We start from the raw sequence: 115,343 nt of genomic DNA on the forward strand, positions 1-115,343 counted from the left end.
GCCGCCCGCCGGCGTGCCGGCCAGGCGACGACCGGGGCGCGGCGTGCCGGCCCGCGGCACGCCGGCCGCGTGCCGGCGGCGCCGCGTGCGACACCTCAGCCGCCCGGGCCGGCGGGACGGGCCGGGGCACCCCCCGCCGAGGCGGTCAGCGCCGGCTGCTCGAAGGTGGCCGGGACTTCCAGCACCTGGGCGTTGGACCACGGCCACACCACGACGAAGGCGCGGCCCAGCACCTGGTCGACGGGCACGAACCCGCCGCCGGGATCGCCCTGGTGGGCTCGCGAATCCGACGACGCCGATCGGTGGTCGCCCATGACCCACAGTTTGCCGGCGGGCACGACGACGTCGAAGCGCTCGACGCTGGGCACGTCGCCGGGATAGAGGTACGACGACTCGTCCAGCGCGACGCCGTTGACGGTGATGCGGCCCTGGGCGTCGCAACACACCACGTGGTCGCCACCGACGCCGATGACGCGCTTGATGAAGTCGCGCTCGTCCGGCGGGGCGAAGCCGACCGCGCGGCCGATCTCCCGGAACAGCGCGGAGATCGGGTTCGACGGCTCCGGCACGATCACCTCGGGGGTGAAGGAGTCGGCGCCGTCGAACACCACCACGTCACCGCGCTGCACCGGCCGCAGGTGGTAGATGAACTTGTTGACGAACACCCGGTCGCCGACCTGCAGGGTGTTCTCCATCGACCCGGACGGGATGTAGAACGCCTGCACGACAAAGGTCTTGACCAGGAACGCCAGCCCGAAGGCGAGGACCAGCAGCAGCGGGAGTTCCAGCCAGAACGGTAACCGCCGGCGGGAATCGGTGGCATCGGTGTCGCTGTCGGCCACGGTGGCGGCGATCCCCCTGCGGTCGTGGGACGTCACCGGCGTGGGACGGTCGTCCGGCGTGGTCGTGGGTCCATCGTGCTGTCAGCCATGGCCAGCGCAGCCTAGCCCGCCACGGTCGTGTTGCCGGCGAGACGCACGAGCATCCTGGGGAACGAGCGACCGTCGTACGGCGTTCCGCCGTACGCCTCGAGCCGCCGGCAGAGCCGTCGACGCCCGAACCGTCGAGGGCCGAACCGTCGACGGCCGAGCCGCTGCCGCGCTGCGGCTACCGCTTCTCCTTGATCTTCGCGGCCTTGCCCCGCAGGTCGCGCAGGTAGTACAGCTTCGCGCGCCGCACGTCGCCGCGGGTGACCAGCTCGATCTTCTCGATGATCGGGGTGTGCAGCGGGAAGGTCCGCTCGACGCCGACGTTGAACGAGACCTTGCGGACGGTGAACGTCTCGCGGACGCCGCCGCCCTGGCGGCGGATCACGACGCCCTGGAACACCTGGATACGGGACCGGCTGCCCTCGACGACCTTCACGTGGACCTTGACGGTGTCACCGGGCCGGAAGGACGGCAGGTCGGCGCGCAGCGAGGCGGCGTCGACGGAGTCGAGCGTGTGCATGAGAACTCCCGACGGACGCCACTGGTCGGCCGTGATCGATGGTGCACGAATCCCGGTGGTCGGCCAGCGGCCGCCCGGCGGCGCCGCGACAACCCGTCGACCCCCCGGTGGCAGGGCCGCCCGGCACGAGCGCCGCGACAGTGTGCCACAGCGGCCGCTGTCGGCGAAAACCTGCTAGGGCCCGTCCGGCTCGGACGCCTCGCCCTGCCGGGCCGCGGTCCGGGCCTGTGCCTGCGCCTGCCGCCACGCCGCGATCCGGCCGTGGTGCCCGGAGACCAGCACGTCAGGCACCGTGAGCCCCCGCCACGACGGCGGCTTGGTGTACACCGGGCCCTCCAGCAGCCCGGCCATCGGTCCGGGGGCGAAGGAGTCGTCGACGGCGCTGGCCGCGTTGCCGAGCACCCCGGGCAGCAGCCGTACGGCGGCTTCGACCACCGCGAGCGCGGCGACCTCGCCGCCGGCCAGCACGTAGTCGCCCAACGAGACCAGGTCGACCCGCAGCCTGTCGGCGTAGTGGTCGACGACCCGCTGGTCGATGCCTTCGTAGCGGCCGCACGCGACGATCAGCCACGGCAGCTCGGCGTACTGCGTGGCGCGAGGCTGGTCGAACCGCCGACCGGTCGGGGTGGGGACGACCAGGACCGGCGTGACTTTCGGCGGGCCGCTTCGCAGCACGTGATCGAGGGCCTCACCCCACGGTTCGGGCCGCATCACCATCCCGGGCCCGCCGCCGTACGGGGTGTCGTCGACGGTGCGGTGCCGGTCGTGGGCGAAGTCGCGCAGGTCGTGTACGGCGACCTCGACGAGGCCGGCCGCCCGGGCCTTGCCGACCAGCGACAACTCCAACGGCCGCAGGTACTCCGGGAAGATCGTGACGATGTCGACGCGCACGTCAGCTCTCGCCGGTCTCGAGCAGCCCGGGCGGGGCGTCGACGGTCACCGTGGCCGCGGCCAGATCCACCACGGGGACCAGCGCCGTCACGAACGGGATGAGCACCTCGCCGCCGCTGTCGCGGTCGACGGCGAGCAGGTCCTGGCCCGGCAGGTGCACCACGGCGGCGACGGTGCCCAGCGGGTCGCCGCTGGCCGTCACCGCGCGGAGCCCGACGAGCTGGTGGTCGTAGTACTCCTCCGGATCGGCCGGACGTTCGGTCGCCTCGACCTCGACTTCGAGCAGCGTGTCCCGCAACGCCTCCGCCGCGCCTCGCGAGCTCACGCCGTCCAGCGTCAGCAGCAGCCGTCCGCTGTGCCACCGCGCCCCGCCCACCGTCAGCGGGCCACGCTCGGGCGGATCGGCGTACAGCACAGCTCCCGCGGTGAACCGCCGATCCGGCTCATCGGTCCGCACCTCGACCGTGACCTCGCCGCCGACCCCATGGGGCCGGCCGATCCGGCCGACGACACGCCGCACGAGTGCCGGCTCAGCGCTCGCTGGAGTCGTAGAAGTCGACCCGCAGGCCCCGGCCGCCCGGCAGCGCGCCGATCACGGAACGCAGCGCGCCCGCGGTCCGGCCGGCCTTGCCGATGACGCGGCCCATGTCCTGCGGGTGCACCCGGACCTCCAGGGATCGGCCACGCCGCTGGTTGCGGTCGCGGACCCGGACGTCGTCGGGATGGTCGACGATCCCCTTGACCAGGTGTTCGAGCGCTTCCTCGATCACCTCAGGCCTCGGACGTGGCGGTCTGCGCTGCTGCGTCGGCGCCCTGACCCGCGTCCGCCGCGGCAGTCGCGTCGCCGGTGGCCTGCGTCGCGGCCGGGGCGGACTCAACCGCGGGCTCAACCGGCGCGGACTCGGCCGCCGACGTGTCGTCCTTCGCCGCGGCCTCCTTGGCCGGTGCGGTGCGCTTCGTAGTGGGAGCGGGGGCCTCCGACGCCGCTGCCGCGGCCGCGGCAGCGAACACCTCGCGCCGGTCGGTGCGGGGCGCCGCGACGCGCAGCGTGCCCTCCGCGCCGGGCAGGCCCTTGAAGCGCTGCCAGTCGCCGGTCACCTTGAGCAGGGCGAGCACCGGCTCGGTCGGCTGAGCGCCGACCGACAGCCAGTACTGCACCCGGGCGGAGTCGATCGAGATGAGGCTCGGCTCTTCCTTCGGGTGGTAGAGGCCGATCTCCTCGATCGCCCGGCCGTCCCGCTTGGTGCGGGAGTCCGCCACGACGACGCGGTACTGCGGGTTGCGCACCTTGCCGAGGCGCTTGAGCTTGATCTTGACAGACACGGGTGGGACGTCTCCTGACGAGTGGGGGTGGGCCTGGCGCGAACGCGTGGGGGTGCGGTGCGCGGCGACCCGAGAGGACTCGGCGAGGACGGGTAGAGGGCCGTCGTACGCCGGATCGACCGACGCATTGTGCCAGACGAGCCGGGTCGATCGACACGCCGAGCCCGGCGGGCCGCGGCGGCGCGGCCGACTGTCAGCCCGCCCCCCCGCCCTTGCCGAGCAGGTCTCGCAACGCCGGCGGCAGCGATACCTGCTCGCCCGCGCCGCCGCCGTTGGCCGGATCGAAGGCCGCCGGATCGAAGCTCGCCGGATCGAAGCCCGCCGGGTCGAACGCGGCTGCTCCCGAGCCCAGCGACGCGGGGGCGGTCCGCTCCTGCTCGGCCCGCCGGGCCGGGTTGCCGCTGCGGCCCTTCTTGGGTTTGACCGGCCGAGTCGCTCGCCCCTTGCTCTTCTTCCCGCCCATCCCGGGGAGCCCCGGCATCCCGGGCATTCCCGGCATGCCTCCCCCGGCGCGCATCTGCCGCATCATCTTCTGCGCCTCGCCGAACCGCTCGACGAGCCGGTTCAGGTCGCTCACCTCGGTCCCCGAGCCCCGCGCGATCCGTTGCCGCCGAGACGCATTCAGCAGTTTGGGGTCGGCGCGTTCGGCCGGCGTCATGGACTGGATGATCGCCGCGACGCGGTCCATCTCGCGCTCGTCCAGCGAGTCCAGCTGCTGCCGCATCTCGCCCATCCCCGGCAGCATCCCGAGCAGTTTGGTCAGCGATCCCATCTTCTTGACCGCCTGCATCTGGCCGAGGAAGTCCTCGAGGGTGAAGTCGTCACCCCGGGCCACCTTGGCCGCCATCTGCTCGGCCTGCTCGGCGTCGAACGCGCGTTCCGCCTGCTCGATCAGCGACAGCACGTCGCCCATGTCGAGGATGCGGGACGCCATCCGGTCGGGGTGGAAGACCTCGAACTCGTCGAGCTTCTCCCCGGTCGAGGCGTACATCACCGGCCGGCCCGTCACGCTGACGATCGACAGTGCGGCACCGCCGCGGGCGTCGCCGTCGAGCTTGGTCAGCACCACCCCGTCGAAGCCGACCTGCTCGCCGAAGGCCTGCGCGGTGACCACGGCGTCCTGGCCGACCATCGCGTCGACGACGAGCAGCACCTCGTCGGGCACGACGGCGTCGCGCACCCGCCGCAGCTGGTCCATGAGGTCGGCGTCGATGGCCAACCGGCCGGCGGTGTCGACCAGTACGACGTCGTACTGCTTGGCCCGCGCCTGCGCGACGCCGTCGCCGGCAACCCGCACCGGATCGCCCACGCCGTTGCCCGGTTCGGGGGCGAACACCGGCACCCCGGCCCGCTCGCCGACCACCCGCAGCTGGTCGACGGCGTTCGGCCGCTGCAGGTCGGCGGCCACCAGCAGCGGGGTATGGCCCTGCTGCCGCAGGTGCGCGGCCAGCTTGCCGGCCAGTGTGGTCTTGCCGGCACCTTGCAGGCCGGCCAGCAGGACGACCGTCGGGGGTGTCTTCGCCAGCCGCAGCCGCCGGGTCTGGCCGCCGAGAACGGCGACGAGTTCCTCGTGGACGATCTTGACGACCTGCTGCGCGGGGTTCAGCGCCGCCGACACCTCGCTGGACAGCGCGCGCTCGCGGATGGTCGCGCAGAAGGTGCGCACGACCGGCAGGGCGACGTCGGCCTCCAGCAGCGCGACCCGGATCTCGCGGACGGTGGCGTCGACGTCGGCCTCGGACAGCCGCCCTCGACCGCGCAGACCCTTGAAGGTCGCGGCGAGACGGTCGGACAGGGTGGCGAACACGGTGCAGCGGCCCCTCGGTCAGGCTCGGGTGGTCCGGTCAGCCTAGACGGGCAGTGCGTCGAGCACGGTCAGCCGGACAGCGGCGGCGTGCTCGTCGGTCAGCGGTTCGCCGTCGGGGCCGACCAGGTAGAAGACGTCCACGACGTCCGCGCCCAGCGTCGCCACGCGGGCCGCGACGATGTCGACCCCGGCGGTGCCGATCGCCCGGCCGACCCGGTGCAGCAGCGCCGGTACGTCGTGCGCCCGGACCTCGATCACCGTGGCCCGCTCGGAGGCGCCCGGTACCACGTCGACGCGCGGCGGCGGCGGCGCGGGGCGGCTGATCGTGGCGTACGCCTCCGCCCGGCGCTGCAGCCGTTCATCGAGGTCGAGGCCCCCGTCCAGCGCCCGCCGGACGTCTTCGCCGAGCAGCGCGGCATCCGGCGGGGCGCCGTACCTGGGCTGCACCCACCAGACCTGCACCGCACGCGATCCGACCGACTCGGTGTGCGCCGCGCGGACGTCCAGCTGGTGCACCGCCAGCACTCCGGCGACGGTGCCCAGCAGGCCGCGTCGGTCCGGCGCGGCGACGGTCACCGTCGTCGCCCGGTCGCCGGGCTCGACCAGCACCTGGACACCGGGCGCCTCGGCCAGCGCCAGCCGGGCCGGCGTCATCGGCGATCCGGCCTCGGCCGGCCGGCCGGCGAGCACCGCGTGGGTCCGGCGTACCAGATCGTCCACGAGCGCCTGCTTCCACTCGCTCCACGCCGCCGGTCCGGTCGCCGCGGCGTCGGACTCGCTCAGCGCGTGCAGCAGGTCGAGCACCTGTGCGGAGCCAACTGCGTCGGCCACCGCGGCGACGGTCGCCGGATCGTCCAGGTCGCGACGGGTCGCGGTGTCCGGCAGCAGCAGGTGGTGGGCGGTCAGCGCGACCAGCACCGCGGAGTCGTCGTCGTCGTACCCGAGGTGGGGTCCGAGCTTGCCGACCAGGTCGATACCGACCTCGGTGTGATCGCCCGGCCGCCCTTTCCCGATGTCGTGCAACAGACTTCCGACGACGAGCAGGTCCGGCCGCGAGACCCGGCGGGTCCGCGTCCCGGCCTCCACGGCGGTCTCCACGAGGTGGCGGTCGACGGTGAAGCGATGGACCGGGTTGTGCTGCGGGGCGGACCGCACGACGTCCCACTCCGGCAGCAACGCGGTGATGATGCCGGCCTGGTCGAGGGCCTCCCAGACGTTGATCGCCGGCCGCCCGGCACCGAGCAGGGACACCAGCGCATCGCGGGCCTCGGCCGGCCACGGCACGGGCATGGCAGCGCCCTGCGCGGCGAGCCGGTCCACGGTATGCGGCGCCAACCGCAGGCCTGCCTGCGCGGCGGCCGCCGCGGCCCGCAGCGCCAGCACCGGGTCACGATCCGGCCGGGCATCCGCGGACAGCACCACCTCGCCGTCGTGCACTACGACGCCCTCGGCCAGCGGCACCCGGTCCGCCTGGCGCCCGCGGCCCCGCCGCCACGGCACCCGTGACGCCGGACGGGCCAACCGGCCCACCCGGTGCCAGGTCAGGTCGCTGGCGTAGACGATCGCCCGCCCGGCCTGCGACACCGCCCGCAGCAGCGTGTCGGCGTCGGCGAAGCCGAGCGCAGCAGCGACGCCAGCCTGTTCCTGCAGCAGGAGCCGGTCCAGCGCGCGGCCGGACGAGCGATGCAACTCGTCGCGGACGTCCAGCAACAGCTGATGGGCCGCCGGGATCGCGGCCCGGGGGGGATCGGTGACCCAGGACGCGGCGACCGCGCGCAGGATGCCGACGTCGCGCAGGCCGCCGAAGGACTCCTTGAGGTCCGGCTCGAGCAGGTGGGCCAGCTCGCCGTGACGGTCGATCCGCTCGTCGACCCCGCGCCGCAACGTCGCGAGCCGGCTGAACGCCATGCTGCGCCAGTCCGCCAGCACCGTCGCCTTGACCTGATCGGCCAGCGCCTGGTCGCCGGCCACCAGCCGGGCGTCGAGGATGCCCTGCAGCACCCGGGTGTCCTGGGCGGCCAGCCGACGGGCTTCGGCCGGGGTACGAACGCTGTGGTCCAGCGCGATCCTGCCGTCCCAGATCGGATACCAGATCCGGTCCGCCAGAGCCGCTATCGAGTCCTCGCCCCGGTGCAGCAGCAGCAGGTCGAGGTCGCTACCCGGTGCCAGTTCGCCCCGGCCGTAGCCACCGACGGCGACCAGGGCCAGGCGGGCCGGGTCGGCGCCGGCCAGGTCGAACAGTCGCGAGACCCAGGCGTCGGTCGCGTCGGTGAGGTCGCGACGACGCCCCGGGCCGGATGGCCCGGGGCGTCCGAGGATCTCGAGTCGGGCGGCGGTGTAGGCCGCCGTCGCCGTCACGGCGTCGGCGGCCTGCACCGTGGGCGACGACCTGTCGTCGGCCCGCATCGAGTTCCTCCTGTCGGAAACCGTGCTCCTAGAGGGCGTCCGCGCCGCGTTCGCCGGTACGGACCCGGACGACGGTCTCGATGGGAGCGACCCACACCTTCCCGTCGCCGATCCGGCCGGTCTGCGCCGCCTTCACGATGACGTCGAGGACTGCCTCGGCGTCATCGTCGTCGACCAGGACCTCGATCCGCACCTTCGGGACCAGGTCGACGGTGTACTCCGCCCCCCGGTACACCTCGGTGTGCCCCCGCTGCCGGCCGTAGCCGCTGGCCTCGGACACGGTGAGCCCGTGGATTCCGTACGCCTCGAGGGCTGCCTTGACGTCTTCGAGCTTGAACGGCTTGATAACCGCGGTCACCAGCTTCATGCCCTACACCTCCACGCTCTCTCGGTGACCGATGGTCCCACCGGTGACACCGGTGAAGTCGTACGCGCCCTCCGCGTGCTCCACCAGGTCGATGCCGTTGACCTCGTCCTCCTCGGACACCCGGAAGCCGAGCGTCTTGTGCAGGATGAAGCCGATGATCAAGGTGGCGATGAACGAGTACGCCAGGACCGAGATGACACCGATGAACTGGTGGTAGAGCAGCTCCCAGCCACCGCCCTCGCCGCCGCCGTAGAAGACGCCGTCAAAGCCCAAGGAGTTGACCTGCGTCGTGGCGAAAAAGCCGATGAACAGGCTGCCGATGATGCCGCCGACCAAGTGAACGCCAACGACATCGAGGGAGTCGTCGTATCCGATCTTGTACTTCAGGCTCACGGCGAGCGCGCAGATCGCGCCGGCCAGAACACCGAGGACCACCGCCGCCCACGGGGCGACGAAGGCGCAGGCCGGCGTGATCGCGACCAAGCCGGCGACGGCGCCGGACGCGGCGCCCAGGCTCGTCGGATGCCCATCGCGGATCTTTTCCACGAGCAACCAGCCCATGACTGCCGCTGCCGTACAGACCTGCGTGTTGAGCAGGGCAACGGCAGCTGTGTCCGTGGCACCGAGCGCTGAGCCGGCGTTGAAGCCGAACCAGCCGAACCACAGCAAGCCAGAACCCAGCAGTACGAGCGTCAGGTTGTGCGGCTTCATCGGGGTACGCGGCCAGCCCACACGACGACCGAGAACGATCGCCAACGCGAGGCCGGCAGCACCGGCGTTGATGTGGACCGCTGTGCCGCCGGCGAAGTCGAGGACGCCGAGATCGGCCAACCAACCCTTGCCGGTGGGGTCCCCGTCGTCGACCACCGTGCCGAAGTCGAACACCCAGTGAGCCACTGGGAAGTAGACGATCGACACCCACAGGGCCACGAAGATGCCCCAGGTCAGGAACTTCGCACGGTCGGCGATCGCTCCGGAGATCAACGCCGGAGTGATGATCGCGAACATGAGCTGGAAAGCGGCGAACGCCAGCTCCGGGATGGGGTACTGGCCGCCGTTGTTCACGAACTGGCCGGACGCGGCTCCCAGATGTGACAGCTCGAAGGCGCCGTAGAACTTGCTACCCGAGTCCCCGAAGGCGAGCGAGTACCCGTAGATCACCCACAGCACGCTGACGATGCCGATCGTGACGAACGACATCATCATCATGTTGAGGACGCTCTTCGAGCGGGTCATGCCGCCGTAGAAGAACGCGAGTCCAGGCGTCATTAGCAGCACCAGCGCGGCGCTTGCCAGAACCCAGGCTGTGTCGCCCGAGTTGAGTTCCATCCGACCCTCCTCCACCGGGAGTGCACACACTTGCGGGGGTCGTCGTTGACCCTCTGTTGGGCACAGAGGGTGGAGCGGACGTGTTGCCGGCGAGTCCGCCTCGTGTTACGGGAGTGTGACGATCGGGTCGGCTGCGTTACGTCCGGATGAACGCCGCTGCTGCGTGACGGTGAGATCCGGCGGACGCCGTACCTCAGTCGGCGATCACTGGCCGACGATCGTCAGTCGACGATCGCCTCGACGAAGGCAACCGGGTCGAACGGCGCGAGGTCGTCGGGACCCTCGCCGAGTCCGACGAGCTTGACCGGGACGCCGAGCTCCCGCTGGACCGCGACCACGATCCCGCCCTTGGCGGTGCCGTCCAGCTTGGTCAGCACCACGCCGGTGACGTCGACCACCTCGGCGAACACCCGGGCCTGCACCAGGCCGTTCTGGCCCGTGGTGGCGTCGAGCACCAGCAGGACCTCGTCGACCGGGCCGTGCCGTTCCACGACCCGCTTCACCTTGCCGAGCTCGTCCATCAGGCCGACCTTGGTGTGCAACCGGCCCGCGGTGTCGACCAGGACCGCGTCGGCTTCCTGCTCGGTGCCGGTCCGGACCGCGTCGAACGCCACCGCGGCCGGGTCGCCGCCCTCGGGTCCCCGGATCACGGTCGCGCCGACCCGGTCTCCCCAGGTCTGCAACTGATCGGCGGCCGCGGCGCGGAAGGTGTCAGCCGCGGCCAGGACCACCTGCCGGCCGTCGGCGACCAGCACCCGCGCCAACTTGCCAGTCGTGGTGGTCTTGCCGGTGCCGTTGACCCCGACGACGAGCACGACCGCGGGCCGGCCGTCATGCCGGGCCGACAGCAGCGACCGGTCGGTGTCCGGTCCGACCAGCGCGAGCAGCTCGTCGCGCAGCAACCGCTGCAGCGTCGCGGCATCCCGTACGCCGTCGACCCGCACCCGGGTCCGCAGCGCGGCGACCAGCTCGGCGGTCGGCGCGACGCCGAGGTCGGCGGCCAGCAGCGTCTCTTCGACCTCGTCCCAGGTCGCGTCATCCAGCACGTCGCGCGACAGCAGCGCGAGCAGGCCCTTGCCGACCGCGGAGTTGGATCGGGCGAGCCGGGCCCGGAGCCGGGCGAGCCGGCCGGCAGTCGGGGCCGGGACCTCGAGTCCTGGCTCGGCCACCAGCGCGGGGTCGGCGGCGGCACCGGCCGGCGCGGGCTCGAGCAGGTCGACCTGATCGATGCCCCGGCGGGGCGTGTCCCGCGGGACGGACGCGTCGTCCCCGACGCCCGGCGTGTAGTCGATGCCGGGCCGGGGCGGTGGCGACGCCCGGCGCCGCCGGCCCGGGACGACGTACGCGAGGCCCACGACCACGGCCACCACGACGACGGCGAGAGCAACGACCAGGAACAAAGCGAGGGAGTCCACGGGGGGTCATCCTCCCCCACGGCTGCCGGCCCGGCGCACAGCGAAACCGATCAGGCCGACGTCGACGAGGCGCAGGCCGGCTGGGCGGAACCGATCAGGCGGAGCTGCGGGCAGCTCGCCGCTCGACCAGGACGTCGGTCGCCAGCGTGAGCAGGCCGACGACGATCCAGACGACGAAGGACAGCTGGCCGTTCAGCAGGGCCGCCCACGGCAACGGCAGGGCGAGTCCCAGCAGCAAGGCTGCCAGCGGCACCCGCCAGCCGGGACGGCCTCGGGCGTACTGCGCCGACCACGAGCCGATCGCGGCGCCGACCGCGGTGCCGATCCAGTAGCCGACCACCGCGCCCCCCAGATCGGTCAGGCTGCCGTCGGCCGAGGAAGTGACCGCCACGCCGAGCAGGATGCCGGCGAGGCTCGCGACCATGCTCAGCACAGCGGTCAGGACCACCAGCAGGACCCGTCCGGCAGGTAGCCCCATCGGGGGGCGCAGCTGCGCTCCCGGCGGCAGACTCACACCGCCTCCCGTTCCCGCAGCCGCTGACTGATCACCTGGGTGACTCCGTCTCCTCGCATGGACACGCCGTACAGCGCGTCGGCGATCTCCATGGTGCGCTTCTGGTGCGTGACGACGAGCAGCTGACTGGTGGACCGCAGCTCGTCGATGACCTCGATCAGCCGGCCGAGGTTCACGTCGTCCAGCGCGGCCTCGACCTCGTCCAGCACGTAGAACGGGCTGGGCCGGGCCTTGAACAACGCGACCAGGAACGCGACGGCGGTCAAGGACCGCTCACCGCCGGACAGCAGCGACAGCCGCTTGACCTTCTTGCCCGGAGGGCGGGCCTCGACCTCGACGCCGGTGGTCAGCAGGTCGTCCGGCTCCGTGAGCACCAGCCGGCCCTCGCCACCGGGGAACAGCCGCGCGAACACCCCTTCGAATGCCGCGGCGGTGTCCCGGAACGCCTCGGCGAACACCTGCTGCACCCGCTGGTCGACGTCACGGACGATCCCGAGCAGGTCGGCGCGGGACCGCTTCAGATCGTCCAGCTGCTCGGTGAGGAAGGCCAGCCGCTCCTCCAGCGAGGCGTACTCCTCCAGTGCCAGCGGGTTGACCTTGCCCAGCGACGTCAGGGCCCGCTCGGCCGCCCGCAGCCGCTTCTCCTGCTCGGCGCGGACGTACGGCGTCCCCGTGGGCTCGGCCGCGTCCGCCGGCGGTTCGTCGCCGGGCGCCACGGCCGGCGGCGGGACCAGCTGGTCGGGGCCGTACTCGGCGACCAGCACATCCGCGGCCACCCCGAGCTCCTCGATCGCCCTGGTCTGCAGGGCCTCGATCCGCAGCCGCTGCTCGGCGCGGGCGACCTCGTCGCGGTGCACCGAGTCGGTGAGGGCCTCCAGCTCGGTGGTCAGCTCCCGCACCCGGGCCCGCAGCCCGTGCAGTTCCTGCTCCAGCGCGGTCCGTTCGGCCGCGGTGCGGTCCCGCTCGACGGTCGCCAGCGCCAGCGAGGCGTCCAGATGGGCGATGCCGACGCGTACCCCGCGCAGCACCGCCGCGGCGACCGTCGCCTCCCGCTGGCGGCGCAGTCGCCGCTGTTCGGCCGCTCGGCGAGCGGCCCGTTCCTGCGCGGCGGCGTGCTCGAGCTGTTCGGCCCGCCCGGTCAGCGCGCGTACCCGCTCCTCACCCGTGCGCACCGCCAGCCGCGCTTCGACCTCCCGCTGCCGCGCGGCGCTGGCGGCGACCGCCAGCCGGTCCCGCTCGTCCGGCGACGGCTCGGTGACCGGCCCCGCCGTACTGGCGGCGTCGAGCCGGGCGGCGAGCTCGGCGACCGTGCGCTCGTCAGCCAGCCGCGCCGACGCCGCGGCCTCCCGGGCGGTGGTGAGCCGTTCGGCCTCCGCCGCGGCCGCTCGCGCCGCCGAGCCCAGCTGACCCAGCTGGTCGGCGACCGCGGCCATCCGGGCGTCGGACTCGTGCAGCCGGGCCAGCGACGCCTCCACCCGGGCGGTCGCCGCCGTACGCCGATCTGTCGCGGCAGCCAGCTCGAACCGGGTCCGCTCCACCTCGTGGCCGACGGCGACCAGCTGCTGGGCGGCCTCGTCCACGGCGGCCTGCACCTCCAGCAGACTCGGCGCGCTGGCCGAACCCCCGGTGACCACGGCGCCGGCCACGACGTCGCCGGCGCGGGTGACCACGACCAGGTCCGGCTCGCGACGGTGCAGCGTCAGCGCAGCCGGGATGTCGTCGACGACCACGACGGCGGCCAGCCGGGCGGCGAGCGCGGGGCGTACGGCGTCGGCCACGGTGACCAGGTCGGCCAGCGGCCGACCGCCCGGCGCCAGGTCGGCCGACGACGCGGGTCTGCCCTGTCCGGTCGAGGCGGGCGCGTCGGCCAGCAGCAACGCGACCCTGCCGCCGTCGTCCTCGCGCAGCATATCCAGCGCCGCGGACGCACTGGCGTCGTCGGCGACCGCGACGGCGTCCGCCAGCGGACCGAGCGCGGCTGCCAGTGCGGTCTCGTAGCCCGGTTCCACGGTGATCAGGCCGGCGACGGCGCCCAGGATGCCCGCCAGCCGGGAGCCGGCCGCCAGGACCGCGGCACCGCCGTCACCGCGGACCAGCCCGAGCTCGAGCGCCTCCACGCGGGCGGCCGCCGCGGCACGCTCCCGTTCGGCGACGGCTTCCTGACCACGCAGCCGCTCGACGTCGGCGTCCGCGGCCGCCAGCGCGGCCAGCGCGTCCTCGTGCTCGTGGTCCAGTCCGAGCTCGCCCTCGTCCAGTCCGGCGACACGCGTCTCCAGCGCCTGGAAGTCCCCGGCGGCGGCGTCGGCGCGCGCCCGGGCGTCGTCGGCCCCCGCGGTGAGCCGGTCGACCTCGGCGGCTCGCGCCTCGGCCCGTGACCTGGCCGCGGCGACCTGCCCGGCCAACCGGGCGAGGCCCTCCCGGCGGTCCGCCGCGGCCCGCACCGCGGTGACCAGGTCGCGTTCCGCCGTCGCCAGGGCCTCCTCGGCGGCGGTCCGGGCGGTCGACGCCGCGGCCAGCGCGTCGCGGTCGCCCTCGACCTGCCGGCCGAGCTCGAACTCCTCGGCCCGCAGCGACCGGGCCTGCGCCTCCAGCTCCTCCGGCGGCGGCCCGGGTCGCTCCTCGACGCGGTCGGTCCCGACGTGCCGCACCCGCTCGGTGGCCACGGACTGCGTGCCGCGGAACCGTTCGGCCAGGCTGGACAACCGGAACCAGGTGTCCTGCGCCGCACTGACCTGTGGCACCAGCGCAGCCAATGCCGCCTCGGCTGCGGCTTCGCGGGACGACGCGCTCGCCAGCTCCCCCTCGACCCGGCCGCGCCGCTCGCGCAGCGCGGTCTCGTCGGCGATCTCCTGGGCCAGCGAGCCCTGCAGGCTCACCACGTCGTCGGCCAGCAGCCGCAGTCGCGCGTCGCGCAGGTCCGCCTGGATCGCCGAGGCGCGTCGCGCCACCTCCGCCTGCCGCCCCAGTGGCTTGAGCTGCCGGCGCAGCTCGCCGGTCAGGTCCTGCAGCCGGGTGAGGTTGGCGTCCATCGCCTCCAGCTTGCGCAGCGCGCGTTCCTTGCGCTTGCGGTGCTTGAGGACCCCGGCGGCTTCCTCGATGAACCCCCGCCGGTCCTCCGGCGACGCGTGCAGCACGGTGTCGAGCTGGCCCTGCCCGACGATGACGTGCATCTCCCGGCCGATGCCGGAGTCCGACAGCAGCTCCTGGACGTCCAGCAGCCGCGCGGGCGCGCCGTTGATCTGGTAGTCCGAGCCGCCGTTGCGGAACATCGTGCGGGTGATGGTCACCTCGGCGTACTCGATGGGCAACGCGCCGTCGGTGTTGTCGATGGTGAGCGAGACCTCGGCGCGGCCCAGCGGCGCCCGGCCGGCGGTGCCCGCGAAGATGACGTCTTCCATCTTGCCGCCACGCAAGCTCTTGGCGCCCTGCTCACCCATCACCCAGGCGAGCGCATCGACCACATTGGACTTGCCCGACCCGTTGGGCCCCACGACACAGGTCACACCCGGCTCGAACGACAGCGTGGTGGCAGCTGCGAACGACTTGAACCCCTTGAGGGTCAAGGACTTCAGGTGCAACGCCGGGTCCTCCTCGCCGGGTCCTGTCCGCCGGGCCGGTACCGCCGGCCACCGCATCGGCAGGCAACGGGACCGGCCTGTCTGGCCGGCGACGCGCGAGGCCGGGCGGTCAATCTACCGTCCGGCTACAGCGGAAAGGGGACGCCGCGGCGTCCCCTTTCACACGAGCGTCTGCGGCGGTTCGCCGGGACACCGATCACCTCAGGCGAGTGCGGGCTCCGGGGCCGGCAGCGTCAGCAGGTCGGTGTCCAGCGAGTCCAGGCCGATAGCCGGCAGCTCGGTGGCTGCGCGCAGCCGGCTCAACTCCGCTTCCAGTTCGCCTACGCGGGCCCGAAGCCGGGAGACCTCCGACAGGAGCCGGGCATCCGGACCGCCCAGGTGGCCGTACAGGGCCTTGGCCATGCGATGTTCCTCCGGGCAGGATCTGCCTGATGTGGTGGCGACCGCAGCGCGGATGTCGCCGCCGTACGTGATGGAAAAGTGGGTTCGCCTGTTACCGAGGCGTCACAGTCAGGGTGGCAGCGCCGCGCCGTCCAGTCAAGGCGGCCACAGGCCGCCAGCGGCGCCTGGTCGTCCCCGGGCGCGTCACCCGGCCGTGTCCGGCCGCAGCCCCCGGGCCACGGCCTCGATCTCGTCCACGGCTGCAGCGGGCAGCAGACCGATCGGGTCGGCGCTGCTGATCGCGTCGATGTGCGCGGCGATGTCGTCGGCGCTGGCGATGTCGCTGCCGGGACTGCTCCAGCCCGCGGCCACCCCGAAGACCACGCGCGCGTAACGCCCTCCGACAGCGGAGAAATGCTGCCCGGTCACCGCGCACTGCGGGCTGCTGAGGTAGGTCACCAGGCCGGCGGACCGCTCCGGTTCGAGCCGCTGGGCGATGCCGTCGAACGCCGCACGGACCCGCGGGTCGGCGTAGAACCCCGGAATCGGGTTCGTCTCGCTGATCTTCGTGGCTGCGGCCGGAAGGACCGTGTTCACCCGAATCCCGTACGGCGCCCCCTCCAGCGCCAGCGTCTGCGTGACACCGAACATGGCGGCCTTGGCCGCCGAGTAGTTCACGATGCCCGGAATGCCGAACGCGGAGTTCGACCCGATGTTGACGATCCGCCCGTACCCGGCCTCCTGCATCGCCTGGTACGCCGGCTGACTGACGTAGAGCGTGCCGAGCAGGTGGACGTCGATGACCTGGCGGATCCGCGCCAGGTCCAGTTCGCCGAACATCCCGGGACGGGTGATCCCGGCGTTGTTCACCAGGACCGCGAGCTGACCGAGGTCGCGGGCCGCCGCCACGATCCGCCGGGCACCGTCGGGGTCGGCGATGTCGTGCTCGGCGGCCACCGCCGAGCCGCCGGCCCGCTGGATCTCGGCCACCACCTCATCGGCGCCTGCCCCGGGCAGGTCGTTGACCACGACGGCGGCGCCATGGCGGGCCAGGTCCAGGGCGAACGCCCGGCCGAGGCCGCGGCCGGCCCCGGTGACCACCGCCACCTGCCCGGACAGCGAGCTGCCGCTCACCGCGTCGCCCGCTGCGTCGTGACCCGGCACGCGGCCGGCCGCGTCCGCCCCTCGACGTCGCTCATCCGGCGACCGGTGCGGCCGTGGCGGCGGGCACCTCGACCTGCGAGACGAAGCGCTGCACCTGGTCGACATACAGCTGCGCGTCGTGGCGCAGCAACGGCGAGAAGAAGATCTCGGTGACGCCGGCCTCGGCGTACGCCGCCAGCCGCTCACCGAGCTGGTCGGCGCTGCCGACCAGGTGTGCGGCCGGCGCCGTGGCCAGCACCTGCTCGTCGTTCGGGGTGCCGGTCAGGTGGAAGAAGCAGCGCAGACCCAGTCGCACCTGGCCCGGGTCGCGGCCGATCTGCTCGCAGGCACGGTCCAGCCGGGCGCGGGCGTCGGCGGCGCCGGCGACGTCCAGGCTGACCGCCTGCCAGACGTCGGCGACCCGAGCGGCCCGGCGTACGGCGGCGGGCGAATTCCCTCCGACGTGCAGCGGCGGTCCCGGTCGCTGCACGGGCTTGGGCTCGAAGATCACGTCGGAGATCGAGTAGTGCGTGCCGGAGAACTGCGGGCGCCGATCACGGAACAACGTGTCGATGACCTGCAGGTACTCGTCCAGGACCGCGCCCCGGTTGGCGAAGTCCGCACCCAGGGCGGCGAACTCCTCAGCGCACCACCCGGCCCCGACCCCCAGTTCGGCGCGGCCGCCGGACAACACGTCCAGCGTCGAGAGCACCTTGGCCACGATGACCGGATTGCGTTGCGGGAGTACCAGCACACCCACGCCGAGCCGAACCCGCGGCGCGATGGCCGCAAGCCACGCCAGCGTGGTCAGTGAGTCAAGGCAGCCGCGGTCCCCGTCGTTGTCGAAGGCGCCGTTGCTGGCGTAGGGGTAGGTCTCCTTGTCCAGCGTCGCGGGGAACAGCACGTGGTCGGAAACCCACACGCTGCGCAGGCCCGCGTCGTCGGCGAATCGGGCCAACCGCTCCAGCGTGGGCGGCTGGCCGGCCGGTCCGACGAAAGTCAACGCGAGGCTGCGATGCACGACATCTCCTCTGTGAGAACCGATCGGCGCGGCAGCAACCCCGGCGGCGCAGGAACTCGACGGAACGAATTCGGCCTGCTGCATGCAAACCCCGGCATGCTAGCCCCGGGCTACGGCCGCGCCTGGCGTGGGACCCGTTGGCAGGCCGGACATCGGTACGACGAGCGGTTGGTGAACGCCTCGCGGACTATCGGGCGGCCACACCGGGCGCAGGGCCGACCCGCCCGGCCGTAGGCCTGCAGCGACCGGTCGAAGTAGCCCAACTTCCCACGTTAGATACATTGAAAAACTGGGAACCTCAGAAGAGGGTATTTTCGCTGGTCAGGACACATTTAACGCGAGGACACAGCGCCTTCGACGCCCATTCGCTACATACAAGAATACGGCATCCTAATTTCACCCTGACAGTAACGCTGTCGAAGTGAGCATCGCGACTGCGCGGCCCTGCAAACCGGAGGGCCCGCCATCGAAGATGGGCGGCTTGCGCGGGCATCTGCATCCGAGGGTCCATTGGTGTCGCCACCGTGGCGGTATGTGGGTGTTCGTGGCCAGCCGTTGTCAATTGTTCACTAATCACTGTATGATCAGTGCATGCTGACCATTGCTTCTCGCCTCGACGTCATGAACCGGCTCGGCCGGGCCATGGCGGATCCGACGCGCTCCCGGATCCTGATGACCCTGCTCGACGGACCGAGCTACCCGGCCGTGCTCTCGCGAACGCTGGAGCTGACCCGCTCGAACGTCTCGAACCACCTGACCTGCCTGCGCGACTGCGGCATTGTCGTCGCTGAGCCGGAAGGCAGGCAGACGCGCTACGAAATCGCCGACCCGCATCTCGCGGCGGCACTGACCGCGCTGGTCGACGTGACCCTCGCGGTCGACGTGCACGCGCCCTGCCTCGACGCCGAGTGCACGGTGCCGGGCTGCTGCAGGACTGGAGCGGGCGAGTGAGCGCGGCGTGCGGCTGCGAGCACGAGCCGGAGACCGCGACGGGTGAGGAGTCAGAGGGGGCGGAGCGTCCCTGGTGGCGGGACCGAGGGATCATGGTCCCGGTCTTCTCCGGTGTCGCGTTCCTCACTGGCCTGGTCCTGGAGTGGTCCGGGCTGGAGCGCCCGGCGCTGGTGGCGTTCTGGATCGGCCTGCTGCTGGGCGCATCGACGTTCACACCGGGCGCGATCCGCAAGCTCTTCAAGGGCAAGCTGAGCATCAGCCTGCTGATGACGATCAGCGCGATCGGCGCGGTGATCCTCGGCTACGTGGAGGAGGCCGCGGCGCTGGCGTTCCTGTACTCGATCGCCGAGGCTCTGGAGGACAAGGCGATGGACCGCGCCCGCGGCGGGCTCCGGGCACTGCTCAAGCTCGTCCCCGAGACCGCCACCATCCGCCGCGACGGCTCGTCGGTCGAAGTCGCCGCGAAGGACCTCCAGGCGGGTCAGCTGATGCTGGTGCGGCCGGGCGAGCGGATCGCGACCGACGGCATCGTCCGCACCGGTCGCTCCAGCCTGGACACCTCCGCGATCACCGGGGAGTCGATCCCGGTCGAGGTCGAGCCCGGCGACGCCGTCTCCGCGGGTGCCATCAACACCGCCGGAGCGCTGGAGGTCGAGACGACCGCGGCGGGCACCGACAACTCGCTGACCACGATCGTCGAGCTCGTGGAGCAGGCGCAGGCCGAGAAGGGCGACCGCGCCCGCCTCGCCGACCGCATCGCCCGGCCGCTGGTGCCCGGTGTGCTGATCCTCGCCGTCCTGGTCGCGGTGATCGGGTCGCTGTTCGGCGACCCGGAGCTGTGGATCACCCGCGCCCTCGTGGTGCTGGTCGCGGCATCGCCGTGCGCGCTGGCGATCTCGGTGCCGCTGACCGTGGTCGCCGCGATCGGGTCGGCGAGCAAGTTCGGCGTGATCATCAAGTCCGGGGCCGTGTTCGAACGGTTCGGCGTGATCCGCCACGTCGCCGTCGACAAGACCGGAACCCTCACCCGCAACGAGCCCGCCGTCACAGCCGTGCTCACCGCCGACGGCATCTCGCAGGCGCAGGCGCTGGCGTGGGCGGCCGCGCTGGAGCAGCACAGCACCCACCCCCTCGCGGCCGCGATCACCGCTGCGGCCCCCGGGGCCCCCGCTGCCGAGGGCGTGTCCGAGCAGGCGGGTCACGGTATCGAGGGCAAGCTCGACGGGGCGCGGATCACGGTCGGCAGCCCGCGCTGGCTCGACGCCGGGACGCTCGGCGACCGGGTCGCGGGCCTGGAGGAGCAGGGCATGACGGTCGTCATCGTGCACCGCGACGGGGTCACGGTCGCCGCGATCGGCGTCCGCGACGAGCTGCGCCCCGAAGTCCCCGAAGTGGTCCGCACCCTCGCGGCACAGGGCGTCGGGATAACGATGCTCACCGGTGACAACGCCCGCACCGCACGTGCCCTGGCCGCGCAGGCCGGGATCGAGGACGTGCGCGCCGAGCTGCGCCCCGAGGACAAGGCCGCCGCCATCGCCGAGCTCGGCCAGCACGGGTCGGTGGCGATGATCGGCGACGGCATCAACGACGCCCCTGCGCTGGCCGCCGCAGACATCGGCATCGCGATGGGCGCGACCGGATCCGACGCCGCGATCGAGTCCGCAGACGTCGCCTTCACCGGCCACGACCTGCGCCTGCTCCCGCGCGCATTCGACCACGCCCGTCGCGGACGCCACATCATCAACCAGAACATCATCCTGTCGCTGCTCATCATCACCGCCCTCCTCCCGCTCGCCCTCTTCGGCATCCTGGGACTCGCAGCCGTGGTGCTCGTGCACGAGATCGCCGAGGTCGTCGTGATCCTCAACGGCCTGCGGGCCGCCCGGACTCAGAAGAGCGCCGCATGACCGTGCAGGACGCCGTCGTCGAGGGGACGAGCACGAAGAAGCACAGTCCATCGACGGGGCGCAGGCGTGCGCTGGGCCTCGCGCTCGTCGTGGCCGTGCTCGCCCTGGCCGTGGACCAGGGGTCAAAGGCCCTCGCCGTGGCGCAGTTGACTTCGGGTGAGCGGGTCCCGCTGGTCGGTGACCTGTTCGGGCTATCGCTGGTTTACAACCCCGGGGCCGCGTTCTCGCTCGGCTCCGGGGCCACATGGATCTTCACCCTCGTCGGCCTGCTCGCCGCGATCGCGGTGGTCACGTTCGCCGTGCGGCTGCGCGGGGCGAGGTGGGGCGTCGCGCTGGGCCTGGTCCTCGGCGGCACGGTCGGCAACCTCGTCGACCGGCTCGTGAACCCGCCCTCGTTCGGGCAAGGGCATGTCACCGACTTCCTCGCCTACGGGAACCTGTTCGTCGGGAACGTCGCCGATGTCTTCGTCGTCGCCGGCGTCGGGCTGGTCTGCGTGAACCTTGTCCTGCCGATTCCTCTGACGACAGGCGATAGTGAAGGAATGGAGCCCGCTTCATGAAGGTAGAACTGCTGCACATTGTCGACTGCCCGAACACGGCCATCGCCGAAGAACACGCGCGCTCCGCGCTGGACTCGCTGGGACTCACGGACGTGCCCGTCGAGCTGGTGACGATCCGCACAGAGGCCGAAGCGGCCAGAACCCGGTTCGGAGGCTCGCCCACGATCCTCGTCGACGGCGTCGACCTGTTCCCGATGACCCCGGTTCGCTCGCTGGCGTGCCGGGTCTACGCGACGGGAAGTGGGTTCGCCGGAGCCCCGACCGTCCAGCAGTTGCGCACAGCGATCAACGAGATCACGTAGGGCGTCAGCGGTGCGACAATCAAGCACGTTCGTTGAAGAACGTACGGCCCATCGCCTGCATGCAGAAGGGGTAGCAGCTAAGCTTCGACTAGCGCTTCCGCTGGCAGACCAGGCAGGAAAAGCTCGACCGGTTCATGAACTTCTCCCGCACGATCGGCGTCCCGCAACGGGAGCAGGGATGCCCGGCAAGACCGTAGGCGTTCAGGCTGCGGGCAAAATATCCGCTGCTGCCCGCCACGTCGACATAGAGGGAATCGAACGAGGTTCCGCCCTGGGCCAGTGCAGCCGCCATGACTTCCCGCGCTGCATCGATCAGCGCTGAGATCTTCAGCTTGCTCAACGACGATGCAGGTGTCTCCCCGTGCAATTTGGCAGCCCACAAGGCCTCGTCGGCGTAGATGTTCCCGATGCCGGACACCACCGTCTGATCCAGCAGCACGCGCTTGATCCCGGTGCGTTTGGACTTGACCCGCGCAACTGCTGCCGGCTGGTCGAACAGCGGATCAAACGGATCCCGCGCGATGTGGGCGATCGGCGAGGGCAGCAATGCCCCGCCCTCGTCGTGCATCAGATGCCCGAACGTGCGCTGGTCATCGAACCTCAGATCGTGGCCGCCGTCGGCAAAGGTGAACCGCGCCCGCTCATGCACAGCGACTGGAACATCAGGCGAAGTGATGAGCATCTGCCCGCTCATCCCCAGATGCGCGAGCAGCGCGTCCTCGCCGTCCAGGATCAGCCACAGGTACTTGCCGCGTCGCGCAGTCCCAGTGATCGTCGCACCGACCATCCGCGCTGCCAGATCCTCTGGATCACCGACATGACGACGAGCGGCACGCGGATGCCGGACAACAGCCGAGGCGATCCTCCGGCCACGAATGTGATCTTCGAGTCCGCGGCGCACGACCTCGACCTCCGGCAGTTCAGGCACAGGCAACACCTCGCAGTGTCCGGGACCCGGATCTGTGGCGGCGCGCCATTGAACAGTTGAGACCTTCGAACCGCGTGCCGAGTGCACTTTGTGCCAGGTCAGACGGGGGTATAACTCGCTGACGACTCGCCTCGACCCGCTCTACGTCAATGTTTAAGTACCCACTGCGGCCGTTAACGTCGACGTACAACGCGTCGAAGGACGTGCCGCCCGCATCCAGCGCGGCCGCCATCACCTCCCGGGTCGCGGCCAGCAGCGAACGCAACCGGGCCGGCGTCACCCGCTCGGTCGGCGTCGCCCAATGCAGCCGGGCCCGCCACAAGGCCTCGTCGGCGTAGATGTTGCCGATACCGGAGACCAGCGTCTGGTCGAGCAACGCCCGTTTCAGGCCAGTCCGGCGGCGGCGTACCGCCGCGACGAACGCCGCGTCGTCGAACCTCGGATCGAGCGGGTCGCGGGCGATGTGACGCACCGAGCGCGGGATCGCGCCGCCCGCGTCGTCGGGCACCAGCGGCTCGAGGGCGACACCGCCGAACGTCCGCTGGTCGACGAATCGCAGTTCGCGACCGCCGTCGGTGAACCGGACCCGCAGCCGCAGGTGCACTTCGTCGAGGCTGTCGGGGCGCACGACGACCAGCTGGCCGCTCATCCCCAGATGGGCCACCAGCGCCAGGTCCCGGCCGTCCAGCACCGCCCACAGATACTTGCCCCGGCGACTCACCGCGACGACGGTCCGGCCCACCAGGCCGCCGACGAGGTCGTCCGGGCCGGCCACGTGCCGTCTGACGGCCCGGGGATGCAGGACCGCTGCGGCGGCGATGGTCCGGCCCTCGACGTACGCCGTGAGACCACGCCGGACCACTTCGACCTCGGGGAGTTCGGGCACGCCTCAGGCCCGGTCGGCGGTCACCGCAGCTGCTCGCGGGCGGGCGTCCGCGGTCTTGAGCTCCTGGTACGCCGTGGCAGCCGCCTGTTGCTCGGCCTCCTTCTTCGACCCGCCGCGGCCGTCGCCGTACAGCTGGCCACCGACGCGGACCCGGGCGGTGAACGACTTCTCGTGATCCGGCCCGCTCTCGTCCACGACGTACTCGGGGACGCCCAGGCCGGCGGCCGCGGTCAACTCCTGCAGGGAGGTCTTCCAGTCCAGCCCGGCACCCAGCCGCGACGCCCGCTCGATCGTGGCGTCGAACAGGCGATGCACCACCTCGTCGGCGACCACCAGGCCGCGATCGAGGTACACCGCACCGATGACCGCCTCGACGGTGTCGGCCAGGATCGACGCCTTGCTGCGGCCCCCCGTGCTCTGCTCGCCCCGGCCGAGCCGGATGAACTCCCCCAGCGACAAGTCGCGCCCGACCGCGGCCAGCGCCCGCGAGTTGACGATGGCGGCCCGCAGTTTGGCCAGCTGCCCCTCGGGCAGGTCGGGATGGAGCCGGTAGAGCGTGTCGGTGACGACCAGGCCGAGGACCGAGTCGCCGAGGAACTCCAACCGCTCGTTGGTCGGCAGCCCCCCGTTCTCATACGCGTACGACCGGTGGGTGAGTGCTCGCTCCAGCAGCGCGGCGTCGACCACGACGCCGAGGCGCTGGTGCAGCACGGCCAGGCGATCGGCAGCCGACGGCCCACCGGCTCCGCTGGTACGGGGGCTCACCGGCGTACCTCCGCTCCCGCGGCGAGCTGCCCGATGGTGACCGCGGTGCGCAGCACGACGGGATCGACGTGGACCGGCACGCCATCGCGTTCGCGCGCCACCGCTTCGACGACGTCGGCGATGCTGACGCGGGCCAGGTCGTCCACCCCCAGATCGGCCAGCGGCGAGTCCGCCCGCAGCCCCACCTCGTCCAGGTCGAGCACCAGCGCCACCGCGCGGGTCGTCACCGCCAGCGCCCGGTCGGCGTTCCAGCCGGTCACGGCGCAGCCGCCTCGACCGCGTCGTCCGGGTCGGCAGCATCGTCCGGGTCGGCAGCGTCGTCCGGGTCGGCAACGTCGTCACGGTGGGCGTGGCCAGTCCCGGCGGTCGACCCGAGCCCGGTGAGCGGGACGGACGCTGCGGCCTCGCCACGCGCCAGCACCAGGTCGGCGAGCACGGCCCGGGTACGGCCGACCAGGTCGTCCCGGGCGGCCTGGGCGGCCAGTCCGATGCAGGCTGCCAGCGCCTCGGGCCGGGCAGCGCCGTGCGCGACCACGCAGACGCCGGCGACGCCCAGGACGGTCCCGCCGGCGTAGTCGCCGGAGGCGGCCGCCCGCAGCACGGCTCGCGCGGGTTCGGGATCGCCGTACGCCTCGGCCATCCGCTCGGCCGTCCAGGCGGCGGCGCCTTCGATCCCCTTGAGCAGGACGTTGCCGGTGAAGCCGTCGGTAACCACGACGTCGACGGCGCCGGCGGCGACGTCGTGGCCTTCGACGGGGCCGGCGTACGCGATGGGCAGGGCGCCCAGCATCTCGTGCGCCTCCCGGCGGACCCGGTCGCCCTTGCCGGGTTCACCACCGATGGTCAGCAGCCCGACCCGGGGGGCGGCGACCCCGCGGGCGCGGGCGAACGCGGCGCCGGCCAGCGCGTGCTGCGCCAGGACGTCGGCGGACGCGGCGGTGCCGGCACCGGCGTCGAGCAGGACCACGGGCCGCGCCGCGGCGGGGAGCAGCACCGCCAGCGCGGGCTTGGTGATGCCCGCCAGCCGACCCCAGGAGAAGACCGCGGCGGTCACTGCGGCGCCACTGTGGCCGGCGGAGACGAACGCGTCGGCGTGGCCGGAGCGAACCAGGTCCGCAGCGACACGGACGGTGACGTCGCGGCGTGCCCGCACAGCGCGTACCGGGTCGTCGGACATCCCGACGACGCCGTGCGCCGCAGCGAAAGCGAGCCTCGGCTGCCGATCAGCGAGGCCGCGCGCAGCGAACAGATCGCGGGCGAGGTCCGGCGGCCCCACGACGACGAGGTCGACGTCGGACCGTCCGGTCAGGACGAGCCGGGCGGCGTCGGCCACGACCCCGGGAGCGCCGTCCCCGCCGAGCAGATCGAGGGCGACTCGAACCACGGGGTCAGACGTCGAGCACCTGGCGACGGTCGTACGTGCCGCAGGTCGGGCAGGCGGTGTGGGCGAGCTTCGGCGCGCGGCAGCGGTCGCAGGTGGCCAGCGCAGGGGTGCCTGCCTTCCACTGCGACCGGCGGTGCCGGGTGTTGGAGCGCGACGTCTTGCGCTTCGGGACGGCCACGTCAGTCCTCTTCCTCGTCGTTGTGCTCGCTGTCGTTGTGCTCGCTGTCGGTGAGCTCGTCGTGCAGCTCGTCGCCGGGCCGGACCCCGGCGTCCCGTTCCAGCGCTGCCGCCAGAGCCGCCCACCGGGGGTCCACGTCGTCGTGCTGATGGCCGGGATCGTCGGCGAGCCGTGCGCCACAACGCACACACAGCCCGGGACAGTCTTCCCGGCACACCGGCGCGAGCGGCAGTGCGAGCACTACCGCGTCGCGCAGGATCGGCTCGAGGTCGATGAAGTCCGTCTCGATGAGACTGACGTCGTCGTCCTCGTCGCCGGCGGTCTCCCCAGCAGCGGCGGCCACCCCGTCGGGGTAGACGAACAACTGCAGCAGGTCGACCTCCTCGTCCCAGCTGACCGGGTCGAGGCATCGGGAGCATTCGCCGACGACTCGCACCCGGGCGGAGCCGGACACGAGGACCCCGTCGACCACCGATTCCAGCCGCAACCGCAGCTGGACGTCGGAGCCCACCGGGACCGCCGCCACCGCGATGCCGAGATCCGCCGGCGCCGGCACCGTGGCGTCCCACAGCCGCATGGTCCCAGCGCGGCGGCCGAGCTCGCGGAGGTCGAGCACGAGCGGCGCGCGGGGGTCTACGGTCACGGGCACTTTCGGTGGTGGCCGGCGCCGGCGCGGCGACGGCCCGGTGGCGTCGAAAGAACGCGGCCTCGCGAGGCCGGCGCACAGGATACCCCGCAGCGCCGGCCTGATCGAACCGGTCTCAGCCGGGCAGCGGCGTGGCGTCGTCGTGGGTGGCCAGCTCGTCGTACGCCGCCCGCCCGCGGATCCGGTCCCGGCCGCGCTCCACGGCCGCCAGCGTCTTGTTGAGGGCGACCTCGAAGTTCGCCAGCTTCGCGTCCACGTAGTCGTCGACCTCGCGGCGCATCCGGGCGCACTCGGCGTCGACGTCGGCCCGCAGGTCCTCGGCTTCGCTGACCGCGGTCCGGTAGACCTCGTGCTCACTGACCAGGCGGGCCTGCTCCTGCTGGGCGGCCGCGAGCAGTCGGTCGGCCTCCTCGCGACCCTCCTCCACGATCGCCTCGCGATCGGACAGCAGCAGGTCGGCGTGGCGCAACGAGTCCGGCAGCAGCCCGCGGATGTCCTCGACCAGGCGCAGCGCCTCGGCCCGGTTGACCACACACGACGCGGAGAACGGCATCGCCTTGGCCTCCTCCACGAGGGCGGCCAACTCATCGAGCTTGTCGTGCACGTCCACGGGGACCTCTCGTCGTTGCAGTCGTCGGTGCGCGGCGCTGCCGCGCCCGCTCAGCCCTCGCCGAGCTTGCGGCGCAGCCCCTCCAGGGCGACGTCGGGCACGAGCCCGGACACGTCGCCGCCGTAGGTGGCGACCTCCTTGACCAGACTCGATGACAGGTAGCTGTAGAGCGGGTTGGTGGACACGAACAGCGTCTCCACGCCGGTCAGCCGGTGGTTCATCTGGGCCATCTGCAGCTCGTAGTCGAAGTCGCTGACGGCCCGCAGGCCCTTGACGATGGCCGAGATGCCGCGGGCCCGGCAGTAGTCCACCAGCAGTCCGTGGAAGGCGTCGACCTTCACGTTGGGCAGGTCCACCACGCACTGCTGCAGCATCTCGATGCGCTCGTCGACGGTGAACATCGACGACTTCTTCTTGTTGATCAGAACGGCGACGGTGACCTCGTCGAACAGCGCGGCGGCGCGCGCGAAGACGTCGACGTGGCCGTGGGTGACCGGATCGTAGGAACCGGGACACACCGCGGTCACCATGGGCAGATCCTCTCGCCGGAGCGCGCTCCGCGCGCGTCGTGCTCAGGTCCGGCGACCGTACCAAAGCACGGTCTCCCCCAGCCGCCGGCTGCGGCGCGGCTGCAGGCCGTCGGGCCAGGCCAGCGCGGGGCTGCGCGCGTCGCGCTCGACCACGACCAGCGCGGCATCGGCCAGCCAGCCGCCCTCGACGAGACCGGCCAGCACCGCGGTCACCCGGTCGCCGGCCAGGTCGTACGGCGGGTCCAGCACCGCCACGTCGTACGGCGGCGTCGCCGGTGCGCCGGGACCAGCCGCGACGAAGGCGGCCACGTCGGCGCGGATGACCGCGACGGCGGCATCCGGTACCAGCGCAGCGTTACGTCGGCAGGCCACGACCGCCGGCTGGGCTGAATCGACCAGCAGCACGTGCGCCGCGCCGCGGCTGGCCGCCTCGACACCGACCGCACCGCTGCCGGCATACAGGTCCAGCACGTGGCGGCCGTCGAACTCGCCCAGTTCACTGTCCAGCGTGGAGAACAGGCTCTCCCGGACCCGGTCCGACGTCGGCCGGGTCCCGCGCGCCGGTACGACGAGCCGGCGGCCGCCGGCGCTGCCGGCGATCACCCGCACCGGGGCGCTCCGGCGGTCGTCCAGTCGCCAGGCGACGCCCCGGCCGTCATCCGGTCGCCAGGCCACGCCCCGGCCGTCATCCGGCGGCCGGACAGCGTTCCGGCGGTCATCCCTTGGCCAGGAAGTCGGCCTGCCGGTCGTCGACGAGCGCGTCGACCGCCCGGCGCAGATCGGGGTGGTCGAGCAGATCCGGATCGGCCTCGACGACGGCGGTCGCCGCGTCGCGAGCCGCCACGATCACGTCCTCGTCGGCGAGCACCGACAGCAGCCGCAGACTGCTGCGGCGACCCGACTGCGCCCCGCCCAGCACGTCCCCCTCGCGGCGGCTGGCCAGGTCGAGCCGCGCCAGCGCGAACCCGTCGGTCGTCGCGGCCACCTGGTCCAACCGCGAGCGGGCCGGTGAGCCCGCCGGCGCGGACGTCACCAGCAGCGCCAGGCCCGGCGCGCTGCCGCGGCCCACCCGGCCGCGCAACTGGTGCAGCGCCGAGACGCCGAACCGATCGGCGTCCATCACCACCATGACCGTGGCCGCCGGTACGTCGACCCCGACCTCGATCACCGTGGTCGACACCAGGACGTCGATGGCGTCGGACTGCTCGGCCGGGGCCGCGAACCGGGACATCACCGTGTCCTTCTCCTCCGGCCGCAGCCGGCCGTGCAGGACGCCCACCCGCAGTCCGGCCAGCGGCCCGTCCGTCAGCAGCGTGGCCACCTCGAGGACCGCCGCACCCGCAGTCCGCTCGCCGTCGGCAGCACCGTCGGCCGGCGGGGGCTCGGTGGTGTCCTCGGCGTCGGCGGCGACACCGATCCGGGGGCAGACGACGTACGCCTTGTGCCCGGCGGCCACCTCCTCCCGCACCCGCTGCCAGGCGCGGGCCAGGAACGCCGGTTTGTCCCGGGCCGGGACGACGTGACTGGTGAGGCCGCGGCGGCCCGGCGGCAGCTCCGTCAGCGTGGACACGTCCAGGTCGCCGAAGACGGTGATCGCCACCGTGCGCGGGATCGGCGTCGCGGTCATCACCAGCACGTGCGGCCTCGAGCCGTCCCGGGCCTTCTCTGCCAGGGCCGCGCGCTGTTCGACCCCGAAGCGGTGCTGTTCGTCGACCACGACGAGCGCGAGATCGGCGAACTGGACGCGTTCGGCCAGCAGCGCGTGGGTCCCCACGACGATCCCCGCCTCGCCCGAAGCGGCGTCCAGCAGGGCCTCGCGCCGCTCGCGCGAGTTCGCCGATCCGGTGAGCAGCGCGACGCGGGTCGTGCGCTGGCCCTCGGCGAGCAGGGCCGAATCGAGCCGACCGGACTGGGCCAGCGGGCCGAGCATCGCCTGCAGTGAGCGATGGTGCTGCTGCGCGAGCACCTCGGTGGGGGCGAGCAGCGCGGCCTGACCCCCCGCGTCGACCACGGCGAGCATCGCCCGCAACGCGACGACCGTCTTGCCGGAGCCGACCTCCCCCTGCAGCAGCCGGTGCATCGGATGGGCCTGCGCGAGGTCGGCGGCGACCTGCGCTCCGACGTCCCGCTGACCGGCGGTCAGGCTGAACGGCAGGGACCGGTCGAACGCCGCCAGCAGCCCGGCGTCACCGGCCACCCGCGACACCGCCGGCAGCGACCGCGCGATGTGGCGGCGGCGGGCCAGCGCGACCTGCAGAGCGAACGCCTCGTCCCAGCGCAGTCGGTCCCGGGCGGTCTGCCAGTCGGCCTCCGTCTGCGGCTGATGGACCAGCCGCAGCGCGGTCGCGAGGTCCGGCAGGCCGTGATCGCGCCGGACCTCCTCCGGGACGGCATCGGTCACTGCCGTCAGCCCGCTCAGGGCGACGTCGACCGCTCGCGCGATCTGCCACGACGGCACCGCACGCGTCGCCGGGTACACCGCGATGATCGGCCGCGCCCAGCTCCCGTCGACCTCGGCACCCTCGGGGACCAGTTCGTACTGCGGATGCACCAGCTGCAGAGCTCCGTTGAAACTGCCGACCTCGCCGGAGAACAGCCCCACCTTCCCGGGCTGCAGCAGGAACTCCTGCGGCACCCGCTTCTTCGGATCCTTGGGGCCGAAGAACGTCAACTGCAGCCGGCCGGTGCCATCGGTGATCTCGACCAGCAACCGCTTGCCGGGCCGGTCCTTGAACGGGATGACCCGGGCGGTGGCGATCCGTGCCATGACCGTGACGTGGTCGGAGACTTCCAGATCGCTGAGGTCGGTCAGCTCGCCCTTCTCGGCGTACCGCCGCGGGTAGTGGCGCAGCAGATCCTCCACGACGGTCATCCCGAACGCCGTGGACAACGCCGTCGCGGTACGCCCGCCGACGACGCCGCGCAGCGGGGTGGCAAGGTCGGTCACGACGCCGCGGACCGCCCTACCGGACTCACTCGACCCCCACGATGAGCGGCCACAACGCCTGGCCGCCGTCGTACGCCAGCGGCTCGATGCCCGGATGTGCCCGCCGCAGCCACGCGCCGAGCCGGTCGGCCAGATCGGCCGGGGCATCCCGGCCGAGCACGAGGGTCGCCAGCTCCCCGCCCGAACCCAGCAGCCGGTCCAGCACCTGGCGGGCCACGGGTTCCACGCCGTGGCCGACGACGGCGATGTCGCCGTCGACGACACCGAGCACGTCGCCTTCCTCGCACAGCCCAGCGGACGTGACTGCCGCGCGGACCGCGACGGTCACCGCGCCGTAGCGGGTGGCGCCCGCGGCGTGGGTCATCGCCACCACGTCGTCGTCGAAGTCCCCGGTGCCCTGGTGGACCGCGAGCGCGGCCAGCGACTGCACCACCGAACGGGTCGGTACGACGGCGCACCGGATGCCGCTGCGCCGGGCCTCCCGGGCTGCCGCTTCCGCGGCGGCCTGGATGTCGGCCTGACCGGGCAGCAGGACGACCTGGGCTGCCTCGGTGGACCGGATCGCGTGCAGCAGTTCGGCGGTCGACGGCGCCCGCCCCGGACGCGCGAGCACCACGGCGGCGCCCGCGGCCGCGGCCAACTCGGCGACTCCCGGCCCGTGGGCGACCAGGACCACGACGCGGCGGTCACGCAACGCCGGGCGGGGCGGCGTACCGGGGGCGGCCGCCGGCTGCCCGGCCGCGGCCCAGCCGACCGGCTGGACAGCCGGTGCGGCGGCGGCTGGCTCCGCACCGGTCGCCCGGACGGCCGGTTCCAGCGTGGACACGACCCGGCTGGTCGCCGCGTGCCGGCCGTCGCGGTCCAGTGCCGTGATCGCCACGCGATGCGGCCGGCCGGCCCGGATCCCGGCCTCGACCGCCGCCCCGGCGTCGTCGACGTGCACGTGGACGTTCCACAGCCCGTCGCCGCCGACCACCACCAGGCAGTCGCCCAGGTGGTCCAGCTCACGGCGCAGCGCTTGGACCGCATCGTCGGCGGCATCCAGCAGGTACATCACCTCGTACGCCGGGCCGGCGGCCTCGTCGCGGCCCGTGTCCTCGTCGCTGTCCGTCGAAGGGTCGCCGCCCGTGGAGTGGTCACTGCCCGTCGACTGGTCGCTGCCGGCCGGGTCGTCAGCGCCTGTCCAGGGGCTGCTGCTCGTCGAGCGCACCACCCGGTGTACGCCGGTGACCACCTCGACGAGCGCGTCGAGCAGGACCACCACGCCGCGACCGCCGGCATCCACCACCCCGGCCCGACGCAGCACCGGCAGCTGGGACGGCGTCTGCGCCAGGGCATCCCGGGCGGCATCAGCGGCCGCGTTCACCACCGCGGCGAGGTCGTCGGTCGTCGTGGCTCGGGCGGCCTCGGCCGCCGCGCGCGCCACGCTCAGCATGGTCCCTTCGATCGGGTGGGCGACCGCGTCGTACGCCAGCTGTGCCGCGCTGGCCAGCACGAGGCGCAGCAGTTCGGCCGGCGGCTCGGCGCCGACGCGTTCGGCCGTAGTGGCCACGACGAAGCCGCGCAACAGCTGGCTGAGAATCACCCCGGAGTTGCCGCGGGCACCCAGCAGCGCCCCCCTGGTCAGTTCGCGCGCGGTCTCGACGAGCTCGTCCCGGGGGTCGGCCTCCGGCGTACGGCGGCGGACCGCGTCGACCGCGGCGGCCATGGTCAGGTAGAGGTTCGTCCCGGTGTCGCCATCGGGCACCGGGTAGACGTTCAGCGCGTCGATCTCGGCGCGGGCGTCGGCCAGCGCCGACAGGCCCGTGCCGGCCCAGTCCCGCAGCAGTCCGGCATCGATGGCCGTGCGCATCGACTCACCTCCCGTCGCCTTCGATGTGTCCGGTTCGATTCCGATGTCCTCGGTTCGATGTCTCGGCGGCAGTCTGACCTGTCCGGTGATCGGCGACCAGCAGTGCGTGACCGTCCAGCACGCTGATTGCGCCATTCCGACGTGCACGACACCGACGTGGACTGGCGGATCGCAACCGGCGGCGTGATTGCCCGGGTCGATTTGGGCACCGGCGGGCGCTCGGCTACCCTGTCGAGGCCGTACGCCGCGCCACTGCGCCAGCCGAGCCGCGCGTACGGCCGAACTGTGTTCGGCCCTCCGATCAACCCGATCCATCCGACCGCTCTGGAGTGTCACCGTGGCTGCCACCTGCGACGTCTGCGGCAAGGGGCCTGGCTTCGGCCACAGCATCTCCCACTCCCACCGGCGGACCAAGCGTCGCTTCAACCCCAACGTCCAGACGGTTCGCGCGCTCATCGGGCGCACCCCGAAGAAGGTCACCGTCTGCACGTCGTGCCTCAAGGCCGGCAAGGTCGCTCGAGCCTGACGGCACTGCCTGGGCGGACGCGACATACGCCCCAGGACCACCGACGCCGCAGGGCGAGGCGCGCCTCACGACGACGTACCCGCATGGACGACGTGCGCCTTGGACGACGTCCGTCTCAGGACGAGGCGCGCTCGATAGCAGCGCGGAGATCGGCGTACAGCGCCGTGAACTGCGGCTGCTGCGCGCGTCGGTACTGCAACAGATATCGCCGCCCGTCCTTGGTTGTGACAGCGAGATTCCCCTGAATCAGGCGGCCGGCCTCCTTGAGCGCGACCGTCCGCATCTCCCGCACCGGGACAGTGGCGTCCTGACCGTGGTCCTTGCCGCCGAACGCCACCGCCGCAGCCTTGGTCCTGGCGTGCACGCGCAGCGCGTCGCCGTCGTAGTCGACCTCGATCAGATAGCCGGCGATCACCATGCGGCGTCCTCCCCTGCCGTACGGCCGGGGCCGGCCAGCTGCCAGCCGTGGTCGACCGGCCCGATCCCGGCGCCCAGCGCGAACCCGGCGCCGATGGCGCCGGTGACGTACTGCTTGGCCTGACGCGCTGCTGCCGGGACGTCCAGCCCCCGGGCCAGACAGGCCGCCAGCGCGCTGGCCAGCGTGCAGCCGGTGCCGTGGGTATGGATCGTCGGCACCCGCTCGCCGGCCAGCTCCAGTTCGGTGGTCCCGTCGGTGAGCAGGTCCACCGGCGGTCCCGGCAGATGCCCGCCGGTGACCAGGACCCACCGCGGGCCCAGGTCCAGCAGCGCCCGCGCCGCCGCCCGCTGCTGCCGGCGATCGGTGACCGGAAGTCCGGTCAGCATCTGCACCTCGGCGAGATTGGGCGTGACGACGGTGGCCAGCGGCAGCAGCGCCTCGCGGACAGTGCCGACGGCGGACGCCACCAGCAGCGGGTCGCCGTGCTTGCTGACCGCGACCGGATCCACCACGACCGGGACGTCCCCGGGCAGCGTCGCCAGCAGGCCGGCCACTGTCTCGACCAGAACCGTCGACGACAGCATCCCCGTCTTCACCACGTCGACGCCGATGTCGTCGACGACGCTGCGGAACTGCGCCACGACCGCCTCGGCGGGCAGTTCCCAGGCTCCCTGCACGCCGACGGAGTTCTGCGCGGTCACCGCCGTGACCACGCTCATGCCGTGGACCCCGAGGGCCAGCATGGTCTTCAGGTCGGCCTGGATCCCGGCACCCCCACCGGAGTCCGAACCCGCGATGCTCAACCCCCGCGGCCGTCGGCTCACCCGGGCACCTTACGGGCCGGGCCGGAAGTGGTCGTGCCCGGCCGAACCGGGGTGCGGCCGGCCGTCGACGAGCACCTGCGGGCCACCGCTGCCCGCCGCGGTGACCTGACCGACAGCGACGAAGCCCGGCGGCAGCACGGCCGCTGCCGGGAAGCACCCGAGCAGGGCGTGATCGTCGCCGCCGGTGAGCACCCACTCGAGCGGGTCGACGTTGAATGCGGCTGCCAGATCACGCAGCGGTTCGCCGACCTCCAGCGCGTCGGTCCGCAGCTCCAGCTGGACTCCCGATGCCTGCGCGACGTGACCGGCGTCGGCGAGCAGGCCGTCGCTGACGTCGATGAGGGCCGTCGCGCCGGCCGCGGCGGCGGCGATGCCCGCGGCGTACGGCGGCGCCGGGCGGCGATGGGCGTCGACGAGGCGGCGTGGCGACCTGAAGCCGCGCGACAACACCGACAGGCCCGCCGCGGCCCAGCCGAGCCGGCCGGCCACCGCGACGACGTCACCCGGCCCGGCGCCGGCCCGGGTCACCGGCCGGCGGCCGGCCAGGTCGCCCAGCGCGGTGACCGCCACGATCACCGCGTCCGCGCGAACGACGTCACCGCCGACGATCACCGCCCCGACCCCCTCGGCCTCGTCGCGCAGGCCGTCGGTCAGCTCCAGCGCCCAGCTGGCCTCCAGGTCGGCGGGGGCGCCGAAGCCGACCAGCAGCGCGGTGGGCCGCGCCCCCATCGCCGCGACGTCGGCGAGGTTCTGCGCGGCCGCCTTGCGGCCCACGTCGTACGCGGTGGACCAGTCACGGCGGAAGTGCCGGCCCTCGACGAGCAGGTCGGTGGTCACCACCACCCGGGAGTCCGGGACGGCGACGACGGCGGCGTCGTCACCGGGCCCGAGCACCACGCCCTCGCCGGTGCCGAGGCGGGCGACCACCTGGGCGAGCAGGCCGAACTCGCCGAGCGCTCCCACGGTCTGTCCCACGTGACCTCCGATGTCCTTGTCCGGCACGCAGCGCTACCCTCCGGCTACCCCGACCACCTTTTCCAGGAGGCCGACCATGGTCCAGGCGTACATCCTCATCCAGACCGAGGTCGGCAAGGCAGCAGCGGCGGCGAGCGCGATCGCCGACATCGCCGGAGTGCTGCAGGCCGAAGGCGTCACCGGCCCGTACGACGTCGTGGTCCGCGCACAGGCCGCCGACGTCGACGACCTCGCCAAACTGGTGATCTCCCGGATCCAGGCCGTCGACGGCATCACCCGGACCCTGACCTGTCCGGTGATCCACCTCTGACCGGCCGGCGACCGCGCCAGCCCGGCGGCCGCCGGGTGGCGAGCCCTCGCGTGGTGCTGGTCGCGATCGGGGCCGTCGTCGTGGTCGCCAGTGGCGTCCTGGCCATCGTCCTGCTCGGCCGTGTCCCGCGCGGGGTCCCGGTCACCTCCCCGTCGCCGGACCCGGCGGTCGCCGCACAGTGCCGGGAGCTGGTCGCCGCGCTACCGGGTCGGCTCGGCGGCGCCCGGCGACGCGACACCGACCCGGCCACCGGGCTCACCGCGGCGTGGGGTGAGGCTCCGGTCGTGCTGGCCTGCGGTGTCGGACGACCCGCGGCGTTGCAGCCGACGTCGATCCTGACCGAGGTGGACGGTGTCGCCTGGCTGGCCGAGCCGCTCACGGCCGGGGTCGTGTTCACCACGGTGGGCCGGGCGGCGTACGTCGAACTGACCGTGCCGGCCACCGCCGGTCCCGCCGGCGACCTGCTCGTCGAGCTGGCGCCGACGATCCGCGCGACCGTACCGCCGGCGTGACGACGGCGCCGCCGCCCGGCGTGACGTGACCACCGCGCCGCTGCGCGGCGTGACTGCGGCGCCGCTGCGCGGCTGCCGTCCGCCCTCAGCGCAGTCCGGTACCGCGGCGTAGCGCGTCCTGCAGCAGGCGGTCGACCAGCTGGGGGTACGACAGCCCGGTGGCCTCCCACATCCGCGGGAACAGCGAGATCGCCGTGAACCCGGGCATCGTGTTGACCTCGTTGAGCACGACCTCGCCGTCCGGGCAGACGAAGAAGTCCACCCGGGCCAGGCCCTCGCAGGCCAGCGCCTCGAACGCGGCGACCGCGAGGTGCTGCACGGTCTGGGCGGTGGCTGCCGGCAGTGCCGCCGGCACGTCCAGTTCCGCGGAGTCGTCCAGGTACTTCGCGTCGAAGTCGTAGAACTCGTAGCCGGGCCGGACCCGGATCTCGGCGCACACGCTGGCCCGCGGCACTCCGTCCCGGTCGGCCAGCACGCCGCATTCGATCTCCCGAGCGCCGCTCACCGCGGCCTCCACGACGACCCGCGGGTCGTGCCGCTGGGCACGGCCGACCGCGGCAACCAGGTCGGCCGCGTCGGTCACCTTGCTGATTCCGACGCTGGAACCGGCGCGAGCCGGCTTCACGAACACCGGCAGGCCCAACCCGGCCAGCCGGTCCAGGCACGCCGTCCTGTCGTCCTGCCAGGCACCGCCGGTGACCAGTTCGTGCCGCACCAGCGGCAGCCCAGCGGCGGCCAGGAGCGTCTTCGCGTGGCCCTTGTCCATCGCCGCGGCGGAGGCGAAGACCCCCGAGCCGACATACGGCACGCCCGCCAGCTCCAGCAGCCCCTGCACGGTGCCGTCCTCGCCCCAGGGGCCGTGCAGCACCGGGAAGACCACGTCGACAGCCGGCAGATCCTGCCAGCCGCCGGACTGCTGCACCTGCCACCGGGGCCGGGTCGGGTCCGGGGCGAGCACCACCGAAGCACCGGTGGCGTCGACCTGCGGCAGCTTGCCGTCGACCACCTGCAGTCGCTGCGGGTCGGCCGACTCCAGCACCCACCGCCCGTCGGGGGTGATGCCGATCGCGACCACGTCGTACCGGACCGGGTCCAGCGCCCGCAGCACGCTGCCGGCGCTGATGCACGAGATCGCGTGCTCGCTGCTGCGGCCGCCGAAGATCACGGCCACCCGGAGCCGACGAGGTTGCACGCGCCGACCGTAACGGCTCGGCACTAGCGTGCGGGCCATGTCCGAACTCGACGGACTCGCGCCGTCCACCCTCGCCGTCGTCGCCGGCCGGCCGGCCCGGGTCGCCGGCGGCCCGGTGAACCCCGGCATCGAGCTGTCGTCGACCTTCCACGCCGGCGGGACGGCCAGCTACGGCCGCGACGGCAACGCCACGTGGGACGCGCTCGAGGCCGCGGTCGGGACGCTGGAGGGCGGCCAGGCGCTGGTCTTCGGCAGCGGCATGGGCGCGGTCAACGCGGTCCTGGACCTCGTCGCGGTCGGCGGAGTCGTCGTCGCGCCCACGCAGCTGTATTCCGGCACGTCGGCCCGGTTGGCCGAATGGGAGGCCGCCGGCCGGGTCCGGGTACGCCGAGTGGCCCCGCCGGACACTGCCGGCTGGCAGCGCGCGGTCGCCGGGGCGGACCTGGTCTGGCTGGAGTCACCGACCAACCCGCTGCTGCAGATCGTCGACCTGCCGGCCGTCAGCGCCGCCGCCCGCGCCGCAGGCGCGATCACCGTGTGCGACTCCACCTTCGCCACCCCGATCGCCCAGCGGCCGCTCACCCTCGGCGTCGACGTGGTGCTGCACTCGGTGACGAAGTTCCTGTCCGGCCACTCCGACGTCCTGCTCGGCGCGGTCGTCACCGCGGACGGCACCCTCGCGGATCGACTGCGGCAGCGGCGATCCCTGCTGGGCGCGGTGGCCGGGCCGGTCGAGGCGTGGCTGGCGCTGCGCGGGCTGCGCACGCTGGCGCTGCGGATGGAACGGGCACAGCAGACCGCCGGCCTGCTGGCCCGACGGCTGCTGGAGCATCCCGCGGTCGGTCAGGTCCGCTACCCGGGGCTGCCGACCGATCCCGGTCACGCGGTGGCGGCTCGCCAGATGACCGGTTTCGGCGCGATGGTGGCCTTCGACGTCCTCGGGGATGCCGTTGCCGCGCAAGCGGTCTGCTCGCGGACGAGGATCTGGTCGGACGCCACGAGTCTCGGCGGGGTCGAGTCGACGCTGGAACGACGGGCCCGCTGGGCCACCGAGTCCAGCGACGTACCGCCATCGCTGATCCGGCTATCGGTGGGTTGTGAGGATCCGGAGGATCTGTGGCGCGACCTGACCGAGGCGCTCGCGGTGGTCCCGGCGCCTCACAGTTCGTCGACGTAGCGATCGGTGCCGGGCACCGTCGACAGGAACGGGCTGGCGAACCCGACGCGGGTCGCCCCGGCGATCGACGGTACGTCGGCGAGCCGGGGTTCGACCTCGTCGAGCCACACCTGGTCCGGCTCGCCGTCGCAGAAGAAGATCACGAGGGCGAACGGGTCATCGGCCGGATCAGCCGGTGCCGACAGGACCGACTTGAACAGCCGCAACGGCGTCAGGACCACGCTGAGCGGCAGCCGGGCCGATCGCAGCGACTCCGCCCACTGTTCGATCCCGGTCAGCTCGCCGCCGGGCTGGCGTTCGATGGCCACCGCGATCATCCCGCCGAACTCGCGATCGAGTGCGGAGATCGCGCGCGGGCCGCCGGGCGCGCGCTGCTCACTGACGAACGTGAACGACCCGGTGTAGATGTGGTCCTTCGGGAACTCCCATCGCTCGTCGTCGCGCAGCACCTGTTCCTGCCGGGCCAGCCACTGGTACCACTCCTCCTGCATCCCGGCGAGGATCCAGAACGCGATGAGATACGAGCCGCGAGCCGGATCCCCGAACAGCGTGGCAGCCGGCCGCAACTGCTTGTACCGGGCCGGCGCGACCCACCGGCGATGGGCAACTGAGCCCGGCCCGGCCAGACTGGCCGCGTAGGTGTGATCGTCCTCGTACCAGCGGTTGTACTCCCGTTCCAGCCCGGCCGGCGGTTCGGCGTACATGATGATCGCGCTGCCGATCTGCGCCACCGTGCCGATCTGGAACTCCAAGCCGTCGGCGGTGACCGCATGGCGCCGTAAGACGTCGCCGGGTTCGGCTGGGCGACGTACGACATCGCCGGGTTCAGCTGGGCCGGTGGCCGAGTCATTCTCGGCGGGGCGGGCGGCCGAGTCGCTCATGCCGCCGCCGCGGCGGGCAACCGGAGGAGGCCGGCGATGGTGCCGCCGAAGATGGCGGCCTTCTGCTCGGCGGGCAGTTCAGCACGAGCACACTGCGATTCGATCGCCTCCTGACTGCGTGGCCAGGTGCCCTCGTTGTGCGGGTAGTCGTTGCCCCAGATCAATGGCTCCCAGCCGGTCAGCGACCGGTTCCGCAACGCGACCCAGTCGTCCATGAACGTGACGTGGATCTGCCGGCGGACGTACTGGCTGGGAGTCAGCGGGAACGGCCACTGCAGGCCGATCTCGTCGGGCTGGAACTGCGGATACATGCTGCCGTCGGGCCGGAAGAACGACCGGATGATCTCGTTGACCCCGGGCGTGGTGTGCCACGCGTCGTCCATGGTGTCCATGAGGTTCAGCAGCCACCGTGCGCCGACTTCCACGAACACGAAATGCAGGGAGGGAAAGCGCTCCAGGACGCCGCCGCCGACCAGCGCGGGAATCGTCGTGGCGGCCTGGCCGCCGAACCCGCCGAAACCGCCGATCAGCGTCTTCACCGCGCACATCGCGGCGAGGTGGTCCGGATGACCGGCCGGCCACTGATAAGCGTTGGAGGCCTGGGTGAAACTGACGCCCTGCAGTGCGGTCGACGGGTTCAGCGAACCGCGCCGCTGACCGGAGCCCACGTGCATGACGATGGGCAGGCCCAGGCGCTCCGCCGCCGCCCACACCGGGTCGTACCGATGCGAGAAGTACGGCGCCTCCGGCGGCGCCGACATCGGCAACTCCACGCCGGTGAATCCGAGCGTCGCGGCGCGCTCGATCTCCCGTACCGCCTCGTCGATGTCGTGCAGGGCGATGATCGCCTGGGGGTACAGCCGGCCGGTCCCGGCGTAGACCTCCGCGACGTGGTCGTTGTAGATACGGGCGCAGCGGTTCGCGAACTCCGGTTCGTCGAGGTCGTTGATCAACAACCCCACGTTGGGATGCAGTACCGACGCGTCGACACCGTCGGCGTCCATGTCGTCGATGAAGCCGGGGACGTCGTCGGGACCGATCAACGTGAACTCGTCGTCGGTCCCCCACTTCGGCCGCAGGTAGTCCGGCGTGCGCGCGACCAGAATGCCGTTGGAGGTCCACAGTTTCATGCCGTTGGGGAACCGGTGGAAGGTGGGCGCCCGGAACTGGTCGTGGGCCGGCAACCGCCGGGTGAACAGGTCGTCAGGCTCCTGGATGTGGGCGTCCGCAGTGATGATCATCTGACTCCTCCGGCTCGGATCAAACCAAAACCGTCACCGCCGTACTCCGCGACCGGTCCTCGTCCGTTCTCGCTTTGCGCGCCTTGTCGTCGCCATACCGGCCGGTAGCCGACCCGGTGACGACCGGAAGGCGCGCAACAGCGGGCCGTCGGCACAGTAGGTCGAGCGATCCGGGAAAGTCAACGGATTGGACGACCTCCTGGCGGAACCTTTGGATTCGGCCCGAAACTCTGGATTGGCGGAACCTTGGACTTGGCCGAGCCTTGGGGCTGGCGAAGCCTTGGGCTGGCGGAACCTTGGGGCTGGCGGAACCTGGGGTTGCCCGAACCCGTGGTCAGCCGGCCGGCCGGACGCTCACCGCGATGTTGCCCATGCGGGGCATGCCGACGTAGGGATCGGCGAGGTCGGCGCCGTCGAGGATCCGGCCCGGCGGGCTGCCGATCTGCCGGAACTCGTCGTCGCGGTCCGGCGAGTCGCCGTAGCCGAAGGTCATCGCGACGAGGCCTTCAAGCAGGTCCGGGTCCGGTTCGGCGAGGGTCAGGATCGCCGCGCGCGGCGTGGCGATCTCGACCACGTCGCCGCGAGCGATGCCCAGTCGCTCGAGGTCGGCCGGGTGCAGATAGGCCGGGTTGTTGGGGCGGCCGCGGTTGGTGGCCTGGTCGTTCACCGTCGTGTTGTTCATGTGCTGCGTACGGATGCTGATCAGCCGGAACGGATACTGCTGCGCATCGGCCTGCCCGGGTGCCCGTTCGTCGGCCAACTCCGCTGCGAGGTCGGCGAGGATGTCGGCGTTGGCCAGGTCGAACCGGCCCTGCCAGCCCGGCTCGGCCGGCCCGACCACCTGCCGGGGCTCGGGGAAGACGGCCCCCGACGGGTGCTGCTTGACCTCGTCGAGCGAAACCCGGCCACCCTCGACGAGCGCGGCCATGAGTTCCTCCGCGTCCGGCAGCCTCGCCATGTCGACCACGACACCGCCGTCGTCCAGCCGCGGCACCAACGACATCGGCTTGATGTTCAGCTGCAGTCCCATCCGCCCCGCGACGCCCCACAGGAACTCCCACTCCGGGATGACCTCGGAGTCCTCCGGCGGCGCCGCGATCGCTGCGGTGTACTGGCCGTGCGCCTGCGCCGGCCCGTAGTACGTCGGCAACGCGATCACGAAGTCGGTCAGTGCCGTGAACCCGGGTACCTCGTAGAACATCGTCGGCGCGATCACGTAGTCGGCGGCGCGGGCACTGGCCGACAGCCAGGGATCGAACTGGACGAACAGGTCGAGGGAACGCAGCGCCGCCAGCGCCTTGAGCTGGTCCGGCCACGCGATGACGGGATTGCCGCCCACACTCAGCAGAGCCCGGACTCCGCCGGGGCCGTCGTAAAGCATCTCGTCCGCCAGCGCGCCGGTGGGCATCCCGGCGACCGTCTGGGTCAAGCCGCCGGCCCGCATCGTCTCGCCGATGCCGTAGGCGGGCGTGGGCTCGTACGCCTGGGCCCGCCACGGCCCCGAGGCCAGCAGGGTCGTGGTGCGCGCGACGACCTCGCCCTCACGCAACCAATGCCCGCACAACGTCTCCAGCACCAGGGCCAGATACTCGATGAGGGTGCTGCTCTTGGCGAATCCCGGACCGACGCCGCACGCGATGTAGCCCCGGCGGGCCGCGGCGAACCGGCGTGCGAGCTCCACCAGGTCGGTCGGGTCGACCCCGGCGCGCTCGGCGACGAACTGGGGGGTGAAGTCGGCGACCGCGGCGCGCAACGCCTCGACGCCGCGGGCGTTGGCGGACACGAACGCGTCGTCGTGCCAGCCTTCGCCGAGGATGACGTTGATCAGGCAGGCCAGGATCGCCGGGTCGTGACCGGGCCGCGGCCGCACGTGCAGGTCCGCCCGGCGGGCGACGTCGGAACGCCGCGGGTCCAGCACGAGCAGTTGCATTCCTGCCTTCTGCCGGTCCCGCAGCCAGTGACCGGGATGTCCTCCGGCGGCGCCGTAGTACGTCTTGAACGGGTTGGCACCGACCAGCAACGCGACGTCCGGGTCGTGGTAGCCCTGCAGCGGAGCGCCCCACCGGCCGTGCATCGCCAGCGCCAATGCCTTGCCCGGCTTGTCCAAGGTGCTCGGCGAGAACTTCATGGGACTGCCGATCGCGGACATGATCGCCCCCATGAAGGGGTCCGCCAGCGGCGCCCCGGCGGCCCCGGAACCGACGTAGGACGCGATCGCGCGCGGGCCGTGGCGATCGAGGATCTGCGACAACCGTTCGGCGACCTCGTCCATGGCGTCGGCCACCGGGATCCGGCGGTAGGTCCCGTCCGGCTGCCGCTTCAGACTGTGCCGGAGCCGATCGGGATGGTTGTGCAGCGCCGGCTGCTGCTGGCCCTTGATGCAGGAGTAGCCGTCGAAGATCGGGTTGGCCGGATTGCCCTTCACCCGGACGAGCCGGCCGGCGTCGACCTCGACCAGCGTGGGACAGGAGTTGATGCACGCGCGGCAGAATGAGTGCCGCAGCTGCGGGCCGGCAGCGTCTCGGCTATCGACAGTCACAACTCAGGGACGGTACGGACGGGCTGGCACCCGGTCAAGCAACGGCGTCAGGTCCTGCCGACGGGCTTCGCGAGTCGCCTCCGGCCAGCGCGGCGTACCCGAGTTCGGCCTTGGGGCTACGAGCCATCAGCGCCTGCAACATGTCCGTGGGCTGCAGACCGTGATGCAGCACCTGGACGACCTGTTCGGTGATCGGCATGTCGACGCCGTGCCGCTGCGCGAGATCGAGAATCGCCCGAGAACTCTTGTAGCCCTCGCAGGTCTGCACGCTCACCGCGAGCGTCTGCTCGACGGTCAGCCCGCGGCCGAGGTTTTCCCCGAACGTCCGGTTCCGCGACAACGGCGAACTGCAAGTGGCGACCAGGTCGCCGATTCCCGCCAGTCCGAGGAAGGTCATGGGGTTCGCGCCCAGCGCGACACCGAGGCGGGTCATCTCCGCCAGCCCGCGGGTGATCAGGGCTGCCTGGCTGTTCTCGCCGAGTCGGTATCCGGCGGCCATGCCCGTGGCGATGGCAATCACGTTCTTGACCGCGCCGCCGATCTCGACACCGACGACGTCCGTGGTGAAGTAAGGCCGGAAGTACGCGGTGGCACAGGCGGCCTGCAGCGCCCGGGCGCTCGCCTCGTCCGCACACGCGACGGTGGTGGCCGCCGGCTGCCGCCGCACGATCTCCGCGGCGAGGTTCGGGCCGGAGACCACCGCAACCCGACTCATCGGCGCTCGCATCACCTGGGCGACCAGTTCGCTCATCCGCAGCGCCGTGCCGGCCTCGATGCCCTTCACCAGCGTGACCAGCACGGCATCGGCCGGTACGGCGGCCCGCCAGCGCTCGAGGTTCTCCCGCAACGTCTGCGACGGCAGTGCCAGCACGACGATCCGCGCGCCGGCCAGCGCAGCGTCGGCGTCCGTGGTGGCCACGATGCCGGACGGCAACTCGAGGTCGGGATGGTAGGCGCGGTTACGGCGATGGGTTGTCACGTCCGCGACGATCGCTTCGTCTCGCGCCCACAGCCGGACGTCCCCGCCGGCGTCGGCGAGCACCATGGCGAACGCCGTACCCCAGGAGCCCGCCCCCATGACAGCAACGGCGGTCACGGTGCGGTGTCACCCTGCTGCCGGCGTAGGGCGGCACGATCGAGGCGGACCGGTGGAGCGGACTCTCCCCGGATCTCCTCGAGCAGAGCGGTGATCGCGGCCACGATCCGCCCGGTCGCGATGCGCAGCGTCTCGGCGTCCATCGGCCGGTCCCGCAGGTCGTCGAGGTCCACCGGCCGGCCGGCCCGGACCTGCATCCGCTTCACCGGCAGCAGCCGGAACTGCTTGCGGTACGGCCACATGATCTGCTGGGCGCCCCAGTGCGCCAGCGGGACCACCGGAGCACCGGACACCAGCGCGATCCTCGCGACCCCGGTGCGTCCGGCCATCGGCCACAAACGCGGATCGCGGGTGATCGTGCCCTCCGGGTAGACCACGACACACTCCCCCCGGCCGGCGGCCGCCACCGCGGCACGGACGGAGGCGACGGCCTCCCTGCTCTCCCGGTACACCGGAATCTGGCCGGCGCCGCGGATCACTCGGCCCACCAACGGAATACGGAACAGCGACTCCTTGGCCAGGAAGCGGGGGGGGCGGCCGTTCAGATAGAGATACTGCGACACGACCAAGGGGTCGAACCACGACAGGTGATTGGAGGCCACCACGATTCCCTGGCCACCCTGGTCGAGATTCTCCTGGCCGGACCAGCTGTGCCGGGTGAAGATGGCCAGGAACGGCCGTAGCACGACGATCGCCAACAGATAGAAGGCGCCGAGCTTCTTGTCGTGCCTGACCCTGCGCACTCGTCCTCCCCAACCGTCGACATGTCCGACACCGTCGACGCAGCCGGCGCGACCGGTCGTCCACGCCCCCGCATCCTGGCCGCGCCCAGCGGCTCTGTCGAGGCGCACCGCCGACTCGTCGACCGCCGCCGCGTCACCGCGACCGGCCACCCTGCTTAGATGACGCCGTGCACCCCCCGCCCACCTGGACGGTCCTGGTGCCGGTGAAGGGCCTCGACGCCGCGAAGTCACGACTCGGTCCGGCGCAGCCGGACCAGCGATCCGCGCTGGCACTGGCCTTCGCCGCCGATGTCGTCCTGGCCGCACGGCGCTGCCCGGCGGTCGGCCAGGTCCTCGTGGTCACCGACGACGACCGGGCGGCCGCCCAGCTGGCGCCGTTGGGCGCATCGATCAGCCGTCCGGCGGCCGCGAGTCTCAACGCTGCCCTGCGCGCCGCCGCCGCGGATCTGCCCGCCGGCAGCGACGTCGCCGCGCTGGTCGCCGACCTTCCGGCGCTGCGCGAGGACGAACTCGGTCGCGCCCTCGCCGCGGCGACCCCGGGTCGGTCGTTCGTGTCCGACGCCGCCGGTACGGGAACGACCCTGCTCATGGCCCGCCACGGCCACCGGCTGGATCCCCACTTCGGCAACCGATCTCGTGCTGCCCACACCGGCAGCGGCGCGGTCGAGCTTCCGTTGGATTCCGTTGCGGGCCTGCGTCGCGACGTGGACACCGAGATCGATCTGGCCGACGCCCGCCGGCTCGGCGTGGGCCGCCACACCGCTGCCCTGCTCGACGTCTGACGCATCGTCGACCCCACCCCGCCGGCGCCGCGCAGGGAGCGCCGCCGGGACAGCCTGTGGCCCAACGACCCGGCACCCGACGGCCAGGTAACCGCAGCGAAGTGATGTGGCGCCGGACAGGCGACCTGGCCCCAACAGCCTGCCGGCCCGCCCCAGGAACGGGGCGGGCCGGCAGGTTGAGATCTGTGGTCAGCGAGCGGTGCGCTTGGCCGGCGCCTTCTTCGCGACCGTCCGGCGAACCGGAGCGGCCTTCTTGGCCGCGGTCTTCTTCACGGCCGTCCGGGTCACCGGTGCCGTCTTCTTCGCCACGGTCCGCTTCGCGGCAGTCCGCGTCGTCGGCACGGCCTTCGTCGCCTTCTTCACTGGCGCAGCCTTCTTCGCGGCTGCCTTCTTCACCGGGGCGGCCTTGACCGCCGTGGTCTTCTTCGCCGCCGCCTTCTTCACCGGCGCAGCCTTCTTGGCCGCCGTGGTCTTGGTCGCGGCAGTCTTGCGGGCGCCGGACACCAGGACCTTGAACTCGGTGCCGGGACGGAACTTGGGCAGCCGCGTCGCCCTGATCTTCACGGTCTCGCCGGTCCGCGGGTTACGGCCGGTCCGTGCTGCGCGATCGGCGCGCTCGAAGACGCCGAAGCCGCTGATCGCGACCTTGTCGCCCTTCGCCACGGTGCGCTTGACTTCCTCGAGCAGCGCTTCGATGAAGTCGGCGGTGTCCTTCTTGCTCTGTCCCAGGCGCGCAGAGAGCGCCTCGATGAGAGTCGCCTTGTTGTGGCTCACTGCCTACCCCTCCGGAGGGTCTCACGACGGACCTGTGTCCGATTCGGGGAGAACGCTAGACCCCAGGGGCGCGCGTCACAACGCACCGACAAGCAGGCGCGTTGCGTGCCAACAGGTTACACCGGGTTGAGCACTACCGGGCCAGCTCGCCGGACAGCGGACCGCAATCACCACCAGAAGCCGTAACCGATTGCAGTGCAACGACTCTTGTCGCCGAACTCTGGCTGTGACCACCACGGCGGCCGGCCGCCGGCAGCCGCGTACCCCGCCGCGCAGGCCACGCGGAACCCCCGAAAAAGTCTCGCCGCGTGGGCGTGTCGCGGCGCGCGCGAGCGCCCACGTCGCCGACGGGGGCGCCCCGGCCCGACAGTCAGCCGGTCAGCCGGTCACCGGAAGGAACGCCGGCCGAGCCGCCTCGAAACGCGTGATCTCGTCCGCGTGTTGCAACGTGATACCGATGTCGTCCAGCCCGGACAGGAAACGCCACCGGACGTAGTCGTCGACCTCGATCGCAGCCACGAGGTCGCCGACGCTGACCTGACGCTCGACCAGGTCGACGGTGACCGCCGTCGCCGGCTCCGACTCCGCGATGGCCTGCAGGCGTTCGATGACCTCGGGTGCGACGACGGCCGTCAGCAGTCCTCCCTTGCCGGAGTTGCCGCGGAAGATGTCGGCGAACCGGGCAGACAGCACGACCTTGAACCCGTAGTCCTGCAGCGCCCATACGGCGTGCTCACGCGATGAGCCGGTCCCGAAGTCCGGTCCGGCCACGAGGATCGACGCTCCGGCGTACTCGGGCCGGTTGAGGACGAAGTCCGGGTCCTTGCGCCAGGCGGAGAAGAGTCCGTCTTCGAAGCCGTGCCGGGAGATTCGCTTCAGGTACTCGGCGGGGATGATCTGGTCGGTGTCGACGTTGCTGCGACGCAGCGGGACGACCCGTCCGGTGTGCACCGTGAACTTCTCCATGACGTACTCCTTCTGACAGCGACGGGCGGGATGACTGGCGCGACCGGCTCAGGGCGAGACAGACTCAGGCCGAGACCGGTTCGAGATCGGCCGGCGCCGCCAGCCGGCCCTGGACGGCGGTCGCCGCGGCCACTGCCGGCGACACCAGATGGGTTCGGCCGCCGGGCCCCTGCCGTCCTTCGAAGTTGCGGTTCGACGTCGACGCCGAACGCTCGCCGGCAGTCAGCTTGTCCGCGTTCATGGCCAGGCACATCGAGCAGCCCGCTTCCCGCCATTGCGCTCCAGCGGCACGCACGACGGCATCCAGGCCCTCGGCCTCGGCCTGCACCTTGACCTGGCCGGAACCGGGGACGACGAGCATGCGCACGCCCTCGGCAACGTGCCGGCCCCGCAACACCTCGGCGACCGCTCGCAGGTCCTCGATCCGGCCATTCGTGCAGGAACCCACGAACACGGTGTCGACAGTGATGTCGCGCAGCGCCGTTCCCGGTTGCAGACCCATGTACTGCAGGGCACGTTCGAGCGAGGCGCGCTGATCCGGGTCGGCGACGTCCTGCGGCGACGGCACCCGGCCGGCCAGCGGAGAACCCTGCCCGGGGTTGGTACCCCAGGTGACGAACGGCGTCAGTGCGGCCGCATCGATGTGGACCACGCGGTCGAACACCGCGTCGTCGTCGGTGGCCAGCGACCGCCAGTACTGCACGGCCTGGTCCCACAGCGCGCCCTTCGGAGCGTGCTCGCGACCTTGCAGATACGCGAAGGTCGTGTCGTCGGGAGCGATGAGGCCCGCCCGAGCACCGGCTTCGATCGACATGTTGCAGATCGTCATCCGCGCTTCCATCGACAGGGCACGGATCGCCTCGCCGCGATACTCCAGCACGTAGCCCTGACCGCCGCCGGTTCCGATCTCGGCGATGATCGCCAGGATCAGATCCTTCGCGCCGACCCCGGCCGGCAACTCACCGTCCACCTCGATCGCCATGGTCCGGAACGGCTTCAGCGGCAGCGTCTGGGTCGCCAGCACATGCTCGACCTCGCTCGTGCCGATTCCGAACGCCAGTGCTCCGAAGGCGCCGTGCGTCGAGGTATGCGAGTCGCCGCACACCACCGTCATGCCCGGCTGGGTCAGCCCCAGCTGCGGGCCGACGACGTGGACGATGCCCTGGTCGCGATGGCCCATCGGGGCGTGCCGGATACCGAACTCGGCACAGTTGCGGGCCAGCGCGGCCAGTTGGGCCCGCGAGACCGGGTCCGCGATCGGCAGGTGCGTGTCGATCGTCGGGACGTTGTGGTCCTCCGTCGCGATCGTCAGATCGGGTCGGCGAACCCGGCGGCCGGAGTCCCGCAGACCGTCGAATGCCTGCGGGCTGGTCACCTCGTGAACCAGATGCAGGTCGATATAGAGGAGATCGGGCTCGCCGTCGGCGCGCCGTACGACGTGTGACTCCCATACCTTCTGCGCCAGTGTCATGCCCACGGCGACCTCCTCGACCCAGCACGGCGGCCGGCCGGCGTACCGCCGAGCGGCCCTGGTTCCAGCGTCCCTTGACTTCTCAGGATGTGAGACGCAGTATCACTGCATGGACAAGTCTAGCGGTGTCGGCGTGCTGGACAAAGCGGCTGCCGTACTGGCTGCACTCGAAGGTGGTCCGCTGACCCTGGGCGGGCTGGTCGCCGCGACCGGCCTGGCGCGGCCGACGGCCCATCGACTGGCCACGGCGCTGGAACACCACCGCATCGTCGCCCGAGACCTGAACGGGCGCTTCTGCCTGGGGCCCAGGCTCGGCGAGCTCGCCGCGGCCGCCGGCGAGGACCGTCTGGTCGCCGCCGCGGGGCCGGTGCTCATGACCTTGCGCGACGCCACCACCGAGAGCACCCAGCTCTACCGTCGCCTCGGCGACCAGCGCATCTGTGTGGCTGCGGCAGAACGCCTCAGCGGCCTTCGGGACTCCGTGCCGGTGGGCGCGACGCTGACCATGCATGCCGGTTCGGCGGCCCAGGTCCTGCTGGCCTGGGAGGACCCCGAGCGGATGCATCTGGGACTGCAGGGAGCGGTGTTCAGCGCCACGACGCTGGCCGGAGTACGCCGGCGCGGCTGGGCGCAGAGCGTCGCCGAGCGCGAAGCGGGCGTCGCCTCGGTATCTGCCCCGGTCCGGTCACCGGCCGGCAAGGTCGTCGCCGCGGTCTCGGTCTCCGGGCCGCTGGAACGGCTGGGCCGGGTTCCCGGCCGGCTGCACGCCGCCGCCGTCCTGGCCGCGGCGGGCCGGCTCACCGAGGCGCTGCGGCGGGCCGCAGCCACCGCGTAGCGATCAGGACCCCGCGACCGGAGTTCTGCTCAGCGGGGATACACCTCGATCTCGGTTGCCTTGAGCGACAGCCACACCGGGCTGCCGGGAGCCACCCGCAGTTCGGCCATCGCCGCAGGCGTGAGATCGACCAGCACGTCCGGTGGTCCCACGGTCGACAGCCGCACCCGGTCGGTGAGCAGGTCCGCGCCGGTCACGGTGGCCGCCCAGGTGTTGCGGACGCTGACGCCGGACGGGCGACTGGTCGCCACCGTCACCGCGGAGGGTCGGAACGCGACATGAACCGGCCCGGATTCGGCCTGGTCGGCCACGACCAGCTGGCCGCCGCCCTCCACGGTGACCACCGCGTCGGCCAGCCGACCGGCGATCAGGTTGAGCCCGACCAGCTTGGCGACGTACGGCGACGCCGGACGCCGGGCCACGTCGGCCGGCGGCGCGTCCTGCACCACCCGGCCGGCCTCCAGTACCAGCAACCGGTCGGCCAGCACGAGCGCATCGACCGGGTCGTGCGTGACGAGCAGGACCGGGATGTCGGCGGCCGCCAGGTGCGACCGCAGCGTCGCCTGGACTTCCGCCCGGGTTCGCGCGTCCAACGCCGCCAGCGGTTCGTCGAGCAGGAGCAACTCGGGGCTGGTGGCCAGTGCCCGCGCCAGCGCTACCCGCTGCGACTGCCCGCCCGACAACGAGGCCGGGCGGCGCTGTCGCAGGTCCGCGTCGGTCAGCCCGACCCGGTCCAACCAGCCCGCCGCGATCGCCCGTGACGTCGCGCGATCGGCCCCGCCGGCCCGTGGCCCGAACGCCACGTTGTCCAGGACGCTCAGCTGCGGAAACAACCGGTGGTCGGCGAAGACGAACCCGAGCCGTCGCTGCGACGGCGGGACGTGGATACCGGCCGCCGGATCGTCCAGGCGCCGGCCCGCCAGGCTGATCACGCCGCGATCCAGCGCGCCGAGGCCGGCCACGGCGGCCAGCAACGTGCTCTTGCCGGCGCCGTTGGGGCCGAGCACGGCGACGACCTCGCCGCGGTCGACCGTGGCCTGGACCTCGACACTGAAGGAACCCACCGAGGTGACGCCGTCGACGACCAGTCCGCCGCTCATGTCGTACTGTTCCCGCGCAGCCACTGGCCGCGCAGCGTCAGCAGGACGGCGACGGAGACGGCGAGCAACACGAGGCTGAGGGCGATAGCGGCCTCCGGGTCGGACTCCAAGGCCAGATACACCGCCAACGGCATGGTCTGCGTCCGCCCGGGAAAGTTCCCGGCGAACGTGATGGTGGCGCCGAACTCCCCCAGGGCCCGCGCGAAACACAGCGCAGCGCCGGCGACGATGGACGGCGCCACCAGCGGCAAGGTGATGCGCCGCAACACCACCGACCGACTGGCGCCCAAGGTCCGGGCAGCGTCTTCCAGGCCGCGATCCGCCGACCGCAGGCCGCCTTCGACGGTGACGACCAGGAACGGCAGCGCGACGAAGGTCTCCGCGAGCACGACGGCCGCCGGGGTGAACGGCAGCGTCACGCCGAACCACTGGTCCAGCCAGCGGCCGGCGAAGCCGTTGCGCCCCAAGGCGAACAGCAGTGCCACTCCCCCGACGACCGGCGGCATGACCAGCGGCAGCAGGACCAGGGCCCGCAGCGGGGTGACCCACCGGGACTGCCACCGGGCCAGGACCAGCGCCGCTGGGATGCCCAGCAGCAGCGACAGCACCGTGGCGATCGCGGCGGTGGACAACGACAGCCACAGCGCCTGCCGTACGGCGTCTTCGGCGAGAATGGCTCCCAGCCGCGACCAGGGCGCTCGCACCAGCAGGCCCACCAGGGGCAGCGCGAGGAATCCGAACCCGACGGCCGCTGCCACGACCACCGGCGAGGGCAACGACCGCAGACCGCGACCGTCACGACGGCCACGGGCGGCCACGACGTCTCGCCTCACCGGACCGCCGAGACCTTAGGGATCACCGGTAGGGAACTCATGGCGCGGCGAAACCCGCGCGGGCCAGGACGGCGTGACCGGCCGGCGAGGTCACCAGATCGACGAACGCCGTCGCCGTCGCACGCTGCCGCGTCGAGTTCACCACGGCCACCGGATACGCCGTGGACGCGTTCAGCCCCGCTGGAATCACGATGCCCTTCACGCTGTTTGCCGCTGCGACGACGTCGGTGACGTACACGACTCCGGCGTCGACCTCGCCGAGCGACACCTTGGTGAGGACGGCTTTCACATCGACCTCCGCGGTGACCGGAGTGACGGTGATGCCGGCATTGCTGAACACCTTGGCTGCCGTCGCGCCACAGGGCACCTGGCTCTGGCAGACCGCGACTTTCACCGTCGGCTTGGCCAGGTCGGGGAGGCCGGCAATTCCCGCTGGGTTTTCCGGCGGTACGGCGATCTGCATGGTATTGACCGCGAACGTCGCCGGCGTACCGACGACCGAGGCCGCCTGCGTCATGGTGGCCGGGCTGGCAGCGGCGAACACGTCCGCCGGCGCGCCCGCGGTGAGCTGCGCCGCCAGCGCCGAACTCGCCCCGAAGCTGAACGTCACCTTGGCCCCGGGGTGGGCGGCTTCGAAGTCCTTGCCCAGCTGGGTGAACGACTCCTGCAGGGAGGCTGCGGCGTACACCACGATCGACCCGTTCGCCGAGGCCGACCCGGACGGCGACGCCGCGGTGCCCGAGCCATCACCACAGGCTGCCAGTCCCGCGGCGGCGGCTACGCCGGCGACCAGAGCGAGCAGCTGACGGCGACGGTTCATGAGCGACTGCCGCCCGGAATCTCGACCGAGACGTTCGTGGACTTGATCGCCGCAACGGCGAGAACCCCCGGCTCGAGACCGAGTTCGTCGGCGGCCTCACGGCTCAGCAGCGACACGAAGCGGTGAGGGCCGGACTGGATCTCCACCTGGGCCATGACGGTGTCGCGCACCACTCGGGTCACCAGGCCGGTGAAGCGGTTGCGCACCGAATGACCCACGATCGACGCGGCCGGCAACGTCTCGGCCTCGGCGGCCACGTCCTGGGCCAGGCGGGCCAGTTCGGTCCCGGCAATGGTCACGCGGCCGGCATCGTCGGTCGCGGTCGCCACGCGCCCCTGCTCAGCCCACCGCCGCAGGGTGTCGTCACTGATGCCGAGCAAGGCGGCAGCCTGCCGGACGCGGAACTGGGACATGGCCCGCAGCCTAGCCGCACCTGCGGTGTCATTTGCCTACTGGATCCGCAGTTGCGGAGCTGGTGCGGGTCGTCGCGGCCGACCCGCGACGCAGCCGAGCGCGCGGTCCTACGGGCCGACGGCGGCGGCGGGCGCAGGCACATACGTCCCTGCACCGGCGGCGGTGGCCACCGGGACCCGCCGGGCACGCCGTCGCTCATGCCCGCTGACCCGGTAGAGCAACTCCTCGGTGGCGTCCACCGTGTTGCGCAGGTCGTACCAGCGTCGCGCCGTCGCCCGGCACCGGCGACCCAGCGACGGGTCGTGTTCGCGCCAGTCACGCAACCGGTGCAGTGCCGCGGCGATGCCCGCCGCATCCCCCGGCTCCACCAACAGGTCGTCGAAGCCCCGCGACAGGATCTCCGGTACGCCGCCGATCCGTGACGAGATCACCGGCAGACCGGCCGACATGCCCTCGATCACCACGCGTCCGAACGACTCCTCCAGCAGCGTGGGAAACACCACGACGTCGGCGGCGTGCAACGACGTCACCACGTCGCGTCGCAACGGCAGCCACGTCACGTTCGGTGGCGCCGCCGCCTGCAGTGGCCCGACGTACCGCCCACCGTCCGCCGGGTCGGCGAGGCCCTGCACGACCAGGTGTGCCTCGTGGCGCTCGAAAGCGGCCTGCTGCCAGGCATCGAGCAGGACGTGCGTCCCCTTGCCCTCGATGATCCGGCCGTAGCAGAGCACGACCAAGCCCTCCGACGGCAGTCCCAGCGCAGCACGAGCCAGTTGTCGCTGCAGGCCGGTGGCTGCCGTGAAATGGCCCGGATCGATCCCGTTGGGGATCACCTGGATCCGGTGTGCCGGTACGCCGTCGCGGACGTAGCGCTGCCGCAGGAACTCCGAGACCGCACCGAAGCCGCCGACGCGGTGTCCCAGCGCGCGGGTGAGCCGTGGTGAGAACGGCGAGACATGGTGCAGCGCGCAGACCATCGGCGCCCGGGTCGCCGCCGACACGACATGGGCCCAGGGCAGTTCCTCGACGCGATTGACGAAGACGACGTCGGGCCGCGCTGCCCGGCCGGCACGGATGCCCTGCACCAGGTTTCGCGCGGCGAGCACCGGAGACCGGCGCGGGACGTCGAAGCCGGACACCCGCCGCACCGACCGCGTGAACGAGCGGTACTCCCCGAAATCGTCCGCCTCGGCCCAGTCGGAGACCAGGTCGGTGACCTCCCAGTCGTACAGCAGGTCGATGGCGTGACCGCGAGCAGCGAGCTCACGCAGGATCTCGAACAGTTGTACTTCGATCCCGCCGAGGGGCGCCAACGCTCTGGTATTCGCCAGGATCCGCATCCGCCACCTCGTCGTCGCTCCCCACCGGGGGCAGCCGTCCTCCCCATTGGCCCGGCCACTCTGCGACGCCGTCGACGTCCGCGCCCGTCACCGTCACCCGAACGGCGGCGTGCACCCCGGTTCGCCGTGCCAGCGGTGAGGCGGGCTCACGCGGCGCTGGAGGCGGTCCTCGGCGTCGTGGCGGGTACGCCGGTGGGGCGCCGGTCGAGGTGCTGGACGACGTAGGCGGCGTCGCGTGCCACGCCCCACAACGACGCCGACGCCAGCGCGAACTGAAACTCGAGGCCGACGAAGTACAGCCCGGGCACGGCGACGCAGCTGCCGCGCTCGTGCCGTGGTACGCCGTGCTCGTCCAGTGCGGCGGCGATGTCGATCCAGGGGAAGTCGTGCCGGAAGCCGGTGCACCAGATCACGTTGGTCACGTCGAGCACCCGTCCGTCGTCGAGCTGCGGCAGGCCGTCCCGCGCGGCGACGACGCGCCCGACTCGGTCGACCCCGGCCCGGGCGAGCCACTTCGGCTTGACGCGGACCAGCGGAGTCGCCTTGCCGCGCAACGTCACTGCTGCGCGACGCCCGACCGGCGTGCGCAGCGACAGCACGTCGCGCTGCACGAACCGCACGATCCGGACCACGAACGTCCGCGCGAACCACCCGTCGATGTCCGGCGGGATATGCGGGACCGTCGGGCCTGCCAGCCAGGTCGGATGCGAGGCGACGACCTCGAGACTGATGTCGGCACCGGAGTTCCCGCCACCGACGACCAGCACACCGCCGGCCTGCAGCTGCGACGGGTTGCGGTAGTCCGCCGAATGCACCTGCACGAGGTGCGGATCGAGCTGGTCGGCGAAGCCGGGCAGCGCCGGCGTGGCATAGGAACCGGTGGCCACGACGACGTTCGCAGCGGTGAGGTCACCGGTTGTCGTGGAGACGACGAACCGGTCGCCGGATCGGCGCAGCCGGGTCACGCGAACGCCGTTGCGAACCGGCAGGTCGTGGTGGGCGGCATACGTTTCCAGGTAGTCGGCCATCTCGTCCTTCGTCGGCGCCAGGCCCCCGTGCGAGGCGAAGCGCAGGCCCGGCAGCCCGCAGTCGCGACCCGGGGTGAACAACCGCAGCGAATCCCAACGGTTGCGCCAGGCGTCCCCGACACGCGGCTGCGCGTCGAGGATGACGAAGTCGCGGCCGCGCTTCTTCAGTTCGTAGCCGGCGACGAGTCCGGCCTGGCCGCCGCCGATGACGATCGTGTCGACGTACGTGGAATCGATACTCATCTGCCCTACCTCCCAGGGACTTTCAGGTCGCTCCGAACGCTAGGAGCGGGGCCCTGGTAGGACATCCGAAGAAGTACCCATTTCGTTCACACATCTCGTGCCGAGTGGTTCAGACGAGGTCGTGCTGAAAGGCGTATGCCGTGGCCGCGGAGCGAGAGCCGACGCCGAGCTTGGCGAAGATGTTGCTCACATGCCGGTGGACGGTCTTCTCGCTCAAGAACAGGTCGTCGGCGATCGCGCGGTTGCTCATGCCGGCCGCGACCAGTCGCAGCACCTGCGCCTCGCGCCGCGACAGGCCACCCGGCGCCGCCGCTGCCCTACGCATGGACAGCCGCTGCACCCGGGCAAGGTCAGGTGCAGCGCCGAGTTCGGTGAAGACCCAGCCGGCGGCGTCCAGTTCCATCTCGGCGGTGTCGTCGTCACCGAGCGCGCGGCAGGCCTCGCCGATCAGGACCCGCACCCGCGCACCGTGGTACGGCGCCTCGAGTTCCTGCCAGCTCGTCCACGCCGACCGCAGGCAGCCCAGCGCCTGCTGCACCGCTCCCTCGGCCAGCATCACCGCGCCCTCGGCGGACCGGGACTCGGCCTGCAGCAACGGGACATCGAGCTGCGCGGCGATGCCGGACAGTTCGTCGGCAGCCTCACGCGCGGCGGGGACCTGCGCGGCCGCCAGGGCCACCTCCACGCATGGCCCGAGCAAGTGGGCGCGCCCGACGAGATCCGTCGTCTCGTCGAGCGCGCGGCGCAGCGCTGCGGTCGCCGACTCCAGATGCCCCTGCGCCAGTCGCAACAGGGCGAGCCCCGGCTGCGTGTCGCGCCCGTGCATGCTGGCGCGCTGGTACCCGGCTTCTGCCTCGGCGTACTGGCCTCGTAACCGGTGCACCTCGGCGAGCCGGTAGGCGGCGTTGCCGGCAGCGGGCCCGTCGCCAAGCCATTGCCGGGCCCGCTCGGCCTCCCGGTGCGCTTCGGGCCACGCGCCGTGCAGCGTGAGGATCTCCGCGCGATGCACCAGACAGGTGCCGCGGTACGGGACCAGGTCGGGATGCTCGTCGCACCAGCGCGTCAGCGCAGCGGTCCACTGCTGGGCGCGCCGCACCTCGAAGACCTGCTGGCAGGACTCGATCGCGGCGCAGTAGGCAAGCCCGGACACCAGCGGCGACACCGCATCAGTGCTGACGGCAACCATCACCTCGTCCAGCAACTGCAGACCTTCCTGCGCTCGCCCGAGCTGGATCAGGCACTGGCCCCGCCCAAGCCGGCACAACGTCATGCCGTCGGGATCGCGCAGCCGGTCCGCCTGCCGTTGCGTCTGCTCGAACTGCACGATGGCGGCGGCGTAGTCGCCGCCGAGCATCGCGGCAGCAGCCCACTGCCCGGCGACGAACCACCGGGCAGGACCGTCCAGCTCGTGCTCGTCGCAGAGGGCTTGCGCGCGAGCCAGCCAGCCGCCCCCCAGCGCGGACTCGCCGCGGGTGAGCAGCCCGAACGAGCACCAGCCGGCGGCCCGTGCCGCGCTCTCGACGTCGCCGGACGCCAGGTGGTCGGTGTAGGCGCGGCCCCAGGCCGCAGTGGACGCGTCGGCCTCGCCGATGCAGTGCGCCGCGACGGCCAACTCCTCGAGCTGCTGTGCTGCCAACGGCTCAGCTGCATCCACGGCGAGCAACTGGGTATACGTCTCGGCCCAGATCCGGTGGGTGCGGACGTCGCTGGAGTGCTCCGGTGTCGTCACAAGGCAGCCATTCTGCCGTCGGCTGCGGCTCGGCGTCACCGGTTGGACCGGAAAGGCGACGACCCCGGGTGACGTCGTTGCCTTTCGACGCGGCGCCCGCGTGCCGAGCCGCCCCGCCGTTTCGTCACCGGCGGTGACGGCCAGCCGAGCGAATCGGTCGAATGTCCTGGGGTTCGGCGGGACCGGGTTGGACGGCGCCCGGCTGCGCCGCTGTGGGCTGTACGGCGTTCAGCTGTACCGCGTTGGGCTGTACCGCGTTGGGCTGTACGACGTTGGGCTGCACGGCATTGGGCCGGTCGGTACCGGCAGTATCTGCTGCGGCGTTGTCCTGCAACGCGGCAGCCACCGCACCGGCGATCGCCTGCTCGACCCGGGTGGCACGGCGACGACGAGCGGTCAGGTACGCCGCGATCACGGCAATCACACCGAGCAGGACGAGGAGCTGACCGAACGGGAATGCCCACAGGCCGCTGCTACCGACTGCTTCGGCGACCGGTACCGCAAGGGTTCCGGCGCTCGAGTATGGCTCGAGCACGACCTCCGTGGTGATGCGAACGGTCGGCCAGCTGCCGGGGACGTATTCCGTCCGGGTCAGCGACGCTCCGGGCAGCAACTCCGGCAGGTCGGCCGGCGACACCGTGGCGGCGGCGAGGCCGAACGGTCCAGCGCTGGTGATCCGTTGCCGCGCTTCCAGTCGCACGTTGCCGGTATTGGTCGCCGTATAGGTGACCGCGACGGTGCCACCTGCCGCGGGATTCAGGGTTCCGTCGTAGCTGGTCTGGACGTCGGTGACGCTCAGCGCGGGCTGCAATTGCCCGGCGACCCGGATGTACACCCGCGAACCGATCCGGCGGTCGACCGCGACGGGGCCGCCACCGCTGCTGGTCACCAGGGAGGTGACGATGCCGCCGGTGTGGTCGCCGGGAGTGGCGTTGGCGGGCACGGTCAAGGTGAACGGCACGGTCACCGACTGCCCGGCCGGGACCGTGACGGACGGTGACGCCATCGTGATCCAGGTCCCGACGTCGTTCGACTTCTGGTCGGCAGCCAGCAGATCCAGGCCGCCGCTGGCGGTGGTGAACGCGTCACTGGCATAGACGCGCAGGTCCAGTGCCCGGTCGCTGCGATTGATGATCTCGATGCCGTCGCGCAACGTGCCGCCGGGTTGCGCGTCGTACGAGAAGTTCGGCCGGCCGGTGCCGACCTGGTTGTCCGCCGGCTCGGTGCCCCAGGTGACCGTCGTGCCGGGCGCGGTGGCCCCGGGAACCGGTGCGGGCGGATCGGCAGCGGCCGCCGCACCGCAGCCGAGGAACGCCACTGCCACAACGGCAATGGCGATCGCGGCACGCCGGATCCGACTACGCACGGTGGCTGGCACGCCGCGGCGTGGCGTCGCTGTCCGGTGTCACGTCGTCGTCCTTCGTCCGGTGAATCGGCGGAGGAGGGTCGTGGCCCGGGTCCCGTCAACCCGGACCACGACCCCGTCACTCAGCTGAGCGCGGTGAGCGTCAGCGTGGCGGTGTACGTGCCGGCAGCCGTGGTGACCGGCACTCGCAGGTCGAGCGCGGCACCGAGCGTGCCGGTGCCCTTCTCGTGGCCGACGACGGCGGACCCGAGGACCGAGGAGTCCTTGAGGCCGTTGCCGCTGTCGATCCCCGGTGTCACTGCCGCTCCGGCGGTGGCGCCCGCGCCCGGCGCGGTCACCGACGGGGTCCAGCCGAGGTACTTGCCGGACAGCCCGCCGGTGAAGTCGCCGACCTGGCCGGACACCGACCACGCCGGCGAACCCGCCCGGGTGTCGGTGACCTTGACCGGCTTCAGGTCGCCGGTGGACTGCAGGTAGGCACCCTGGTTGCTTGCCTCCGACAGCGTGACGGCGTGGTCGGTCGCGTCGATCGTCCAGACGAACTCGCCTGCGGGCTCCTGCACCGGAACGGTCGCGGTGATGGTCTGCTCATGCTCACCCGGCCCGGGCGGCGGCGTCGTGGCGAACGTGATCGGCGTGAAGGTCTCGTACCCGGTGCTGTTGGCACCCGAACCGCCGTAGGTGTAGATGCCGTAGTTGCCGGTGGCCGGAACGCTGGCGGTGTACGCCTCCTTGACGTTCAGGGTCGCGGTGAAGCTGCCGTCCGGGTTGAGCTCGATAGCGCCGGCGGCGGCACCGCCGATGGTCGCCATGCTGGCGGCCGGGACCGCCCACTTGGTCCCACCAGCACTGGCCGGTGACGCCGATCGTGCACTGCCCGGCGCGCCGGCGGTCGGCTGCCACACGTCGGCGAACTTGCCGAACACGACATACACACCGCCCGGTACGCCGTTCAACGGCGGCCGAGTGCCGTTCACCGTCGGGAAGAATCCCGTGCCCGTCACCGTCACGGTGTCGCCAGCGGGGTCGAACGTGTTCTTGGACAGGGTGACCGAGCCGTTCGGCGTCGCCGGGGGAACCACGACGGGCTCGAGGGCCACCGACGCCGAGATGTCGTCCAACGCCGCACCCTCGGCGAGGAAGTTCTGCAGCGCGGACGCGCCGGCGGCCGTCAACGTGACACCGGTACCGGACACCGTCGCCGAGTTCGTCCCGAGACTCACCGACGCCGTCGCGATACTGCCCAGCGCGACCTGGCTGAGCGACGTCGTGCCCGGCGGCTGACCGACGTTGTTCTCCGGGATGACCACGGTGACGTCGGCGAGCACCTGGCCGGTCGTGCCGTTAACGACCACGGTCGGGTTGGCGATCGTGATATCGAAGGCGTGCGACGGGAAGTGGTAGGCCACCGCGCCGGATCCGTTGATAGTGGCCGCCGTTGCGCTGCCGACGGAACCGCTGTTGGCGGCGAACACGTACGGCAGTGTCTCGTTGTTGCCGGCGACCGACGGCGTGCCGGCGGAGTCGAAGGTGGCCGGCGCCGTCACCGTGATCCGTTGCCCGGCAGGCAACGCACCGATCGGCGGCAGGGCGGCGGTCTGGTTGCCGACGTAGGTCCGGAACGCGGCCCGGAATCCCCAGTTCACCGTGCCGCTGTCGACATCGGCAGCGCTCGCCGAAGTCGCCCCGACGACTCCAGCTGTCGCGACCAGCGCGAGCACCGCGGTGGTCGCGACGAGGGCGCGCTTGCGACGCGGGCCCCTCGTCTTCGTTGACGTGGACATGCAGGTCCTCTCGTTGCGTACGCGCCTGACGGGGAGACGCTCCAGGGGGGTAGACCTCGTAGAAGCGAGGCAAGGCTTACCTAAGCAGACGGGGAGCGGGCCGCCAAGGGCCCGACCGGCCCGGCCCCGGGCGACCGTTGTGATCTGGGCCACGGACTAGGCCGAGCGGGCCGGACGGTGACCCAGGGTGGGCGTCACGTCACGGACAACGCCACGCCGTGCTGGCAGCGGACTACCGGCACGTGCGGTAGAACGCCCCGGGCGTCAGCGCGAACGAACGACCGTGAGCACCTTCGACGCCGTGCTCTTGCTCACCGTCCCGTTTCCCTTGAACACCACGGTGATCTTGTGCTTTCCGGGCGCCAGCCGCGGCAGCACGATGCTGGCCGCACCCTTCTTCAGCTTGGCCTTCCGGATGACCTTCCGGCCGTCCTTGACCACGACCTTGCCGGTCGCCGCCGCCAGCGACCCCGGCAGCGCGACGACAACCTTGAGCTTCACCGTCGTGCCGTAGCGGACCTTGGCCTGCTTGCCCTTGCCGACGTTCTTGAACGACAGGCCGACGGTCGACGGCGGCTGCGTGCTCACGCCGTAGCGCACCGACAGCGCCGACGGCGCCTTCTTGGTGTCCGCGCCGCCCCCGCTGCTGTACCAGTACGACGACAGCCCGGTCTGCAGCTGGAAGTCGACGAACGAGCGCGGCCAGGAGCCCCACCCGGCGGCGGTGCGGTTCTGCGGCGTACCGCCACCGGGAGCGTCGTAGCCGACCCCGGCGTACCGGGGGGTGGTGGTGAATCCGTAGGAATTCGCGCCGGCGACACCGGTCAGGTCGGCGACGACGACGCCGGCGACCGCGGGCAGCGGCGTCTTGACGTCCGGTTTGTCCATGCTGGAGGCATAGCCGCCGAGCGTCGCGATCAGCTGACCGGTGCCATCCGGCTGCACCACCAGTCGCGGATCGGTGATGGAGAACGGCAGCAGGCCGCCGTAGAAGTTGACCGACCAGGTGCCGGTCCATTGGATCGTCGAGACGCCGGTCACCGGGTCGACGCTGCCAGCGCCTCCGCCGACCACGACCTTCTGGCCCATCGCGCCGGCCGCGGCGCCGTCGCATTTCGTGGCGAAGGACGGGGTGCCACCGCCCTTGACGACGCTGACATTGCCTGCGGCAGTGGCGTAGGACGCCAGCGTGCCGTCGGACGTCCCGGCCGAGAAATAGTTGCAGCCGCCGTGCGGCGGGGCCGATTGCAACTCCGCGTTCCCGGTCCATTCCAGCACCGCGCCGGTCACCGGGGTCGGCGCAGCGAGGGCAGCGGGCGCTGCGACGACCGTGGCCCCCGCTACGGCGACGGCCAGTCCGCCAGCAGCGAGCAGCCGCGGATACCGGCGCGCTGTGACCAGGTGCATGTCATCTCCTGTTTCCCAGTGGACAGGGGCACCGCCGGCAGGCAAACCGGCGGTGCCCCAAGCGGTCTAGCGGACGACGCGGATGCTCTTGACGGTCGAGGTCGCCGCGGGAACTCCGCCGGCGCCGGGGAAGACGACCGTCAGCTTGTGGCGTCCCGGGGCCAGCGCCGGAAGGGTGACCACGGCCTTGCCGTCGTCGAGCACGCCCTTCTTGATCTTCTTCGTCCCGTCGTAGACGAAGACCTTGCCCTCAGCAGGGAACGCCGAACCGCGAAGCGCAGCGGTCACCACGGCCTTGAGCTTCAGCCGCTTGGCGGCCGGAACCGTCCGCAGCTTGGTGCCGAGCTTGATGCCGGCGGTCGCCGTGACCGGGCCCAGGTCGTAGTCGACCTCGACCGCCGCCGGCGCCTTGGTGCCGTCGGATGCCGCGCCGCTGGAGTAGAAGAAGGACGCCAGTCCGGTCGTGGCCTGGAAGTCGACGAACGACGCCGGCCACGAACCCCAGCCGGCCGCCGTACGGTTCTGCGGCGCGGAGCCGGTCGCGTTGTACTCGACGCCGGAGTACAGCGGTGTGGCGTCGAATCCGGTCACCGGAGTCAGCCCGGCGAAGCGGGCCACGACCACGTTGGGTACGGCGGCGACCGGCGTGGCCGGCCCCGAGGAGCCCATGCTGCCCGCGTAGCCATCCAGCGTCGCGGTCACGGTGCTGCTGCCGTCGGCCGCCACGGTCAGTTTCGGGTTGGTGATACTGAACGGCGCCAACCCGCCGTACATGTTGACCGACCAGGTCCCGGTCCACTGGATGGTGCCCGCACCGGTGGCCGGGTCGGTCGTGCCGGTACCCCCGGTGACCACGACCTGTTGGTCGACCCCCGCCGCGGTGGTCGCACCGTCGCACCGGGTCGCGTACGTCGCGGCCGCGGCTGCCTTGCGGATCGAGACGTTGCCGGCAGTCGCGGCGTAGCTGTCGGCGAGGTCGCCGGGATCCGACAGGCCGGCCGAGAAGTAGTGGCACTGACCAGGTATCGGTGCCGCGGACTGCAACAGCCGGCTGCCGCTCCAGGTCAGGACCGCGCCGGTCACGTCGATCGGCGCGGCGCTGGCCGCCGGGGCCGCCGCGATCCCGAGGGTGCCGATGAGGGCGGTCGACGCTGCGGTCGAGACGGCCGCGATGGCGGTACGGCGCAACCGGCTGCGGTGGGGCATGGGGATCTCCTCGGGGTCGACGGGTAGGACGGGAACTGCAGACGACCTGGCGGGGTCAGCCGGATCGGTCGGTCAACCGGCTCTGCCCGGTCAGCCGGATCCGGCCGAGCGGCGGGTCAGGACCAGCACCGCGCCACTGACCGCGGCGACGAGGACCGCCGCCGCGACGACCCACCACCCCCGGGGGGCGGCGTCCGTGCCGGGCGACGACCCGGCCGCCAGGGCAATGGCGGACTGCTCAGCCGTGGGCGTGGCTGCCGAGGGTGCCCCCGCGGAGGCGGCGGGATCGGTGCTGACCGAACTGGTGGGAGTCGCTGCGGCCGTGGGGGTATCGCTCGTCGCCACGGACGGCACGGGGTCGCTGGGCTGCTGCGCCGGGGCACTGGCGGAACTGGCCTTCGGCGTGGGCTTGGGTGTCGCCGTGGCCGACGCCTGCGGCGTGGCGCGCGCCGTCGGTTTGGCCGAGGCCTGGCCGGACGCCCCGGCCTTGCCGACGAAGGTGAGCGGGGCGAACACCTCGTTCGTCGCACTGGCCTTGCCGTGGGCGCCGATCGTGAACACGCCGCATTGGACCTGCTGGCAGTCGACGGTGTGCTTGGCGCCGGCGCTGTCCAGGTAGCTGAACCTGGCGCCCGGGACGACCAGCGTCACCGGCTTCGGCCCCGCCGGCCAGTTCCCGCCCGGGTCCATGTGGAAGGCCGTCGCCTCGCCCGACAGTCCGCCGCCGGTGAACGAGATCAGCCGTACGCCACCGCTGCCGTCGTCGCGGGTGTCGGCTCCCCCACCGTCCCCGGGATACGCGTAGCTGACCCCGAATGTCCCGTTGTCGCTGCTGGACGACCGGTGGCTGGGACCCCAGGACCCGCCCGGCTTCACCCAGCCGAAGGCGAGATACACCCCGCCGAAGACCTCGGCGCCCGGCGCGTGCGGCGGGACCAGGTAGCCGGTCCCGGTGACCGTGATCGTGGTGGGACCGGTGGCGGTGAGCCGGCTGGCGGACAACTGCAGAGCCGGCGCCGGAGCCGCCGTGGCCGGCAGGGCCGAGATCGTGCCGACCGCAGGCACCGCGAGGACCGCGGCGGCAAGCACGCTGCGGGTAATCCGATGCCTGCCCGTCACCCTCGTCCTCCGCTCGCCGCCCGTTGATTAGGAGAGGCTAACCTCAGTTGGGCGATTCGTCACGCCGGGCCCCGCCACGGCACCACCAGCAGTGCGCCGGTCCGCGGGTGGGTGATCAGTTCCACCCGGACCTGGTAGACCTCGCTGAGCAGGTCCTCGGTGAAGACCTCGCGCGGCGCACCCCACGCCCGCAGCCGGCCGTCGGCCATGAGCGCCACCTGGTCGGCATACGCGGCGGTGAGGCCGAGGTCGTGCAGGACGACGACCACGGCGTCGCCACGGCGGGCGCGGTACCGGGCCAGCGACAGGACCTGCTCCTGATGGCGAATGTCCATCGCCGCGGTCGGTTCGTCGAGCATGAGCACACTGGACCCCTGCGCCAGAACCCGCGCCAACGCCGCCCGCGCTCGTTCGCCTCCGGACAGGGAGTTGAACTGCCGCAACAGGAAGTCGCGCATGTCCGTGTCCTCGATGGCCTCGGCCACCGCGACGTCGTCACCGTCCTCGCCGTCGGTCCCGAGCCACGGCGAGCGGCCCATCCGGACGACCTGCAGCACCGTGAACGGAAAGCTGAGCGTCACCTGCTGCAACAGCACCGAACGACGGAGGGCCAACTCGCGGCCGGTCCACGCCGACAGCGGGGCGCCGCCCAACCGGACCTCGCCGGAGGTCGGGACGCGGTCGCCGGCCAGCACGCTCAACACTGTCGATTTCCCGGCGCCGTTCGGGCCGACCAGCGCGAGGACCTCGCCGGCGCGGACCGGCAGGCTGACATCGGTGACGATGGCGCTGCCGTCGATGACGACCGAGACATCCGTTGCCTGCAGCACGACCTGTCCGGTCTGCCACGGCTCCGGCAGCCGCAGCGAGCGCTGCCACGGCAGGGTCAGGCTCACGCCCAGCCCCCCGCCCGGTCGCGGGTACGCCGCAGCAGCCAGAAGAAGAAGGGTCCGCCGACCAGCGCGGTGAGCATGCCGATGGGCAGATCGGCGTACGCCACGGCGGTCCGGGCCACCAGATCGGCCACGACCAGGACGAGGGCACCGGCCAGCGCGCTGGCCGGGATCAGGGCGCGGTGCGCCGGGCCGATCACCATGCGGATCACGTGCGGCACCACCAGGCCGACGAACGCGATGATCCCGACGAAGGCGACACCGGCCGCCACCAGCAGGGCGACCAGGACGATCGCGACGATGCGGAGCCGCTCGATGTGCAGGCCCAGGTGCCGGGCTGCCCGTTCGCCGAGGGAGAGCAGATCCAACTGACGGGCGATCAGCACGGTCCCGATCAGACCGACGCACACCAGGGGCGCCACCACCGCGACCGACTCCCATCGCGCGCCGTTGAAACTCCCCAACTGCCAGAAGACGATCTGCTCACGCGCGGCCTGGTCGCCGATGAACACCAGGAAGGCGATGGCCGCGGCCGCCACGGCGTTCACGGCGATTCCCATCAACACCAGCGTGACGACCTCGGTCCGGTTGTCCGAGCGCGCGAGCGTGTACATGACGAAGGTGGTCACCAGCCCGGCGACGAAGGCGGCGACGGCCGTCGTGTAGGCGCCGAGGACCGTCCAGCCCATCACGATCACGAGGCAGGCACCGACGGCGGCGCCGGAGGAGACCCCGATCACGGCCGGTTCGGCCAGTGGGTTGCCGAAGACGCCCTGCATGACCGCGCCGGCCGCCCCGAGCGACAGGCCCACCAGCAACGCCATGACAACCCGGGGAAAGCGCACCTCCCACAGGGCGGCCTCCCCTTGCGGGTGCGCCGGCAGCGGCCCCCAGTCCAGGCCGAGATGGTGCAGCAAGGACCCCACGACCTGCGCCGGTGGGACGCTGAGCTGCCCGAGACTCACTGCCACGATCACGGCGATCCCGAGCGCGACCACCAAGCACGCGACCAACGCCATCGCGCGGCCGGACCGAACCTGTGGCAGGCCCGGCGACCGCGGTGGACCGGCCGCTTCGTCGACCGCCCGCCGAACGGTGGGGGCGGTCACGACGAGGCGCCCGGCGATGCCGTCGCGGCGGGCGGGCCGCCGTACACGGCGCGGGCGAGTGCGGTCAGCGTCGCGGGGAACTGCGGCCCGAAGGACAAAATCTGGGAGTCGGCCATGTCCACGACGCATCCGTCGCGCCCGGCCGTCGTCGTGCCGACCCCCGGAATGCGTCCCAGTCCCGCGACACCGCCGACCGACTCCAGGCCGTGACTCATCATCAGGTAGAGGTCTGGGGCCGCCTTGACCAGCCCCTCTGCCGTGATCGGCCGCTCCCCTAGCAATCCCGTCTGAGTCGCGACGTCGACGCCGTCCAGCGCGGCGATCAGATCGTCGGCGCCCGAACCCTTGCCGAACCAGTAATAGACCCCCGCCTGGCCGCGCAGGTAGAGGAAGACGATGCGCGGCCGGTCCGCCTCGGCCGCTGGCGCCAGCCGGGCCACCTCGGCCTCGGCGGCCGTGACGTCGGCCGTGACCCGATCGGCCAGCGCCCGGCCGGCCGCGGGTACGCCGAGCGCGGCGGCCACCGCCTCGATCTGGGGCTCGATCGTCGCCCGGCTGCGGCCACCATCGAGGATCACGACCGGAATCCCGGCATCGCGCAGCTGAAGCTGGACCTCCAGCGGCCCGATGCTGTAGTCCGTCAAAATGACGCTCGGGTTGAGGTTGAGAATGGCCTCGGCATTCAGTTCGTGACCGTTGTGCGTCACGACCGGCAGGTGCGCCAGGGCCGGAATTCCGGTGGACACGTCACGCCCCACCAGCCGATCTCCCAGGCCGAGCGCGTACACGGTGGTCGCGAGCGTGCCGTAGGTGTCCAAGGCCAGGATCCGCCGCGTGTCGGTGACGGTGACCGCCCGGCCTGAGAAGTCGGTGACCGTCACCGGCAGGGTGGCGCTCGGCGCAGCGCCGATGGGCCACACGGCATCCGCCGGCGTCGTCGCGGTACGCGGACCCGCGCAGGTCCACGGGCCGCCGGTGGCGGCGCTGCGCGCTCCCCCGCCGGCGGCGTTGTCCGGCTCCGGCGGGCTCGCCAGCAAGCCGCACCCGGCGAGCACGAGCGCGGCGGCGCCGGCCAGCACCCCCGGGACGAGACGGGCCACGGCCGTCAGTGCCGCACGAGCAGGGCGTCGAAGACCGCGGCGTTCAGCCGGAAGGCGCGGGCCACCTCCGCCACCACCCGGTCACGCTCGTCGGCATCCCAGTCGGCCGAGTCGAGCAGGTCGTGGTAGCGCCGCTTGTACTGCACGGGCTTGTCGATGCCGTCGAAGGCGTAGAACGTCAGCTCCTCCGGCCGCAGCCCGTAGTGGGTGGCGAGCATCCGCGCGACGATCTGGCCACCGGAGAGGTCGCCGAGGTACCGGGTGTAGTGATGCGCCACGTAACCGGCCGGCCAGCTTGCCGACCCACGGATGCGTTCGACGTACTCCTCGGTCTGCGGCAGCGCGACCACGGCGTCGCGCCAGTCCGGTCCGACGAGCAGCCGAAGGTCGTGGTCGATGGCGGCCTGGCGCAGCAACCGGTCGTCGAGGAACGGACCGGCCACCGGATCGGCCGCCAGCGTCGCTCCGACGTCCTCCAGGGCCTGGTAGATCACGGAGTGCTGCAGCGCGAGCGCGACGTAGTCAGCACGGCCGAGTTCCCCGGCGACAAGCCTGCGGACGTACGGGGTGTCCTCGGCGAGCCGGTGCTCCTGCGCGGTGTCGGCTTTGAGTCGAGCGGCGAAGGACGATCGGGTGTCGGGGACCACCGCGGACATGCTGCTCCTCGGTCGTGGGCTGATGATCGGCGAACTTAGGTGAGGATAACCTCATCACCGGACGCCGGGAACCCCGTCCCCGCCCACCCCATCGATACGGCGACCACGTCAGCCGCGTCGATGGCGGTGACTCCGGCGTCGCCTTCAACCAGGCACACTCGACCACTCGATGCCGCGCCGACGGTCGGTGCCATCCACTCCGCGGTTCGCGTTGTCGACGTCGGTGCGCGGACCTCAACCGCCGCTGGAGCCGTTCGCCGCCCATGCGACGGCGTCGTCATGTTCGGCCCGGGTGAAGCCACGGCACTCGCCAGGTATCGCCCACGAGAACAGGCGCATGCCGTCGCGGATCCACGCCACGTCGGTGATGACGGCGAGGCGCTCCCAGGATGTCCATTCGGCCACGCCGATCTTGAGGTCCTGCCAGACTGCACCAGCCTCCATCCCGCCCCACCCCTCCGGGATATCCAGCACAACGCGGAGCCGACCGTCGTGGTGGCGCAGTGCCGGCTCCAGGATGGTGGTGTAGTCGGCCTTGGTGACCTGCCCGGTGAGCTCCACGCCGAGGACGCCGGCGGGCATGTCGTCGAGGATGCGGATCATCGCGGCTCCTTCTGTCCTGATGGTCCCTGCTTGCGTGACGGTATCGCCGCGACTGGAGCCGGTGGCCGGCAAAGCCGGCGCGTGGCCACAGGGCAGGTCAGCGGTCTCGGGATGCGGTGGTCCACATCCGCGGTCAGGAGCGCTTCAGCAGGCGACGAAACGAAAGGCCCAGGTCTGCGACCTGGGCCTTTCCACGTAGCCCCGACGGGATTCGAACCCGCGCTACCGCCTTGAGAGGGCGGCGTGCTAGGCCGCTACACAACGGGGCCGTACGGTCGCGACGCCTGGGCCAGGGCCGACCGGGGCAGACCATATCCGACGGCGCACAACGGTCCCAAATCGCCAGGAGCGCTGCACCAGCTGGGGTACCAGGACTCGAACCTAGACTAACGGAGCCAGAATCCGTCGGGCTGCCAATTACCCCATACCCCATGGGTCCGCGCCCCGGTCGGCACGGCGGACGCGAGTATAGCCAGGCTCAGCGGTCGCCCAACGCCGCGGCGATCCGCCGCAAGGTCCGCTCGCGGCCGAGCAGCTCGACGGACTCGAACAACGGCGGCGACACCCGCCGACCGGTCACCGCGACCCGGACCGGGCCGAACGCGTGCTTGGGCTTGAGCCCCAGCCCATCCACCAGCGCGGAGCGCAGTGCGGCCTCGATCTGCGGGGCCTGCCACGTCGTCACGGCGGTCAGTGCCGCGAGCGTGGCCTGCAACGCCGGCTGCGCCTCGGCAGACAGCTGTGCGGCGGCCTCGGCCGGGTCCACGGCGTACGACGCCTCCGGCACGAACAGGAACGCCAGCATCGCCACGCCCTGGGTGAGCACCTCCATGCGCGGCTGCACCAGGGGGACCGCAGCCAACAGCAACGCCCGTTGCTCGACGGTCGGCGTCGCCGGCAGCAGCCCCTCGGCCGTCAGGAAGGGTGTCAGCCGATCGGCGAGCTCGTCGACCGGCAGCGCCCGGATCCAGTCAGCGTTGATCGCGGTGCACTTCTTCAGGTCGAACCGCGCGGGATTCGGGTTGACCCGGCTCAGCTCGAACGCTTCTGCCAGCTGCGACAACGAGAACATCTCGCGGTCCTCCCCGATGGACCAGCCCAGCAGCGCGAGGTAGTTCAGCAGGCCCTCGGGCAGGAACCCGCCCTCGCGGTACATCGACAGCGACGACTCCGGATCGCGTTTGGAGAGCTTGCGATTGCCCTCCCCCATCACGTACGGCAGATGGCCGAACTGCGGGGTCGCCCCGCTGCCGACGCCGATGGCCGCGAAGGCCTCGTACAGCGCCAGTTGCCGCGGCGTCGAACTGAGCAGATCCTCGCCGCGCAGCACGTGGGTGATGCCCATCAGCGCGTCGTCGACCGGGTTGACCAGCGTGTAGAGCGGATCACCGTTGGCCCGCACCAGCACGAAGTCCGGGACGTGCTCGGCACCGAATCGCAGCGGGCCGCGCACCAGGTCGTCCCACGCCAGGTCGTGGCCGGGCATCCGGAACCGCAGCGCCGCCTGGCGCCCCTCAGCCCGGTACGCCGCCACCTGCTCCGCAGGCAGTTGCCGGCAATGGTTGTCGTAGCCGGGCGCCTCGCCGCGGGCCCGCGCCGCCTGCCGGCGGGACTCCAGTTCCGCTGGGGTACACCAGCATTCGTAGGCGTAGCCGGCCGCCGCCAGTCGCGCGGCCACGTCGGCGTACCGCTCCAGCCGCTGCGATTGCCGGTACGGCCCGTACGGGCCGCCGATCTCGGGGCCTTCGTCCCAGTCCAGGCCGAGCCAGCGCAGGGCGTCGAGCAGATCGGTGTAGGACTGCTCGCTGTCGCGCGCCGCGTCGGTGTCCTCGATACGAAACACGAACGTGCCGCCGGTATGCCGCGCGTACGCCCAGTTGAACAGGGCGGTCCGGATCATGCCGACGTGCGGATTCCCCGTCGGCGACGGGCAGAATCGCACCCGGACGTCGCTGCGTGCCCCCGCGGCGGCGCTAGTCACGGTCGCCGACCAGGTTCGTCAGGACGCCGACGTCCTCGATCGCGACGCTGACCTCGTCGCCCGGCGACAGGGCAGCCACTCCCGCAGGCGTTCCGGTGAGGATGACGTCGCCGGGCAGCAGCGTCATCACAGCCGAGATGTAGGCGACCAGTTCGGCCACGCCGTAGGACAACTGCGAGGTACGGCCGAGCTGGCGCACCTCGCCGTTCACGGTGCAGGACACCGCCAGATCCGCCGGGTCCGCGTCGGTGCTGACCCAGGGACCGAGTGGGCAGAACGTGTCGAAACCCTTGGCCCGGCCCCACTGTCCGTCGCGTTGCTGCAGATCCCGGGCGGTCACGTCGTTGGCCGCGGTGTAGCCGAGCACGACCTGATCGACGCGTTCGACCGGGACATCGCGGCAGAGCCGGCCGATGACCACGGCGAGTTCAGCCTCGTGGTCGACCTGGGCGGACTGCCACGGCAACCGGATCACATCGGCCGGGCCGATCACCGACGTGTTGGGCTTCAGGAACAGCATCGGCTCGGCCGGCTGGGCGTTGCCCAGTTCGGCGGCGTGCTCGGCGTAGTTGCGCCCCACGGCCACGATCTTGCTCGGCAGCACCGGGGCCAACAGCCGGACGTCGGCGAGCCGGTGGACGACGCCGGTGGGTTCCGGCGGTGCGAACGGATGGCCGGCGATCGCCGCGATCACGGTGTCCGGCCCGGGGCGGCCGGCCTCGTCCAGTCCGTCGACGAGGCCGAAGCCGACGTCGCCGGCGGTCGAGAACCGGGCGATGCGCACGGTCGGCGACCCTATCCGACCGCCGGCCGCCCGCCCGGCAGCGGCCGGCCGGTCCGTCGCTAGCGGCCGGAACGCAACAGCCCGTAGGCCAACGCGTCCTCCAGCGCGGTCCACGACGCCGCGATCACGTTCTCGTGCACCCCGACCGTGGTCCATTCCGCGTCGCCGTCGGTGGTCCCGACCAGCACCCGGGTCACCGCCCCGGTCCCGGTGACCCCGGCCAGGATCCGCACCTTGTAGTCGACCAGCTCCAGCTTGTCGACCTCCGGGCACAGCTGCACCACGGCGGTCCGCAGCGCGTTGTCGAGGGCGTTGACCGGCCCGTTGCCCTCGCCGGTCGCCACGATCCGGTCGCCGTCGGCCAGGACCTTCACGGTCGCCTCGCTGACGACCTCGCCGTCGGGCCGCTGCTCGACGATGGTGCGCCAGGACTCGACGGTGAACAGCCGGTGCCGGCCCGCCGATTCCTCCCGCAGCAACAACTCGAACGACGCGTCGGCGGCCTCGAACGTCCAGCCCCTGGCCTCGAGTTCCTTGACGCGGTCGACAACGCGCCCGAGCAGGTCGGGGTCGCCGGACAGGTCGAATCCCAGTTCGCGGCCCTTGAGTTCGACCGAGGCGCGACCGGCCATCTCGGTGATGAGGACCCGCATGTCGTTGCCCACCAAGGCCGGATCGATGTGGTTGTACAGCTCGGCGGAGACCTTGAGCGCGCTGGCGTGCAGGCCCGCCTTGTGCGCGAACGACGACGTACCGGCGTACGCCTGGTGGGTGTCGGGCGTGAGGTTGGCGATCTCGGCGATGGCGTGCGACACCCGGACCGTTTCGCGCAGTTTCCCGGCCGGCAGCACCGTCATTCCGAGCTTGGTCTCCAGATTCGCGACCACGGCGAACAGGTCCGCGTTGCCGGTGCGTTCGCCGTACCCGTTGGCAGTGCACTGCACGTGGGTCGCCCCGGCCTCGACCGCCGCCAGGGTGTTGGCCACGGCGCAGGCGGTGTCGTCCTGGCAGTGGATGCCGAGCCGGACGCCGGTCCGTGACGCGACGTCGCTGGCGATCGCCAGCACCCGGGACGGCAACATGCCGCCGTTGGTGTCGCACAGCACCCCGACGGCGGCACCGGCGTCGGCGGCAGCGACCAGCAGGCGGACCCCGTAGTCCGGATCGTGCAGGTAGCCGTCGAAGAAGTGCTCGTGGTCGACGAAGACCCGCCGGCCTGCCGCCACCAGGTGGGCCACGGTGTCGGTGACCATCGCGAGGTTCTCGTCCAGCGTGGTACGCAGGGCCTGCGTGACATGGCGGACGTCGGACTTCGCCACGATCGTCACCACCGGCGCGCCGGACTCGAGCAGCGCCGCGACCTGCGGATCGCTGGCCGCGGTGGCACCGGCGCGACGGGTCGCCCCGAACGCCACCAGCTGCGCGTGCTGCAACTGCAGTTCGCTGGCGGCGCGGGCGAAGAACTCGGTGTCCTTCGGCATCGCCCCCGGCCAGCCGCCTTCGATGAAGCCGACCCCGTAGTCGTCGAGCAACCGCGCGACGGCGAGCTTGTCGTTCACCGAGTACGAGATCCCCTCGCGCTGCGCGCCGTCGCGCAACGTCGTGTCGTACACGTGGAACGAGTCGTCTGGACCGGTCATGCTGGTCACGTCCTTCGGGCGGATCCGGGCAACGAAAAACCCCCTCGCCGGGGTGGCGTAGGGGGTTGGCGCGTCGACGGGGAACTCAGTCGACGCGCAGTCCAATAATCAGGCGGGTGGCGCAGGTCACCGTGGCAGTGTGCCACACGCCTACCCGAGTGGATACATCCAGCCGTGCGGATCTGCCGCGGCCCCGGTCTGGATGTCCAGCAGCGCCTCGCGCAGCTGCAAGGTGATCGGCCCGGCCGTCCCGCCGGAGATCGACCACTGGGCGTCGCGGCTCTTAACGTGCCCGACCGGCGTGATCACCGCGGCGGTCCCGCACGCGAACACCTCGGTGAGCTGCCCGCTGGCGTTGCCCGCGCGCCACTCCTCGACGCTGACGCGTGCCTCCTCGACGCCGTAGCCCAGATCGGCGGCCAGGGTGAGCAAGGACGAGCGGGTCACGCCTTCGAGCAGGGCGCCGGTCAGCGCCGGGGTCACCACCCGGGCGTCGCGACCGCTGCCGTAGACGAAGAAGAGGTTCATGCCCCCCATCTCCTCGACCCATCGGTGCTCGGCGGCATCCAGCCAGACCACCTGGTCGCACCCCTGCTCGATCGCCTCCGCCTGGGCGATCAACGAGGCCGCGTAGTTGCCGGCGCACTTGGCCTCGCCGGTCCCGCCGGGGGCCGCGCGCACGTAGTCGTCGCACAGCCACACCGACACCGGATGCACCCCGCCGGCGAAGTACGCGCCGGCCGGCGACGCGATGAGCAGATAGTCGTAGGCGTTGGCCGGCCGAACGCCCAGACCGACCTCGGTCGCGAACATGAACGGCCGCAGGTACAGCGACCGTTCGGCATCGGCGGGGACCCAGGCGGAATCCACGCCGACGAGCGCCTGCAGCGATCCCAGGAACAGTTCTTCGGGCAGTTCCGGCATCGCCAGCCGCCGGGCGGACTTGGCGAAGCGGGCGGCATTGGCCCAGGGCCGGAAGGTCTTCACCGTCCCGTCGGCGTGCCGGTAGGCCTTGAGTCCTTCGAAGATGGACTGCCCGTAGTGGATGACGTTGGTCGCTGGGTCGATGGTGAGCGGGCCGTACGGCACCAGCTCGGGGTCGTGCCAGCCGCGGTCGGCGTCCCAGCGCACCCGCGCCATGTGGTCGGTGAAGGTCCGGCCGAAACCGGGGTCGGCGAGGATCGCGGCCCGCTCGGCCACCGGCAGCGGCGCGGGATTGCGGTGCAGCGCGAATGCCTCGGCGTGGGAGGTCGTGGTCATGGTCGGACGCTACCCCTTCGGCTCAGCACGGATTCGGTGGAGCGCACGACCCGGGGGCGGCGTTCGCCTCGGCGATCCGCCGGCGTCCCGGGTCAGCCGGCTACTGCGGTTGCCAAGGCATCGCCGATCTGGGCGGTCGAGCGGGCCCCGTTGCCCTGCCGGCCGGACAGGTCCGCGGAAACGGCGGCCTGCACACGATCCGCCGCCTTCGACGCCCCGACGTGGTCCAGCAGCATCGCCAGCGACAGCACCGTCGCGGTGGGGTCCGCCTGACCGGTCCCGGCGATATCGGGGGCCGAGCCGTGCACCGGCTCGAACATCGACGGGTTGGTGCGGCTGACGTCGAGATTGCCGCTGGCGGCCAGGCCGATGCCCCCGGTGATCGCCGCGCCGATGTCGGTGAGGATGTCGCCGAACAGGTTGTCGGTGACGACGACGTCGAAACGCTCCGGAGCGGTGAGGAAGAACATCGCCGCCGCGTCGACGTGGCAGTAGTCGGTGGTGACGTCGGGAAACTCCGCCGCGACGCGGTCGAAGGTCCGCTGCCACAGCGAACCGGCGTACACCAGCACGTTGGTCTTGTGCACCAGCGTGACCTTGCGCCGGCGCTTCGTGGCCCGCTGGAAGGCATCACGGACGATGCGCTCCACGCCGAACGCGGTGTTGAGGCTCTCTTCGGTGGCCACCTCGTGCGGGGTGCCGCGCCGCAGCGTTCCACCGGCACCGACGTACGGACCCTCGGTCCCCTCACGGCACACCACGAAGTCGATGTCCTCGACGCCCTTGCCTGCCAGCGGCGTCGCGACACCGGGGTACAGCTTGACCGGCCGGAGGTTCACGTGGTGATCCAGCGCGAACCGCAACGGCAACAGCACGCCGCGCTCCAGCACGCCCGGCGGCACACTCGGATCGCCGATGGCGCCCAACAGGATCGCGTCGTGGCCGCGCAGTTCCTCGAGCACGGTGTCCGGCAACGTCTCGCCTGTGGCGTTGTAGCGCCGCGCCCCCAGGTCGTACTCCTGCGTGGCGACGGCGAGGTCGTCGGCCGGCGCGGCGGCGGCCAGCACCTTCAGGGCCTCGCCGACCACCTCCACACCGATGCCGTCGCCGGGAATGACTGCCAGACGCAGGGAGCGGGACATGGCCGGCAGCGTACGCCGCCGTCCACGCCTCGACATCCTCGTCTCGGCATACGGACGCAGTTCCGTGGAGACGGGGGGAACCGGCCGAACCGGCGAATCGGGGAAACTCGCGGGAAGGACGGCGAGTTTCCCCGATCGGCCAGCCGCTACCAGTTCTGCAGGGCCTTGCCTTCCTTGTCGCGGAACGAGCCGATCAAGATCATGATGAAGTCGACGAGCACCCAGATGCCCAGGCCGCCGAGCGTCACGATCATGAGGATGGCCGTGCCGACCTTGCCGACGTAGAAGCGGTGGATACCCAGGACGCCCAGGAACCAGGCCAGCAGCGCGGCTGCGAGCCGGGACTTCTCCGATACGGGGTTGCCTGCGGCGTCGAGCATCGGCTTGCCATTGGGGAACACCGGTACCGGTGCGCCGTAACCGCCGGGCGGCGGCAGCGGAGCAGCGGGCGGCGGGGTCGGGGTGCTCACGGCGGATGCCTCCTGGTCGCCCCTCGGGCGAGGGGCCTCGCGACAGACCGTAGCGATCCGGTCACCCACATGTCCGGCACCACGACGCGGACGGCGTAACCGGTCCGCCGCGCTGCCGCAGGCGCCCGGGACGGCGGCCGCCCGGCGTGGGCAGGTCGGCGAGCGCGAGCGGTCGGCATTTCGCTGCTATCCTTGCCGCACTATGTCGTCTGCGCGCCTGCTTCTCGGCCGCCGCGGCGGGGCCTGATTCGACCGGCCTCCCCGTCGCGGGGTGTCCTGGCGTGCCGGTCCACGACCGCGATGTCGACCGGAGACCCCCTGTGAGCAGCACCGCAACGCCCCCCACACCGCAGCGCAACCCCCAGCAGCCCTCGAGCATGGCCTGGCAGCGCTACCGTCCTTTCACTCCTGTTCGGTTGACCGACCGGACCTGGCCGGATGCCGTCATCACGAAGCCGCCGCGCTGGTGCGCGGTCGACCTGCGCGACGGCAACCAGGCCCTGATCGACCCGATGACCCCGGACCGCAAGCGGCGGATGTTCGACCTGCTGGTCCGCATGGGCTACAAGGAGATCGAGGTCGGGTTCCCGTCGGCCAGTCAGACCGACTTCGACTTCGTCCGTGAGCTGATCGAGACCGACGCCATCCCCGACGACGTGGTGATCCAGGTCCTCACGCAGTCCCGCGAGCACCTGATCGAGCGGACGTACGAGTCGATCCGCGGCGCCCGGCAGGCCATCGTCCACCTGTACAACTCGACGTCGACGCTGCAGCGGCGCGTCGTATTCGGCCTGGACCGGCAGGGCATCACCGAGATCGCCGTGCACGGCGCACAGCTGGTGGCGAAGTTTGCCGAGCAGATCGCGCACGAGACCGACGTGTTCTTCGAGTACTCCCCGGAGTCGTTCACCGGGACCGAGCTGGAGTACGCGGTCGAGATCTGCGACGCGGTCAACGAGGTGTGGCAGCCCACGCCGGATCGCAAGGTGATCCTCAACCTGCCCGCGACGGTCGAGATGGCCACCCCGAACGTGTATGCCGACCAGATCGAGTGGATGAACCGGCACCTGTCGCGCCGCGACTCCGTGGTGCTGTCACTGCACCCCCACAACGACCGCGGTACGGCGGTGGCCGCGTCGGAACTGGGGTACATGGCCGGCGCGGATCGCATCGAGGGATGCCTGTTCGGCAACGGCGAGCGGACCGGCAACGTCTGCCTGGTCACGCTGGGCCTGAACCTGATGAGCCAGGGCATCGACCCGCAGATCGACTTCTCCGACATCGACGAGATCCGTCGCACCGTCGAGTACTGCAACCAGATCCCGGTCCACGAGCGGCATCCGTACGGCGGCGACCTGGTGTACACCGCGTTCTCCGGATCGCACCAGGACGCGATCAACAAGGGGCTGCGAGCGCTGGCCGACGAGGCCGAACAGGCCGGACACGACGTGGCCGAGCACCCGTGGGAGGTGCCGTACCTGCCGATCGACCCCAAGGACGTCGGTCGCACGTACGAAGCGGTGATCCGGGTCAACTCGCAGTCCGGCAAGGGTGGCGTCGCCTACATCATGCGCACCGAGCATTCGCTGGAACTGCCACGCCGGCTGCAGATCGAGTTCTCCGGTGTGGTGCAACGGGTCACCGATGCCGAGGGCGGCGAGGTGTCGCCGGACCAGATGTGGGAGTACTTCACCGACGAGTACCTGCCCAACCCGACCGCCCCGTGGGGACGGCTCGCATTGCGGTCGGTCCGGCAGGACTCCGCGGTCGACGGCGACACCACCGTGGACGTCGTGGTGGTCGATCGCGGGGTCGAGGTCGCGCTGCGCGGTGTCGGCAACGGACCGATCGCCGCGTTCTGCGACGCGCTGGCCGGACACGGCCTCGACGTCCGCGTGCTGGACTACCACGAGCACGCGCTGGCCGCCGGCGGTGACGCGACGGCAGCGGCGTACCTGGAATGCACCGTCGCCGGACAGAGCCTGTGGGGCGTCGGGATCGATCCGTCGATCACGACCGCGTCGCTGAAGGCGATCATCAGTGCGGTGAACCGGGCGCAGCGATAGCGCCCGGTTCAGCGGGCCCGACAGTCGACTCTAGTTCCGTGACGTCAGCGAGGCCGGCGGCGCGGTTCCGCTGGACCCACGGCGCGCGTCGCCAGACCGACGGCGCGGGCAATTCGCAGGTCCGCTAGACCGACGGCGCGGGCAATTCGCAGGTCTGGTCGACCAGGCGCTGGGTGACCGGCCGGTTGAAGTGGCTGCCCAGCGGACCCGCGCTCGGCATCAGGTAGGTGTAGTTCCCGCTGTCACCGGCGACCAGCAGCAGGATGTCAGCGGGCTCCTTGACGACGTTGAAGCGACTGCCGGGCGGGTACGTCGCCCCGGTGTAGTACGCGAGTTCCTCCGCGGTCCGCCAGGTGCGCGAGAACAGTTCCGCTTGGAGCTGTTCTCGCGTATAGCCGGCCTCCGCCATCGGCTGCGCGTGAGCCGGGTTCAGCACGACGGTCACGGTGCCCGCCTCGTGTTGGCTGTTGTTCGAGGCGGGACTGGCCAGCGCGGCGCTGACCGTCCGCAGCCAACGGTCGGCGAAGGGGAGGTCGGAATGGGTGGTGCCGATCGCCACCAGGACCGAGTGGGGTGCCTCGGCCCCGACCACGGTCACCGCGCTGTCCTCGGCAGCACAGCCGCGGGTGGTGTGCAACGGCGGGAACGGGCTGTGCTCCTCGGCTTCGGCGAGGCAGTAGCTGAACTTGCCAGGCTGTCCCATGATCGCCATGTCGCCGACCCCGGGCCGGGCGCCACCGAGGTTGAGCAGGCACAACCGCAGCGCCCGGCCGATGGTGGCGTTGGCCCGGAAGCCGGCACCGAGCGCGCCGACGCCGCTGGCGATGGGGCCACAGTCGATCCGGGCCGGTCCGTTCACGATGATGAGCGGGGCCACGTTGTGCGTGGTCGCCTGCAACTCGGTGAGGTCGAACTCCGGGCGGGTGACTGCCCGGACCGCGGCGATCACCACCGGAAAGTGCTCGGGCAGACAGCCGGCCATCACGGCGTTGATCGCGACCTTCTCGATGGTCGCGACGCCGAGCCGCGGCCCGATCTCACCGAGGACGAACTCGGCATCCAGGCCGCCGGCCTGGATGAGCTGCTCCACCCGCGCCGGCGTCGGTACGACGACCGGCAGGCCGTCGGTGAGCCCGTGCTCCTGCAAGGCGTCCTGGGCGGCAGCCTCGTCGGCTGCCTGCAGCTGTCGAGCCCCGCTCACGCGGCCAGCCCACGCAGATCGGACAGAATCTCCGGGCTGAACTTGGTGGCGACCACGCGCAGGTTCTCCAGCCCGGTCCCTGCCAGCGGGTGCGGCAGGACGACCTGCGGCAATCCGGTGAGACCGAGCGAGAACGCGACCTGCGCCGCCAACGGATGAAACACCTCGGTGACCAGCAGGACGACGGGCAACCCGTAGCCGGCGATGGTGACCGCGTCGCGCGTGGACGCCGCCGTACACGATCCGCAGTGCCCGATCGCGACGACGAGCGCGTCGCAGTCACCGAAATGCTGCCCGATCTCGTCGGGGGTGAGCGACGTCCCGAGCCGGGGCTTGGTGTAGAGCACGAAGGACGCGTCCGGCTGGTGTGCGCCGATCGCGGCTTGGACCTCCTGCAGGAACGCGGTCGAGTCGGGGAACCCGTTCGCCAGCAACCCGATCCGGACTGCCCCGTCGCCGGCCAGTCGGAGCTGGTACTCGTGCGTCTCGTGCGGCGGCCCGGCGTCCGGATCCAGATACGTGATGGGCATGGACCCGTCCCTCACTTCCGCCCCCGACCGTGGACCAAGCGGAACGCCCCCGATCAACCGGAACGCCCTGACAGGCGACAGCCTCAGGCGATCAGGACGCCATTGATCAATCGGAACGTAGCGTCGCGACCACCACCGGTCAAGGTGCCCGCGGGCAGCCCGGCGAGCGGCACCGGGCTATCCGTGTCCGGGATCGACAGGCCTAGTCGGCCAGGTCCACCGTGCGGCCGGAGTCGGCGCCGATGGCGCCGCTGATGGCCGAGAGCACCTCGGCGGGCACCGCGGTGTCGACGGTGAGCGCGATGAGCGCCTGGCCGCCGGCCTCGTCACGACTGACCTGCATGCCGGCGATGTTGATGCCGGCGTCGCCCAGGACGCGCCCGGCGATGCCGACGACGCCCGGGCGGTCGACGTACCGGAAGAACGCCAGGTGCGCGCTGATCGGCACGTCCACGCCGAAACCGTCGACTTCGACGATCCGCTCCACGCCTCGCGGACCGGTCACCGTCCCCGCGACGGACACCGCCTGACCGTCGGTGAGCGTCAGCCGGACGCGTACCACGTTGCGGTAGTCCGGGCTCTCCGGGTCGGTCACCAGCGACACGCTCACGCCGCGCTCGGCCGCGATGACCGGGGCGTTGACGTAGGAGACCGGCTCGTCCACCAGCGCCGCGAAGACGCCCTTGGTGGCCGACAGTTCCAGGATCTTGACGTCCTGCGAGGCGATCTCGCCGCGAACCTCGACCTCGATCCCGGCGACCGGCGCCGCCGCCAGCGCAGCCGCGATCTGGCCGAGCTTCTCCGACAGCGCCAGGCCCGGGCGGACGTCCTCGGCGATCGTGCCGCCGCGGACGTTGACCGCATCGGGAACCAGTTCGCCGGCCAGGGCCAGCCGTACCGAGCGGGCCACCGCGATCCCGGCCTTCTCCTGCGCCTCGTCGGTCGACGCACCCAGGTGCGGGGTGGCCACGACGTTGTCGAGGGTGAACAGCGGGGAGTCCGTGCACGGCTCCGTGGCGAACACGTCCAGCCCGGCACCGGCCACCCGGCCGTCCCTGAGCGCCTCGTACAACGCGGTCTCGTCGACGATGCCACCGCGCGCGGCGTTGATCACCCGGACCGTCGGCTTCACCGTCTTCAACGCCTCGGCACCGATCAGGCCCACCGTCTCCGGCGTCTTCGGCAGGTGGACGGTGATGAAGTCGCTGTCGCGCAACAACTCCTCAAGGGGAACCATGCGTACGCCGATCTGCGCGGCGCGGGCCGGCTGCACGAACGGGTCGTAGGCGATCAGCGTGACACCGAACGCCGAGAGCCGCTGCGCGACCAGGATGCCGATCCGGCCCAGCCCGACGACGCCGACGACCTTGTCCGCGAGCTCGACCCCGGTGTACTTGGAACGCTTCCATTCCCCGTGGCGCAGCGCCTGATGCGCCGGGGAGATGTTGCGAGCGCTGGCCAGCAGCAGTCCGACGGCCAGCTCGGCCGCGCTCACGATGTTCGACGTGGGCGCGTTGACGACCATCACGCCGGCCTGGGTGGCGGCCTTGACGTCGACGTTGTCCAGACCGACGCCGGCGCGGGCCACGACCTTCAGCTGCCGGGCCGCGGCGATGGCCTCGGCGTCCACCTTCGTCGCCGACCGCACCAGGATCGCGTCGACGTCGGCGATCGCCGCGAGCAGCGCCGTACGGTCAGCGCCGTCGCAGTAGCGAATCTCGAACTCCGGACCCAGCGCCGCCACGGTGGCGCCGGAGAGCTCTTCGGCGATGAGGACGACAGGCTTGCTCACAGGACACCTCTGGTGGCGGGGGAACTCTTCTCGCCGGCTGTCGGCGAACTCGCATCCACCCGGCGCGGGTACTGCCGGGATCACGTCCGGCGGCGAGCCGGGCCATCCTACCGACGGCCCTCATCACCGCCGACGGCCGTCGGCCGGGCCGCTAGCCGACGAACCGCGACCGCCAGCGGTCCAGCAGCTCCGGCGAGGCTCCGGCCGCGGTCCACCACCCGACGATGCCGCCGTCCACCGCCTCGATCGCGTCGACCAGCCGGCGGATCGCGACCAGGGTGGGCGGCAGCACCTTGCCCTGCTCGTCCACGCCGATCAACGGCACCTTGGAATGCAGCCGCAGCCGCGCCTCGATGCCGGGCAGGTTCTGCTCGGTGAGGACGAAGTCGACCTCGACCGCCTCACGCTGCACCCCCGCGGCCAGCAGCAGCAGCGCGACCGCCACGCCGGTGCGATCCTTGCCGGCCGCGCAGTGCACCAGCAACGGCGAGGCGGCATCGGCCGCGGCCGTCAGGATCGGCAGGAAGCGAGGCGCCCGGTGTCCGGCGATCATGCGGACGTACCGCTCGCCGCTGAGCAGGCCCTCGTTGGTCTTGGTCACGTCGAGGTCGGTATCGGGGTACTGCGGACGGGCCACGTCGCGCAGCACCGGCACCTGCAGCACGACGGTGTCCGGCGAGTCCAGCGGGTGGCTGACCCCCGCGGTCTCGGTGTCGCCGCGCAGGTCCACCACCGTCCCCGGTGGCCAGGTCGGCAGCTCGGCAGGCACCGGGTCGCCGAGGACCGGCGCGTCGCTGCGCAGCAGGACGCCGTACCGGGTCAGCTCTCCGCCGGTGGTCGGCAGGCCCCCGAGGTCGCGGATGTTCGCCAGCATGTGCTCGCCGCCGGTCAGCGATGCGACCGTCAGCGCGCCGCCGTCCCCTCGACGTAGTCGTCGTCGCCGCTGTCGACCCAGGCCATGAGCTTGCGCAGGTCGCGGCCGGTCGCCTCGATCGGGTGCTGCTCGCCGCGGGCGCGCAGCGCGGCGAACTCCGGTGCCCCGGCGTCCTGATCGGCGATGAAGCGCGCGGCGAAGGACCCGTTGACGATGTCGGCGAGCACCGCCCGCATGTTGTCCTTGACGTGGGAGTCGATGACGCGCGGGCCCGACACGTAGTCGCCGTACTCAGCGGTGTCCGACACACTCCACCGCTGCTTGGCGATGCCGCCCTCGTACATCAGGTCGACGATGAGCTTGAGTTCGTGCAGGCACTCGAAGTACGCCACCTCCGGCTGGTAGCCGGCCTCGGTGAGGACCTCGAAGCCGTACTGCACCAGCTGGGAGACGCCGCCGCACAGCACGGCCTGCTCGCCGAACAGGTCGGTCTCGGTCTCCTCGGTGAACGTGGTCTGGATACCGCCGGCCCGCAGCCCGCCGATCCCCTTGGCGTAGCTGAGCGCCAGCGGCCACGCCTGACCGGTGGCGTCCTGCTCCACCGCCACGATGACCGGCACGCCGCGGCCGGCGACGTACTCCCGGCGGACCAGATGGCCGGGGCCCTTGGGAGCGACCATCGCCACATCCACACCCGCAGGCGGCTTGATGTAGCCGAACCGGATGTTGAAGCCGTGACCGAAGAACAGCGCGTTGCCGTCGGACAGGTTGGGCGCCACGGACTCCGCGTAGAGGTGCCGCTGGACCGGGTCCGGGGCCAGGATCATGATCACGTCGGCCTCGGCGGACGCCGTCGCGGGGTCGACCACCCGCAGGCCTTCGGCTTCGGCCTTGGCGCGACTGCGCGACCCTTCCGGCAGCCCGACCCGCACGTCGACGCCGGAATCGCGCAGCGACAGCGCATGTGCGTGGCCCTGACTGCCGTAGCCGAGCACGGCCACCTTCTTGGCGGCGATGACCGCCAGGTCGGCGTCGTTGTCGTAGTAGAGCGTGGCCACGTCGGCGTCTCCTTGTCCGGTGAGCTGGTCTCAGTGCTGTCGTCGTTGCGGATCGTGGTCGTGCTGGTCGTCGTCGGCCGGCCGCGCGGCGGGGCTGAGGCTACGCGGTTCGATCAGCCGGGCGCAGGGCACGGTCGGTCATGGACCGGGTGCCCCGGGCCAGGCCGACGACGCCGGACTGCACCAACTCGCGGATGCCGAACGGTTCCAGGGCAGCCAGCAGCGCGCTGACCTTGTCCGGCCCGCCGGTGGCCTCGATCGTGACCGCGTCCGTGCCGACGTCGACGACGTGCGCCCGGAACAACCGGACGATGTCCAGCACGTGGGGTCGCTGGTCGAGTTCGGCACGGACCTTCACCAGCACCAGCTCTCGCTGCACCGACGCTTCGCGTTCCAGCTCCACGATCTTGAGTACGTTCACGAGTTTGTTGAGCTGTTTGGTGACCTGTTCCAGCGGGAGGTTGTCGACGTTGACCACGATGGTCACCCGCGACACCTCGGGCAGTTCGGTCGGCCCGACCGCCAGCGACTCGATGTTGAACGAGCGCCGTGAGAACAGGCTGGCGACGCGCGCCAGCACGCCGGGCTTGTCCTCGACGAGCACCGACAGCGTGTGCCTGGTCATGCTCAGACCTCCCGGTCCCAGACGGGCGCGAGATCCCGCGCGACCTTGATGTCGTCGTTGCTGGTACCGGCGGCGACCATCGGCCAGACCATCGCATCCTTGTGCACGACGAAGTCCACGACGACGGGGACATCGTTGATGGACATGGCCTTCTCGATGGTCTCGTCCACCTGCTCGGGCGTCTCGCAGCGCAGGCCGACCGCCCCGTAGGCGTCGGCCAGCTTGACGAAGTCCGGCACCCGCGTCCCGCGCTGCTGGCCGGTGTGGTGCAGGTCGGTGTTGGAGTACCGCTGGTCGTAGAACAGCGTCTGCCACTGCCGGACCATCCCCAGCGCCGAGTTGTTGATCACCGCGACCTTGATGGGGATGTCGTTGATGGTGCAGGTCGCCAGTTCCTGGTTGGTCATCTGGAAACAGCCGTCGCCGTCGATCGCCCAGACCGTCGCGTCCGGACGGCCGGCCTTGGCCCCCATGGCGGCCGGTACGGCGAAACCCATGGTGCCCAGGCCACCGGAGTTCAGCCACCGGCCGGGCTGCTCGTACCCGATGAACTGCGCGGCCCACATCTGGTGCTGCCCGACACCCGCGGCGAAGATCGCGTCGGGCCCGGCCAGCGCGCCGAGCCGCTGGATGACGTACTGCGGCGCAACGGAACCGTCGGCCGGGGTCTCGTAGCCCAACGGGTACGTCCCCTTCCACCGCGCGACGTCGGCGCGCCAGCCGTCGTAGTCCCCGGTCCGTCCGGCCGCCGCCTCGGCCTGCAGCAGCGCGGTCAGTTCGGCGATGACCTCGCCGACGTCGCCCACGATCGGGATGTCGGCGGTCCGGTTCTTGGAGATCTCGGCCGGATCGATATCGGCGTGGATCACCTTGGCGCCCGGGGCGAACGTCGACAGTTTGCCGGTGACCCGGTCGTCGAACCGGGTCCCGAGCGCGATCAGCAGGTCGGCCTTCTGCAGCGCACCGACGGCACTCGCGGAACCGTGCATCCCCGGCATACCCAGGTGCAGCGGATGGCTGTCGGGGAAGGCGCCGCGCGCCATCAGGGTCGTGACGACCGGGATGCCGGTGAGTTCCACCAACCCGCGCAGCGCGGCGCTGGCTCCCGCCTTCACCACTCCCCCGCCGACGTACAGCACCGGCCGGCGCGAGTCGAGGATCAGCCGCGCGGCGTCGCGGACCTGCCGGGAGTGCGGCCGGGTCACCGGCCGATACCCCGGCAGGTCCAGCTGCGTCGGCCACGAGAACGTGGTCATGGCCTGCAGCGCGTCCTTCGACACGTCGACGAGCACCGGACCAGGCCGGCCGGTGGCGGCGATGTGGAAGGCCTCGGCGACCGCCCGCGGGATCTCCGTGGGATCGGTCACCAGGTAGCTGTGCTTGGTGATCGGCATGGTGATGCCGCGGATGTCCGCTTCCTGGAACGCGTCGGTACCGATCGCCGGGGCCGCCACCTGCCCGGTGACCGCGACCATCGGCACCGAGTCCATGTACGCGTCGGCGATCGGCGTCACCAGGTTCGTCGCGCCCGGACCGGAGGTGGCCAGGCACACCCCGACCCGTCCGGTGGCCAGCGCGTATCCCTCGGCGGCGTGACCGGCACCCTGCTCGTGGCGCACCAGGATGTGCCGGATCTGCTGCGAGTCCATGAGCGGGTCGTACGCCGGCAGGATCGCGCCGCCCGGAATCCCGAACACGGTCTGGACGCCGGCAGCTTCCAGCGAGCGGATGAGGCTCGCGGCTCCGGTGATCTGCTCACTCATGGGGTTCGTTCCTGCTCGTCGTCGGTGGTTCAGGTCAGGGCAACGAAAAACCCCCCGGCCCGAAGGCGACGAGGGGTGCGCGCAAACTCACTCGAGGTCAGCTGGCGCGCTGCCCGAGTACGAGGATCAGTGTGGTCTGCACGACACGAAGGGTCGTCGTACCGACCCGGTCATGTCAAGCCGGCGCCCCTGTCGGGCAGCGGCTAGTCACACACCGCACCGCGCGCAGCCGATCCCACCAGCCGGGCGTACTTGTGCAGCACGCCGCGCGAGTAGGTCGGCGGCAGCGGCTGCCAGCCTTCACGGCGCCGGGCCAGTTCGGTGTCCGGCACCAGCAGCTCGAGGCTGCGACCCGGGATGTCGATGCGGATCCGGTCGCCGTCGCGGACGAACGCGATGGGCCCGCCGTCGACCGCTTCGGGAGCCACGTGGCCGATGCACAGCCCCGTACTGCCACCGGAGAACCGGCCGTCGGTGACGAGCATGACGTCCTTGCCCAAGCCGGCACCCTTGATCGCCCCCGTGATCATGAGCATCTCGCGCATCCCGGGGCCGCCCTTGGGGCCCTCGTACCGGATGACCACAACGTCGCCCGGCTGGATCGTGCCGTCCTCCAGCGCATCCATCGCGGCGCGTTCGCGTTCGAAGACGCGCGCCGTCCCCTCGAAGGTGGTGATCGGGATCCCGGCTGACTTCACCACCGCGCCGTCCGGGGCCAGCGAGCCGCCGAGGATGGTGATGCCGCCGGCCTGACCGAGCGGATGCGTTGTGGCGTGGAGGATGTCGCCGTCGGGATCGGGCGGGGAGATCCCGGCCAGGTTCTCCGCCATCGTTTTGCCGGTCACGGTCAGGCAGTCGCCGTCCAGCAGGCCGGCGTCCAGCAGGGCACGCAGCACCACCGGGACCCCGCCGACCCGGTCGATGTCGGTCATCACGTAGCGGCCGAAGGGCTTCACGTCGGCCAAGAGGGGAACTCGGGAGCCGACCCGGTGGAAGTCCTCCAACTCCAGGTCCACGTCGGCCTCGTGTGCCAGCGCAAGTAGGTGCAGCACCGCGTTCGTCGAACCGCCCAGCGCCATGACGACGGCGATGGCGTTGAGGAAGGCGGGGCGGGTCATGATGTCGCGGGCGGTGATCCCCTGCCGCAGGAGTTCCACGACGGCCTCACCGGAGCGGCGGGCGTACCCGTCGCGGCGCCGGTCGACCGCCGGCGGCGCGGCAGACCCGGGCAGCGACATACCCAGCGCCTCGGCCGCCGACGCCATCGTGTTCGCGGTGTACATACCGCCGCAGGCGCCTTCGCCCGGGCAGATCGCCCGTTCGATGCGGTCGACCTCGTCCCGGCCGATCAGCCCCCGCGCGCACGCGCCGACCGCCTCGAAGGCATCGATGATCGTCACGACCCGGCCGTCGACAGTGCCGGGCAGCGTCGATCCGGCGTACACGAACACCGACGCGATATCGAGCCGGGCAGCGGCCATCAGCATGCCCGGCAGGCTCTTGTCGCAGCCGGCGAAGTTGACCATCCCGTCCAGGCGCTCGGCGCGCATGACCGTCTCGACGGAGTCGGCGATCACCTCGCGCGACACCAGCGAGAAGTGCATCCCCTCGTGTCCCATGGAGATGCCGTCGGAGACCGAGATCGTCCCGAACTGTAGCGGGTAGCCGCCGGCGGTGTGGACGCCTTCCTTCGCCGCGACCGCGAGCCGGTCCAGCGACAGGTTGCACGGGGTGATCTCGTTCCACGACGACGCGATCCCGATCTGGGGCTTCTCCCAGTCGTCGTCGCCGAGGCCGACGGCCCGCAGCATCCCGCGGGCCGCCGCCCGCTCCATGCCGTCGGTGACGGCTCGGCTGTGCGGCTTGAGATCCGGAGCGTCGGTCATGCGCGGAGCCTAGACGGCCACCGCCGCGGGCCACCTCGGGCACGGGCGGTGATCCACTCGCCCCCGGGCGAGGCCCGCGGGCACCGCGTCGCGGCCCCGCTCGCCAGGCAGGGACGGCCACGACGCGCACGAGCGCGGTCGCGGTGGCCGGGCGACACTGGGCGAATGAGGTCCTTCCGGTCGCGCCGCCGCACGTTCGCCGCGATCGTGCTGGGTTCGTCGCTGCTGGCCGTCGCCGCGGCCGGATGTTCCTCGGCCCCACCGGCGGCCGGCGACGCCTCGGAATCGGCCGGCGGTCCGTCGGGTGTCACACCGCCGCCGGCATCGATCGACCCAACGCCGCCGGGAGCGAGCAGTTCCTCGGCTGCGCCGCCCGTGGCAGCGCCGCCGGCCACCCAGGCTTCGCTCGCCGGCACCATCGCCACCGGTCTCGACGCGCCCTGGGGCCTGGCGTTCCTGCCCGACGGTTCGGCGCTGGTGACCGAGCGCGACAGCGCTCGCGTCAAACGGATCTCCGCCGCCACCGCCGGCGGCCCCGCAGCGGTGACCGTCGTCGGGACGGTGGCCGGCGTGCGGCCCGGCGGTGAGGGCGGCCTGCTGGGCATCGCCGTACCGCCGGGACCCGCGCCGTCGTCCGTCCTGGTGTACTACACCGCCGACGACGGCAATCGGGTCGACCGGATCGCCTGGAACGGCTCGTCCCTCGGCGCTCAGCAGCGGGTCCTCGGCGGGATACCCCGAGGGACCATCCACAACGGCGGTCGGATCGCGTTCGGACCGGACGGCCTGGTCTACGTCGCGACGGGCGAGACCGGTAGCGCAACGCTCGCCCAGGACCGCGACTCGTTGGCGGGCAAGGTGTTGCGGATCACCGCCGACGGCAAGCCGGCGCCGGGCAACCCGTTCCCCGGCTCACCGGTCTTCACCCTCGGTCACCGCAACGTGCAGGGTCTGGCGTTCGACCCGCAGGGCAGGCTGTTCGCCAGTGAGTTCGGCAACCGGGACGTCGACGAACTGAACCTGCTGGCCGCCGGCGGGAACTACGGCTGGCCCGTGGTCGAAGGCCCCGGTGGCGCGGGACGTTTCACCGATCCGGTGGCCCACTGGTCGCCCACGGCCGTCGCGTCACCGAGTGGGACCGTCATACTGCGCGGCAGCGCCTGGGTGGCTTCGCTTCGCGGCCAACGACTCTGGCAGGTGCGACTGGACGGCGGGCGCGCTGTCGGCGATCCGGTGGCGTGGTTCGACGGTCAACTCGGGCGGCTGCGCGACGTGGTGGCCGCACCGGATGGCTCGTTGTGGGTGCTCACCAACAACACCGACGGGCGTGGCTCGCCTCGCGCCGGCGACGACCGCATCGTCCGGATCGTGCTGTCCTGAGTCGGCGCGTTCGGCCGGCCGGCGCGACGGATCAGGACGAGACCCCGAGGCGCTGCAGCACGAGTTCGCGGACCCGGGCAGCGTCGGCCTGCCCGCGGGTCGACTTCATCACTGCGCCGACGACGGCGCCGGCCGCCTGGACCTTGCCACCGCGGATCTTCTCTGCCACATCCGGTTGCGCCGCCAGCGCCTCGTCGATCGCCGCCAGTAGCGAGTCGTCGTCGGACACCACGGCGAGACCGCGCGCATCGACGACGGCCTCCGGTGTCCCTTCGCCGGCGAGCACTCCCTCCAGGACGCGCCGCGCCAGCGTGTCGTTGATGCGACCGGAGTCCACCAACGACACCAGTGCGGCCACGTCGGCCGGCGTCACCGGCAGCCCGGGCAGTTCCAGGCCGCGCTCGTTGGCGATCCGGGCGAGCTCCCCAGTCCACCACTTGCGCGCCGCCGCGGCGTCGGCGCCGGCGGCCACGGTCTGCTCGATTAGGTCAACCGCACCCGCGCCGCGGACCCACTGCATCTCGACGTCACTCATCCCCCAGTCACGTTGCAGCCGAGCGAGTCTGACCGATACCGGCTCCGGCATCGACTCACGCAGCTGGGCGATCCACTCCGGCGACGGCGCGATGGGCACCAGGTCCGGCTCGGGGAAATAGCGGTAATCCTCCGCCTGCTCCTTCGAGCGTCCCGGCGTGGTCGTGCCGTCGTTCTCGTGGAAATGACGCGTCTCCTGGCGTACCGATCCGCCGGCGTCCAGCACGGCTGCCTGGCGTTCGATCTCGTGGCGGACCGCGCGCTCGACCGATCGCAGCGAGTTGACGTTCTTGGTCTCGGTACGAGTCCCGAGCGGCTCCGACGGCGCCGTGCGCAACGACACATTGGCGTCGCAGCGCAGCGAGCCCTCCTGCATCCGGACGTCGGAAACCCCCAGCGAGCGAACCAGATCGCGCAACTCGGTCACGTAGGCCCGGGCGACCGTCGGTGCCAACGCGCCGGTGCCCGGGACCGGCCGTGTCACGATCTCGATCAGCGGGATGCCGGCGCGGTTGTAGTCGACCAGGGAGTACTCGGCGCCGTGGATGCGACCGGTCTGGCTGCCGGCATGCGTGAGCTTGCCGGTGTCCTCCTCCATGTGGACGCGCTCGATCTCCACCCGCACGACCGTGCTGCCACCGTCGGGCAGCGGGACCGGCACGTCCAGATACCCGTCGAAGCACAACGGTTCGTCGTACTGACTGACCTGGTAGTCCTTCGGCATGTCCGGATAGAAGTAGTTCTTGCGGGCGAACCGGCACCACGACGCGATGTCGCAGTGCAGCGCAAGGCCGATCCGGATCGTGGACTCAACTGCCGTCCGGTTCAACGCCGGCATCGAACCGGGCAGTCCAAGACAGGTCGGGCACACCTGGGTGTTCGGTGGGGCGCCGAAGGTCGTCGGGCACGAGCAGAACATCTTCGAGGCCGTCCCGAGTTCGACGTGAACCTCGAGCCCGATGACGGGGTCGTAGCGGCTGATGGCGTCGTCGTACGACGATGCCGTCACAGGCGCGGTCACAGCGACGGCACCTCCTCGACCAGCAGGTGGCCCCACCGGTCGAACAGCGCCGCTTCCAGCGCGCCGCCGACGCGGTAGAGCCGGTCGTCGGCCATCGGCGGCGCCATGACCTGCAGGCCCACCGGCAGACCGTCTTCCGGGGCGAGGCCGATCGGGATCGACATCGCGCAGGTACCGGCCAGGTTCACCGGGATCGTGGCAACGTCGTTCAGATACATGGCCAACGGGTCGTCGACCTTCTCCCCCAGCCGGAACGCCGTCGTCGGCGCCGTCGGCGACAGCAGGACGTCACAGGTTTCGAACGCGGCGGTGAAGTCGCGCATGATGAGGGTGCGGACCTTCTGGGCCTGGCCGTAGTAGGCGTCGTAGTACCCGCTGGACAGCGCGTACGTCCCAATCATGATGCGGCGCTTGACCTCCGGGCCGAAGCCTGCCTCGCGGGTGAGGGCCATGACGTCGTCCACCGACCGCGTGCCGTCGTCGCCCACCCGCAACCCGTAGCGCATGGCGTCGAAGCGGGCGAGGTTGCTCGAGCACTCACTCGGCAGGATCAGGTAGTACGCCGCCAACGCGTGGTCGAAACTCGGGCAGGAGACCTCGACCACCTCGGCGCCCAGCTCCTGCAACAACTCGACGGCTTCGCTGAAGCGTTGCGACACACCGGCTTGGTAGCCCTCGCCGGCGAGCTGCCTGACCAAGCCGACCCGCATCCCGCGGATCTCGCCGAGCCGGGCGGCCGCCACCACGTCAGGGACCGGCGCCGCCGTGGACGTCGAATCCAACGGGTCGTGCCCGGCGATCGCCTCGTGCAGCAACGCAGCGTCCAGGACGGTACGAGCACACGGGCCGGCCTGGTCCAGCGACGACGCGAGCGCGACCAGGCCGTACCGGGAGACACCGCCGTACGTCGGCTTCACGCCGACCGTGCCGGTCACCGCGGCAGGCTGCCGGATCGACCCGCCCGTGTCGGTCCCGATCGCGATCGGCGCCTGGTAGGACGCCACCGCGGCGGCCGAACCACCGCCACTGCCACCGGGAATACGGTCGAGGTCCCACGGATTGCGGGTCGGTCCGTAGGCGGAGTGCTCGGTGGACGAACCCATCGCGAACTCGTCCATGTTCGTCTTGCCGAGGATCACCACGCCGGCCGCGCGCAGCCGGGCGACGACGGTCGAGTCGTACGGCGGCAGCCAACCCTCGAGGATCTTCGAGCCGCACGTGGTCGGAACGCCGCGCATGGTGAGAACGTCCTTGAGCGCCAACGGAACGCCGGCCAGCGGCCCGAGCGGCTCGCCGGCAGCACGCTTGGCGTCCACCGCTGCCGCCGCGTCCAGTGCGCCGGCGGAGTCGACGTACAGGAACGCGTGCACCCGGTCGTCCACCTCGGCGATGCGATCCAGATGCGCCTGCGCGACCTCGGCGGCGCTGACGTCACCGGCCCCGATCACACCGGCGAGCTCGGTCGCCGACAGCCCGGTCAACTCCGAACTCATCGGTCGGCCGCATCCTCGTCGAGGATGCGGGGCACCCGGAACCTGCCGTCCTGCACCGCGGGAGCGCCGGCGAGCGCCTCGTCGTGCGACAGCCCGGGGAGCACCTGGTCGTCGCGGAAGACGTTGACCACCGGGACCGGATGGGAGGTGGGCGGAATGTCGTCGGCAGCGACCTGTGAGACCGACGCGACAGCGTCGAGGATCACCTCGAGCTGGGCGGCATAGTGCTCGAGCTCGGCGTCGTCGATGGCCAGCCGGGCCAGTCGGGCGAGGTGGGCAACCTCGTCACGGGTGATCGCGGGCATGGCGGTCATCCTAGGGCGGGCGCCGAACCCGCTCCGAGCGGGGAAACCTCGCGCCACTAGGGCGCGGACTGTTTCCCGGATCCGATGGTGGCGACCTCGCGGGCGGCGTCAGGGCCGCGGTCGAGCAGGATGCGCAGGCCGGCCGCGTCGAGGATCGGCACGCCGAGGCCGAGCGCCTTGTCGTACTTGCTTCCCGGATTGTCGCCGACGACGACGAAATCGGTCTTCTTCGACACCGAGCCGGAGACCTTGCCGCCGAGCTCCTGGACCGCCGCGGTGGCCCCGTCACGCGAGAACCCGTCGAGGGTGCCGGTGATCACCACGGTGACGCCCTGCAGCGGCCGTGGACCGTCGTCGGCGCGCTGCTCGGCGAGGTCGACCCCGGCCGCCCGCCACTTCTCGACGATCTCGCGGTGCCAGTCGACGGCGAACCACTCGTGCACCGCGTCGGCGATGATCTCGCCGACGCCGTCGACCGCGGCCAGGTCCGCCGGATCGGCCGCCGCCAGCGCGTCGACCGAGCCGAGTTCGCGAGCCAACGTCCGTGCCGCGGTCGGACCGACGTGCCGGATGGACAACGCCACGAGCACCCGCCACAACGGACGGTGCCTGGCCTCCTGCAACTGCGCCAGGACCCGCCGAGCGTTCTCGTTGAGAATCCGGCCCGACGGCGAATCCCGCGTGAAGAACTCGCTGCGCTGCAGGTCCGCAGCGGTCAGCGCGAACAGGTCGCCCTCGTCGGTGAGCAGACCCTCGTCCAGCAACGCCATGGCCGCCTTGTAGCCGAGCCCTTCGACGTCGAACGCGCCGCGACCGGCGACGTGAAACACCCGTTCGCGCAGCTGCGCCGGGCACGATCGGGCGTTGGGACAACGGATGTCGGCGTCACCGGCCTTCTCCGGCCGCAACGCGGTTCCGCACTCCGGGCAGTGCGTCGGCATGACGAAGGCCCGCTCGTCGCCGGTCCGGGCCTCCACGACCGGACCGATCACCTCCGGTATCACGTCGCCCGCTTTGCGCAGGAAGACGGTGTCGCCGATGAGAACTCCCTTGCGTTCGACCTCCGACGCGTTGTGCAGGGTCGCCATCGCCACCGTCGAGCCGGCCACCCGGGCAGGCGCCATGAGGGCGAACGGCGTCACCCGGCCCGTCCGTCCGACGTTGACCCGGATGTCCAGCAGCCGGGTGCGCACCACCTCCGGCGGATACTTGAACGCGATGGCCCACCGCGGTGCCCGGCTGGTCGCGCCGAGCCGGCCCTGCAACGCCAGGTCGTCGACTTTGACCACGACGCCGTCGATCTCGTGTTCGACGTCGTGCCGGTGCTCGCCGTAGAACTCGATGAACTCCTGGACGCCGGCCAGGTCGGCGCAGACCCGGGCACGCTCGCTGACCGGCAGGCCGAGCCGGGCGAGGACGGCATACGTCTCGCTCTGCGCGGTGAACGTGACCCCGTCGCGCGCCCCGATCCCGTGCAGGACCAGGCGCAAGGAGCCCAGGCGCTGCCGGGCTCGGTCGAGCTCGGCCAGCAGGCGGGCCTGCCGGGCAGCCGACCGGTCCGGTGATCGTGCGGTCTTCCCCGCGGCGCGGCCGGCAGCCTGGATCTCGGCAAGCTCACTCTCGCGACGGTCGATGCGTTGCCGGAGAGTGCCGGCCGCGGTGTTGCGGGGGTTGGCGAACGGCGACAAGCCGAGATCCAGCTGCTCGGCGTTGATGCGTTCGAATTCCTGTATCGGGAAGTAGATCTCGCCGCGCACTTCCAGCAGCCGCGGCACCGCGACACCCGGCTCCGGTTGCAGCAGTGTCGGTATGGCCGGGATGTAGCGCGCGTTGTGGGTGACGTCTTCGCCCACCCGGCCGTCACCCCGGGTGGCCAGCGTCCGCAACCGTCCGTCACGGAAGACCAGGTCGACGGCCAAACCATCGACCTTGAGTTCGCAGATGGCCGGGGGGAAGGAGCCGATATCCCGGCTGATGCGGTCGGCCCAGACCGTCAGCTCGTCCAGCGAGAAAGCGTTGTCGAGGCTGTACATCCGCTCCAGATGCTCGACCGGCTCGAACATCTCCGCACGGCGGCCGCCGACGGACTGGGTGGGCGAATCGGCGGTGACCAGCTCCGGCCAGGCTGCTTCGAGTTGTTCCAGTTCGCGGAACGCCGCGTCGTACTCCTCGTCGGACAGTGTCGGCGCGTCGTGGGTGTAGTAGCGCTCCCGGGCCTGCAGGACGACTTCGACCAGTTCCTGCCATCGACGCCGTGCCTCGTCCGGTACGACGACGGGACCGGCGTCCGCCACGGCTCCGTCGGGCAGCTCGTCGTCCGGACTCGTCATCGTCGCCCCGGCGCGCCGTACTGTCCCGATCGCCGCTGCTGCCCGGCCGAGTTTCCCGATAACCCCTCCGCTACGTCGGGGCGTCCCGGCTCGTCGCGCAGCGCCCGGGCCACCGCTCGGCAGGCGCCGTACGCCCGGCGTGGCCACGCCGGCGAGGCGTGGGCCAGCCCGCAGGACGGGCTGAGGGCCACCGCCGGGGCGAGCTGGTCGTCGTCCAGGCCGAGCCGGCGCCACCATCGCTGCACCCGCCCGACGGTAGCCGTCACTCCCGCGAGCGGCCCGTCGACGGCCGGCACGACACCCAGCACGAGGCGAAGTCCGGCATCCACACATTCGGCGAGTTCGGCGTGGTCGGCCTCGGTCACGGTGTCCAGGTCGACCGACACGGCGGCGGCACCGGCGCGCCACAGCACCGACCACGGCAGCCCGCCGGCGCACGAGTGCACGACCGGCACCGCCCCGGCCTGCTGCGCCGCTGCCAGCACGCCACCGAGATGCTGCTCGATCGCCGGCAGGTCGATCGCGGGGTAGCGGGACAGTCCGCTGGCGGTGGCGATGCTGCCGGCGACCACAGCGGGCAGCGACGGTTCGTCCAGTTGCACCATGAGTCGAGCGTGCGGCACCCGCCGGCGTACGTCGGCGACGTGTGCCGCGATGGCCTCGGCCACGGCGCCGGCGAGGTCGCGGCAGGCACCGACGTCGCGTACCGCGCGTTCGCCGGTACGCAGTTCCAGTTGCGCGGCCATCGTCCACGGTCCGGCTACGGCGACCTTCAGCAGCCCGGTGTAGCCGGCGAACCGCTCCTGCAACGCGTCGAGGTCCTCGTCCAGCCAGGACGCCGCCCGTCGCATGACCCGGCTCCGCGCGCCGGCGATCCGCCAGCCCAGCGGCGTGGTCTCGACGGCGAAGTCCTCGCCGACCAGGGCCAGCAGGCCCGCCGTCCGCCCCACGAGGTCGGCGCCGGGACCGCGGTTCGGCAGTTCCGGCAGGTGCGGCAGCTCGGGCAGTTCCCCAGCGACCAAGGTCACCGCCTCGCGAGGCTGCGTACCCGGCAGCGAGCCGACCCCGGTGGCCACGCCACCCGGCCAACGGTCAGCGGCATCCTCCGCGGCCGACCCGACCTGGCCGGGTCGGCCGCCGCCGGGTCCCACTCCGCCACCGGGGTCTGCTGGGGGCTGCACCATGCGGCGGAGGCTACCGACGGCCCGTGGTCCCTCTCCTTCCGGTGTTGCGCGCCTTGCGGGCGTCAGACGGCCGGTTACCGGCCGGTATGGCGACGACAAAGCGCGCCACACGGGGACGGACGGTCGGTCGGCGACAGACCTGGCGGTGGTCAGGCGGTGGTGGCGGCGGCGGCCGGCCGGCGACCGACCTGGCGGTGTCGGCGGTGGCAGTCGGCGACGGCCAGGTGGGGTGGTCAGGTGATGGGTGTGGCGGTGGCTGCCACGGTGGCGGAACCCAGGACGCGGGTGCCGTCGTACAGCACTGCCAACTGGCCGGGGGCGACCCCGCGTACGTTCTCGCGCAACGAGATCACGACGTCGCCGCCGGTGACCGTCGCCCGCGCCGGCACCGGCGTACCGTGGGCGCGCAGTTGTACGTCGGCATCGAAGCCAGGTCCGGCGGACTCCCGACCGCACCAGCGCCAGCCCGTACCGGTCACCTCCGAAACGCCGAGGAGTTCCGACGAGCCGACGAACACCTTGTGCGACAACGGGTCGACGTCCACCACGTACCGTCGTTGCCCGTCCGGCGCCGGATCCGCCAACGCCAGGCCACGGCGCTGGCCCACGGTGAAGCCGTAGGTCCCGTGGTGCGCGCCGACCACCTGGCCGGTCTGGACGTCGACGACGTCACCGGGCTGCTCCCCCAGTCGGTCGCGCAACCAGCCGGCCGTGTCGCCGTCGGGGATGAAACACACGTCGTGACTGTCCGGCTTGTCCGCCACCAGCAGCCCGCGCTCGGCGGCCTCGCGACGCACGGCGTGCTTGTGGCTGTCGCCCAACGGGAACAGTGCCCGGTCCAGTTGCCAGCCGTCCAAGACGCCCAGCACGTACGACTGGTCCTTGGCTGTATCGACGGCCCGGTGCAGCTGCCGGCCGGTCGGTCCGTCGACCAGGCGCGCGTAGTGGCCGGTGCACACCGCGTCGAAACCCAAGGCGACGGCACGCTCGAGTACGGCGGCGAACTTGATGCGTTCGTTGCACCGGACGCAGGGGTTCGGGGTACGTCCCGCGGCGTACTCGGCCACGAAGTCGGCGATCACGTCGTCATGGAACCGATCGGCGAGATCCCAGACGTAGTACGGCACTCCGACGACGTCGGCGACGCGCCGGGCATCGCGCGAGTCCTCCAGGCTGCAGCAACCCCGGGCCCCGGTCCGGTGGGAGCGGGGGTCACGGGCCAGCGCGAGGTGGACGCCAGTCACATCGTGACCGGCGTCGACCGCCCGGGCCGCGGCAACCGCGGAGTCCACGCCACCGGAAAGCGCTGCCAGCACACGCATCTCAGGACCTGTCCGCCGTTGCCACCAGCCCGGCTCGGCGGGCCCGGGCGACTGCGGGCGGCAGGGCGGCCAGCAGTTCGTCGACGTCGGCGGCCGTGGTCTGTCGGCCGTACGACAGCCGCAGCGAGCCCCGCGCCCGCTGCGGCTGTATGCCGATGGCCATCAGGACGTGACTTGGCTGCAGAATCCCTGCCGCACAGGCCGATCCGGTCGAGCATTCGACGCCGGCGGCATCGAGCAACATCAACAGCGCATCGCCTTCGCAGCCGGGGAAGGTCAGGTGGGAGATACCCGGCAGCCGGACGGCATCGGCAGCCGTGATCATCGCTTCCGGTACGGCAGCAGTGATCCGGCGCTCGGCATCGGCGCGCAGCGTGGCGAGGCGGGCGGCGTGCTGGTCGCGTTCGGCCACGACCACGCGCAGCGCTGCCGCCAGCGCGGCCGCGTCGGCCGGAGCGAGCGTGCCGGAACGGACGTCGCGTTCCTGTCCTCCGCCGTGCAGCACCGGAACGACGTCCACGTCGCGTCCGAGGACGAGGACGCCGACGCCGACCGGAGCCCCCAGCTTGTGGCCGCTGACGGTGAGCGCGTCGACCAGACTGGCTGCCACTGGCAGCGTGGAAACCGCCTGGACGGCATCGCTGTGCACCGGGATCCCGTACTGCCGGCACAGCTCGGCGACCTCGGCCACCGGTTGCACGGTGCCCACTTCGTTGTTCGCCCACATCACCGAGACCAGGGCGACCGATGCCGGGTCGCGTTCGATGCTGAGCCGGAACGCCGCCAGGTCCAGCCGGCCGCTCGCGTCGACGGGGAGGAGTTCGACGGTGGTGTCGCCGCGGGCCGCCAGCCAGCCGGCCGGGTCGAGCACCGCCTTGTGCTCCACCGCACTGACCAGCACCCGCCGCCGCATCGGATCCCCGGCGCGCCGGGCCCAGGCGATTCCCTTGAGCGCCAAGTTGTCTGCTTCGGTGCCGCCGGAGGTGAAGATGACCTCACCGGGTCGGGCGCCCAGACTCTGCGCGATCGACTCCCGCGCCTCCTCGACGGTACGCCGTGCCCGCCGGCCGGACGCATGCACCGACGAAGCGTTGCCGACCCGGCCGGCCGCAGCAGTCCAGGCGGCGAGCGCTTCGGGGAGCACCGGCGTCGTCGCGGCGTGGTCGAAGTAGGCCACGCCGCGATGCTACCTGCGTGTCGGCGTCGTCCCGGGTCGCGCAGTGCGCACCAGGTTCCGCGGTCCCGCCGCAGTCGCCGACGAAGGAAGGTCAGGACACGCGGCCGTAGTCGTCGGCGACCGCGGCGAGCACGAGGCGAGCCGGCTGCTTGGCGGCCGCGAACGTCCAGTGGATCCCGTCGGCCTGGCGGGCGTTGAGCGTCGTGCCGTCCAAGGTCACCGTGTCGGAGTACCGACCGTCCACCGCGGTGCCGTGGTAGAGATCGACGTACCGCGCTCCTGGCACCGCGGCCGCCGCGCGAGCGATGGCCGTATTGACCGCGGCGTACGCGCTGTCCCAGGCGTCGTCACGGGCAGTCGGCGGCCCGGCCCAGTACACCCGCTCGACGCCGGCCTCCCGCACACTGGCCATCACCACCGCAACCCGGCGGGCGTACTCGGTATCCCACGCAGCCGTTCCCAGCCGCAGCGGCTGACCGTCCTTGGTCATCTCGGTCCGATCGTTGCCACCGAGGACCAGGACGACCGCCTTCGGACGGCGCTTGGCCACCTGGTCCAGCGCGAACGACTGCCAGTTGAAATAGCCCGGCGTGGTCAGCCCTGTTCCGTTGCGCCACACCGTGGTCACGTCGACCATTCCCGCGTCCGTCGTGAGGTTCTGCAGTTGTTGCCCGACGTACGTCGCCAGCGAGTCGCCCAATACCAGGACCGGGACCGGGGCGGTCACCGAGGGCGTGGTGACCGGGGTGAGCACCGGCCCGGTGGACGCGGTCGGCGCCGGAGTCTTTCCCACAGCCGGGGTCTTGCCCGCAGCCGGCGCGGCTGGCGGTGCTGACGGGGGCGTCAGGATGTCGTCGGAGCCGGCCAGCAGATCGCGACCGGCCGCATCGTCGAGTTGGGTGCCGGCCAGCAGCGCCAGTCCTTGCGCGGGCTTGTCCAGCCACACCGCGGCGGCGAACCGGTCGATCGGTTCTGCCACAGCGAGAATCATCGATTGGACCGGGCCGGCGGCCATGCCGCGAGCGGTGCGGACCATGGTGGCACTGCCCAGCAGCGCGGCAGTCAGGCAGGCCACGATGCAGACCACGATGACCTTGCCGGCCGGCAACCGGCGCGCCGGTGACTCGTCGAAGGCCGGATGCGACGCCGGCTCGCTGACGGCCGTCGCGGAACGGACGCGGCGGGGATCTGTGGTGGTGGTCATGGCACTTTAGAACCGGAAGTAGAGGAAGGGGGCGACGCCGGCCTGCCCGATGACGACATTGCACGCCACGATCAGCAGACCCAGCAGTACCCCTTGGAAGACAACCGAAAGCGCGGCGAAGCGTTCTTGGACGCCGTACCAGAAGCGATCCGGCACCCACTGCGTCCCGAGCCCGGCAGCCACCAACAGCACGACGGTGGGCGTCACGATCGTCAGCGGCACCGACCATCCGGTCACCAGTCGACCGAGAACCTCCAGCGCCACAGTCAGATCGGGCGCCCGGAAGAACACCCAGGCCAGGCAGACGACGGCGAACGTCAGCGCCCAGGCGAGACCGGGCGGCAGACCGCCGGCCGGCCCCGACGTACCCGGTCCGGTGGCCGCCGGGCCGGTGCTGCTCGGTCCGGTGGTCCCTGGTCCGGTGGCGTCTGGTCCCGCGGTGGGACGCCCGGTCGCGGCCGATCGGCCGGTAGCCGCGCCGGGAGTGGTCGAGCCGGGCGCGGGCCGTCCGGTCGCCGACGGGCGACGCCGGAGCACCAGCCGCCGCGGCGCGAGAACACCGACTGCCACCGGCCCGGAGCCGTCGAAGCCGGGGGCCACCGGATCCGGCCGGATCACCACGGTCGCCCGGTCGGCACCGGTCGAGGCGGCCGACACCGGCGCGACGCCGTACCCGAGCGGACCTACCTCCTCGACAGACCCACCGTCGTCGTCGTGAGCCGTCCCGGCGCGAGCGACCGTGGCGCCGACCGGCTCTCGGCGGCGACCGGCCCACCATCGCTGCACGACGAGGCCGCCACCATGGATCGCGCCCCAGATGACGAAAGTCCAAGCGGCCCCATGCCACAGACCACCGATGAGGAACGTGAGCATGAGGTTGAGGTAGGTACGGCGGACGCCACGGCGGCTGCCGCCCAACGGGACGTAGACGTAGTCCCGCAGCCATCGCGACAACGTCATGTGCCAGCGGTGCCAGAAGTCTCGGAGCGAACGGGCCCGGTACGGCCGATCGAAGTTCTGCGGGAATCGGAATCCCAGCAGCATCGCGAAACCAATGGCCATGTCGGTGTACGCGGAGAAGTCGCAATAGATCTGGGCGGCGTAGCCCAGCACGGCCAGCCAGACCTCGACGGGGTTGTACGACGACGGACTACCGAACACCGGATCGACCAGCCGAGTCGCGAGGACGTCGGCGATCACGACCTTCTTCACCAGACCGCCCGCGATGAGCATGAGTGCCGGCGCTGCGGGAACTCGGCGCGGATCGCGCGGCCCTGAGGTCAACTGCGGGATGAACTCTCGAGCGCGCACGATCGGACCGGCGACCAGGTGCGGGAAGAACGTCAGGTAGATGGCGGTGTCGATCGGCCGGGCCAGCGGGACATCACCGCGGTAGACGTCCACCACATACGAGATCGCCTGGAACGTGAAGAACGAGATGGCGATCGGCAGGGCCAGATGCAACAGCGGCAGGGGCATGCCGATGCCGAGCCGCTCGAGCATCGCGTCGATACTCGTGGCGAAGAAATCGACGTACTTGAACACCGCGAGTACGGCGATGTCCGCCACCACCGCGCACCACAGGACACGGCGGCGGTACACCGGATCCGCGCTGCTGGCGATGAGGGTCGCAGCAGCTTGGTTCAGGACCACCGACAGCAGCAGCAGGCCGACGAAGCGCCAGTCGGCGTAGGCGTAGAACGCCAACGAGGCCAGCAGGATGAACGGCCTCCACCAGCGCGGATTCGGCATCAGCAACCACGAACCCACGAGCACGACGACGAAGAAACAGGCGAACTCGATGGTCGGGAAGATCACGGCTGGTCGTCCTGCTGTGCGGATTCGGCAGTGGCAAGTGGAGATTCGTCGGGGGCCAGTGCGCCCTTGGCGGTGCCCAGTCCGGCGTTGTCGGCGGTACGGCGGTCAACGGTCACAGCGTGCGGAGCGTAACCCGGCAGAGGCTCGGGAACGGGGACCCTGGGGACCGCCGGTGTTGCGCGCGCTGTTGCTGCTCAGCGGCCGATTCCGGCCCGCTGAGCGGCAGTACGGCGCGCAAAGCCAGAAGGGCTGTGGAAGGAGCCGGGCAGCGCGAGCCACGGTCCGATCGTGGCTTGCCCGACGGCGTACGCCGACGCCCGCCCCCGTCGGAGCCGGTGTCGCGCCGTACGGTCGCTCAGGGCACCCACCAGGCCGCCGATCGCGACGCGAAGGCGCGCAAAGCAGGGGGTCAGCCGGCGCGCTTGGTGATCTCGTCGGTGAGTTGCGGTACGACGGCGAACAGGTCGCCGACGACGCCGTAGTCGGCCAGTTCGAAGATGGGCGCTTCGGCGTCCTTGTTGACCGCCACGATGAGCTTGGAGGTCTGCATACCGGCGCGGTGCTGGATGGCGCCGGAGATGCCGGCGGCGATGTACAGCTGCGGCGACACCGTCTTGCCGGTCTGCCCGACCTGGTACGTGTGCGGGTACCACCCGGCGTCCGTGGCGGCGCGCGACGCACCGACAGCCGCGTGCAGCGAGTCGGCGAGGCTCTCGATCAGCGCGAAACCTTCCGGACCCCCGACACCCCGGCCGCCGGACACGACGATTGACGCCTCGGTCAGCTCCGGACGGCCGCCCTTCTCCGCCACCACCCGCGAGGTGACCGCCGCGGCGGAGTCCGCCGCGGACAAGGTGACCGACACGGGGACCACGGTGGGGGTGGCCGGGGCGGCCTCGACGGCCACCGAGTTCGGCCGGACCGTGATGACCGGCGTCCCTGTGGTCACCCGCGAGTGCACGACCGTCGAGCCACCGAAGACGCTCTGCGTGGCCAGCAGGTCGGCGGCGACGTCGACGGCGTCGGTCAGCACGCCGCTGCCGATCCGCAGCGCGAGCCGCCCGGCGATCTCCTTGCCCTCCGCAGTCGAGGCGATCAGCACACCACCGGCGGGCGTCCCGGCAGCCGAGAGCTGCTCCAGGACAGCGGCCAGCGCGGCGAGCCGGCCGGTCACCGGGTGGTCGAGCAACTCTGCCGGTCCGACGTGCACCGCGGTCGCGCCGTACTCGCCGAGCGCGGCGACGATCGCGTCGCCGGCCTCACCGACGACGACCGCCTGCGGCTCGCCGGCCCGGCGGGCCAACGTGAGCAGTTCGTTCGTGGCCTTCTTGACCGAACCGTCGGCTGCCTCGACGAGGACAACGATCGGAGCCATCAGGGCACCTTTCTTTCGGGCGAGATCGCCAGCGCGGTCAGATGATCTTCTGGGCGGCGAGGAAGTCGGCGATCGCGACGCCGCCGTTGCCCTCGTCGGTGACCACCTGGCCGGCGGCCTTCGGCGGGCGCGTGGCGTGATCGACCACCGTGGTCCACGCCGCCGCAAGGCCGACGGTCGCGGCGTCGACGCCCAGGTCGGCGACCGACAGCGACTCAACCGGCTTCTTCTTCGCCGCCATGATGCCCTTGAAGGAGGGGTACCGCGGCTCGTTGATCTTCTCCACCACGCTGATGACCGCCGGGGTCGGCGCCTCGACCACGTCGTAGCCGTACTCGGTCACCCGCTGGGTCCGCACCGTGCTCCCGTCGACCTCGACCTGCTGGGAGAAGGTCAGGCCCGGCCAGCCCAACCGCTCGGCGACCATGGTCGGCACGACGCTCATGCGGGCGTCGGTGGATTCGGAGCCGAAGACCACCAGGTCGAACTCGCGGCCGTTCAGCGCAGCGGCGAGGACGGCGGACGTCGCGACGGCGTCGGACCCGTGCAGCGCGTCGTCGACGACGTGGACGCCGGCGGCGGCACCCATGCTCAGCGCCTTCCGCACCACCTCCGCGGCACGGTCCGGCCCCACGCTGACGACGATCACCTCACCGCCGTGGGCCTCGACCAGCTGCAGCGCGGTCTCGACGGCGTACTCGTCCAGTTCGTTCATGACCCCGTCCGCGGCCGCACGGTCGAGCGTCGCGTCGGATGCCGAGAGGGTCTTCTCCGCCCACGTGTCGGGCACCTGCTTCACGCACACTGCGATCTTCATAGCGGCTGCGGAGCCTCCGTCGCGTCAGGGCGCGGTCACCTGATCCCCGCCCGAGGTTGGCGAACAGCATGCCCTAGCCGCTGCGCCGGCCACACCGCGGGTCGGCGCCGCGCTCCGGCGGCGCGGCGGCGCGGTAGCCGCAGCGCAGCCGCGGTGAAACCTGTCAGTCGTGTCGGTGAAACCCGGTCGTAACGGCGCGAGAGGACCCTGTCGCCATGGACGCGACCCGCCGAGGCAGCGCCCTGGTGTGGGCAACGCGCCCTCGCTCGGTCGACCTGCGGGACAACCGCGTCGTCACCGTCCGGGCCGCCCGGACCTCCGACGTCGATGCGCTGGCGCTGATGCACGGTCGCTGTGCGCCGGACACCCTCTACGGCCGCTACCAGAACGCTGCGCCGCCGGTCAGCCGGACCTGGCAGCGCCGGCTGCTGTCCACCGAACTCGCCCTGGTCGCGTTCGACCGCAAGCGGCTGGTCGCCCTGGCGAACCTGTCCCCACGCGATGGCGGTTCGGCCGAGCTGTCAGTGCTGGTCGAAGACGCGTTCCAGGGGGTCGGCCTCGGCAGGGCGCTGGCCCGGCAGGTCGCCGCTACGGCGCGGCTGCTCGGCTACCGCCGGCTCGTGGTGATGGTGGTGCGGTCGGCGCTAGCGGCCCGAAACCTGCTCGCCACGATCGGCCCGGCCGTGGTGGTCGACGGCGCCGACGGGGATCCGGTCGCCGTCCTGCAGTTGGGCATGGACGTCCTCGGCGGGCTGCCGGACCCCGACGCCGTCGGCACCCGCCAGGTGGCCGGCTGACCTGCTCAACCGCGGCGACATCGTCCGCCGGTGTTTACAGATCCGGCCAGACGGCCGTCGGCGCCTCGATACAACCGGCCGCCGCACCGACCGCGGCCAGCCCGGCGAGGTCGCCCGCCGAGTAGCCGGCGACCTTGCGCGGCACGATCACCGGGTACATCACCTCGGATGCGCTCGACACGTGCTGCAGCCCAACCGCGTGCCCCAGTTCGTGCAGCAGCAGGTCACCCCGGGTCACGCCGGCGCCGAAACCGGGCTTGAAGGACTGCCGCGCAGCAGCGTTGAGCACGACGTAGCCCCGACCGATCTCGGCACCCGACCCCGGACCGCCGGACCACATCGAGTACGCGACGCCGCCGGTCCCGGCGACCCCGCCGGCTCCCGACCGCGACAACAGATCGCTGCTGCGACGACCGCCGGGGGTCACCCACGCCACGACGATCTCTGCCGGGTTGGCCCCTGCCCAGCCCGGTCCGCGCGGCACGTACGACGTGCGGCCCTGGTACACGAAACGCATCCCGGTGGCCGCCGACAACCGCGCGAGCGCACCCTTGACATCCCGGACGGCGGACCGCCTCGCCGCGGCGTTCCGGCCGGCGGCCGCCACGTTGGCGCGCACCGTGATCTGGGCCTGACACGGGTTCCACCGCGCCGCTAGCGGCGAGCCGGCGACCGACACCGTGGTCAGCGCGTACGTCGTGGCATCGCCGGCCGCCGTCCCGATCCGGAGCACGGGAGCCGTGCCGACCGCAGCAGTGCCACTCGGCCCGACCGCAGCCGCAGCCGCAGCCGGCGCCGGGGCCTGGCCGAGCGGTCCGGTCACGGCCAGAGCAGCGGCCGTCGCCGCCAGGACAGCCGTGCCCACGGCGTTGCGCCGCCTTGATGTCATCGACGTACCTCCGCGGGCCCTGTCGTCGCCGCACTCGGCCGTCTTGAGCGATCGCGGCACCGGCCACCGGGACGGACCAACCGCGGCACTCGAGCGGGCGCGGCGGCGCCCGGGCAGCTGCGCAGATCCGGCACGATCGCCCCGGACGTACGGCGACACCCGGCCGGCCGACCTGCTGTCGGGCACCATCGCCGCGGACGGCACCGGTCGCCGGACCGGGCACCGGAAGGCAGGAGGCGCCGAGGATGGCGACAGGAATGCGCCCCGGGGCAGACCCCGGACCGACTGCCCGGGTGAGCCCGGAGCCGACCGCCGGGACCGCCGCCGGACTGGTGACCGCGCCGCTACCGCCGCCGGGCGCCACGGCCGCCTTGCCAGGGCGGCGCGACGCGCTCGGCGTCACCGTGGACGGCGACGGCGCTCACGTCGCCGTGCGCGCGGCCGGTGCCGAGGCGGTCGACGTGTGCGTCTTCGACGAGGTGGGGGCCGAGTCCCGGATCCGGCTGCCGGAGCAGACTTTTCACGTCTTCCACGGCTTCGTCCCGGGACTGTCAGCGGGCACCCGGTACGGCCTGCGGGTGCACGGGCCGTGGGATCCGGCACGCGGCCAGCGGTTCAACGCCGCGAAGCTGCTGGTCGACCCGTACGCCAAGGCAATCACCGGATCGTTCACCGATCACCCCGCCACCGGCGGCAGCGTGCCCGGCGACGACCTGGTGCGCGACGACACCGACTCGGCGCCGTTCGTCGGCCGGTCGGTCGCCGTGCTCGACCGATTCGACTGGGGAACCGACGCGCCACCGGCGACGCCGTGGGGCGATTCGGTGCTGTACGAGTTGCACGTCAAGGGTTTCACCGCCCGCCATCCCGGCATCCCGCCGCAGCTGCGGGGCACGTACGCCGGGCTGGCCCATCCGGCTGCGCTGGACTACCTGCGACAACTCGGGATCACCGCCGTCGAGCTGCTGCCGATTCACCAGTTCGTCAGCGAACAGGGCCTGCTGCGGCGCGGGACGACGAACTACTGGGGCTACAACACCCTGGGCTACTTCGCGCCGCACGCCGGCTACAGCGCGTCGGGTTCCCTCGGATCGCAGGTCACCGAGTTCAAGCAGCTGGTGCGAGCGTTCCACGATGCCGGCCTCGAGGTCATTCTCGACGTCGTCTACAACCACACCGCCGAAGGCAACGAGAACGGCCCCACGCTGTCCTGGCGCGGCATCGACAACTCCGGCTACTACCGGTTGACCGGCGGTGGGCGCCGGTACGCCGACCTGACCGGCACGGGCAACACCGTGGACACCACGAGTCCGGTGGCGCTGCAACTGGTGACCGACTCGCTGCGGTACTGGGTGCAGGAGATGCACGTCGACGGTTTCCGTTTCGACCTGGCAACGGCGCTAGCCCGCGGTCACGACGACGTCGACATGCGCAACGCCCTGATGTGCGCGATCGGTCAGGATCCGGTACTGCGGCAGGTGAAACTCATCGCCGAACCGTGGGACGTCGCGCCGGGTGGCTACCAGGTCGGCCGATTCCCGCCCCCGTGGAGTGAATGGAACGGCAAGTACCGGGACCGGGTGCGCGACTTCTGGCGGGGACACGGTGGGGTCGGCGAGCTCGGCTGGCGGCTGTCGGGCTCCGCTGACCTCTACGGACACGACGGCCGACGGCCGTATGCCTCGGTGAACTTCGTCACCGTGCATGACGGCTTCACGATGCTCGACCTGGTCTCCTACGACGCCAAGCACAATCTCGCCAACGGCGAGGACAACCGCGACGGGACCGACGACAACCGATCGTGGAACAGCGGCGCTGAGGGCGGCACCCGGGACCCCGAGATCGGCCGGCTCCGCCGTCGCCGGCTGCGCAGCATCCTCACCACGCTGCTGCTGTCGACCGGTGTGCCGCTGCTGCTGGCCGGCGACGAACGCGGACGGACCCAGGGCGGCAACAACAACGCGTACTGCCAGGACAACGAGGTCTCCTGGCTGGACTGGGAACTGCAGCCGTGGCAGGACGACCTGCTGGCGTTCACCCGGCGGGTCCTGGCGATCCGGGCCGGCCACCCCAGCTGGCGGCAGCGCCACTTCTTCGACGGCAAGCCCGCGACCGAGGGTGGCGCAGCAGACCTGGCCTGGCTCGGCCCGGACGGGACGGAACTGACTGCGGCCCAATGGCGGGACCCGGCGACGGCGACCCTGGGCATGTTCGTCAACGGTCAGCTGCGCGCCCGTGGCGCCACCGGACAGCGGCTGTCGGACTCGTCGTTCCTGCTGCTGCTGCACGGTGCGGACTCACACCGCGGGTTCGTGCTGCCCGGCCCGCCGTACGGCCGGACCTACCGGCGCCTGGTGGACACCGCCGACGAGCACGGCGGTGACGCGCCCTGGACCGACCCCGCCGGGGCGACGGTAATGCTCGCCCCGTTCAGCGCGGTCCTGCTTCGCGTGGAAGAAGTCTGACGCTCCCGATCAGCGCAGCAGCGCGGCCGGTTCAGCCGGTGCTGCCAGGTTCGGCAGTACCTGCAGGCCCAGCTCCGCTGCCGACGCCAGCGCGGCATGACGGGGCAACACCCGCACGGTGTAGCCGAACGGACCGGGACGTGCGAGGTCCACGGTCGCCTCGAACCGCCAGCGGTTGCCGTCGTCGTCGGTGGCTGACATGACCAGTTCGTCGGGGCTCACCAGCCGGTCGTGGGTGTCCACCCGGCCGTAGGCCAAGGTCACCGCGACGTCCTCGGGCGCCAGCGAGCCCAGAGTGACGAAGGCCCGCACCGTGACCGAGGTCCCCAACGACGGCGCGTCTCCCACGCCGGTCGCCTCGACGTGGTCGACGGCGACGCCGCTCCACGCCTCGCGCACCCGTACCTTCCAGGCAGCCAGTTCCTTGGCCACGACGTAGCCGCCGCCACCGGTCCGCCGCGCGGCGACGGCCGCCGGCGTGTACAGCTGCGTGATGTAGTCGCGCACCATCCGCGACGCCAACACCTTCGGCCCCAAGGACTGCAGCGTGTGCCGCAACAACGCCACCCACCGCTGCGGCAGGCCGTCGTCGGCCAGTTCGTAGAACGGCGGCGTCACGGCGTTCTCGATGAGGTCGTACAGCGCCGCGGCCTCCAGGTCGTCCCGGCGGTCGGGATCCTCGACTCCGTCGGCGGTGGGGATCGCCCAGCCGTTCTCCCCGTCGTACCACTCGTCCCACCAGCCGTCGAGGATCGACAGGTTCAGCGCCCCGTTCAGCGCCGCCTTCATGCCCGAGGTCCCGCAGGCCTCCAGCGGTCGCAGCGGGTTGTTCAGCCAGACGTCGCAGCCGGGATACAGCGTGAGCGCCATGCCGATGTCGTAGTCGGGCAGGAACACGATGCGGTGCCGGACCTCCGGATCGTCGGCGAACTGGACCAGATCCTGGATCAGCCGCTTGCCGCCGTCGTCGGCCGGATGCGCCTTGCCGGCGATGACGAGTTGGATCGGCCGTTGCGGGTGCAGCAGGAGGGACTTGAGCCGGGCCTTGTCCCGCAACATGAGGGTCAGCCGCTTGTACGACGGCACCCGCCGAGCGAACCCGATGGTCAGGACGTCAGGATCCAGCACACTGGCGGTCCACCCCAGTTCGGCGTCACTGGCCCCGCGCTGCAGCCACGAGGCCCGTAGCCGCCGGCGGGCGTCCTCGACGAGTTCCGCGCGCAGGGCGCGCTTGGTCGACCACAGCCGCGCCGCCGGTACCGCACCGATGGCCTCCCAGCTGGCCGGGTCGTCCACCAGTTGCGGATCGCCGTCGCCGACCAGCAGGACCCGCATCTGGCGGGCCACCCAGGTCGGCGCGTGGACGCCGTTGGTCACCGACGTGATCGGGACGTCCTCGGCGTCGAAACCCTGCCAGAGGCCCTGGAACATCTCCCGGCTCACCTTGCCGTGCAACAGCGACACGCCGTTGGCCCGCTGGCCGAGCCGCAACCCCATGACCGCCATGTTGAACACCTCGGGGTCCCCGCCGGGGTAGTCCTCGAAGCCCAGCGCCAGCACCTGCTCCACGGGAACACCCGGCAGCGCGGCGTCGCCGCCGAAATGGGCCGCCACCAGCGACCGGGGGAACCGGTCGATGCCGGCCGGCACGGGAGTATGCGTGGTGAACACCGTGCCGGCGTGAACCGCTTCGAACGCCTCGTCGTAGTCCAGCCCGGCGCCGGTGACCAGTTCAGAGATCCGTTCCACCCCAAGGAAACCCGCGTGCCCCTCGTTGGTGTGGAACACCTCGGGTTCGGGCGCTCCGGTGATCCGGCAGAACGCCCGGATGGCCCGCACACCGCCGATGCCGAGCAGCATCTCCTGCAGTAGCCGGTGCTCGCCGGTCCCGCCGTACAACCGGTCGGTGATCTCCCGCTCGCTCGGCTCGTTCTCCTCCACGTCGGAGTCCAGCACCAGCAACGGGACCCGGCCGACCTGCGCCTTCCAGATGTGCGCTGCCAGATGCCGGCCACCGGGCAGCGACAGCGACACCCGCGCCGGGCTCCCGTCGGCCTCGGTCAGCAGCGACAACGGCATGCCGTCGGGGTCCAGGACCGGGTAGCGCTCCTGCTGCCAGCCGTCGCGGGACAGCGACTGCCGGAAGTACCCGGCCCGGTAGTACAGGCCGACGCCGATGATCGGGACGCCGAGGTCGCTGGCCGCCTTGAGGTGGTCGCCGGCCAGGATGCCCAGCCCGCCGGAATACTGCGGCAGCGCCGCAGCGATCCCGAACTCCGGCGAGAAGTAGGCGATCGAGCCCGGCGCGGACGACCCGAGCGTCTGGTACCACCGGTCGCCGGTCAGGTACTCGTGCAGCTCGGCGGCGGCCGCGGCGACGGCCGCGACGTACGCCGGATCCGCGGCGAGTTCGGCGAGCCGTTCGGAGGACACGTCGCCGAGCAGCCGCACCGGGTCCTCGCCGACCACCGACCACAGGTGCGGGTCGACCGCGGCGAACAGATCCCGGGTGCTCGTGTGCCACGACCACCGCAGGTTGGTGGCGAGCTCCTCCAGCGGAAGCAGCGGCGCAGGAAGGACGGTACGGACGGTGAACCGGCGGATCGCTCTCACGCGCGGCAACCTACCCGCCGACAGAAGACATCCCGGCGTCATCGCAGTTTCGTCGACGTTACAGCGCGGTGGCCGTCGAGCGCGGCCGCCGACCGCGCGGCGCCCAGGCTGCGGTGACCGATCCGACAGCGGCTCACCGCGCCGCGCACAGCCTGCCTCGACACCCTCGCGCCGGTAGGGTCGACGCGATGAGCCGAGATCGCCGTACCGCCGCGACCGCCGTGAGCGGGGCTCCCCCCGCCCCCCCGGCGACGACCGGCACGACCGGCTCCGGCACCCGCGCGACGGGCTCGATCGCACCGTCCGCCGCGGCGCCCCCGGACCACACGACCCCATCGGAGCACTCGGCGCCGGCGGCCCAGCGGCGCGGCGGCGGCGCGGCGGTCGGTGCCCACGCCGCGCCGGTCCATCACGACCTCGGGGTCGCCGGCGGGCTGCTTCCGCCGCCACTGCTGGACGGCCGGTTCGCCGTGCTCGACGTCAGCCCGGTCGTGGAGAGCGGACGGCGTCCGGCCAAGGCTGTCGTGGACGAGCCGGTGACCGTCGCGGCCACGGCGTTCCGCGACGGTCACGGCGAATTGGGCGTCGCCGTTCTGGCACTGCGGCCGGACGGGACGACGGCGGCCCGCCAGCCGATGACCGCGGTCGGGGTGGGCTTGGACCGCTGGCAAGGCGTGATCCGGCCTGATGCCATGGGCGACTGGGCTTTCGCCGTCCAGGTGTGGGCGGACCCGTGGGCCACCTGGCTGCACCGCGCCCAGATCAAGATCCCCGCCGAACTCGACGTGGAACTGGAACTGGCCGACGGCGCCACGCTGCTCGAGCGGGCGGCGGACGAACGGGAGCAAACGGCGGCCGGGTCCGCCGACGGGTTGGTGCTGCGGACCGCCGCGGCGGCCCTGCGCGACACCACGACGACGGCCGCCGCCCGGCTCGCGGTCGCGCTGCGGGCGGACCTGACCGACGTGCTGCGAGCCCACCCGCTGCAGGACGGGGTGACCACCTCCGGACCCTGGCCGCTGCGGGTCGAGCGGCGGACCGCGGCCGTCGGGTCCTGGTACGAACTGTTCGTCCGCAGCGAGGGAGCCTCGGTCGACCCGCCGAGGTCGGGCACGTTCGCCACCGCCGCCCAGCGGCTGCCGGCCGTGGCGGCCATGGGATTCGACGTGGTCTACCTGCCGCCCATCCATCCCATAGGACGACGGTTCCGCAAGGGCCCGAACAACTCCCTGGTCGCGGGACCCTACGATCCGGGGTCGCCGTGGGCGATCGGGTCACCCGACGGCGGACACGACGCGGTGCACCCCGACCTCGGGACGCTGGCGGACTTCGACGCGTTCGTGGCGGCCGCGGACGGCCTCGGCCTGCAGGTCGCCCTCGACCTGGCGCTGCAGGCGTCCCCCGACCACCCGTGGGTGACGACTCACCCGGAGTGGTTCACGCAGCGAGCCGACGGCTCGATCGCCTACGCGGAGAACCCGCCCAAGCGGTACCAGGACATCTACCCGCTCAGTTTCGACACCGATCCGGAGGGCCTGTACGCCGAGATCCGCCGGATCGTCGGGCACTGGATGCAGCACGGCGTACGAATCTTCCGGGTCGACAATCCCCACACCAAGCCGTTGTGGCTGTGGGACAGGCTGATCGGCGAGGTCAACGCGACCGATCCCGACGTGATCTTCCTGGCCGAGGCCTTCACGCGGCCCGCCATGATGCGGGCGCTGGCCGAGGTCGGCTTCCAGCAGAGCTACACGTACTTCACCTGGCGCAACGGCCGCGACGAGCTGACGGAGTACTTCAGCGAACTGGCCGGTCCGGCGGCGGCGTACATGCGACCCAACCTGTTCGCCAATACGCCGGACATCCTGCCGGGGTACCTGCAGGACGGCGGCCCGGCCGCCTTCAGCATCCGTGCCACGCTGGCGGCCACGCTGTCGCCGACCTGGGGGATCTACGCCGGCTTCGAGCTGTTCGAGAACGTCGCCGTCCACGCCGGCAGCGAGGAGTACCTGGACTCCGAGAAGTACCAGTACCGGCCGCGGGACTGGGCAGCTGCGGCCCTCCAGGGCCGCACGCTGGCGCCGTACCTGACGAAACTGAACGCGCTGCGCCGGGCGCACCCGGCGCTGCAGCAGTTGCGCGACCTTCGGTTCCACCGCACCGACGACCCCGGTGTCATCGCCTACTCCAAGACCGACGGCGCCGACGTGGTCCTGGTCGTGTGCACGCTGGATCCGCACTCTCCCCGCGAAACCCTGGTCCACCTCGACATGGCGGCGCTCGGGCTGGGTCCGGCCGACACCTTCGACGCCCACGACGCGATCACCGGCGCGACGTGGACGTGGGGCCCCGAGGTGTTCGTACGCCTCACGCCGTGGGTCGACGTGGCGCACGTCGTCACCGTCCGCCGGCTCCGCTGACACCGCCTGACGCCGTCACTGGTAGGAGGTCGATCGAAGTGGTCGCTGCAGCCGTTGCGCGCCCGGTGGCCGTCGCTGAGCTGGACCGCCTGGTCGATGGCGCGCACCACGATCCCCATACCGTGCTCGGGCCGCACCTGCACGCCGGCGCGGTCACCATCCGGGTGCTGCGGCCCGGCGCGACCGCGGTCGAGGTGCTGACCGCCGACACCACGCTCGCGCTGGTACCCGAACACCGCGGCGTCTGGGTGGGCGTGCTGGCACGCCCGTCGGTCCCGGACTACCGGCTGCGGGTCAGCTACGGCACCGAGGTGATCGACACCGACGACCCGTACCGGTTCCTGCCGACGCTCGGTGAACTGGACACCTACCTCATCGCCGAAGGGCGCCACGAACAGTTGTGGACCGTGCTCGGCGCCCACGTACGCACCTTCGCCACCCCCCAGGGCGACGTCACCGGGACGTCCTTCGCGGTCTGGGCCCCCAATGCCAGCTCGGTACGCGTCGTCGGCGACTTCAACTTCTGGGACGGGTCGTGGACCCCGATGCGCGCGCTGGGCAGCACCGGCGTGTGGGAACTGTTCGTGCCCGACGTCGGGGACGGCACGCGTTACAAGTACGCGGTGCGCGGGGCGGACGGGGTGTGGCGCGACAAGGCGGACCCGCTGGCGTTCGCGGCGCAGCTGCCGCCGCAGACCGCCTCGGTCGTGTTCACCTCCCGCTTCGCCTGGACCGACCAGCAGTGGTTGGCGGCCCGGGCGGAACGCGACCCGCACACCGGTCCGATGAGCATCTACGAGGTGCACCTGGGCTCCTGGCGCGCCGGCCTCGGCTACCGCGAACTGGCCGAGGAACTGACCGGCTACGTCACCGAGCAGGGATTCACCCACGTCGAGTTCCTTCCGCCGGCCGAGCATCCGTACGCGCCCAGCTGGGGTTACCAGGTCACGTCGTACTTCGCGCCGACGTCGCGCTTCGGCGACCCGGACGACTTCCGCTACCTGATCGACCGGCTGCACGCCGCCGGCATCGGCGTCATCGTCGACTGGGTGCCGGCGCACTTCCCCAAGGACGACTGGGCGCTGGCCCGGTTCGACGGCACCCCGCTGTACGAACATGCCGATCCCCGGCAGGGCGAGCACCCGGACTGGGGGACGCTCGTGTTCAACTTCGGCCGCAACGAAGTGCGGAACTTCCTGGTCGCCAATGCGGTGTACTGGCTGGAGGAGTTCCACATCGACGCGCTGCGCGTCGATGCGGTGGCCTCGATGCTCTACCTGGACTACTCCCGCGAACCGGGCCAGTGGACTCCCAACGCCTACGGGGGCAGGGAGAACCTGGACGCGGTGTCGTTCCTGCAGGAAACCAACGCCACGGTCTACCGCCGCGTGCCCGGCGCGATGATGATCGCCGAGGAGTCCACCGCGTGGCCGGGAGTGACCCGGCCCACCCACTTGGGCGGCCTGGGGTTCGGCTTCAAATGGAACATGGGATGGATGCACGACACCCTCGACTATGTCGGGCATGACCCGATCCACCGGCAGTGGCATCACGACGAGATGACCTTCGCGCTGATGTACGCCTGGAGCGAGAACTTCATCCTGCCGGTGTCGCACGACGAGGTCGTCCACGGCAAGGGCTCGCTCGTTCACCGCATGCCCGGCGATCGGTGGCAGAAGCTCGCGAACCTCCGGGCGTACCTGGCGTTCATGTGGGCGCACCCGGGCAAGCAGCTGCTGTTCATGGGATCGGAGTTCGCCCAATCGGACGAGTGGGACTCCAGTCACTCGCTGGACTGGTGGCTGCTGGAGTACGCCGAACACAGTGGCGTGCAGCGATGTGTCGCGGACCTCAACCACGTCTATCGCGCTCAGCCCGCGTTGTGGCAGTTGGACCACACTCCGGCCGGCTTCGAATGGATCGACGCGAACGACGCGCAGGACAACGTGTTCTCGTGGTTGCGCCGCGGCGCGGATGGCGACGTGATCGCCTGCGTGGCGAACTTCTCCCCCGTCGTTCGAGACGGGTACCGCCTGGGCCTGCCGGCCACCGGCCGCTGGACGGAGATCCTCAACACCGACGCTGTGGCCTACGGCGGCTCCGGCCGGGGCAATCTCGGTGCGGTGCAAGCGGATTTGCCGCCGTGGCACGGCCGTCACACCAGTGCACAGTTGACACTGCCTCCCCTGGCGACGCTGTGGCTCAGGGCGCCAAGCGATATCCGCTGAGCGGACGACGAAAGCGTTGTGGCACTTGTGACAGGAGACGTCTCAGCAATCGGACAGCGTCTCGACGTCACATGAGCACTGCGTGACCCCGCCGTGACCCAGCGCCGACGACACGCCGACGGTCGTGAAATGCCGCGCAGTTCGTCCGGAACCAGTGAGTTGCATCACGGCTGATCTCGCGGTCAGGTTCCCTAGAGTCCGGCCCCATGAACTCGATGCAGCACGCGGTGATCTCCCGTGCGGGAGAGCCCCTCCACCAGAAGCCGCATCGCACCCTCGCTTCCCCGGCGATGCAGTTCATGTCCGAGACGGTCTCCGCCTCGCTCGCCCTCGACGTCCTGCGCACCCCCCCGCGTACGACGCCGTCGGCTGCCATTGCTCCGTCCGCGGTCCGCCGATCGGGTGACCATTGAGGCGTCAGGTCAAGGCACGCAACGGTGGCTTCGATAGCCCCGTCATGCGAGCCAAGAAGACGCAACGCAGGAACAAGGTCCTCGTCCTCGGCGCAGCATCGCTGGGCGTCGCACTCGTCGCAGCAACCGTTCCGCTGGCCACCGGAGGCGTCGACAGCGCCTCGGCCGCCGGATGGGGATCTGCCTCCAGCTACTACCAGGCCTGGAAGGCCTGGAAGGCGCAGAAGCTGAAGAACGCCCGTGAGGGCTCAACGCTGCAGCGGCGCTACGGCTCGCCGTGGCGTCCCTACGTCAACCCGACAGCGTCGGCTACGCCGTCGGCCACCGCCAGCAGCACGGCCAAGCCGACGACATCGGCGACGCCGAAGCCGACCAGCACGCCCAAGCCCACCAGTACCGCCAAG

The 115,343-nt window shown here is 71.7% G+C and carries 99 protein-coding genes, 2 tRNA genes and 1 pseudogene (1 of these 102 running past the window's edge); 17 read left to right on the plus strand and 85 right to left on the minus strand.

The window, feature by feature from the left end; all coding sequences use genetic code 11:
* Nucleotides 1–95 precede the first annotated feature (95 nt).
* The 17 genes and pseudogenes from lepB to EPO13_01740 all read right to left on the minus strand — a co-directional run bounded on the left by lepB (nt 96) and on the right by EPO13_01740 (nt 17,893).
* The gene (gene lepB / locus EPO13_01660) at nt 96–854 is read right to left on the minus strand and encodes a signal peptidase I (protein TAK70790.1); all 759 of its coding nucleotides are present in this window, start codon (nt 852–854) and stop codon (nt 96–98) included.
* A 253-nt stretch (nt 855–1,107) separates the two neighbouring features.
* The gene (locus EPO13_01665) at nt 1,108–1,449 is read right to left on the minus strand and encodes a 50S ribosomal protein L19 (protein TAK70610.1); all 342 of its coding nucleotides are present in this window, start codon (nt 1,447–1,449) and stop codon (nt 1,108–1,110) included.
* Between the two features lie 174 nt (nt 1,450–1,623).
* Entirely contained in the window at nt 1,624–2,340 is a 717-nt protein-coding gene (gene trmD / locus EPO13_01670) for a tRNA (guanosine(37)-N1)-methyltransferase TrmD (GenBank protein ID TAK70611.1), read from the minus strand.
* Nucleotide 2,341: 1 nt separating this feature from the next.
* Nucleotides 2,342–2,860, minus strand: coding sequence for a ribosome maturation factor RimM (gene rimM, locus EPO13_01675; GenBank protein TAK70612.1), 519 nt, complete (start codon nt 2,858–2,860; stop codon nt 2,342–2,344).
* A gap of 10 nt (nt 2,861–2,870) precedes the next feature.
* Nucleotides 2,871–3,110 carry an RNA-binding protein gene (locus EPO13_01680; protein ID TAK70613.1) on the minus strand — a complete coding sequence of 80 codons (240 nt, stop codon included), beginning with the start codon at nt 3,108–3,110 and terminating at the stop codon, nt 2,871–2,873.
* A gap of 1 nt (nt 3,111) precedes the next feature.
* Entirely contained in the window at nt 3,112–3,663 is a 552-nt protein-coding gene (locus EPO13_01685; GenBank protein TAK70614.1) for a 30S ribosomal protein S16, read from the minus strand.
* Between the two features lie 193 nt (nt 3,664–3,856).
* Nucleotides 3,857–5,470, minus strand: a complete 1,614-nt coding sequence (locus tag EPO13_01690) for a signal recognition particle protein (GenBank protein TAK70615.1) — start codon at nt 5,468–5,470, stop codon at nt 3,857–3,859.
* 42 nt (nt 5,471–5,512) lie between these two features.
* Entirely contained in the window at nt 5,513–7,876 is a 2,364-nt protein-coding gene (locus tag EPO13_01695) for a [protein-PII] uridylyltransferase (protein ID TAK70616.1), read from the minus strand.
* 28 nt (nt 7,877–7,904) lie between these two features.
* Nucleotides 7,905–8,243 (minus strand): P-II family nitrogen regulator, encoded by a 339-nt coding sequence (locus tag EPO13_01700; protein TAK70617.1) that lies wholly within the window; start codon nt 8,241–8,243, stop codon nt 7,905–7,907.
* A gap of 3 nt (nt 8,244–8,246) precedes the next feature.
* Nucleotides 8,247–9,572 carry an ammonium transporter gene (locus EPO13_01705; GenBank protein TAK70618.1) on the minus strand — a complete coding sequence of 442 codons (1,326 nt, stop codon included), beginning with the start codon at nt 9,570–9,572 and terminating at the stop codon, nt 8,247–8,249.
* Between the two features lie 221 nt (nt 9,573–9,793).
* Nucleotides 9,794–10,987 (minus strand): signal recognition particle-docking protein FtsY, encoded by a 1,194-nt coding sequence (gene ftsY, locus EPO13_01710; protein TAK70619.1) that lies wholly within the window; start codon nt 10,985–10,987, stop codon nt 9,794–9,796.
* 94 nt (nt 10,988–11,081) lie between these two features.
* Nucleotides 11,082–11,501, minus strand: coding sequence for a hypothetical protein (locus EPO13_01715; protein ID TAK70620.1), 420 nt, complete (start codon nt 11,499–11,501; stop codon nt 11,082–11,084).
* Nucleotides 11,498–15,079, minus strand: a complete 3,582-nt coding sequence (gene smc, locus EPO13_01720; protein TAK70791.1) for a chromosome segregation protein SMC — start codon at nt 15,077–15,079, stop codon at nt 11,498–11,500. The genes EPO13_01715 and smc overlap by 4 nt, the downstream gene beginning before the upstream one ends.
* Nucleotides 15,080–15,280: 201 nt before the next feature.
* Nucleotides 15,281–15,481 (minus strand): hypothetical protein, encoded by a 201-nt coding sequence (locus tag EPO13_01725; protein TAK70621.1) that lies wholly within the window; start codon nt 15,479–15,481, stop codon nt 15,281–15,283.
* A gap of 183 nt (nt 15,482–15,664) precedes the next feature.
* The gene (locus tag EPO13_01730; protein ID TAK70622.1) at nt 15,665–16,729 is read right to left on the minus strand and encodes an SDR family NAD(P)-dependent oxidoreductase; all 1,065 of its coding nucleotides are present in this window, start codon (nt 16,727–16,729) and stop codon (nt 15,665–15,667) included.
* A complete protein-coding gene (locus EPO13_01735) occupies nt 16,656–17,708 on the minus strand; it encodes a TIGR03619 family F420-dependent LLM class oxidoreductase (GenBank protein TAK70623.1) in 1,053 nt (350 codons plus the stop codon). The genes EPO13_01730 and EPO13_01735 overlap by 74 nt, the downstream gene beginning before the upstream one ends.
* Nucleotides 17,709–17,734: 26 nt before the next feature.
* Nucleotides 17,735–17,893: pseudogene (locus EPO13_01740) on the minus strand (DNA-formamidopyrimidine glycosylase).
* 322 nt (nt 17,894–18,215) lie between these two features.
* Here EPO13_01740 and EPO13_01745 point away from each other — a divergent pair.
* Genes EPO13_01745 through EPO13_01760 form a run of 4 tightly spaced genes read left to right on the plus strand, consistent with a single transcriptional unit; the run spans nt 18,216 to nt 21,344 of the window.
* On the plus strand, nt 18,216–18,575 hold the full coding sequence (locus EPO13_01745; protein TAK70624.1) for an ArsR family transcriptional regulator: 360 nt from the start codon (nt 18,216–18,218) through the stop codon (nt 18,573–18,575).
* The gene (gene cadA / locus EPO13_01750) at nt 18,533–20,482 is read left to right on the plus strand and encodes a cadmium-translocating P-type ATPase (GenBank protein TAK70625.1); all 1,950 of its coding nucleotides are present in this window, start codon (nt 18,533–18,535) and stop codon (nt 20,480–20,482) included. Before EPO13_01745 ends, cadA begins: the two co-directional genes overlap by 43 nt.
* Nucleotides 20,479–21,042 (plus strand): signal peptidase II, encoded by a 564-nt coding sequence (lspA, locus tag EPO13_01755; protein ID TAK70626.1) that lies wholly within the window; start codon nt 20,479–20,481, stop codon nt 21,040–21,042. The genes cadA and lspA overlap by 4 nt, the downstream gene beginning before the upstream one ends.
* The gene (locus EPO13_01760; protein ID TAK70627.1) at nt 21,039–21,344 is read left to right on the plus strand and encodes a hypothetical protein; all 306 of its coding nucleotides are present in this window, start codon (nt 21,039–21,041) and stop codon (nt 21,342–21,344) included. The genes lspA and EPO13_01760 overlap by 4 nt, the downstream gene beginning before the upstream one ends.
* Nucleotides 21,345–21,432: 88 nt before the next feature.
* Here the strand turns inward: EPO13_01760 and mutM (EPO13_01765) are convergent, their stop codons facing one another.
* From mutM (EPO13_01765) to EPO13_01810, 10 genes are all read right to left on the minus strand, one after another.
* A complete protein-coding gene (gene mutM / locus EPO13_01765) occupies nt 21,433–22,272 on the minus strand; it encodes a bifunctional DNA-formamidopyrimidine glycosylase/DNA-(apurinic or apyrimidinic site) lyase (GenBank protein ID TAK70628.1) in 840 nt (279 codons plus the stop codon).
* The gene (gene mutM / locus EPO13_01770) at nt 22,265–23,158 is read right to left on the minus strand and encodes a bifunctional DNA-formamidopyrimidine glycosylase/DNA-(apurinic or apyrimidinic site) lyase (protein TAK70629.1); all 894 of its coding nucleotides are present in this window, start codon (nt 23,156–23,158) and stop codon (nt 22,265–22,267) included. Before mutM (EPO13_01770) ends, mutM (EPO13_01765) begins: the two co-directional genes overlap by 8 nt.
* A gap of 3 nt (nt 23,159–23,161) precedes the next feature.
* Complete coding sequence (locus EPO13_01775; protein TAK70792.1) at nt 23,162–23,923, minus strand: ribonuclease III; 762 nt, start codon at nt 23,921–23,923, stop codon at nt 23,162–23,164.
* 256 nt (nt 23,924–24,179) lie between these two features.
* On the minus strand, nt 24,180–25,610 hold the full coding sequence (locus EPO13_01780; protein TAK70630.1) for a hypothetical protein: 1,431 nt from the start codon (nt 25,608–25,610) through the stop codon (nt 24,180–24,182).
* On the minus strand, nt 25,487–26,062 hold the full coding sequence (locus EPO13_01785) for a DUF177 domain-containing protein (GenBank protein ID TAK70793.1): 576 nt from the start codon (nt 26,060–26,062) through the stop codon (nt 25,487–25,489). Before EPO13_01785 ends, EPO13_01780 begins: the two co-directional genes overlap by 124 nt.
* Before the next feature lie 184 nt (nt 26,063–26,246).
* Entirely contained in the window at nt 26,247–26,741 is a 495-nt protein-coding gene (locus EPO13_01790) for a hypothetical protein (GenBank protein ID TAK70631.1), read from the minus strand.
* 50 nt (nt 26,742–26,791) lie between these two features.
* Entirely contained in the window at nt 26,792–27,271 is a 480-nt protein-coding gene (locus EPO13_01795; GenBank protein TAK70632.1) for a pantetheine-phosphate adenylyltransferase, read from the minus strand.
* Nucleotides 27,272–27,313: 42 nt separating this feature from the next.
* Entirely contained in the window at nt 27,314–27,880 is a 567-nt protein-coding gene (gene rsmD / locus EPO13_01800; protein TAK70633.1) for a 16S rRNA (guanine(966)-N(2))-methyltransferase RsmD, read from the minus strand.
* Nucleotides 27,881–27,986: 106 nt separating this feature from the next.
* Complete coding sequence (gene recG, locus EPO13_01805) at nt 27,987–30,365, minus strand: ATP-dependent DNA helicase RecG (GenBank protein TAK70634.1); 2,379 nt, start codon at nt 30,363–30,365, stop codon at nt 27,987–27,989.
* Nucleotides 30,244–32,070, minus strand: a complete 1,827-nt coding sequence (locus EPO13_01810) for a DAK2 domain-containing protein (protein TAK70635.1) — start codon at nt 32,068–32,070, stop codon at nt 30,244–30,246. The genes recG and EPO13_01810 overlap by 122 nt, the downstream gene beginning before the upstream one ends.
* A 337-nt stretch (nt 32,071–32,407) precedes the next feature.
* On the opposite strand from EPO13_01810, the gene rpmB reads away from it, so the two are divergent.
* Complete coding sequence (gene rpmB / locus EPO13_01815; GenBank protein ID TAK70636.1) at nt 32,408–32,596, plus strand: 50S ribosomal protein L28; 189 nt, start codon at nt 32,408–32,410, stop codon at nt 32,594–32,596.
* A gap of 115 nt (nt 32,597–32,711) precedes the next feature.
* Here the strand turns inward: rpmB and EPO13_01820 are convergent, their stop codons facing one another.
* From EPO13_01820 to EPO13_01830, 3 genes are read right to left on the minus strand one after another with little or no spacing between them, the layout of a single operon-like run.
* Nucleotides 32,712–33,014, minus strand: coding sequence for a hypothetical protein (locus EPO13_01820; protein ID TAK70637.1), 303 nt, complete (start codon nt 33,012–33,014; stop codon nt 32,712–32,714).
* Nucleotides 33,008–33,838 (minus strand): bifunctional hydroxymethylpyrimidine kinase/phosphomethylpyrimidine kinase, encoded by an 831-nt coding sequence (gene thiD / locus EPO13_01825; protein ID TAK70638.1) that lies wholly within the window; start codon nt 33,836–33,838, stop codon nt 33,008–33,010. The genes EPO13_01820 and thiD overlap by 7 nt, the downstream gene beginning before the upstream one ends.
* 9 nt (nt 33,839–33,847) lie before the next feature.
* A complete protein-coding gene (locus EPO13_01830; GenBank protein TAK70639.1) occupies nt 33,848–34,813 on the minus strand; it encodes a thiamine-phosphate kinase in 966 nt (321 codons plus the stop codon).
* A gap of 76 nt (nt 34,814–34,889) precedes the next feature.
* On the opposite strand from EPO13_01830, the gene EPO13_01835 reads away from it, so the two are divergent.
* A complete protein-coding gene (locus EPO13_01835) occupies nt 34,890–35,123 on the plus strand; it encodes an Lrp/AsnC family transcriptional regulator (GenBank protein TAK70640.1) in 234 nt (77 codons plus the stop codon).
* Complete coding sequence (locus EPO13_01840) at nt 35,102–35,635, plus strand: DUF3515 domain-containing protein (GenBank protein TAK70794.1); 534 nt, start codon at nt 35,102–35,104, stop codon at nt 35,633–35,635. Before EPO13_01835 ends, EPO13_01840 begins: the two co-directional genes overlap by 22 nt.
* 85 nt (nt 35,636–35,720) lie before the next feature.
* Here EPO13_01840 and EPO13_01845 read toward each other — a convergent pair whose 3' ends face one another.
* Nucleotides 35,721–36,866, minus strand: coding sequence for a D-alanine--D-alanine ligase (locus EPO13_01845; protein ID TAK70641.1), 1,146 nt, complete (start codon nt 36,864–36,866; stop codon nt 35,721–35,723).
* Between EPO13_01845 and EPO13_01850 the strand changes: the two genes are divergently transcribed.
* Nucleotides 36,865–38,004, plus strand: coding sequence for an aminotransferase class I/II-fold pyridoxal phosphate-dependent enzyme (locus tag EPO13_01850; protein TAK70642.1), 1,140 nt, complete (start codon nt 36,865–36,867; stop codon nt 38,002–38,004). The two genes, EPO13_01845 and EPO13_01850, sit on opposite strands and share 2 nt — an antisense overlap.
* Here EPO13_01850 and EPO13_01855 read toward each other — a convergent pair.
* From EPO13_01855 to EPO13_01875, 5 genes are all read right to left on the minus strand, one after another.
* Nucleotides 37,986–38,885, minus strand: a complete 900-nt coding sequence (locus tag EPO13_01855; GenBank protein TAK70643.1) for a hypothetical protein — start codon at nt 38,883–38,885, stop codon at nt 37,986–37,988. The genes EPO13_01850 and EPO13_01855 overlap by 19 nt on opposite strands.
* Nucleotides 38,882–40,126 carry an amidohydrolase gene (locus tag EPO13_01860; GenBank protein TAK70644.1) on the minus strand — a complete coding sequence of 415 codons (1,245 nt, stop codon included), beginning with the start codon at nt 40,124–40,126 and terminating at the stop codon, nt 38,882–38,884. The genes EPO13_01855 and EPO13_01860 overlap by 4 nt, the downstream gene beginning before the upstream one ends.
* A 334-nt stretch (nt 40,127–40,460) precedes the next feature.
* Complete coding sequence (locus EPO13_01865) at nt 40,461–42,665, minus strand: molybdopterin dinucleotide-binding protein (protein TAK70645.1); 2,205 nt, start codon at nt 42,663–42,665, stop codon at nt 40,461–40,463.
* A gap of 34 nt (nt 42,666–42,699) precedes the next feature.
* Nucleotides 42,700–43,761 carry an NAD(P)-dependent glycerol-3-phosphate dehydrogenase gene (locus EPO13_01870; protein TAK70646.1) on the minus strand — a complete coding sequence of 354 codons (1,062 nt, stop codon included), beginning with the start codon at nt 43,759–43,761 and terminating at the stop codon, nt 42,700–42,702.
* Nucleotides 43,758–44,462 (minus strand): 1-acyl-sn-glycerol-3-phosphate acyltransferase, encoded by a 705-nt coding sequence (locus EPO13_01875; protein ID TAK70795.1) that lies wholly within the window; start codon nt 44,460–44,462, stop codon nt 43,758–43,760. The genes EPO13_01870 and EPO13_01875 overlap by 4 nt, the downstream gene beginning before the upstream one ends.
* 209 nt (nt 44,463–44,671) lie before the next feature.
* Here EPO13_01875 and cofC point away from each other — a divergent pair, with 209 nt between their 5' ends.
* Nucleotides 44,672–45,286 (plus strand): 2-phospho-L-lactate guanylyltransferase, encoded by a 615-nt coding sequence (gene cofC / locus EPO13_01880; GenBank protein ID TAK70647.1) that lies wholly within the window; start codon nt 44,672–44,674, stop codon nt 45,284–45,286.
* A 189-nt stretch (nt 45,287–45,475) separates the two neighbouring features.
* On the opposite strand, the gene EPO13_01885 is transcribed toward cofC, so the two are convergent.
* The 3 genes from EPO13_01885 to leuC form a co-directional block, all read right to left on the minus strand.
* Nucleotides 45,476–46,060: an HU family DNA-binding protein gene (locus EPO13_01885; GenBank protein TAK70648.1), complete on the minus strand. Its 585-nt coding sequence runs from the start codon at nt 46,058–46,060 to the stop codon at nt 45,476–45,478.
* Between the two features lie 378 nt (nt 46,061–46,438).
* Nucleotides 46,439–47,026, minus strand: a complete 588-nt coding sequence (gene leuD, locus EPO13_01890; protein ID TAK70649.1) for a 3-isopropylmalate dehydratase small subunit — start codon at nt 47,024–47,026, stop codon at nt 46,439–46,441.
* A gap of 64 nt (nt 47,027–47,090) precedes the next feature.
* Nucleotides 47,091–48,503, minus strand: a complete 1,413-nt coding sequence (leuC, locus tag EPO13_01895) for a 3-isopropylmalate dehydratase large subunit (GenBank protein TAK70650.1) — start codon at nt 48,501–48,503, stop codon at nt 47,091–47,093.
* A gap of 103 nt (nt 48,504–48,606) precedes the next feature.
* Between leuC and EPO13_01900 the strand changes: the two genes are divergently transcribed.
* Nucleotides 48,607–49,332, plus strand: coding sequence for an IclR family transcriptional regulator (locus EPO13_01900; protein TAK70651.1), 726 nt, complete (start codon nt 48,607–48,609; stop codon nt 49,330–49,332).
* A gap of 29 nt (nt 49,333–49,361) precedes the next feature.
* Here EPO13_01900 and EPO13_01905 read toward each other — a convergent pair whose 3' ends face one another.
* From EPO13_01905 to EPO13_02025, 25 genes are all read right to left on the minus strand, one after another.
* Nucleotides 49,362–50,432: an ABC transporter ATP-binding protein gene (locus tag EPO13_01905; GenBank protein ID TAK70796.1), complete on the minus strand. Its 1,071-nt coding sequence runs from the start codon at nt 50,430–50,432 to the stop codon at nt 49,362–49,364.
* The gene (modB, locus tag EPO13_01910; GenBank protein TAK70652.1) at nt 50,429–51,265 is read right to left on the minus strand and encodes a molybdate ABC transporter permease subunit; all 837 of its coding nucleotides are present in this window, start codon (nt 51,263–51,265) and stop codon (nt 50,429–50,431) included. Before modB ends, EPO13_01905 begins: the two co-directional genes overlap by 4 nt.
* Nucleotides 51,266–51,302: 37 nt before the next feature.
* Nucleotides 51,303–52,085 carry a molybdate ABC transporter substrate-binding protein gene (gene modA, locus EPO13_01915; GenBank protein TAK70653.1) on the minus strand — a complete coding sequence of 261 codons (783 nt, stop codon included), beginning with the start codon at nt 52,083–52,085 and terminating at the stop codon, nt 51,303–51,305.
* Nucleotides 52,082–52,498 (minus strand): helix-turn-helix domain-containing protein, encoded by a 417-nt coding sequence (locus tag EPO13_01920; protein ID TAK70654.1) that lies wholly within the window; start codon nt 52,496–52,498, stop codon nt 52,082–52,084. The genes modA and EPO13_01920 overlap by 4 nt, the downstream gene beginning before the upstream one ends.
* A 108-nt stretch (nt 52,499–52,606) precedes the next feature.
* Nucleotides 52,607–53,839: a glycosyltransferase family 1 protein gene (locus tag EPO13_01925; protein ID TAK70655.1), complete on the minus strand. Its 1,233-nt coding sequence runs from the start codon at nt 53,837–53,839 to the stop codon at nt 52,607–52,609.
* 146 nt (nt 53,840–53,985) lie between these two features.
* On the minus strand, nt 53,986–55,110 hold the full coding sequence (locus tag EPO13_01930; protein ID TAK70656.1) for an FAD-binding protein: 1,125 nt from the start codon (nt 55,108–55,110) through the stop codon (nt 53,986–53,988).
* 109 nt (nt 55,111–55,219) lie between these two features.
* Nucleotides 55,220–56,839: a helix-turn-helix transcriptional regulator gene (locus EPO13_01935; GenBank protein TAK70657.1), complete on the minus strand. Its 1,620-nt coding sequence runs from the start codon at nt 56,837–56,839 to the stop codon at nt 55,220–55,222.
* Nucleotides 56,840–56,963: 124 nt separating this feature from the next.
* Nucleotides 56,964–58,217 carry a DUF916 domain-containing protein gene (locus tag EPO13_01940; protein ID TAK70658.1) on the minus strand — a complete coding sequence of 418 codons (1,254 nt, stop codon included), beginning with the start codon at nt 58,215–58,217 and terminating at the stop codon, nt 56,964–56,966.
* 110 nt (nt 58,218–58,327) lie between these two features.
* Nucleotides 58,328–59,989 (minus strand): hypothetical protein, encoded by a 1,662-nt coding sequence (locus tag EPO13_01945; GenBank protein ID TAK70659.1) that lies wholly within the window; start codon nt 59,987–59,989, stop codon nt 58,328–58,330.
* Between the two features lie 264 nt (nt 59,990–60,253).
* Nucleotides 60,254–61,396, minus strand: a complete 1,143-nt coding sequence (locus EPO13_01950) for an Ig-like domain repeat protein (GenBank protein TAK70660.1) — start codon at nt 61,394–61,396, stop codon at nt 60,254–60,256.
* A gap of 66 nt (nt 61,397–61,462) precedes the next feature.
* Entirely contained in the window at nt 61,463–62,602 is a 1,140-nt protein-coding gene (locus EPO13_01955; GenBank protein ID TAK70661.1) for an Ig-like domain repeat protein, read from the minus strand.
* Between the two features lie 90 nt (nt 62,603–62,692).
* Complete coding sequence (locus EPO13_01960) at nt 62,693–63,721, minus strand: hypothetical protein (GenBank protein TAK70662.1); 1,029 nt, start codon at nt 63,719–63,721, stop codon at nt 62,693–62,695.
* Between the two features lie 59 nt (nt 63,722–63,780).
* Nucleotides 63,781–64,605: a heme ABC transporter ATP-binding protein gene (locus tag EPO13_01965; GenBank protein TAK70797.1), complete on the minus strand. Its 825-nt coding sequence runs from the start codon at nt 64,603–64,605 to the stop codon at nt 63,781–63,783.
* 8 nt (nt 64,606–64,613) lie between these two features.
* Nucleotides 64,614–65,633 (minus strand): iron ABC transporter permease, encoded by a 1,020-nt coding sequence (locus EPO13_01970; protein TAK70798.1) that lies wholly within the window; start codon nt 65,631–65,633, stop codon nt 64,614–64,616.
* A gap of 86 nt (nt 65,634–65,719) precedes the next feature.
* On the minus strand, nt 65,720–66,802 hold the full coding sequence (locus EPO13_01975; protein TAK70799.1) for a hemin receptor: 1,083 nt from the start codon (nt 66,800–66,802) through the stop codon (nt 65,720–65,722).
* Nucleotides 66,803–66,828: 26 nt separating this feature from the next.
* Entirely contained in the window at nt 66,829–67,479 is a 651-nt protein-coding gene (locus EPO13_01980) for a biliverdin-producing heme oxygenase (protein TAK70663.1), read from the minus strand.
* A 234-nt stretch (nt 67,480–67,713) separates the two neighbouring features.
* On the minus strand, nt 67,714–68,082 hold the full coding sequence (locus tag EPO13_01985; GenBank protein ID TAK70664.1) for an STAS/SEC14 domain-containing protein: 369 nt from the start codon (nt 68,080–68,082) through the stop codon (nt 67,714–67,716).
* Between the two features lie 196 nt (nt 68,083–68,278).
* A tRNA-Glu gene (locus EPO13_01990) sits at nt 68,279–68,351 on the minus strand.
* Between the two features lie 91 nt (nt 68,352–68,442).
* A tRNA-Gln gene (locus tag EPO13_01995) sits at nt 68,443–68,514 on the minus strand.
* A 46-nt stretch (nt 68,515–68,560) separates the two neighbouring features.
* Nucleotides 68,561–70,063 carry a glutamate--tRNA ligase gene (locus EPO13_02000; protein TAK70665.1) on the minus strand — a complete coding sequence of 501 codons (1,503 nt, stop codon included), beginning with the start codon at nt 70,061–70,063 and terminating at the stop codon, nt 68,561–68,563.
* Nucleotides 70,056–70,847, minus strand: a complete 792-nt coding sequence (locus tag EPO13_02005) for an FAA hydrolase family protein (GenBank protein ID TAK70666.1) — start codon at nt 70,845–70,847, stop codon at nt 70,056–70,058. The genes EPO13_02000 and EPO13_02005 overlap by 8 nt, the downstream gene beginning before the upstream one ends.
* Before the next feature lie 59 nt (nt 70,848–70,906).
* Nucleotides 70,907–72,487, minus strand: coding sequence for a citramalate synthase (locus tag EPO13_02010; GenBank protein ID TAK70667.1), 1,581 nt, complete (start codon nt 72,485–72,487; stop codon nt 70,907–70,909).
* Nucleotides 72,488–72,637: 150 nt separating this feature from the next.
* Nucleotides 72,638–73,747 carry a branched-chain amino acid aminotransferase gene (locus EPO13_02015; protein ID TAK70668.1) on the minus strand — a complete coding sequence of 370 codons (1,110 nt, stop codon included), beginning with the start codon at nt 73,745–73,747 and terminating at the stop codon, nt 72,638–72,640.
* Nucleotides 73,748–73,839: 92 nt separating this feature from the next.
* Nucleotides 73,840–74,889, minus strand: a complete 1,050-nt coding sequence (locus EPO13_02020) for a 3-isopropylmalate dehydrogenase (GenBank protein ID TAK70669.1) — start codon at nt 74,887–74,889, stop codon at nt 73,840–73,842.
* Nucleotides 74,890–75,035: 146 nt separating this feature from the next.
* A complete protein-coding gene (locus tag EPO13_02025) occupies nt 75,036–75,269 on the minus strand; it encodes a TM2 domain-containing protein (GenBank protein ID TAK70800.1) in 234 nt (77 codons plus the stop codon).
* A gap of 467 nt (nt 75,270–75,736) precedes the next feature.
* On the opposite strand from EPO13_02025, the gene leuA reads away from it, so the two are divergent.
* Nucleotides 75,737–77,425, plus strand: a complete 1,689-nt coding sequence (leuA, locus tag EPO13_02030) for a 2-isopropylmalate synthase (protein TAK70801.1) — start codon at nt 75,737–75,739, stop codon at nt 77,423–77,425.
* Between the two features lie 124 nt (nt 77,426–77,549).
* Here leuA and EPO13_02035 read toward each other — a convergent pair whose 3' ends face one another.
* The 8 genes from EPO13_02035 to ilvD form a co-directional block, all read right to left on the minus strand.
* Nucleotides 77,550–78,608 carry a hypothetical protein gene (locus tag EPO13_02035; protein ID TAK70802.1) on the minus strand — a complete coding sequence of 353 codons (1,059 nt, stop codon included), beginning with the start codon at nt 78,606–78,608 and terminating at the stop codon, nt 77,550–77,552.
* A 14-nt stretch (nt 78,609–78,622) separates the two neighbouring features.
* Nucleotides 78,623–79,156, minus strand: a complete 534-nt coding sequence (locus EPO13_02040) for a hypothetical protein (GenBank protein TAK70670.1) — start codon at nt 79,154–79,156, stop codon at nt 78,623–78,625.
* Nucleotides 79,157–79,358: 202 nt separating this feature from the next.
* Nucleotides 79,359–80,948, minus strand: coding sequence for a phosphoglycerate dehydrogenase (locus EPO13_02045; protein TAK70671.1), 1,590 nt, complete (start codon nt 80,946–80,948; stop codon nt 79,359–79,361).
* 151 nt (nt 80,949–81,099) lie between these two features.
* Nucleotides 81,100–81,822, minus strand: a complete 723-nt coding sequence (locus EPO13_02050; GenBank protein TAK70672.1) for a tyrosine-protein phosphatase — start codon at nt 81,820–81,822, stop codon at nt 81,100–81,102.
* A 29-nt stretch (nt 81,823–81,851) separates the two neighbouring features.
* A complete protein-coding gene (gene ilvC, locus EPO13_02055) occupies nt 81,852–82,880 on the minus strand; it encodes a ketol-acid reductoisomerase (protein ID TAK70673.1) in 1,029 nt (342 codons plus the stop codon).
* Between the two features lie 100 nt (nt 82,881–82,980).
* A complete protein-coding gene (ilvN, locus tag EPO13_02060) occupies nt 82,981–83,505 on the minus strand; it encodes an acetolactate synthase small subunit (protein ID TAK70674.1) in 525 nt (174 codons plus the stop codon).
* A gap of 2 nt (nt 83,506–83,507) precedes the next feature.
* The gene (locus EPO13_02065; protein ID TAK70675.1) at nt 83,508–85,268 is read right to left on the minus strand and encodes an acetolactate synthase large subunit; all 1,761 of its coding nucleotides are present in this window, start codon (nt 85,266–85,268) and stop codon (nt 83,508–83,510) included.
* 203 nt (nt 85,269–85,471) lie between these two features.
* The gene (ilvD, locus tag EPO13_02070) at nt 85,472–87,154 is read right to left on the minus strand and encodes a dihydroxy-acid dehydratase (GenBank protein ID TAK70676.1); all 1,683 of its coding nucleotides are present in this window, start codon (nt 87,152–87,154) and stop codon (nt 85,472–85,474) included.
* 165 nt (nt 87,155–87,319) lie between these two features.
* Here ilvD and EPO13_02075 point away from each other — a divergent pair, with 165 nt between their 5' ends.
* Nucleotides 87,320–88,534 (plus strand): PQQ-dependent sugar dehydrogenase, encoded by a 1,215-nt coding sequence (locus EPO13_02075; protein TAK70677.1) that lies wholly within the window; start codon nt 87,320–87,322, stop codon nt 88,532–88,534.
* 31 nt (nt 88,535–88,565) lie between these two features.
* Here EPO13_02075 and gatB read toward each other — a convergent pair whose 3' ends face one another.
* The 11 genes from gatB to EPO13_02130 all read right to left on the minus strand — a co-directional run bounded on the left by gatB (nt 88,566) and on the right by EPO13_02130 (nt 103,114).
* A complete protein-coding gene (gene gatB, locus EPO13_02080; protein ID TAK70803.1) occupies nt 88,566–90,077 on the minus strand; it encodes an Asp-tRNA(Asn)/Glu-tRNA(Gln) amidotransferase subunit GatB in 1,512 nt (503 codons plus the stop codon).
* 8 nt (nt 90,078–90,085) lie between these two features.
* Complete coding sequence (gene gatA, locus EPO13_02085; protein TAK70678.1) at nt 90,086–91,582, minus strand: Asp-tRNA(Asn)/Glu-tRNA(Gln) amidotransferase subunit GatA; 1,497 nt, start codon at nt 91,580–91,582, stop codon at nt 90,086–90,088.
* A complete protein-coding gene (gatC, locus tag EPO13_02090; GenBank protein ID TAK70679.1) occupies nt 91,579–91,887 on the minus strand; it encodes an Asp-tRNA(Asn)/Glu-tRNA(Gln) amidotransferase subunit GatC in 309 nt (102 codons plus the stop codon). The genes gatA and gatC overlap by 4 nt, the downstream gene beginning before the upstream one ends.
* A gap of 56 nt (nt 91,888–91,943) precedes the next feature.
* Nucleotides 91,944–94,217 (minus strand): NAD-dependent DNA ligase LigA, encoded by a 2,274-nt coding sequence (ligA, locus tag EPO13_02095; protein ID TAK70680.1) that lies wholly within the window; start codon nt 94,215–94,217, stop codon nt 91,944–91,946.
* Entirely contained in the window at nt 94,214–95,401 is a 1,188-nt protein-coding gene (locus EPO13_02100; protein ID TAK70681.1) for a methionine synthase, read from the minus strand. Before EPO13_02100 ends, ligA begins: the two co-directional genes overlap by 4 nt.
* Before the next feature lie 233 nt (nt 95,402–95,634).
* On the minus strand, nt 95,635–96,723 hold the full coding sequence (mnmA, locus tag EPO13_02105; protein ID TAK70682.1) for a tRNA 2-thiouridine(34) synthase MnmA: 1,089 nt from the start codon (nt 96,721–96,723) through the stop codon (nt 95,635–95,637).
* 1 nt (nt 96,724) lies between these two features.
* Complete coding sequence (locus EPO13_02110; GenBank protein ID TAK70683.1) at nt 96,725–97,900, minus strand: cysteine desulfurase; 1,176 nt, start codon at nt 97,898–97,900, stop codon at nt 96,725–96,727.
* A 91-nt stretch (nt 97,901–97,991) separates the two neighbouring features.
* Nucleotides 97,992–99,104 carry a DUF459 domain-containing protein gene (locus EPO13_02115; GenBank protein ID TAK70684.1) on the minus strand — a complete coding sequence of 371 codons (1,113 nt, stop codon included), beginning with the start codon at nt 99,102–99,104 and terminating at the stop codon, nt 97,992–97,994.
* A 6-nt stretch (nt 99,105–99,110) separates the two neighbouring features.
* On the minus strand, nt 99,111–100,922 hold the full coding sequence (locus EPO13_02120; GenBank protein TAK70685.1) for an MBOAT family protein: 1,812 nt from the start codon (nt 100,920–100,922) through the stop codon (nt 99,111–99,113).
* A gap of 409 nt (nt 100,923–101,331) precedes the next feature.
* The gene (locus tag EPO13_02125; GenBank protein ID TAK70686.1) at nt 101,332–102,297 is read right to left on the minus strand and encodes an electron transfer flavoprotein subunit alpha/FixB family protein; all 966 of its coding nucleotides are present in this window, start codon (nt 102,295–102,297) and stop codon (nt 101,332–101,334) included.
* 37 nt (nt 102,298–102,334) lie between these two features.
* Nucleotides 102,335–103,114 carry an electron transfer flavoprotein beta subunit/FixA family protein gene (locus EPO13_02130; GenBank protein ID TAK70687.1) on the minus strand — a complete coding sequence of 260 codons (780 nt, stop codon included), beginning with the start codon at nt 103,112–103,114 and terminating at the stop codon, nt 102,335–102,337.
* 215 nt (nt 103,115–103,329) lie between these two features.
* Here EPO13_02130 and EPO13_02135 point away from each other — a divergent pair, with 215 nt between their 5' ends.
* The gene (locus EPO13_02135; GenBank protein TAK70688.1) at nt 103,330–103,911 is read left to right on the plus strand and encodes a GNAT family N-acetyltransferase; all 582 of its coding nucleotides are present in this window, start codon (nt 103,330–103,332) and stop codon (nt 103,909–103,911) included.
* A 34-nt stretch (nt 103,912–103,945) separates the two neighbouring features.
* Here the strand turns inward: EPO13_02135 and EPO13_02140 are convergent, their stop codons facing one another.
* The gene (locus EPO13_02140) at nt 103,946–104,800 is read right to left on the minus strand and encodes a matrixin family metalloprotease (GenBank protein TAK70689.1); all 855 of its coding nucleotides are present in this window, start codon (nt 104,798–104,800) and stop codon (nt 103,946–103,948) included.
* A 257-nt stretch (nt 104,801–105,057) separates the two neighbouring features.
* Between EPO13_02140 and glgX the strand changes: the two genes are divergently transcribed.
* Nucleotides 105,058–107,265 (plus strand): glycogen debranching enzyme GlgX, encoded by a 2,208-nt coding sequence (gene glgX / locus EPO13_02145; protein TAK70690.1) that lies wholly within the window; start codon nt 105,058–105,060, stop codon nt 107,263–107,265.
* 9 nt (nt 107,266–107,274) lie between these two features.
* On the opposite strand, the gene EPO13_02150 is transcribed toward glgX, so the two are convergent.
* The gene (locus EPO13_02150) at nt 107,275–109,878 is read right to left on the minus strand and encodes a glycosyltransferase family 1 protein (protein TAK70691.1); all 2,604 of its coding nucleotides are present in this window, start codon (nt 109,876–109,878) and stop codon (nt 107,275–107,277) included.
* A gap of 188 nt (nt 109,879–110,066) precedes the next feature.
* Between EPO13_02150 and EPO13_02155 the strand changes: the two genes are divergently transcribed.
* The 3 genes from EPO13_02155 to EPO13_02165 form a co-directional block, all read left to right on the plus strand.
* Nucleotides 110,067–112,298, plus strand: coding sequence for an alpha-1,4-glucan--maltose-1-phosphate maltosyltransferase (locus EPO13_02155; protein ID TAK70692.1), 2,232 nt, complete (start codon nt 110,067–110,069; stop codon nt 112,296–112,298).
* Between the two features lie 32 nt (nt 112,299–112,330).
* On the plus strand, nt 112,331–114,526 hold the full coding sequence (glgB, locus tag EPO13_02160) for a 1,4-alpha-glucan branching protein GlgB (protein TAK70804.1): 2,196 nt from the start codon (nt 112,331–112,333) through the stop codon (nt 114,524–114,526).
* Between the two features lie 457 nt (nt 114,527–114,983).
* Nucleotides 114,984–115,343 carry the 5' portion of a glycosyl hydrolase family protein gene (locus EPO13_02165; GenBank protein ID TAK70693.1) on the plus strand. It continues 681 nt past the right edge of the window, so only the first 360 of its 1,041 coding nucleotides appear in the window; the start codon lies at nt 114,984–114,986; its stop codon lies beyond the right edge, outside the window.

The organism is Actinomycetota bacterium (genome assembly GCA_004297305.1).
In the GTDB taxonomy this organism is placed as follows: domain Bacteria; phylum Actinomycetota; class Actinomycetes; order S36-B12; family FW305-bin1; genus FW305-bin1.

Bases quoted from the DNA above. Each gene is read 5' to 3' on its own strand.
- EPO13_01665 (TAK70610.1), bottom strand. From the start codon at position 1,449: ATGCACACGCTCGACTCCGTCGACGCCGCCTCGCTGCGCGCCGACCTG.
- EPO13_01695 (TAK70616.1), bottom strand. From the start codon at position 7,876: ATGCGGGCCGACGACAGGTCGTCGCCCACGGTGCAGGCCGCCGACGCC.
- EPO13_01700 (TAK70617.1), bottom strand. From the start codon at position 8,243: ATGAAGCTGGTGACCGCGGTTATCAAGCCGTTCAAGCTCGAAGACGTC.
- EPO13_01705 (TAK70618.1), bottom strand. From the start codon at position 9,572: ATGGAACTCAACTCGGGCGACACAGCCTGGGTTCTGGCAAGCGCCGCG.
- EPO13_01725 (TAK70621.1), bottom strand. From the start codon at position 15,481: ATGGCCAAGGCCCTGTACGGCCACCTGGGCGGTCCGGATGCCCGGCTC.
- EPO13_01730 (TAK70622.1), bottom strand. From the start codon at position 16,729: ATGTCGACCAGGTGCAGCGCTTCGTCTCGCAGGTCGAGGTGCCCGCCG.
- EPO13_01735 (TAK70623.1), bottom strand. From the start codon at position 17,708: ATGCAGCAGGCCGAATTCGTTCCGTCGAGTTCCTGCGCCGCCGGGGTT.
- EPO13_01745 (TAK70624.1), top strand. From the start codon at position 18,216: ATGCTGACCATTGCTTCTCGCCTCGACGTCATGAACCGGCTCGGCCGG.
- lspA (TAK70626.1), top strand. From the start codon at position 20,479: ATGACCGTGCAGGACGCCGTCGTCGAGGGGACGAGCACGAAGAAGCAC.
- EPO13_01760 (TAK70627.1), top strand. From the start codon at position 21,039: ATGAAGGTAGAACTGCTGCACATTGTCGACTGCCCGAACACGGCCATC.
- EPO13_01785 (TAK70793.1), bottom strand. From the start codon at position 26,062: ATGCGGCTGTGGGACGCCACGGTGCCGGCGCCGGCGGATCTCGGCATC.
- EPO13_01795 (TAK70632.1), bottom strand. From the start codon at position 27,271: ATGGTGACCGCGGTGTGTCCCGGTTCCTACGATCCGGTCACCCACGGC.
- recG (TAK70634.1), bottom strand. From the start codon at position 30,365: ATGCCCCGGCCGATCTGGCCGACCGGCTCGGCGCGTGGCTGCGGCGGG.
- EPO13_01810 (TAK70635.1), bottom strand. From the start codon at position 32,070: ATGCGCACGGCCATCGATGCCGGACTGCTGCGGGACTGGGCCGGCACG.
- EPO13_01820 (TAK70637.1), bottom strand. From the start codon at position 33,014: ATGGTGATCGCCGGCTATCTGATCGAGGTCGACTACGACGGCGACGCG.
- EPO13_01835 (TAK70640.1), top strand. From the start codon at position 34,890: ATGGTCCAGGCGTACATCCTCATCCAGACCGAGGTCGGCAAGGCAGCA.
- EPO13_01850 (TAK70642.1), top strand. From the start codon at position 36,865: ATGTCCGAACTCGACGGACTCGCGCCGTCCACCCTCGCCGTCGTCGCC.
- EPO13_01845 (TAK70641.1), bottom strand. From the start codon at position 36,866: ATGGCCCGCACGCTAGTGCCGAGCCGTTACGGTCGGCGCGTGCAACCT.
- EPO13_01855 (TAK70643.1), bottom strand. From the start codon at position 38,885: ATGAGCGACTCGGCCGCCCGCCCCGCCGAGAATGACTCGGCCACCGGC.
- EPO13_01860 (TAK70644.1), bottom strand. From the start codon at position 40,126: ATGATCATCACTGCGGACGCCCACATCCAGGAGCCTGACGACCTGTTC.
- leuD (TAK70649.1), bottom strand. From the start codon at position 47,026: ATGGAGAAGTTCACGGTGCACACCGGACGGGTCGTCCCGCTGCGTCGC.
- EPO13_01900 (TAK70651.1), top strand. From the start codon at position 48,607: ATGGACAAGTCTAGCGGTGTCGGCGTGCTGGACAAAGCGGCTGCCGTA.
- EPO13_01905 (TAK70796.1), bottom strand. From the start codon at position 50,432: ATGAGCGGCGGACTGGTCGTCGACGGCGTCACCTCGGTGGGTTCCTTC.
- modA (TAK70653.1), bottom strand. From the start codon at position 52,085: ATGAACCGTCGCCGTCAGCTGCTCGCTCTGGTCGCCGGCGTAGCCGCC.
- EPO13_01920 (TAK70654.1), bottom strand. From the start codon at position 52,498: ATGTCCCAGTTCCGCGTCCGGCAGGCTGCCGCCTTGCTCGGCATCAGT.
- EPO13_01925 (TAK70655.1), bottom strand. From the start codon at position 53,839: ATGCGGATCCTGGCGAATACCAGAGCGTTGGCGCCCCTCGGCGGGATC.
- EPO13_01930 (TAK70656.1), bottom strand. From the start codon at position 55,110: ATGAGTATCGATTCCACGTACGTCGACACGATCGTCATCGGCGGCGGC.
- EPO13_01945 (TAK70659.1), bottom strand. From the start codon at position 59,989: ATGTCCACGTCAACGAAGACGAGGGGCCCGCGTCGCAAGCGCGCCCTC.
- EPO13_01950 (TAK70660.1), bottom strand. From the start codon at position 61,396: ATGCACCTGGTCACAGCGCGCCGGTATCCGCGGCTGCTCGCTGCTGGC.
- EPO13_01955 (TAK70661.1), bottom strand. From the start codon at position 62,602: ATGCCCCACCGCAGCCGGTTGCGCCGTACCGCCATCGCGGCCGTCTCG.
- EPO13_01970 (TAK70798.1), bottom strand. From the start codon at position 65,633: ATGGCGTTGGTCGCGTGCTTGGTGGTCGCGCTCGGGATCGCCGTGATC.
- EPO13_01980 (TAK70663.1), bottom strand. From the start codon at position 67,479: ATGTCCGCGGTGGTCCCCGACACCCGATCGTCCTTCGCCGCTCGACTC.
- EPO13_01985 (TAK70664.1), bottom strand. From the start codon at position 68,082: ATGATCCGCATCCTCGACGACATGCCCGCCGGCGTCCTCGGCGTGGAG.
- EPO13_02010 (TAK70667.1), bottom strand. From the start codon at position 72,487: ATGACCGGTCCAGACGACTCGTTCCACGTGTACGACACGACGTTGCGC.
- EPO13_02015 (TAK70668.1), bottom strand. From the start codon at position 73,747: ATGACCACGACCTCCCACGCCGAGGCATTCGCGCTGCACCGCAATCCC.
- EPO13_02020 (TAK70669.1), bottom strand. From the start codon at position 74,889: ATGTCCCGCTCCCTGCGTCTGGCAGTCATTCCCGGCGACGGCATCGGT.
- EPO13_02025 (TAK70800.1), bottom strand. From the start codon at position 75,269: ATGCTCGACGCCGCAGGCAACCCCGTATCGGAGAAGTCCCGGCTCGCA.
- leuA (TAK70801.1), top strand. From the start codon at position 75,737: ATGGCCTGGCAGCGCTACCGTCCTTTCACTCCTGTTCGGTTGACCGAC.
- EPO13_02040 (TAK70670.1), bottom strand. From the start codon at position 79,156: ATGCCCATCACGTATCTGGATCCGGACGCCGGGCCGCCGCACGAGACG.
- EPO13_02050 (TAK70672.1), bottom strand. From the start codon at position 81,822: ATGCTGGCGAACATCCGCGACCTCGGGGGCCTGCCGACCACCGGCGGA.
- ilvN (TAK70674.1), bottom strand. From the start codon at position 83,505: ATGACCAGGCACACGCTGTCGGTGCTCGTCGAGGACAAGCCCGGCGTG.
- EPO13_02065 (TAK70675.1), bottom strand. From the start codon at position 85,268: ATGAGTGAGCAGATCACCGGAGCCGCGAGCCTCATCCGCTCGCTGGAA.
- ilvD (TAK70676.1), bottom strand. From the start codon at position 87,154: ATGACCGACGCTCCGGATCTCAAGCCGCACAGCCGAGCCGTCACCGAC.
- EPO13_02075 (TAK70677.1), top strand. From the start codon at position 87,320: ATGAGGTCCTTCCGGTCGCGCCGCCGCACGTTCGCCGCGATCGTGCTG.
- gatA (TAK70678.1), bottom strand. From the start codon at position 91,582: ATGAGTTCGGAGTTGACCGGGCTGTCGGCGACCGAGCTCGCCGGTGTG.
- gatC (TAK70679.1), bottom strand. From the start codon at position 91,887: ATGCCCGCGATCACCCGTGACGAGGTTGCCCACCTCGCCCGACTGGCC.
- ligA (TAK70680.1), bottom strand. From the start codon at position 94,217: ATGACGAGTCCGGACGACGAGCTGCCCGACGGAGCCGTGGCGGACGCC.
- EPO13_02100 (TAK70681.1), bottom strand. From the start codon at position 95,401: ATGGTGCAGCCCCCAGCAGACCCCGGTGGCGGAGTGGGACCCGGCGGC.
- mnmA (TAK70682.1), bottom strand. From the start codon at position 96,723: ATGCGTGTGCTGGCAGCGCTTTCCGGTGGCGTGGACTCCGCGGTTGCC.
- EPO13_02115 (TAK70684.1), bottom strand. From the start codon at position 99,104: ATGACCACCACCACAGATCCCCGCCGCGTCCGTTCCGCGACGGCCGTC.
- EPO13_02125 (TAK70686.1), bottom strand. From the start codon at position 102,297: ATGGCTCCGATCGTTGTCCTCGTCGAGGCAGCCGACGGTTCGGTCAAG.
- EPO13_02130 (TAK70687.1), bottom strand. From the start codon at position 103,114: ATGAAGATCGCAGTGTGCGTGAAGCAGGTGCCCGACACGTGGGCGGAG.
- EPO13_02135 (TAK70688.1), top strand. From the start codon at position 103,330: ATGGACGCGACCCGCCGAGGCAGCGCCCTGGTGTGGGCAACGCGCCCT.
- EPO13_02140 (TAK70689.1), bottom strand. From the start codon at position 104,800: ATGACATCAAGGCGGCGCAACGCCGTGGGCACGGCTGTCCTGGCGGCG.
- glgX (TAK70690.1), top strand. From the start codon at position 105,058: ATGCGCCCCGGGGCAGACCCCGGACCGACTGCCCGGGTGAGCCCGGAG.
- EPO13_02155 (TAK70692.1), top strand. From the start codon at position 110,067: ATGAGCCGAGATCGCCGTACCGCCGCGACCGCCGTGAGCGGGGCTCCC.